Source organism: Aestuariirhabdus litorea (assembly GCF_003864255.1).
Taxonomy (GTDB): Bacteria; Pseudomonadota; Gammaproteobacteria; order Pseudomonadales; family Aestuariirhabdaceae; genus Aestuariirhabdus; species Aestuariirhabdus litorea.
Genome location: NZ_QWEZ01000001.1, coordinates 675,813 through 787,201 on the forward strand (window position 1 = coordinate 675,813; position 111,389 = coordinate 787,201).

The following is a 111,389-nucleotide window of genomic DNA, read 5'->3' on the forward strand; positions in this document are numbered from 1 at the left end:
CCGGTAGCCGCTGCCACGTTCGGTGTGCTCGATGCGTACCAGCAGGTAGTCCCATTCGGGGGCAAACCAGAGCAGGGTTTCACGATCCTTGTCCTTGCCACGAATGCGCTTGACGCGGACCGTATCGACCGCACCCCAGGGGGTTTGCAGTCGCTCAGCCCCCTGACGCTCAAAGCGCAGCAACTTCAGCCGCTCGGCTTCCTCAACGACAAGGTATTCGAGGGGCTGGTGCCTACGCCTGAGGTCCAGGCGCAACTGCTCCTGGTAACTCAGCTCATCCTGAACGGCAGCGTTGATCGCTATGCTCCAGCCGGGGTTGCCCTGTTCAACGGCACGCTGCTCTTCCCAGTCAAACCGCAGGTCGTTGACCTCCCTGGAGCGGGTGCCGCTATAGCGGTAGTGGAGGGGGACCACCTGCTCGCCCTGCAGTTGGAAGTCGGAGCTCTGGTGCTGGTAAAACTTGATAAAGAGAACGCTGATATCGGTATTGAAGCGGGTGGTAAAACTGCCGTCCGCATTCCGGGTCAGGCTGCTACTGGCTTCGCCGGTTTGGCCGTAGTAGGTGGCGCTGTAGGTCGCCTCATAGGGCTGCAGGGCCTGGGCCGTGAGTGGCAGCAGCAGGAGTGGCAGGAGTCGGAGGTGGTTGGCAATGCCCATGGCGGTATCCAAAGCTGGAGAGGGCCATAGTAGCGCGCAGCGACCAAGCCGCCAAGGCGGCTTGGTCATGGTGCCGGCCTAGTCGTGGTACTGATAGCCTTCGGTGGGCAGTGGTGCGCCATCGAGGTAGGCTCTTCCCTCCTGCAGGCGCAGCCTCCCTTCGGCAAACCACTGGGCTGCGAGAGGGTAGATGCGGTGTTCCACACCATGCACCCGCGCCGCGAGGGTCTCCTCGGAGTCGCTGCTGTTGATGGCCACCGGGGCCTGGATAATGTTGGCGCCGCCGTCGAGCTCTTCGGTGACGAAGTGAATCGTCGCCCCGTGCCACTGCTCACCGGCCTCAAGGGCACGCTTGTGGGTGTGAAGCCCACGATACTTGGGCAGCAGTGAGGGGTGGATATTGAGCATCCGTCCCTCGTAGCGGCGTGTGAACTCCGGGGTCAGTATGCGCATAAAGCCGGCCAGGATAACCAGTTCGGCCTGCATGCCGTCGATGGTTTCAGCCAGGGTGGCATCAAAGCTTTCGCGCGAGTCGAACTGGCGGTGGTCCACCAAAGCGGTAGCGATGCCTGCGCGCTGCGCGCGTTGCAGGCCGTAGGCGTCTTCGCGGTTGCTGATCACCCCGCAGATTTCGATACCGATCTCCTCTGCGCGATCGATCAGGGCTTGCAGGTTACTGCCGCTACCGGAGATGATCACTACCGTTCTGGTTGCCATGCTTGATGATTCCCTAGAGTCCGCGCAGCTCAACCTGCTCCTCGTCTACCGCCCGCTCGGCGATCTCACCGATCACCCAGGGCGACTCGCCCTCTTCGGCCAGCAGTGCAAGGGCGCTGTCGCGCTGTGCGCTGGGGACGACAATGACCATGCCCACGCCGCAATTGAGGGTCCGGTACATCTCCCGCTCCTCGACGTTGCCCTGCTCCTGCAGCCACTGGAACACCTCGGGGCGTTTCCAGCTGCCGGTGTCGATCACCGCCTTGCAGCTGTCCGGCAGTACGCGGGGAATGTTCTCCAGCAGGCCGCCACCGGTGATGTGTGACAGCGCGTTGACCTGGGACTCGCGAATCAGGCGCAGCAAGGGTTTAACGTAGATGCGGGTGGGCTCCATCAGGGCCTCCGCCAGTGTCTTGTCGCCCATCGGCTGGCTCAGGTCGCTGTTAGCTACCTCAAGAATCTTGCGGATCAGGGAGTAACCGTTGGAGTGAGGGCCGGAGGAGGGCAGGGCGATCAGCAGGTCACCGCTTTTCACCTGGCTGCCGTCGATCAGGCGTGATTTCTCGGCCACGCCGACGCAAAAACCGGCCAGGTCGTAATCCTCGCCTTCGTACATGCCGGGCATCTCGGCGGTCTCTCCCCCAACCAGGGCGCAGCCAGCCAGCTCACAGCCGGCGCCGATGCCGGTTACCACCTGGGCGGCGACCTCCACGTTGAGGTGGCCGGTGGCGTAGTAGTCGAGGAAAAAGAGGGGCTCGGCACCGGCCACGATCAGGTCGTTCACGCACATGGCCACCAGGTCGATGCCGATGGTGTCGTGCTTGTTCAGCTTCATGGCCAGCGCCAGCTTGGTACCAACGCCGTCGGTACCGGATACCAGTACCGGCTCCTTATAGCCCTTGGGCAGCTCGCACAGGGCACCGAAACCGCCCAGTCCCGCCATCACCTCGGGTCGACGCGTGCGCTTGGCAACCCCTTTGATTCGTTCAACCAGCTGGTTTCCGGCGTCAATGTCGACACCGGCGTCTTTGTAACTGATGGAGGGCTTATTGGCATCGCTGTGGCTGGTCATTCAGGGGCCTGCAAGGTTGGGAGCGGTTGAGGAAATGTGACCCGGGTCCGGGGCTGCGCTATTTTAACAACAGTTTCCCGTTCCGAACAGGGATGCCTGCCATCGAATCTGTGGCAAAATAGGGCTTTTACTCTCAGGGAACTACCTCCTTATGGATCAAACCGTGAAACCCTGGTGCGCGCTCCTGCTGTGGGGGATGCTGGCGCTGGGTTGGCAGTCATCGGCCCGGGCCGAGCTGGTGGATACTCTTTACAGTGCGGAGGTACTGGTCCCCGGCCAGGATGCTGAGTTCCGTACCCAGGGCATGCAGCAGGCACTGGTGCAGGTGCTGGGTAAGCTGTCGGGAGGCCAGCTGACAGCGGACGACGCTCTGCTGGGCCGGATCGGCGATGCGGGTCGCTTTGCCCGTACTTTCGCCTATAGGGACAGCGACAGGACCCTGCCCAACGAGCAGGGCGAGGCGATTCCGGCCAGCTGGATGCGGGTCAGCTTTGACCCCGCCGGGGTTACCCGCCTGGCACGGGAGCTGGATCTTCCCATCTGGGGGGCCAATCGCCCCTCGGTACTGGTGTGGTTGGTGGAGGAGTCCCGCGGCAAGCGCCGGATAGTCGCCAGTGGTGGCACTGAACCGGTGATCGAGGCCTTGAGCGCTGCCGGGGAGTCGCGCGGATTGCCGTTGATGCTGCCGCTGATGGATATCGATGATCGAACCGCAATCAGCGACACCGATCTGTGGGGCCTTTTTGCGGAGCCGATCAGTGAGGCATCGCAACGCTACAACCCTGGAGCCATCCTCGCGGGGCGCTATTACCGGGCGTCGGCGACCCAGTGGGTGGGCCGCTGGATGATGATCCTGCGTGGAGAGCGGGTCAGCCTGGATGTGAAAGCCTCCTCCGAGGCAGAGCTGGTCGAACGTGGGGTGGATCTTGCCGTGCGTGAGTTGGCCAGCCGCTATGCGGTGCGTCTGGGAGAGGCCTCCGAGATTCCTGCCCGGCTGGTGCTGGGGGGAGTCAAGAGTGTTGAGGCTTATGCCCAGGCGATTGACTACCTGCAGAAGCTGACGGCGGTACGCAGCGCCAAACCGATGGAGGTAAGGGGCGACCAGCTCACCCTTCACCTGACCATCGATGGTAGCCTGCAGCAACTGCAGGAGGTGATTGCGCTGGAACAGCAGATGCTGCCGGAGGTTGAACGCAATGCCGAGGAACCCCAGGGTAGCCGTTCGCTCTACTACCAGTGGCAGGTGCGCCCTTGAGTGGCAGCGAGGAGACAGCAAATCAGCAGCGGGGAATGACACTCTCCCAGCGCTGGTTTTTGCTGGGTATCCTGGTGACGACCGGCGGCCTGGTCTATCTGCTCAGCCCGATACTGGCTCCTTTCCTGGTGGCCATGATACTGGCCTACCTGGGTGATCCGGTCGCAGATCGGCTGGAGGCCTACGGCTGGTCCCGGACCGGTGCGGTGGTCGGTGTGTTCGCTGTGATGACACTCATTCTGCTGGCGGTGCTGCTGATTGTGATCCCCTTGCTGGGGGTTCAGCTGAAGTATCTGGTTACCAACCTGCCCGACTGGATTCGCGGACTGGAGCAGTACCTGATGCCTCGTTTGAAGGCGTATCTGGGGGCCGACGCCGAGCAGTGGCAGCTGTCATCGGTGGTCGCCAGCCTTAAGGAAAGCTGGCAGGGGATCGGTAATCTGTTACTGGGTGGGGTGCAGTCGGTCTCCCGCTCCGGGCTCGCCTTTGCGGGTTGGCTGGCGAACCTGGTGTTGATTCCAGTGGTGGCATTTTACCTGTTGCGGGACTGGGATATCCTGATGGCCAAACTGTCGGATCTGCTTCCGCTTAACCTGCAACCCGTGGTGGGCAAGCTGGCACTGGAATGCGACGAGGTGCTGGGAGCCTTCCTTAAGGGACAGATGGTGGTGATGATCTGCCTTGGGCTGATCTACTCCGTAGGCTTATGGTGGGTTGGACTCAAGCTCGCGCTGGTGATCGGCCTGCTGGCGGGGCTGGCCAGTATCGTTCCCTATATGGGCTTTATCCTGGGGATTGGCGCTGCCTTGATCGCGGGCCTGTTCCAGTTTGACGGCTACCTTCCCCTGCTGTTGATCGGCGCCGTTTTCATGGTGGGACAGTTGCTGGAGGGGATGGTGCTGACGCCCATGCTGGTGGGGGATCGCATCGGACTGCACCCGGTGGCGGTTATTTTTGCCATAATGGCGGGCGGGCAGCTGTTTGGTTTTACCGGCATACTACTGGCGCTGCCGGTGGGGGCGGTGATCGTGGTGTTGTTGCGCCATCTGCATGATCACTACCGGCAAAGCCACCTGTACCACGCGGACACCCACGAACGGACCAATGAGAATTAAGCTGCTTCTGCTATGAGCCATCCTGTGCAACTCCCCCTGGGCATTCGCCTGCGCGATGACGCCACTTTCGATAACTTTGTCGGGGGGGATAACGGTACCCTGCTGGCTATGCTCGATCCCCGCCGCCAAGAGGCGGGAGACCAGGAATTGCTGTTCTACCTCTACGGCAATCCTGGAGTCGGCGTTAGCCACCTGCTGGAGGCCGCCTGTCACCAGGCACAGTTGAGTGGGCAAAGCAGTGTCTACCTGCCGCTGGCGGAGCTGGATGATTATCCGGCGACGCTGCTGGATGGGCTGGAGAATCTGGATCTGGTCTGTATCGATGACCTTCAGCAGGTCGCCGGCTCCGCCGTGTGGGAGGAGGGACTGTTTCACCTGTTTAACCGCGTGCGGGAAAGTGGTACCCGGTTATTGATCGGGGCCCGGCAGACCCCCGCCAAGATGGGGATACAGCTACCGGACCTGGTCTCCCGCCTGGGCTGGGGGCTGGTGTTTCAGGTGCAGCCACTGGACGATGAGCGCAAGTGTGAAGCCCTTATCCTGCGAGCCCGTAACCGGGGGCTCGAGCTGAGCGAGGAGCTGGCGCGCTATATCCTGTCCCGCAGTGCCCGGGGGATGGGAGCCCTCTTTAACGTGCTGGAGCTGCTCGACAATGCCTCCCTGAGGGATAAGCGGCGATTGACGCTGCCCTTCATCAAGCAGGTGATGGGCTGGTAAGGGCCGCAGTCCCGGCGCGGGGCTTTAGGGTTTGTTGTCGGCTTACTGGGTGTACAGCTCGATGCGCTCGGCTGTCATGGAGTAACCCGCGCTACCCAGTTCCGAGTCGTAGCCCTGGATGCTGAGCACCCCCTCCACCCAGAAGGGGTCGTAGAGGGCGTCGGCGGAGAGTCCTTGCGGATAACGGACATGGATGATCTGGTTGGGGGGCGGGGGCGGCACATGGATGCAGGCGCCAAAGTAGGGTACCAGAAGCAGCTCGCGGATCACCTCGTCGTCACCGAATTCCAGCGGAACCACATAGCCCGGAATGCGAATTCGCTGCTGGTCCAGCTCGGTCACCAGTTGCGGGCTGCGCTGCAACCCCTCGATACGCGCCTTGGCCTCCTCGATCATCTGTTCGGTCATGGCCTCCAGGTCGTGGTAGTTGGCATTGCGCTCGGCCAGCACCGCTTCCACCTGGGTTTGCGGAACCAGATCGAGCCAGTCCAGGGTGCGGACATCGGCCAGTGCCAGGGAGGATAGCAGGGTCAGAAGCAGGGTCAGGGTCGGGATCGGTTTCATGGTTCTCCGCGGCGTGGGGCCGGTTCAGGTGCGAGGACTCAGCCCATCACTGAGGGATTGTCGATAGGCGCGCCAGGCGGGCAAGAGCCCTACGATAAGGGCTCCCAGAATAACAGCGGTGAGTATGCCCAGGTCATAGGCCGTAGGCGCGCTGATGGCAATCTCAATGCCATAGGCCTGGCTGATCAGCGGTTGCAGGGCCAGCAGCATGAGGTAGAGCACTCCAGCCCCCAGCAGGCTACCGGCGCCGGCCAGGAGTACCGACTCGCACAGCATCAGCGAGAAGATGTGCCGCGGACGCGCACCCAGTGCGCGCAGGATCGCCATCTCCCGGCGTCGCTCATTCAACGAGGTCAGAAGGCTGGTCAGCATACCGATCAAGCCGGCGATCACCACCAGGCTGGAGATCAGGAGTAGCGCCTGTTCGACGGCCCCGACCAGACTCCATAGCTGACGGAGGGTGACGCCGGGGATAATGGCCAGCAGGGGCTCCCCCCTGTATTCGTTGATCTCACGTTGCACCAACAGGGTCGTGGCACGGGATTTTAGCCCCACCAGTGCGGCGGTGATGGAGCCCGGCTCGAGTGCGTGGTGATGGGCGTGTTCCTTGTCCTGTCCTTTTTCGAGCTCCTGTTCGTGCTCGTGCTCCGTCTCGTGCTGGTGCTCGGCTTCTTGCACGCGCTGGCGCCGCTCTGTGGATGAGGGAGAGGGGGCGCGGGTTCCGCTATCCCAGTCCTCATGGATCAGTTCGATCGCCTCCAGGGAAACATGAATGGTCTGGTCTACCGGGGTGCCGGTGGGGGCCAGGACGCCGCTGACCCGAAAGGGTTGGTCGTCGTGGTGGACGAAACTGACGCGACCGGTGCCATGGGCCAGTACCACCGGGTCATCGATACCGTAGCCCAGCGCGCGTGCGACCTCGGCACCGATCACGGCATCCTGGATATCCTTAAACCAACTGCCCTCGGCCAGCTGCAGAGAGGTACGGTTACCATAACGGTAGTACGCCAGGTACTGGTCGTTGGTGCCCAATACCCGGTATCCGCGATGGGAATCCCCTAGGGAAAGGGGAATCGTCCAGGCGACCCGGGGGTTGGCGTTGATCTGCTCATAACTCTCCCAGGAGATGGAGTTAGTGGCGTCACCGATGCGGAAAATGGAGTAGAGCATCAGCTGGATCGGTCCGGTACGAGCCCCAACGACCAGGTCGGTACCCGACAGGGTTTGTGTGAAACTGCGCTTGGCTTCGGTGCGCAGCTTCTCCACCCCCAGCAGCAGGGCTACGCTGATGGCAATAGAGACCAGTGTCAGCAGCGCCGTCGTGCGGCGGTTAAGCAGGCTTTTCCAGGCCAGTGGAATGATGGACATCAGGCTATGGTACTCCGCGGGTGGGCCCTATTTAGCTGGGGGAGATCAATCACCCTTGAGAAGAGGGGCTCCAGGCTGCGGTCATGGCTGACAAACAGCAGGGTCGAGTGGGCCGCGGCGCACTCATCGAACAGCAGACGCAGGAAGCGCTCTCGGGAGTCGGCGTCCAGTGCCGAGGTGGGCTCATCGGCGATCAACAGCTCAGGGGCACCGATCAGGGCGCGGGCCGCAGCAACCCGCTGCTGCTGTCCGATGCTTAATGCGGATACCGGTTTGTCCAGCAGGTCGGGGGATCCTCCGAGGCCGAGATGCTCCAGCAGTCGCAACGCTTCCGCCTGCAGCGAAGGGGCGCTGCCCAGTGCCCGCTCCTTACGGCGGCCACTAAAGCGGGTAGGCAGTACGACGTTCTCGACCAGGGACAGGTAGGGCAGCAGGTTGAACATCTGGAAGATGTAACCGATGTGGTCGCTGCGCAGGTGATCCCGTTCGGCATTCCCCAGTGTTTCGAGGGGGTGTCCCAATACGCTGATCGATCCTTGGTTGGGAAGCAGGACTCCCCCAAGCAGCCCCAGCAGGCTGGTTTTTCCGCTGCCGCTGGGGCCGCGGATCAGGACCCGTTCACCAGCAGCGATCTCCAGCCGCTCGATATCGAGGAGGCTGGCCTGACCCGGCCACGCAAAGGTCACCCCGGTCATGGAGATCACTGGCGTTGCGTCGCCTTGGGCTGGAATCGCAGAGGGGGGCATCGGGTCAGGCCCCCTGGCGCCGGTTGATCAGTTGGTATTTCCAGCGTACGTACATCATGGAGCTGCAGAACAGCAGGGTACTGAGGATCGACTCCAGCCAGCCGAAAGCGCCGTAGGGGTTAGCGAAGGTGTGCAGTACTCCGGCGGTGAAGTAGAACAGCACCACGAAGCAGAGCCAGGCGTGGGCCTTGGGGGCTCCGCTCAGTACCGCCGGCAGAAACAGCAGCAGGGGAACCGCCTGCACCAGCCAGACGCTCAGTAAGTGGTCGACCTTGGGCGGGTCGATGATAAAGGTCCAGAGGCTGATACTGACCAGCAGCGCCAGATAGAGCAGTCGGCTGGTGACGTGGGCCCTGTGGGCCTTGCGGGCAAGGAGGTCAATACTCACTGGCGGCCCCCTCGCAGCTGAAGGGCGATACGGGCTACCCGTTGTCCCAGTGCCTGGCAGAGATGCTGCTCCTCCTGGCTCAAAGGCTGGCTGTTGTCGGCCCCTGCAAAGTGGCTGGCGCCGTAGGGGGTGCCTCCGCTGGTGGTGCGCATCAATTCGCTTTCGCTGTAGGGCAGTCCGCAATAGAGCATGCCGTGGTGGAGCAGGGGGAGCAGCATACTGAGCAGCGTACTCTCCTGACCGCCATGCAGACTGGAGGTGGAGGTGAAGGCGGCGGCCGGCTTGTCGATCAGGGCGCCGGTGAGCCAGAGGGCGCTGGTGCTGTCGATAAAGTATTTGAGAGGCGCGGCCATATTGCCGAAACGGGTCGGGCTGCCAAGTACCAGCCCGGCGCAGTGCCGCAGATCCTCTTCGCTGCAATAGACCGCTCCGGACTCGGGAATCGCCGGCTCGCTCGCCTCACACAGGGCAGAAACTGCGGGCACGGTCCGTAGCCTTGCCTCCATGCCGGACTCGCGCTCAATGCCACGGGCAATCCAGCTTGCCATCTCGGCGGTGGCGCCGTGACGGCTGTAGTAAAGCACCAGTACATAGGGCTCTGACATCAAATAATCTCCAGAACGGATTCCGGTGGGCGTCCCACCCGGGCCTGCTCGCCTTTCACCACGATGGGGCGCTCAATCAGCCGGGGGCACTGCACCATCGCCTCGATCAGCTCCTGCTCGGAACAGTCGGGGCGGCTCAGTCCCATCTCCCTGTATTCCGTCTCGCCGGTACGCATCAGCAGGCGAGCAGAGTCCATGCCCAGCTGTTTGAGCAGGCCTTTCAGGGTGGTGGCATCGGGCGGGGTCTCAAGGTAGAGCACCACAGAGGGGGTGAGTCCCCGCTCCTCGAGCAGCTGTAGGGTCTGGCGCGATTTGGAACAGCGCGGATTGTGGTAGATGACAAGGTCGGTCATTGCTGGGTTACCTCGGCCGTGACATGATGGGGTAACCAGTCCTACCCGCTACGGGCGGGATGGGGCATGGTCAGGTTAGGACGCTATTCTAGAACGATTGGCAGGGATGGAGAAAGGTCGACATGGTGAAGATTGAGAGCGCACTGCACTATCTGCGCTATCTGTTGCGGCGCTTTGCCGAGGATGGCTGTCTGCAGCGGGCCTCAGCACTCACCTACACTACCCTGTTTGCGGTGGTGCCCATGATGACGGTCACCTACAGCATGCTTTCTGCCATTCCCTCCTTTCAGGGGGTAGGGGAGCAGATCCAGAGTTATATCTTCCAGAACTTTGTGCCTTCGGCCGGGGCGACAGTGGAGCAGTACCTGGAAGGGTTCTCCCACCAGGCGCGCCAGCTGACGGCTGTCGGTGTAGTGTTTTTGATCGTGACCGCCTTTTTGATGCTGCGCAGCATCGAAAGTGCGCTCAATGCTATCTGGCGGGTAGAGCAGGGCCGCCGCGGACTCTCTGGTTTTCTACTGTACTGGGCGATCCTCAGTCTTGGACCGCTGCTGCTGGGGTTGGGGTTTGTGCTCACCTCCTATGTCACTTCCCTTAAGCTCTTTACCGACACCACAGAGATGCTGGGGTTGGGGAGCTGGCTATTCCAGGTGTTGCCCTTTTGCATGAGTGTGGCGGCTTTTTGCCTTATCTATATGGCGGTACCCAACCGCAAGGTGCTCTTTCGCCATGCCTTTGTCGGGGGGGTACTGGTGTCGCTGATGCTGGAGGTGGCAAAGGCGCTGTTTGGGCTGTTTATCTCCCTCTCGCCCTCCTATCAGCTGATCTACGGAGCCTTCGCAGCGGTTCCCCTGTTTCTTTTGTGGATCTATCTGGGGTGGCTGATCGTGTTGATTGGTGCGGAGCTGGTCAGGAGCCTGAGCGACCTGCCCGCGATCATGATTCGTAACCCTCTGCCCAACACCCTGCAGGCGCTGTTGGTGCTGGAAGCGTTTGACCGGGCGTTTTCCGAGGGAAAGCCCATGGGCCGAGAACTCTACCAGCAGCGACGGCCAATAAGCATGGAACAGTGGGAGTGTTGCTGTCGAGCGTTGGCCCATCAAGGATTATTACGCGAGGAGGAGGAGGGGGACTGGGTCCTGAGCCGAAACCTCGCAACGGTTGAACTCTGGCCGCTGATACGGAGGCTGCCCTGGGGGCTGCCCTCCGCTGATGCCCTTAAGGCTATCCGCGAGCCACTGCCCTCCTGGCTTACTGAACTATTGGAGCAGTTGCAGCGCTTTGATGCGGCGGGCAGGGAGCGCTTTTCCACCTCCCTGTCAGGTCTGTTCAAGGAATCTCCCGCCGTTGAAGTCGAGGCCAGGGACAGGAATACGCCGTCCTGAAGGCCGACCGGAAAAGAACACAACTCGGCACCTCGAGTTATAGCCTGACAGGATCGCAGCTCAGGCGGCCTGGAAACTGAAGCGATCGATGAGGGGCGTTCGGGTCAGCAGCTCAGAGGCACGCACATCGTACTGTTTGCCCTGTTGTGGAACATCGAGGTGGATTTCACGTCCGGTGTCGTACACACCGCTGGCCGTGAGTACGCTGTGCTGCTGCCGACCGTTACTGCGTTGGGTCACCAGTAACCCTGTTCGATAGTTTTCGCCGGGACCGGGGCGGTCCTGGGCGCAGAGTTTGATGGGGCGGACCGCGCCGCGGATGTACTCGACACCCAATAGCTTGTGAGCATCGGGGGTGCTCTGTTGCCAGCGGACAATGCCCAGAATCCAGTGGGGGTGGGATTGGCGATCGCTTCGCATGGCCACCACCTGTCCGTTATAGAGGTTCTGCTGGTCGGCGCGGGAGAGGCGCACACAAAATCCACCGTGGCTTTCGTTCATCATCTTGCCGGTGGTTTTCTGGGGGGTGCGAAGGTCGCTTTCCATGGAGGCGGGGGAAAGCAGGTGATGGATGCTGTGAATCCCCCAGACAATGCCGGCCATCGCGCTAACCGGAATGCGCAGATCCTGGCGATAGTTGAGTTGTTTCCAGCTGTTGCAGACCTGCTGTAACAGCTCGATGGCGTGTTCGCTGTTGATCGAGGCGGGCATGCCAATGGCAGTGCTGCTGCTACCCGCAGCCAGGGTGTTGATGTGTTGCTCGGTTAATGAGATCAATTTTTTGCTGTTGATCACCCGTAGCTCGGAGGAGGCTGGTGGCTGGTGGCTGTGCTTGCTGAAGGGCTTTTCGGCCTGGTTCAGGTCCACCATAAAATACTCGTCCTGCCCCTCATCGGGGCGGTTGCGGTCGAGCATCACGTACTTCGACCAGTGCCCCAGGTAGTTGTAGAGCACCCAATGCTCGCCGCTGTTGAGGTGGTAGGGGTTGGCGGCTTCCAGCATCAGCAGCTGCTTGTAAAGGTCGCCTGAGGTATTGGCGGTGACCGGTTCGAACGCCTGTCCCATGGTTACCTGGTGCAGATGTCGATGCTCGGCAAGATGGTAAAGGTGGTTGATCTCGCTCCACAGCTGGGGGGAGGGTTGCTGGAAATTGTCGTAGCTGTGCAGCAGGCAGTGTCCCAGATAGTAGATGCTCATGTAGATCTGAACGGCCAGCTCCCGTCCGCCACCGCTATTACTGAGCGACTCCTTGAGGATGATCTTGTAGCCGTTGGCCATCTCCTCTTTTAGCTGCAGCAGGCTGGAGACCTCCTCCTGCTTTTTAGGTCGCAGGTATTTGATGGAGACACTGGGGCGGAAGTAACTTTCGAAGATGCGGTAGCTGTAGTCAAAACTCTGCATAATACCGATGCGGTCGCTATGGGCCACGCGGGTTCGGTTCAGCAGGGCCAGCATACTGGTGCATCGTTTGAGCGATTCGGGGATATTGCCAAGGGGCAACTCCTGCAGCTCGCGTTTTACCGCTTTAGGGGTTGCTTCAAACAGAGTGCTGCGTGTGATCTCCTGCACAGGAGTGTACAGCTCCATTTTATTAAGGTTCATGCTGCAATCCTTGCCCGACAGAAGTTTCCTTCCCCCATCCGGCTATGTAACATGTGACACACCTGGTCGGCGGGTTAGCCTTCCAAGTGTCGCACGATTGGCCAAAAAACGCGCATATCATGAGAATAGTTCCACTCGTACTTTGTTGTCTAATCAGTATTGGTTGTAGTGATAGCTCTTTTTATGACCAGCACGGTCATAGTGTCGAGTTGGCTACCTCCGGTGAGGGGTGGACGGTGATCAATTACTGGGCGCAGTGGTGTGAGCCCTGCCGGCATGAGATCCCGGAACTTAACCGCCTTCATCACGCCGATAATGGCGTCCGGGTACTGGGTGTCTCCTTTGATGGTGCCGATACCCCTGCGGAGCTTGGCCGGCAGATTGGGGATATGGGCATCGAGTTTCCGGTACTGGATCGTGACCCCGCTGCCGAGTTGGGGCGTGAACGTCCCCTGGGGCTGCCCTCCAGCTGGCTACTCAACAGTGCAGGGGAAGTGGTGGAGCAGCGTCTTGGGCCTCAGACCGAAGCGGAGTTGCTGGCGCTAATAACCGGTTACCGTAATGAAGGGCTGGCGGAAGCCTCGGGCAACTGATCGGCAGGAGAAAGTCGATGGAGAATCGGATATATCGCAAGGCGGTGGTGAGCGGCAAGGTACAGGGCGTCTGGTACCGTGCCTCCACCCAGCGGCGGGCACAGCAGCTCAAGCTGGAGGGCTGGGCACGAAACCTGAGTAACGGCGATGTCGAGGTGTTGGTCTGTGGTGCCTCCGGTGAGGTGGACGAGCTGCTGCGCTGGCTTCATCAGGGCCCGCCTCTGGCGAGGGTCAAGTCGGTGGAGGTGGAGGCGGTAGAGCCGGTTGCCTGTGAGGGCTTTACCACCGGTTAGCAATTCCGGGCTCTCAGGATTCGTGAACGTACCAGTGGTCGTACCAGGCCGTCATTACCCGTTCGGGGTACCAGGTTTTTCCGAGGCTGCCGTTATAGCGCGCCAAGCCCCTGATCAGGTTGCCTTTCTCCTTCTCGAGATAATAAGCGAGGATGGTGCAGCCATAGCGTAAATTGGTGGCGATATCGGTCAGGTTATCTTCTGGTCGGCCGATCTCATTTTTCCAAAACGGCATTACCTGCATCAAACCCTGGGCGCCGGCGGAGGAGACCGCGTAGCGGTTGAAACCGCTCTCCACCTGGATCAGGGCGATCACCAGTTCCGGCTGCAGCTTGGCTCGGGTTGCTTCGCGGTGGACCTGACGCAACAGGTCGAGCCGCCGGTTGTGGTCTGGAATCAGGCGCTCCAGCCGGCTGGACATATCCAGTAGCCAGACCTGCGCATCAAAGCGATCCTCGAAACTATCGGCACTGTTGACGGTGTCGGCCAGCAGGGAGCGTAGCGCCTGGTCAACCGCCACCCCCTCTTCCGCCAGGGCTGGCGGCAGGGGAGATACCAGCATCAAGAGCAACAGTCCCACTTTCAGGGGGTGCTGCCTCCATGCGGTCAGTGGCGGTATCCGGTTCATCGCTCCCTTCTCTGGTGCGGGCTCAGAGGCTGATCCGCTCTTTGAGGAATGCCAGCAGGTTATCCAACGGAATATCCTGCTTGTCGCTGTCACGCCGGTGCTTGTACTCCACCAGCCCCTCCTTGAGGCCGCGCTCCCCGATCACCAGGCGGTGGGGGATGCCGATCAGTTCCATCTCGGCAAATTTCACGCCGGGGCTGGTCTTTTTGTCGCGATCGTCCAGCAATACGTCGAAGCCAGCGGCCTTGAGTTCACTATAGAGGGTTTCGGTGGTTTCGCGAACCAGCTCGGAGCGGTCCATCTGCATGGGGACGATGCCGATCTGATAGGGGGCGATGGCGTCGGGCCAGATGATGCCCTGCTCGTCGTGGTTCTGTTCGATGGAGGCCGCCACCACACGGGAAACCCCGATACCGTAGCAACCCATGGTCATCACCACCTCTTTGCCCTGCTCGTTGAGTACGGTGGCGTTGAGCGCCTTGCTGTACTTCTCTCCGAGCTGGAAGATGTGACCCACCTCAATACCCCGCTTGATTACCAGCTTGCCCTTGCCGCAGGGGCTGGGGTCGCCTTCCAGTACGTTACGCAGGTCGGCTTCCCGGGGCTCGCCGAGGTCGCGACCCCAGTTGATATTGAAGTAGTGCTTATTGTCTATATTGGCGCCGGCCCCGAAGTCGGCCATTTTCGCGACACTGCGGTCGACGATGCAGGGAATCGGCAGGTTGACGGGGCCAAGGGAGCCGGGGCCGGCACCGATCACTGCCCGAATCTCCGCTTCGGTGGCAAAGCGCAGGGGACTGGCGACCTCGGGCAGGTTTTCCGCCTTAATCTCATTCAACTCGTGGTCACCCCGTACCAGCAGGGCGATAAATTCGGCATCACACTCCTCGCTGGCCGCTACGATCAGGGTTTTGACGGTGCGCTCAATTGGCAGTTTGAACTGCTCAACCAGCTCGGCGATAGTGTGGGCGTTGGGGGTGTCGACCAGCTCCATGGTTGCGCCAGGGGCAGGGCGCTTACCGGCGGGGGCGAGCGCTTCGGCCTTCTCGATGTTGGCGGCGTAGTCGCTACCATCACTGAAGACAATGGCATCCTCGCCGGAGGAGGCGAGGACGTGGAACTCATGGGAGCCGGTGCCGCCGATGGAGCCGCTGTCAGCCTCTACGGGACGGTAGTCCAGCTGCAGGCGATCGAAGATGCGGCAGTAGGTCTCGTGCATGCGGTCATAGGTCTCCTGCAGGGAGGCCTGGTTAATATGGAAGGAGTAGGCATCCTTCATCAGGAACTCGCGGGCGCGCATCAGGCCGAAGCGGGGGCGGATTTCGTCGCGGAACTTGGTCTGCACCTGGTAGAAGTTGACCGGCAACTGCTTATAGCTGTTGAGCTCACTACGGGCGAGGTCGGTAATCACCTCCTCGTGGGTAGGGCCAACACAGAACTCTCGCTGGTGGCGGTCCGACAAGCGCAGCAGCTCGGGGCCGTACTGCTGCCAGCGACCGGATTCCTGCCACAGCTCGGCGGGTTGAACCGCTGGCATCAGCACCTCCTGGGCGCCGCTGCGATCCATCTCCTCACGGACGATGCGCTCCACTTTGCGCAGGGTACGTAGCCCAAGAGGAAGCCAGGTATAAAGGCCGGAGGCGAGCTTGCGTATCATGCCCGCCCGCAGCATCAACTGATGGCTTACCACTGCGGCATCGGCAGGGGTTTCCTTAAGGGTAGGGATGAGTGTTTCGGTGGTGCGCATAGGGTGGGGTCCACTGTCGGTCAAAAGCGGCTATTTTACGGTGGCGCAACGGTTAATGCATCACCTGTGACCTATTCTGTTCTAAGGCCCCTGGATCTGGCACAATCGCGGCCTGAGCATCAGGTCACTCCCGGGTTCAGCGAGCCCCCTGACCGAACCCCTTGTCGAGGTAACCCTATGGATGAGTATCAACTGGATCCGCAACTGAGTCGCGATACCCTCAGGGTGGGGGAGTTCCCGCTTTGCTCTCTGCTGCTGATGAACGATAACCACTACCCCTGGTTTATCCTGGTCCCCAGGCGCGCCGGGGTTCAGGAGATCTACCAGCTGGCCGAGGAGGATCGCCAGCAGCTGCTGTGGGAGTCCTGTTACGTCAGTGAGAAGCTCAAGGATCTTTACTCGGCGGATAAGATGAACCTGGCTGCCCTGGGGAATATGGTGCCTCAGCTGCACCTGCATCATGTGGTCCGATATAAGACAGACGCGGCCTGGCCAGCTCCGGTGTGGGGGGCGGTCAAGGCGACCCCCTATACCGAGCAACAGCTGGCAGAGACCATGCAACGTTTAAAACTGGTCTTTACGGATCAGTTTGAGTTCGCAGGGTAGGAGCCAATGACGAAATCCATCAGTCAGGAGCAAGATGTCGGGGGGCTTTCCGAACAGCTGAGTTCGCAGCTGGTAGAGCTGCAAACCCAGTTAGCGTTTCAGGAGGATACCATCGACGCCCTTAATGCGGTGGTGACACGCCAGCAGCAGCAGATTGACCGCATGGCCGTGCAGCTGGAAAGTTTAAAAAAGCGCTTCGAGTCCCTTCCCGATACGCTTGGGGAAGAGGTTCCCGACCAGCCCCCTCCCCACTATTGAGCCAGTGGGCGCGGTTTCCGGGTAACGGGAGAGAACCCTCTCCCGTTGGACAGGGAGCTGCTAAACAGGGGTTACATCTTCCGCTTGCAGCCCCTTTTCACGTTGGGTAACCACAAAGCTTACCCTCTGTCCGTCGGACAGGGTTCGGTGCCCCTCCCCGCGGATAGAGCGGAAGTGAACGAAAATATCGTCACCCGAGGGGCGGGTAATAAACCCAAACCCCTTGGAGACATTAAACCATTTCACCTCACCCTCCTCACGACCGCTGCTGACGCGCTTGCCTTTGATGGCCGGTGAGGCCAGGCGCTTCAACCAGGGTTGGCGTGACAGAAGATGCAGGCAGGCGCCGGCGGCCAGCAGCCAGGCCGAAAGTGCCAATAGCTGGATGTTAAGGGCTTCGTCGAGGCGGCCGAAGCGCTCGGTGGCGACCATGATGGAGCCGATAACAATCAGCACAGAGCCGGTCGAAGCGGCTACGCGTTGAAGGGGATGGCGGGCGCCGGTGAAATAGATACCCAGTAACAGGTTGGCCGTGGCTACGGTAATTAACAGAAGCGTGGTGGGCTGAGCCATCAGTTGCGCGGCAGAGTAACCGGGGTAGACGTGGGGGTAGAGTGTCGACAGCAAGCTGCCGCTTAAGAGGCCTAATAGCAACAGGAGCAGGCCAACAGTGAGATGACAATACTTTAACAGCATCAGGAAAACACCTTATCAAGGTCCGGCTCCGCATAGGGGCGGCGACTGGTCGACACCGGAGAGGCGTAATACCCGTGCCCGGACTTTTCAAACGCAGAGGTGCCCCCAACCTAAAGTGTCGATGGCGATCGAATGCCATCTGCAGGTCCATCTACCGAGCCGGCAACGTTTAGCTTTTATGGTTATGGGGTTCCGCAGGCGGGCGACGATTGTAAATACAGGTCCGCTGCGGAACGCTTATTTAACCGCAACGCTGGCGCAACCACAAATCAATAAATGGGCGCAACTGCACGAAAAAGAGGGTGCTTTGCGGTAGAGGGTGTATTATATTTTTTGACCGGACTGCGATGTACAAACGGCGGCAAGCCCAAAGAACTCGGGTATTTTCGCCATACGAAACAACTCTTGGGGAGTGAATGAAATGGCAGAGCAGAAGCGCAAAGCAACCGCAATTAAAGAGCGTTATACCAAGACCCAGATTGTGGGTGAACTGGCGGACAACACCGGCCTGAGCAAAAAGGAGGTGTCGGCTGTACTGGAGGAGTTGTCGGTACTGATGGAACGTCATGTTAAAAAGCGCGCTTGCGGTGAGTTTACCCTGCCAGGGCTGTTTAAGGTGACAACGGTAAAAAAACCAGCCGTCAAGGAGCGTAAAGGGATTAATCCCTTTACCGGCGAAGAGACCACCTTCAAAGCCAAGCCTGCCACTACACAGGTTAAGGTGCGCCCCCTGAAGAAGCTCAAGGATTTTGCATTGAGTTGATTGGGCTCTTTACGCAGAGATAAAAAACCCTCATAACGAGGGTTTTTTTGTGCCTGTGGGTCGGGTTTTAGGCCGACATGTCGAGCGTGCTAGCCGCCCTAGGGCTGCCTGAGCGCCTTCGGTGTGATGGTTTTTGCCTTGCGGCAAACATCTTGGCGGGTCTCGCCCCGCCGGGCGACTTCATTTCTTTGCCGCGCGGCAAAGAAACGAAGCAAAGAAAACGCGCCCCACCAGCCCGGCCTGCGGCTGCGCGCGTCGCCGCTCCGGCGATCGGGCGTTTCGAGCGGGCGTCCTGCCCGCACGAAACGGATCGGCGTCCATGCCGATCCCCTTCGGGCCCTTTTCGATCGCCGAAGCACCTCCTTGCCAGTCTGGAGGGTGACGTCTTGGTGCAACCTGCTGCGCCCGTTATTTAGTTGATGTCGTTAATGGATTTATGATCAGTTGATATTGAGCCTGGCACACGAGAGTTGAGCTTGGAGGCTTAGCGGACTTTACCCTCCAAACCGGCAAGGAGCTGCTTTTGCTATCGATTAAGGCCCGAAGGGGCGAGGCATGGACGCCGAGCCTTGGCGTGCGGGCAGGAAGCCCGCTAGGCAAGCCTGATAGCGGAAGTAGCGACGCGCGTAGCCGCAGGCCGGGTTGGTGGGGTCCAGCGGGGATTCTTAAGGGGGCGCTGGTCGCCCCCTTAAGGCACCCGTCGGGGTGCTTCCCGACAAGAGGGCTGCCGCCAGGCGAAGAGGAAAAGTGTAGGCTGGTCTTCAGGCCAAGATTGGGCGTTGCTCAGCATTGTCGGCCTAAAGGCCGACCCACAGACAGTCGCGGCTCCTGGCCATCCATGGCCCCAACCCACACCCCTTGGATCGCTATCGGCATCCCTGCCTATCGCGATCTACCTACCTCCTTGTAGGCAATAAAAAAGGGCCGCAGTGCGGCCCTTAAAAGCGTGATTTTAACCGCCGCCGTTAGAAAACGGAGATGGTGTAATCGATGAAGAAGCGATTGTCGGTCACTTCGCCAACATCAAAGGTATCACCGGTATGCGCAGCGGGAGCATTGTTGCTGTAGTTGGCATAGGTGTACTTGAAACTCAGGTCCTTGAGGGGGCCATCCTGAACGGTATAGCTGACGGAGTAGTCACTTTCCCACTCGTTATAGGTCTTACCGTTATCAGCATCACCGCGTGATACGTACTCGCCATCTTTACCATAGGTGTAGCTGTAGGAGGCGTTAAGGCCCGGTACGCCCAGTGCCTCAAAGTCATAATCGAAGGCAACCTGGTAAACATCCTCCTCCTTGGCCAGGAAGTCGGAGACAATCATGGAGGTGTAGAGGTAGGTCATACCGTGGTCACCACCACTCATGTAGTAATAGGCCTTGTCGTCCTTGTTCTTGGTATAGGTGAGGGCCAGGTTCCACCACTGGGTGGCGTAAGCGGCGCGCAGGCTGTAGGTCTTGGCGTCCAGCTTGTCAGCCTTGGAGGTGCTGGTCAGGGCAGTGTCATCGGTCCACTTGTTACCATCATCCTCGAAGGTGTAGTACTGGGCGTCGAGATCGATGCTGCGGTCTTCGCCCAGCTTGAAGCTGTAGTAAACGTCCAGCATGGTTTTCTGGATATAGTCCTTGGAGGTACCCTGGGCCAGCTCAAAGCCGAGACCGCTTTCATGCTCGTAGGCCACACCGTAGGCGGTGATATTGTCAATATCGACGCTGCTGTCACCCGTCACGAAATCGTTAAAACCGCTCTGGTTACGCTTGGACCATTCGTTGGCGCGCACGGCCCAGAAGCGGGCGCCGGCAACTTCAACGCTGCCCTGCACCGCCTCGAAACTGCTGGGGGTCACACGGGAGCCGCTGCTGGCGATGATGGGGTTATCCAGCAACATACGACCGGCGCTCAGGTTTACCATATCCAGCGCTTTGAGCTTCACCAGCCCCTGGCCCAACTTGCTGTAACCGTTCATGTCGGTGCCGCGGCTGTTGAAGTTGAGGAGGTCTCCCCCGGTGTTGGAGTTGTCCCCCGACAGCTTGGCAACACCGTAGTAGGAGGCATCGGCACCGATGCCGAAATCATCGGTGCCCAGATAACCGGATACCGCATTGATCTCGACACCCTGGGCCCACTGGCGGATTTTGGTTTTGCCGGCGTCCAGCTCCTCGACACCGTTGTACTTGTCGGTTTTGCTGAAGTAGGCGTTACGCAGTTTGATATCAAGAGTGCTGTCTTCCAACAGGTTCGCGCTGACCGAGCAGCTGGTGCTGGCAACCAGGGCCGTGATGGCGGAAGAGAGCAGGGTTTTGTTAAACAGGCTCATTGGGTCCACTCCTTTGTATGAGGGTAAAGCATGACAGAATGCTGATGACTTTATGTTCATAATCTGTGTCAGGTTAATGAGCGGAACCTGTGATTCCCCGGTCGGTTCCTTCCCAGTAACCGTTTGATATTTACGCCACTGCTGCAGGGGTGTCAAGGCACGGGGGGAGGTGGATCGAATTTCAGCCCTTTTTATCCAAAAAACGTATAAAAAGGGGAAAACGAGGGCTGCAGATCCTGTGGATCGGGCTTTATCTCGATATGGAGCAGGTTGTCGGCCTCAAGGGCGACCTGCATGGGGGCAGTGTAGGTCGGGCTTTAGCCTGACAGTCAGATGTTGCGGTGGGTTGTCGGCCTAAAGGCCGACCCACAGGCATAAGGCGCTATCGCCGTCCCTGGCTCTAGCGCTATACGACCTACAAGGATGTAGGAAGTGCCTGGTTCTCAATAAAATGCTGCAGGAGCACAACAGCCGACCCGCCCATCCCTGGGCATAAGGCGCTATCGCCGTCTCTGGGCATAAAAAAACCACCGCCGAGGCGGTGGTTTTTGTCCTTCAGACTCTAGTCTCTAGGAGATTAGAATACAGACAGGGTGTAAGAAGTGATGAAGCGGAAGTCGTCCAGCTCAAACTTCTTGGCGCCAGCCAGGTTCGGATCCACTTCGTACTGAGCGTAACGGAGGTGGAACTGCAGGCCTTTGGCAGCACCGTCCTGGATCTTGTACTTGGCTTCCAGATCCAGCTCGGTCTCGTCTACGTCGTCAGTAGAACCAACGGAGTCCTTGTCGATGGTGCCGTCGATGTAACGGGCCATCAGGGACAGGCCAGGAACGCCCAGGTCGGCAAAGCTCAGGTCACCACGTACCTGCCAGGAGGTCTCGCCGTTGGCGTTGAAGTCACCGATCTGTACGGAGTTACGACCGTAGAAGCCGGTGTCGTCATTGCCGCCGCCCCAGTAGAAGGAGGAGGTGTCGAAGTGGTCTTCATCATACTGTCCAGCATCTTGCTGCTCAACTGCCTGGTAGGAGGCAGACAGCTTAGCGGGACCGAAGGAGAGAGAGGCTCCTACGTCGTACCAGCTGATATCATCTTCCTTGAAGGTGTTGTTGTCGTCGGCATTACCGATCAGCTGCTTGTAGCCGTACTGGGATCCCAGAGCCAGGTTCATGCCATCGGCAATATCGAAATCAACATCAACGGCAGCGTAGTAGCCGGCTTCGTTATTGGTCTGCTTACCACCAGCAACAGAGATCAGCAGGCCATTACCTACACCACCGATGGTGTAGTCACCACCTACCACGTAAACGGCTTCTTTATCGCCATCTACTTCGTAGTCTTCGGTGTTGGAGCTGGTCTTGGCGGAACCGCCGGTGACCATCTGTGCGTACAGGTTCAGGCTCTCGGAGAAGGTGGAGCGGATCTGGGCGCCTTCACGTACGGAGGGCAGGTTACGGGAGTCGGAGTCGTTGACCATGGGGCCGGACATACGGAAGTCACCGGCTTTCAGGACAGCCACGTCGGCTACGTTCAGCTTAAGGGCAGCACCGGCCTTACCGTGGCTGGTCTGCTTGCCGCTGCTGTTGGCACGCAGAGTGCCCAGGCCGCCTTCGCCCTTGTCACCCATCAGCTTCTGGTTGTAGTAACCGAAAGCATCAACACCCACCAGGTTGCCGGCCATGCCGGAGCTGAAGTCGAAGCGGAAAGCTTGCGCCCAGGAGGTCTGGTCCTGATCGGCACCGTCAACGAAGTCGTTGTTGTCACGATCGCGATCGTGGTAGAAGTTGCGCAGGTGCAGGCTCAGCTTGCTGTCGTCGGCAAACTGGTCCCAAGCCGCAGACGCGTCAGCTTGTGCCATGGAAGATACAGAGGATGCAGCTACAACAGCTGCAGCCAGTGCAGAAATTTTAAATGCGTTCATGTTTAGACCTACTCCTAAGGTTTTGTGTGTTGTTGAACCGAAAAACTTACCCCAAGTACGGTTCAAAAATTCCGTCGGCTTGTGTCAGGTTGCCCCACATTCGCTGACGGGAATCAGTGTCGTTCAAATATATGAACGAATGATGACAACAGTTTGTAATAAAAATGACGGCGGATTGCAACGGTAAATACGGATACATTCGGTAGAAACCGAAAAATTAGGGGCGATACCGACAAAACTGTCTAAAAAGCGCTCATTAGAGCCGTTTGATGGACTAAGCAATGGGTTGGCTGCAATCTTTACCCGGTAGTTTCAATACCACCTTTGGCTAACGTTTGTATCGACTCCTGGTCGTGCCTTGTGCGTTGTGACGCGCAATTCAGGAAGAGGGGTGGTGTGGTTTCTGCCTGGTATCCGGTGCTCGGCTACTCGCGCTGAGGGGGCTGACAATTACAGGCAGAATCGGGGTATAATCGCGCGTTTTCCGGTTTTGGAGGGCTGGCCCTGGCGGGTGGGGCCCCCAAGCCTTTGAGCCGATGGGCTCCAGATGTTAGTGACCACAATAGACCCAGTAATACACAACGACGTTTATGCCTATTTACGAATACCGGTGTGGTGCCTGTGGCGAAAGTCATGAGGCCATTCAGAAAATTAGCGATGCGCCTCTGGTGCGCTGTCCCCATTGTGACCAGGATGCCCTGAGCAAGCAGATATCAGCGGCGGGGTTCAGGCTCGCCGGTGGCGGTTGGTACGAAACCGACTTCAAAACCGGCAGCAAAAAAAATCTGGCGGGGGATAACGGCAGTAGCTCAAGCGCCGTGACCAGCAAGGATAGCAGCACGGGGTCAACGCAGGGCTCAAACGCAGCTTCCTGACAGCTCTCCGGGCACCGGAGGTTGATGCCGCGCCATGCAGCAGGCTCACCCCCTTAACAATTAACGACTACCTATATAAAGCAACAGGATACCGATTATGCGCAGCCAGTATTGCGGCGAACTCAACAGCACACACATTGATCAGGAGGTCACTCTCTGTGGCTGGGTACATCGTCGCCGGGACCACGGTGGGGTTATTTTCCTCGATCTGCGCGATCGTGATGGTATTGCCCAGGTGGTGTTTGACCCCGATACGGGTGAGCACTTCCAGCGCGCCGACAAGGTGCGAGGTGAGTACGTTGTGCAGGTAAAAGGGCGTGTTCGTGCTCGCCCCGAGGGAACCGTTAATCCCGATATGCCAACAGGCGAGATCGAGGTGCTGGGTAAAGAGTTAGTGATTCTCAACAGTGCCGCGACCCCGCCCTTCCAGTTGGATGAGCACCAGAGCGTGGGCGAGGATGTGCGCCTGAAGTACCGCTACGTTGACCTGCGTCGCCCCGAAATGCAGCAGAAGCTCCGTTTTCGTTCACGCATTACCTCGGCGATCCGCAGCTACCTGGACCAGAATGGCTTCCTCGATATCGAAACCCCCATTCTGACCCGGGCCACCCCGGAGGGGGCGCGGGATTACCTGGTGCCCAGCCGTACCCACGCCAACAACTTCTTTGCCCTGCCGCAGTCGCCGCAGCTGTTCAAGCAGCTGCTGATGGTTTCCGGCTTTGATCGTTACTACCAGATTGCCAAGTGTTTCCGGGATGAGGACCTGCGTGCAGACCGTCAGCCCGAATTTACCCAGATCGACATCGAAACCTCCTTTATGAACGAGGAGGAGATTATGGGGATGACCGAGCGCATGATCAGTGGGCTCTTTTCATCCCTGCTGAATGTTGAGCTCGGCAGCTTCCCCCGCATGCCCTACCTTGAAGCGATGCAGCGTTATGGTAGTGATAAGCCGGACCTGCGTATTCCGCTGGAGCTGGTGGACGTAGACGACCTGATGCAGCAGGTCGATTTCAAGGTTTTCAATGGTCCCGCAAACGACCCCAAGGGGCGGGTGGCCGCCCTCAAGGTGACTGGCGGTGCCAAGCTGAGCCGTAAGCAGATCGATGATTACACCAAGTACATCAGCATCTATGGTGCCCGCGGCCTGGCCTGGATCAAGGTCAATGAGCTGGACAAGGGGATCGAGGGGTTGCAGTCACCGATCATCAAGTTTATGCCGGTTGAGATCGTGATGGCGCTGATGGAGCGTGTTGGCGCGGCCGATGGTGATATTGTCTTCTTCGGGGCGGACTCAGCCAAGGTGGTCAACGAGTCCCTCGGTCATTTGCGCCTCAAGCTGGGTGAGGACCTGGATCTCTACACCTGTGAGTGGGCTCCCCTGTGGGTGGTCGACTTCCCCATGTTTGAAGAGGATGGTAACGGCGGCCTGACCTCCCTGCATCACCCCTTCACCGCTCCCTCCTGCACACCGGAGGAGTTGGCGCAGAACCCTGAGAAGGCGCTCTCCCGTGCCTATGACATGGTGCTCAACGGTTGCGAGCTGGGCGGAGGCTCGATTCGTATCCACGACCAGGCGATGCAGAAAACGGTCTTCAAGGTGCTGGGTATCGAGGATGAAGAGGCCCGTGAGAAGTTCGGTTTCCTGTTGGATGCGCTGCAGTTTGGTTGCCCTCCCCATGGCGGCCTGGCCTTTGGTCTCGACCGTTTGGTGATGCTGATGACCGGTGCGCAATCGATTCGGGAGGTGATCGCCTTCCCTAAGACCCAGAGCGCGGCCTGTGTTATGACCGAAGCGCCGGGCACCGTCAGCTCCGCCCAGCTGCGTGAGCTGCACATCCGTTTACGCCAGGTTGAGGGGAAAGCCGAGTAAAGCGGCCGGTTGTACCTGTTTGTGCCGCCCTGATGGGCGGCTTTGTTTTGATAAGCCCCGCTGCGACGGGGACGTTGGGAGGAGCCGATGGCGGGTCATAGTAAATGGGCCAATATCAAGCACCGCAAGGCCGCGCAAGATGCCAAGCGCGGCAAGATTTTTACCAAGGTCATTCGCGAGCTGACCGTGGCGGCCAAGCAGGGCGGCCCGCTGCCGGAGGATAACCCGCGCCTGCGTGCGGTGATCGATAAGGCGCTGGCGGCCAACATGACCCGCGACACCATCGACCGTGCCATTGCCCGTGGTGCCGGAGCCCAGGACGCCGACAACGTCGAGGAGCTGGTGTACGAGGGCTATGGTAGCGCCGGGGTGGCGGTGTTGGTGGAGGTGATGACCGACAACCGCAACCGCACCGTGGCTGAGGTTCGTCATGCCTTTTCGCGTCGGGGCGGCAATCTGGGTACCGATGGGTCCGTGGCCTACCTCTTTTCCCGTAAGGGACAGATCTTTTTTGAGCCGGGTGCTGACGAAGAGTCAGTGATGGAGGTTGCGCTTGAGGCCGGGGCCGAGGATGTGATCGCCCACGATGACGGCTCCCTTGAGGTGATTACCGAGTGGACCCAGTTTGGCCAGGTCAAGGATGCGCTGGACGCTGCCGGCCTTACGCCCGCCGGGGGTGAGGTGGCCATGGTCGCTTCAACCACCGTGCCCCTTGACGCTGACGGGGCGCAGAAGGTGATGGGGCTGGTTGAGGCCCTGGAAGACCTGGATGATGTGCAGAACGTCTACACCAATGCCGAGATTCCCGATGAGGTGATGGCAGAGCTGGAGTAAAGGCTTCGGGTTGGAATAGTAAAGAGCGCTTCGGCGCTCTTTTTTTATGGTCAGGATGTACGGTATGGCGCGGGGCCATGGATGGCCAGGAGCGGCGCATGGTCGGGACGAACGTGCCTGTTGCCGGGCTCCTGCACGCTAGGCATGACGTCCCTGTCAGTCGTGTGCCGCGGGATCGAGGAGGTCGCAGGTCGGGCTTTAGCCCGACCCGGGTGTGCCGGTTTACAGGTAGAGATTTACACCCAGCACTAGCATAAAGAGTACTGATGTAATCAGCAGGATTTTGATCATGGTTGCCAGGCGTTCGCTCATGGAGGGGCCATTGATGGGGACTCTGGGCAGGATAGGGTCAAACAGGAGCCCATAACAGAGCTGTTTTGTAACGGCTGATAACGATCGGTTACCGGGTGGGTGAGAGGCTGGAGCGGGCAAGCGGCTTCCACAATCTAGTGTATATGTGTACAGTATGCGCTATCAATGGTGGGCGAGGTAAGGGAGCAAATGGCGCTGATACTGGGGATTGATCCGGGTTCCCGCATCACCGGTTATGGGGTGATCAATCAGGTGGGGGCGGTCAGCGAGTACGTGGCCAGCGGCTGCATTCGCATCAGCGGCGATGACCTGCCGAGTCGTCTGCATCAGGTCTTTGTAGGGATCAACCAGGTGATCGAGCTCTACTGCCCCCAAAGCGTTGGCATTGAGCAGGTGTTTATGGCACGCAACGCGGACTCGGCGCTCAAACTCGGGCAGGCTCGTGGGGCCGCGATTGTGGCTGCCGTGAACCAGGGGCTCGAGGTGTCGGAGTACTCAGCGCGGCAGGTCAAGCAGTCGGTGGTGGGCAAGGGGAGCGCGGATAAAACCCAGGTGCAGCATATGGTGCAGTCGATTCTCCGGCTGGATGCGCGGCCCCAGGCCGATGCGGCTGATGCCCTGGCGGTTGCTTTGTGCCATGCCCATACCCGACAGAGCCTGGTGCGATTGGCGGGAACATCTCGGGTGCGCCGGGGGCGCATACGTTAGGCGTTTAGTATGAAGCGGTGCGCAGTGCGCAGCGCCTTGAGGGGAGTGTTTGCATGATAGGTCGATTACGCGGGATTTTGCTGGAGAAACAGCCTCCCGGCCTGCTGATTGAAATTGCGGGGGTTGGCTATGAGGTGGATGCGCCGATGAGCGTCTTCTACCGGCTGCCGGAGGTGGGGCAGGAGGTGACCCTCTATACCCACTTCGTGGTGCGCGAGGATGCACAGTTGCTCTATGGCTTTGCCGACCGTAAGGAGCGTGAGTTGTTCCGCACCCTGATTCGGGTGAATGGGGTGGGGCCAAAGCTGGCGCTGACCATATTGTCGGGTATCGAGTCCTCAACCTTTATTCGCTGTGTACATAGTAATGACAGTGCTTCCTTGGTTAAATTGCCCGGTGTGGGAAAGAAGACCGCCGAGCGCCTGATCGTCGAGATGCGCGACAAGCTCGATGGTCTCGGCGAGTCCTTTGCCGAGCTGCCGGGTATTGCGCCACTCCCTGGCCCCACCGCTGAAGCGGGTGGTGTTGCCGATGCCGTCAGCGCCCTGGTTTCACTGGGCTACAAGCCCGCAGAAGCGAGCCGCGCGGTTGCGCGGGTGGAGGAGGAGGGGCTCTCCAGTGAGGAGTTGATTCGCCGTGCCCTGAAAGGGATGCTGTAACCCCCGGCCTCGGTACATACACTGCCCCATCTCACTGCAGCCCCGAACGGGTGCTAACAACAGGTAAGTCTTACAAATGATCGAATCGGATCGCATTGTGTCTACGGCGGGAGGGCCCTTCGAGGAGGTTCAGGATCGCGCCATTCGTCCCACCCGGTTAGCAGATTACGTGGGCCAGCCGGCGGTGCGGACGCAGATGGAGATCTTTATCAGCGCCGCAAGAAACCGTGCCGAGGCGCTGGACCATACCCTCATCTTCGGCCCGCCGGGACTGGGTAAAACCACCCTTGCCAATATCCTGGCCGCTGAGATGGGGGGGCAGTTAAAAACCACCTCTGGGCCGGTACTGGAAAAAGCGGGTGACCTGGCTGCCATGCTGACCAACCTGGAGCCGGGTGACCTGCTGTTTGTGGATGAGATTCACCGCCTGAGCCCGGTGGTGGAAGAGATCCTCTATCCGGCGATGGAGGATTACCAGCTTGATATCATGATCGGAGAGGGGCCGGCGGCTCGCTCGATCAAACTGGACCTGCCCCCCTTTACCCTGGTGGGGGCCACCACGCGGGCGGGGCTGCTGACCTCTCCACTGCGGGACCGTTTTGGCATTGTGCAGAGATTGGAGTTTTACTCGGTCGCCGACCTGACGCATATAGTCGCCCGCTCGGCGGGTATTCTCGGGGTGGAGATAGACGCCGGCGGGGCGGCTGAGATTGCCCGCCGTTCGCGGGGAACGCCGCGTATTGCCAATCGCCTGCTGCGGCGGGTGCGGGACTTCGCCGAGGTCAAAGGTGAGGGGCGGGTATGCCAGCAGATCGCTGACCAGGCGCTGAATATGCTCGATGTGGATCACCAGGGCTTCGACCATATGGACCGGCGCCTGCTGCTGGCCATGATCGACAAGTTCGACGGCGGTCCGGTGGGGATCGACAGCATCGCTGCCGCCATCAGTGAGGAGCGGGATACCATCGAGGATGTGCTCGAGCCCTACCTGATTCAGCAGGGCTTTATCATGCGCACGCCCCGGGGACGGGTGGTTACGCGCCATGCCTACCAGCACTTTGGTCTGCCAACGCCTGAGAGGGGAGGTTGAATGAGCGCCGGTTGTGAAAAGCCCTTTGTCACCCACTGTCGGGTCTATTTCGAGGACACCGATGCCGGCGGTATTGTCTATTACGTCAACTACCTCAAGTTTATGGAGCGGGCACGTACTGAATACCTGAGGTCACTGGGCTACGAGCAGCAGCGCCTGTTCGATGAGCAGCTGATGTTTGTAGTGCACAGCCTCAATGCGGGCTACCGGCGCCCCGCGCGACTGGATGACCTGCTCCGCCTCGAACTGGTGGTCAGCCGGGCGGCCAAAAGCTACCTGTTGTTCCAGCAGCGGGTGCTGAAGGATGAGAGCGGTGAGCTTCTGTGTGAAGCACAGGTCAAGGTCGCCTGTGTGCGCTGCGAGGATATGAAGCCCCGGGTGATTCCCGAACGGATGCGCGCCGCCATGGTAGCGGGTACAAGCGCGCCCTGAGTCACAGAATCGACCGCCTTGATCATCCCGCTCTCATTGCGAGGTGGTATGATCGGGCAGGGTATTTTTGAATTGCGGCCGGCAAGTGGCCGTCGACACAACCATATGGGGGTCTGTAGTGAACGAAACCATGCCAATGTGGAGTCTGGTGCTCGAAGCCAGCTGGGTGGTGCAGCTGGTGATGCTGATATTGGTGGTGGCATCGATCGTCTCCTGGGTGATGATCATCCAGCGTGCTATTTTGCTGCGCAATACGCAGCGAACTTTGCGGGCGTTCGAAGATCGTTTCTGGTCGGGGATCGACCTCGGTAAGCTGTATCGCGAGGTCTCTACCGAGCCCGACCCCGACAGCGGGGTGGAACATATCTTTCGCGCCGGCTTCAAGGAGTTTTCCCGCCTGCGCCAACAGACCGGTGCCGATCCCGATGCGGTGATGGAGGGGGCGCAACGTGCGATGAGGGTGGCCCTCTCCCGTGAGGAGGAGAAGCTGGAAACCAACCTCCCTTTCCTGGCTACTGTGGGATCCACCAGTCCCTATGTGGGACTCTTTGGTACCGTCATCGGTATCATGAACTCGTTCCGTGGCCTGGCCAATGTCCACCAGGCCACCCTGGCATCGGTGGCACCGGGTATTGCTGAAGCCCTGGTGGCCACGGCGATGGGGCTGCTGGCTGCGATACCGGCGGTAGTGGCCTACAACCGCTTCTCTGCCCGGGTTGAGAGCACCATTAACAGATACGACACCTTCTCGGACGAGTTCTCCAGTATTTTGCACCGTAAGGCCCACACCCGAGTCACTCAGGAATAGATCTATGGCCAAGCAGAGACAGCGCCGCAGGCCGATCTCCGAGATCAACGTGGTGCCCTACATTGACGTCATGATGGTGCTGCTGATCGTCTTTATGGTAGCGGCGCCCCTGTTGACCCAGGGGGTCAATGTGGAGTTGCCCAAGACCAATGCCAAACCGATGCAGATGGCGGAGGATGAGGAGGTGCTGATCCTGTCGGTGAAAGCCGATGGCAGCTACTACCTCAATATCGGTGACCAGCAGGAGCAACCGATCACGCTGGCACTGTTGGGGGAGCAGGTGAGCAAGATTGTACGCGCCCAGCCGCAGCGACCGGTTATGATCAAGGGTGACCAGAAGGTACCCTATGGAGCGGTGGTGACGGCGATGGCCACTTTGCAGGAGTCGGGCGTCGATAACGTTGGTCTGATCACCGATCCCAAGGAGCTCTGATGGGGCGGTTGTCGAACTCAGTAGCCGGAGGCTTGCGGTGATCAGGCTCCCCAACGGTTACGCTCTGCCGATCGTACTGGCCTTGCTGTTGCACCTGCTGGCAGGATCGGCGTTGCTGGTGGCCTGGCCGGCCAGTGAGACAGCCAGGCTTAAGCCGGTGCCGACCCATGTAAAAGCCACCCTGGTGGAGCTCAAGCCCAAGGCTAAGCCTGCGCCCCAGAAGAAAGCCGCACCGCCTCCGCCCAGGAAAACGCCTGCACCGTCCAAGCCCAAGGTCGACAAAGCGGCGGAACAGAAGAAAAAGGAGGTTGCGCTCAAGAAAAAGCGTGAGGCTGATGCCCGCAAGAAGGCGGAGGCGGAGCGCAAGGCGAAGCAGAAGCGGGAAGCCGAGCGTCTGGCTCGCGAAAAGCGCGAGGCGGAACTCCTGAAACAGCAGCAACTCCAACAGCAGGAACAGGAGCGCCAGCAACGTGAGCAGGAGCTGGCGGCACTGCTGGAAAGCGAAAAAGCCTTTGAGCAGGCGCAACAACAGGCGGCGACGGACCTGGAGCTGGCGATGGGCTACGCTGACCTGATTCGCCAGCAGGTGATTCCCCATTGGTCGCGCCCCCCCAGCGCCCGTAATGGTATGGTAGCGGTGTTGCAGATCAGTCTGGTACCGACCGGCGAGGTGGTGGATGTTAATGTGGTTAAGGGGAGCGGGGATAAGGCGTTCGATGAGTCCACCCTGAGGGCGGTTCGACGAGCTGGCCGTTTTCCCGAACTGCAGCAGCTTGAGCCGAGGGTGTTTGAAAAGTACTTCCGCAAGCTGCGGATCGAATTTAAACCGGAGGACCTGATCAGGTGATGACACGTGTAGCAGGATGGATGCTGGTACTTTGGATGCTGGCCGCAGTGCCCGCCCGAGCCGATCTGACGATCGAAATTACCCAGGGGGCCGATAATCCGGTTCCCATCGCCGTGGTGCCCTTTGGGTGGAGCGGAGCGGCGGCCCTGCCGGAGGATATGGCACAGATCGTTGCCGATGATCTCCAGCGCAGTGGCCTGTTTGCGCCGCTGGCGCGGAGAAATATGCTGAGCCTACCCACCCGCGAGGCGGAGGTAGTGTTCCGCGACTGGCGGGTGCTGGGCAGTGATTACCTGCTGGTTGGACAGGTGGAACAGGGGGCAGACCAGCGCTTTCAGTTAAAGTATGCACTGTTTAATGTGCTCAACCAGCGCATCCTGGCCCAGGGGACCGTTTCCGGCACCAGTGACTTACTGCGGGATATGGCTCACCGGGTGAGTGATCTGGTGTATGAGAAGGTCACGGGCCGCCGGGGGGCGTTTTCAACCCGCATTCTGTATGTTACGGCCGATCGCCATTCCACCTACAACACCGATTACCGGCTTAATTACGCCGATGCCGACGGGCACCGTGCGCGGGTGATTTACAGCTCCAAGGAGCCGATTCTCTCCCCCTCCTGGTCGCCGGATGCCAAGCGGGTTAGCTATGTCTCCTTTGAAGGGGGCCGCCCTGGCATCTATGTACAGGAGATTGCTACCGGGGCCCGTACCCAGGTAACCCGGTTTCCGGGCCTCAACAGCGCGCCGGCCTGGTCACCCGACGGGAAAAAGCTGGCGTTGGTGTTGTCGAAAAGCGGCAATGCGGACATCTATATCAAGGATCTGGCCAGTGGACAGCTGACCCAGGTGACCCGTCATTACGGGATCGATACCGAGCCCTCCTGGATGCCCGATGGCCGGTCACTGGTCTTTACCTCCAATCGCGGAGGGTCGCCCCAAATCTATCGTCTCGAGCTGGATACAGGCTGGGTCGAGCGGCTTACCTTTGAGGGTAAATACAATGCCCGGGCCCGCGTGTTCGATGGGGGCGGGTCGCTGGTGCTGGTGCATAAAGGTGAGGGTGCCGCAGAATTCAATATAGCCGTGCTGCATCTTGAAAGTGGACGGATACGAACCCTAACCTCGACCCTGCTCGACGATTCACCCAGTGTCGCCCCCAATGGCGATATGCTGATTTACGCCACTCACAAAGGAAACCGGGGCATACTGGCGGCGGTTTCGGCCGATGGGCGAGTAAAATTTGAGCTGCCCTCGACTAAAGGTGATGTCAGGGAGCCTGCATGGTCTCCTTTTTTGAACTAGGTTGTGGTATTTTCAGGTAGTTTTGTTAGTTTAAATGCCCAGATCAAACCAATTTCGGAGTGAAGAATGGAAATAATTAAAATCGGTAAACTCTTTATGCTGGCAGCCTCGCTGGCGGTGGTTGCGGGTTGTAGTTCTACCGGTGGCAGCAGTACCGGTGGTACTGACAGCGGTACGATGACAGGTGGGTCCGGCGTCGACTCCGGTACCGTCTCCTCTACTACCGATGGTGGGACCGGCATGGGCGGAGATGGCTCATTGAGCATGGATGAAAAGGCGATGGTCGATCAGAAAGTATTCCTGTTCCCCTTCGACAGCTCCACCATCTCGACAGAGGATTACGCCTCACTGGACGTTCATGCCAAGGTACTGACCGGCAACAGCAGCCAGCGCATCACCATCGAGGGGCATACCGATGAGCGTGGTACTCGCGAGTACAACCTGGCTCTTGGTGAGCGTCGTGCCAAAGCGGTCAAGCGCTATCTGGTGATGAAGGGCGTTGCTCCCGAGCAGATCGAAACCGTCAGCTACGGTAAAGAGCGCCCTGTGGTTGAGGGTCACGCCGAAACCTTCTGGAAGCAAAACCGCCGTGCGGTAATTGTTCCTGCGTCTGCCGGCTACGGCAGTTAATGACCAGCGCTGCCGTTATGAAGATGCAACGACAGCGGTGGATAGCGATCAGCCCGGCTATTGCCGGGCTGTTTGTTGTGGGGCTGAGCTGGGCGGAAGTGCCGGTAGTGGAGTCCTCTCCGGTTGTTGGAGCGGCGGTTCCGTCGGCGAGCCCCGCTGCCAGTGCGCCGGCTCAAGCCCGTATACAAGCGGAAAACACCCTCTACTACCAGCTGGAACTGTTGCAGCAGGAAGTGCAAACCTTGCGGGGAATGCTGGAAGAGCAGTCCCACGCCCTGCGCCTGATGAAGCAGGAACAGCGTGACCGTTACATCGACCTGGATCGGCGAATCAGCCAGTTGAGTTCGGCGGAGCCAACGATCAGTCTGCCAGCCAAGTCACCCACCACAGTAGTGCCACCCGTGATCCCCTCGAACGGAGGCGCTGCCAGCCCGGCTGCGACGACAACGACCGCTGATCCGGCGGTAGAAAAGCAGGCCTATGACGATGCCTTCGCTTTGATCAAGGAGCGTAAGTTCGATCAGGCGATCATTGCCCTGAATGCCTTTGTCGATTCCTATCCGCAGGGTGACTACGCAGCCAACGCGCAGTACTGGCTGGGAGAGGTCTACCTGGCCACCAATCAGGCGGGGCCAGCCCGTACCGCCTTCGAGAAGGTATTAAGCGACTTTCCCAATCACCGCAAGGCGCCGGATGCGAGCTACAAGCTCGGTCGTATGTACCATAGTCTGGGGGATGTAGAGGCAGCGCGGCGATATTTTCAGCAAACAGTGGAAAGATTCCCCGGCTCCTCCTCGGCTAAACTCTCCCGGGAGTACCTGCAGAAGTTATAAGGCTCGGCGGTGGTGTGCTCGTGGTGTGTTGGATTGCGCCCGGGTTGAACCTGCGGTTAACTTAACGAGGCAAAAAAACTGGATTTGGGGTTGTTATCCGCTCCTAAATCAGTACCATATGCATCGCTTTGGGTCGTTAGCTCAGTCGGTAGAGCAGTTGGCTTTTAACCAATTGGTCGGGCGTTCGAGCCGCCCACGACCCACCATCTTCAAATGCCACTCACTGAGTGGCATTTTTTTTGTTTTTTATCCGCTGGCTCTGTCCCTTTCTTCACCTGGCGCGTCAGTGGCCTTATCGGCTGGGGTGGTGACCATCAAGAGGGGTAAGGGTTATAAGTGGCGGTCAAACGAGCAGCGCTATTGGCCGACTGGGCGCTGTTACAGAATGGCATTTGTTGTGCGTCCGAACCTGCTGTATCCCCCGGCCTCTGTGGTAAACTAGCCGCCTGGAGTGTGTCCCGGCTAGGGTGTTAAGGGTTAAATTCAAACTATGACCATGGTTAGTGATCGAGTCTTTGTACAGCAGCATCTGGCAACGGAGCACCTGCAATCAATGGATCCTGCGCGTAAAGCGGCACTGAAGGAGGAGGTCAAATCCCTGCTTCGTGAGCAGGATGCCGTACTGGTTGCCCACTACTACACCCCTGATGTGATTCAGGAGCTGGCCGAAGAGACCGGCGGCTGTGTTGCCGACTCGCTGGAAATGGCCCGCTTTGGTAATCAGCATGATGCCTCAACGTTGATGGTCGCCGGCGTTCGCTTTATGGGCGAAACTGCTAAAATCCTCACCCCGGCCAAGCGGGTATTGATGCCGACCCTGGAAGCGACCTGCTCACTGGATATCGGTTGTCCTGTCGATACCTTCTCGGCCTTTTGCGACCAGCACCCCGATCGGGAGGTAGTGGTGTACGCCAACACCTCGGCTGCCGTCAAGGCGCGTGCCGACTGGGTGGTGACTTCCAGTATTGCGCTTCAAGTGGTGGAACACCTGATGGATCAGGGCAAGAAATTGATCTGGGCCCCCGATAAACACCTCGGTAGTTATATTCAAAACCAGACCGGTGCGGATATGTTGCTGTGGGACTCCGCCTGCATCGTGCATGAAGAGTTCAAGGCCAAGGGTGTGTTGGAACTTAAGCGGGTTTACCCCGATGCTGCCGTACTGGTCCATCCGGAGTCGCCCGCCTCGGTCGTTGAAATCGCCGACGCCGTCGGCTCGACCAGCCAGTTGATCCGGGCGGCCCAAACCCTGCCGAATCAGCTCTTTATTGTTGCCACTGATCGCGGCATCTTCCACAAGATGCGGCAAGCGGCGCCCGGTAAAGAGTTTATCGAGGCTCCGACCGCAGGCTCCGGCGCCACCTGTCGTAGCTGTGCCCACTGCCCCTGGATGGCGCTGAACGAGCTGGAGGTGATGGCCGAGACGTTACGAAGCGGCAGCAATGAGGTTCTGGTTGATCCGGAGCTGGCGCGTAGGGCGATGATTCCCCTGCAGCGTATGCTGCAGTTTACGGCAACCCAGGCCGCCTGACTTCCGCTCCCTTTTCTTTCTCTGCAAGCGATGGGCTAGAAGCCAACATCCTTTTGGTAGGCCCGCAGATCCTTGATCTGTTGTTCGACTTTGGTGGTCAGGGCAAAATTTCCCTGCACCTGGGTCTGGGCGTACTCCAGGTGCTGGATCGCCTGATCAAGGTCGCCAGTGAGGCGGAAGAACTCGGCACGCGCCAGGTGCACTCCCGTAATATCCTTGGCCAGACCACGCACTTCTGCCAGTATGTACCAGACATCGGGGTCATTGGGGCGGCTGCTCACCAGCTGGCTTAGTAGCTGCTCGGCAGGCTTGTACTTGCGTTCCGCCACCAGAATATTGGCGTAGTTCATGGTCAGTGGCAGGTTCTCGGGTGTCAGTTCCAGAGCACCTTTCAGGCGCTTGTCGGCGGCTGCATATTGGCCCCGTTCGCTGTCAATCAGCGCCTGGGCAATCAGGTAATGGCGGTTGTCGGGCGCTTCCTTCAGGAGGGGGGCCAATGCCTGCTCGGCTTCGTCAAGGCGCTGCGCTTTGGTCAGGGCCAGTGCCAGTCCATAACGCACGGCAAAGGGCGGCGTTGAGGAGCCGTTTTTTAGCTCGCTTTCGTAGCGCTCGATCAGCTTGTTGATATCCCGGTTATGGTGGATTTGCGCCTTCACCCGCATCAGGTGGTAGCTGGGGTTGTCCTGGTAGTGCTTGAGTGGATATTGCTCGGCACGGGCACGAGATTCGGAAATCCGGTTCTCCGTCACCGGGTGGGTGGAGAGAAACTCGGGGGGCTTTTGGCCAGAAAAGCGACTGGCCCGATTCATCGACTCAAACATGGAGGGCATCGCCCTGGGGTCCATGTTGGCGCGGGCCAGGTTCTGGATGCCGACGTTGTCTGCTTCACGCTCGTTCTGTCGGCTGAATTTCATCTGCTGGCTTTGAAAGGCGGCCTGGCTGGTCGCCAGCGTTGCAATGCCGGCGTCCCCGCCACCGGCAGCCATTAGCAAGACGCTGGCAAGTGTCGCCGCAAGGCTCGGGATGCGATTGCGCTCAGCCTCCTCGACGTTGCGGGCAAAGTGACGTTGACTCAGGTGTGCCAATTCGTGCGCCAGTACCGAAGCAAACTCCTGTTCGCTATCGGCGTAAAGAAACAGGCCACTGTTGATGCCAACGATCCCCCCCGGTACCGCGAATGCGTTGAGTTCGGGGCTGTCCAGAATGACTACTTCGAGTCGGCGGTCTCTGACCTCGCTGGTTTCGACGAGTCGATAGATGAGACTCTCCGTGTACTCCTTCATCTCCGGGTCGTCGATGGTGGGGGCCTGGCGCCTGAGCGCCTGCAGCCAAGCTCTCCCCAGATAGTGCTCCTGCTGGGCGGTAACGATGGCGGAGGAGCTATCTCCCAGGGCGGGTAATGCCTGCTCCTGTGCCTGGAGGGGAGAGAGGGTGCAGAGGCAGCTCAAACTGCCCAGTGCGACCACCTTGGCGATTCTGTGCATAGGGGACCGTTTCCTTTCGATAACGCCACTTTACCTATATTTGTGCAGCCTTCCCACCCCTTTACCTGTTGCTTACCGATATGCACCTTGGCCCTATGGGAATTAGGGGTGGGCATCGGTTACTATCATTATCCAATAAGAGGCAGGGCCCGTTAGGGCCTTGGTTTGGGGTCGGTGCCCCAGGCCGTTGAGTCGGGGGAGAGGATCGTGACCGTAGCGATTGATGTAGAGCTGGATGCAAAGGGATTGAGTTGCCCGCTGCCGCTGTTAAAGGCCAAGCAGGCGCTTAATGGTATGGCGGCAGGGCAGGTGTTGCGGGTTGAAGCAACCGACGCCGGCTCCGTTCGGGATTTTAAAGCCTTTTGTGAAGTGGCCGGCCATGAGCTGTTGGCCAGCGATGAACATGAAGGGGTGTATGTGCATATCGTACAGAAGGGTGCCCTGTGAAAGATATCAGTATGACCCGGTTTATCAAGGGCTGGTTGCACCGCTACTTTTCGGACGAAGAGGCGGTTATTCTGTTGCTGCTGCTGATTACGGCCCTGGTGATCGTATTGACCATGGGCAGCATGCTGGCTCCGGTGTTTGCCGCCATGGTGCTGGCCTTCCTGCTGCAGGGTGGGGTGAACCAGCTCAAGGCCAGAGGGGTCTCCCACAACCTGGCGGTCACCTTTATCTTCCTGATTTTTTTAACCTCCTTCCTGCTGATCCTGCTGGGATTGGTACCACTGATCGGGGATCAGGTTTCGCGCCTCTTTAACGAGCTGCCGAGGATGATCGGCGATGCCCAGCACACCTTGCAGTTGCTGCCCCAGAAGTACCCCGGGTTTATCTCTGATACCCAGGTGACGGTGTGGATCGACACCCTCAATGGGCAGATAACCAACATTGGGCAGTGGTTTGTTTCCCTGTCGCTGTCCAGTATTCCGGGCTTTGTTGGTGTTTTGATCTACCTGGTGCTGGTGCCGATCCTGGTGTTCTTTTTCCTCAAGGACAGTACCTTGCTGGCCAGCTGGACCGGATCGATGCTGCCGGTGCAGCGTCCGATGATGCGCCAGGTGTACGAGGAGATGAGCAACCAGATTGCCAACTATGTGCGTGGCAAGGCGATCGAAATCCTGATTGTCGGCGGGGTTACCTATCTGGCGTTTGTGATCCTCGGGGTGCGTTACGCCGCGCTGCTTGGACTGTTGGTGGGGCTGTCGGTGGTGGTACCGTACATCGGCGCAGCGGTGGTGACCATTCCGGTCGCCATGATTGCGTTTTTCCAGTGGGGTTGGGGCAACGAGTTTATCGTGTTGATGGTGGTCTACGGCATCATCCAGGCGCTGGATGGCAACGTTCTGGTGCCGCTGCTATTTTCCGAGGCGGTTAACCTGCACCCCATCGCCATTATTGTGGCGGTGCTGGTGTTTGGTGGTCTGTGGGGTTTCTGGGGGGTGTTCTTCGCCATCCCGCTGGCGACGCTGTTGAAGGCATTGATGAACGCGTGGCCAACCCAGATCGGCGATGGGGCCTCCGACGGAGGAGCGCCCCAGTCCTGAGGCGCTCCGCCCGCTACCCTGGTCCTAGGGTGCGCTGTTAAGCTCAATCGCCGCCTGTAGCACCTCCTCGACGTGCCCCTTGACCTTGACCTTACGCCACTCCCGCTGCAGCACCCCCTCCTGGTCGATCAGGAAGGTGCTGCGCTCGATCCCCCGCACCTGCTTACCGTACATGTTCTTCATCTTGATGACATCGAACAGGGTGCACAGTGCCTCATCGCTGTCGGCGATGAGCTCGAACGGGAAGGCCTGCTTGGCCTTGAAGTTTTCATGGGTGCGAAGGGAGTCCCGGGAGACACCCAGTATGTGCGTGTTGGCCCCGCGAAACTGTTCATACAGGTCCCTGAACGCCTGGCCTTCGGTGGTGCACCCCGGGGTGTTGTCCTTGGGGTAAAAGTAGAGGACAACCTGGGAGCCTTTGAAGGCCGAGAGGGATATCACCTGCTCGCCGGTTGCCGGGGCAGAGAAGTCGGGCACAGGGTTGGAAATAGCAACACTCATTGATGATCGTCTCCAGGTAGGGGCCAGAGAGGCCGAGGGAGTGGGAAAAACCAGTTACTATGGGATCAGTTTGGCGGCGCTGGCGCAACCCTGTAGGGACCTTAAATGGGTCATCCAGGGTGCTTGTGATTGTCTCGGTGGCTCAGTAACATAGACCTCTTTTTACACTCGATGGAGCGGTTTTTAATGATAACGGGCAGCATGGTGGCGTTGGTTACGCCGATGCACGAGGATGGAAGTGTCGACTGGGAGGCGCTGGCCCGAATCGTTGAATTTCACCTACAGGAAGGGACTGATTCCATCGTAGCCGTTGGCACAACGGGAGAGTCCGCCACCCTTGATGTCACCGAGCATTGTCAGGTCATCAGCCGGATTGTTCAGCAGGTGGCGGGGCGTATCCCCGTGATCGCAGGCACGGGTGCCAACTCAACCCACGAAGCCCTGGAGTTGACCGAGGAAGCCAAGGGGCTGGGAGTGGATGCCTGCCTGTTGGTCACCCCCTACTACAACAAGCCGACCCAGGAGGGAATGTACCGCCACTACCGCTTTATTGCCGAGCGCGTCGAGGTACCCCAGATACTCTACAACGTACCGGGTCGAACCTCGGTGGACCTGTTGCCGGAGACTGTCGAGCGACTGGCTGAGGTCGACAACATCGTCGGCATCAAGGAGGCGACCGGTGATATTGATCGAGCGCGTCGCCTGATTGCCAACTGCGGTAGCCAGTTTGCGGTTTACTCGGGAGATGATCCGACCGCGGTTGAACTGATTCTGGCCGGTGGTCAGGGCAATATTTCGGTGACGGCCAATGTCGCACCGGCCGCCATGGCGGAGCTTTGCCGCCTCGCCCTGGCAGGTGAAGCGGAGGCGGCTCGTCGCCTCAATGACTCACTCATGCCCCTGCATCGCAAGCTGTTTGTGGAGTCCAATCCGATACCGGTCAAGTGGGCCATGCAACAGATGGGCCTCATGGACGGGGGTATCCGGCTACCCTTGACCCCGTTGTCCGCTGAAGCACAGCCTGAACTTCTCAGTGCCATGAAGCTCTGCGGCCTGCTCTAACTGTTGATCCCTATTTGCTGTTAATACCCAGAGGTCCTGTTGAATGCGAATGTTAAGGATGTTGGCTGTACTCACCGCCACGGTTTTGGTCAGTGGTTGCGTGAACGATTACATCCGTGATCGGACCAATGATTACCTGAGCGCCGAACTCTATCCCCCAACCGTCCTGCCGGAGGGGTATGGTGGCAGGAACCTGGGTGATAGCCTGATGATTCCAGACCGCGCGCAGCGCCCGACGATCGAGGAGTTTGTGGTGCCCCGGCCTAACGCCGTGGTATTGGCTGCTGGCGATGAGAACTTCCGCATCGAGCAGGATGGGGACGCCCGCTGGATTTTGGCCCGCAAGACGCCCTCCCAGGTATGGCCGGTTTTGTTGCAGTTTTGGGAGGCCAGCGATGTGGCCCTGGAGGTTAACGACCCCTCTAACGGTGAGCTGGAAACCAGCTGGGTCGTGATTAATAAGGAGCGTCAGCGCGACCAGGTTCGCCGCCTGATCCGTAGTGTGTTGGGTAGCGATGACAGTGGGCAGATGCAGGAAAAGTTTCGTATCAACGTCCAGCAGGGGGTGCAGCCGGGCTCGACCGAGGTCCACCTTCTGCACGCACGTTCCGCTTCCGGTGAACCCGCTCCGCAAACTCACTGGGGCACCGACAAGGGGAGTGACCTGATGCAGTCCGCCATGCTCAATGAGATGCTGGTCTTTATCTCCAATAACAGCAGTGAAACCGAGTCCGTATCACTGGTGGCCCAGGAGCTGGATGTGGGCAGTCGCGCCACCCTGGTTGAGGATGGTAATGGCAACCCTGCCTTGCGCCTGGAGCTGGCGTTTGATCGCAGCTGGGCGGCAGTGGGCCGTGCGCTGGAAAATACCGCCATCAAAGTGGTGGACCGGGATCGCAGTAGCGGCATCTATTATCTTCAGATCGCCTCGGGTGAGCCCCTTACCGGTGAGGCCGGGACTTCTGACGAGGGCTTTTTCAGCGGCTGGTTTGGCGGTTCCGACAAGGCCGACGAGGAGGCCGGTATAGAGAGTTACCAACTGCGCCTGAGCCGTACCGGAGACCAGGTTAAGGTTTCCCTTGAGCGCAGTGTGAATGAGCTGGCACCGCGCCAGATCAGCAGTGACCTGCTGAGCCTGATCAAGGATAAGCTCAGCTAGAGCCCACCCCCTGTTCTCGCAGGGGTGTTGATTCAAGGTTATGCAGTTCTCCTCCATCGGCAGTGGCAGTAAAGGCAACGGCACCCTCATCCGCTCGGGCGAGACGCTGCTGTTGATCGATTGTGGGTTCAGCCTCAAGGAGACCCTCGCGCGGCTTGCCGCCAAGGGGGTGAGCCCGGAGCAGCTTGATGCCATCTTTGTCACCCACGAGCACGGCGACCATATCAACGGCGTAGCTGCCCTGGCGCGCCGATACCAGATACCGGTCTACCTCAGCGCGGGCACCCGCTATGTGGGCAAGCTGAGCAAGGTTGCGCAGCTGCAGACCATTGCTGATGCTTCCCCGGTAGTGGTAGGGGAGATCGAAGTGCTGCCAGTGGCAGTGCCCCATGACGCCCGGGAACCCCTGCAGTACCTTTTCCACTCTGGTGGGCTCTGTATTGGGGTGCTTACCGACCTGGGCTGTATTACCCGCCATGTGGTTGACCACTATCAGCAGTGCGATGGTCTGCTGCTGGAGTGTAATCACGACCCCTACCTGCTCTCAACCGGCCCCTACCCCCCCTCCCTCAAGGGGCGGGTTGGCGGTAATTATGGGCACCTGAGTAACCAGCAGGCGGCTGAGTTGTTGCGACTGGTGGATCGAGAGCGCCTGCAGCGGCTGGTGGTGGCCCACATCAGCGAGCAGAACAACGCCCGGGAGCGGGTGTTGGAGCAGCTGCTGCCGGAGGTTGATGCCGAACGGCTGGTGTTTGCGGACCAGGGGCAGGGCTTTGACTGGATCACACTTAAAGAGGCAGGGATGGCGCGGTGTGATAACACCCTGTTTGGCACCCTGTCCTTGGGCGGTAATTGAGCCTGCGGGTAGGGTTCGTTTGGGTGTCGCGATTTTATATCCACAGATTCGTCGGCTGCCTCCCCCGGGGTTGGTAAGAGGGGGTAAGGTTAGTTTCTTCTTCTCTGTTCAGGTTTAACAGATTTATCTATCTATCTGAAATATAAGAAAAATAACGATTTATCATTAGGTTTTTTTCTGAATTGATTAAAAAGTGATCAATCCGTAAGGAGGGGGGCGATATAGCGGGATTTGCCCCGTTCTCCCACTGTAGTTCACAGAGATATCCACAGATGTTGTGGGTAATTAAATGAGGTTTTCTCATTAATTTAGGCCTGCCTCTGCAGGCCCCATAAACCCTAGGCCTGCAGCTCCAGCCGAGCGCGGTCCTCTCCACCCAATACTTCAATCAGTGCCTCAACCAGGTCGCAGAGACAGCGGCTCATGAGGGCGAAGTCGGCATCAAAACGGCTCGCCGCATCATCTCCTCCCTGATCGCTGGCCTGCTCCTGGATCTCGTCACCGAAGCGCAGGCGCTTGAGGCTGAAATCGTCGCTCAGCAGGAAGTTCAGCTGGTCACTCCAGCTCAGCGACAGCTTGTTGACCTGCTTGCCGGCTTCCAGGTGGATTTTAATCTCCTCAGCGGTCAGGTCATGGCGTTTACAGCGAATCACGCCCCCCTCGTCGCCGGGTTCACTGAGCTCCGCTTCGTCACCCAACTCGAAGTTAACCGGGGTCTGCTCCAGCCATTGGGTCATGATACTGGCAGGAGCCTGCTTAAGTGCCGGTGGCACTACGGGAAGGCTGCCGAGGCTCCCCCGGAGGTAGCTGACCAGCTCTTCGGCACGTTTAAAAGAGGAGGCATCCACCAGCAACAACCCCTGCTGAGGCGCGATGAATGCGAAGGTGGTGGCGTTGCGGGTAAAGGCGCGGGGCAGCAGGTCGAAGGTGATCTCCTCCTTAAAGCTGTCGCGCTCCTTTTTGTAGACCTTACGGTGTTCGGCCGCCTCAATCTCCTGCACCTTCTCCGCCACCCGCTCACGCACTACGCTGGCGGGAAGCAGACGATCCTCTTTGCGTGCACAAAGCATCAGGAAACCGTTGGTGCTGTGGACGAGCTGATCACTTTGCTTGCCCAGGGGCTCTACCCAACCGTAGCTGGAGAGTTCCTGTTTGCCGCAGGGCCTGAAACGACCTTCGCTGAGCTGGGCCTCCAGTGACTCGGCGCTTTCGGTAAAGGGTTTGGTGAAACGGTAGATAATCAGGTTCTTGAACCACATAGGCGATGTCGGGTGCGTTGAAAAAAAGGGGCCATATGGTAGCAGAATCATTTTTTCAGGCGCGCTTTTTTTAGGGGGGTAGGGCTGTTGGAAAAAAGTCGGGGCCAACTGTTGCGTTCCTTTCGCGTTGCTGCGTATAATTCGCGCCGTCCAACGTCGTGGGTGGTTAGCTCAGCTGGGAGAGCGTCTGCCTTACAAGCAGAGGGTCGGCGGTTCGATCCCGTCACCACCCACCAAATTGGAGCGGTAGTTCAGTTGGTTAGAATACCGGCCTGTCACGCCGGGGGTCGCGGGTTCGAGTCCCGTCCGCTCCGCCACTATTTTTCGGTCTGGAAAGAGTGGTTGGATAGATTTCAGACCATAGAGGTTTCCTCGATCTGGGTGGTTAGCTCAGCTGGGAGAGCGTCTGCCTTACAAGCAGAGGGTCGGCGGTTCGATCCCGTCACCACCCACCAATTCCGGAGCGGTAGTTCAGTTGGTTAGAATACCGGCCTGTCACGCCGGGGGTCGCGGGTTCGAGTCCCGTCCGCTCCGCCATACACGATAAACGCCTTGCAGAGTTACCACCGGTAACGAAGCAGGGCGTTTTTTTTGTCCCATGAGTGCTGCAGGCTGGCGATCTGGCTGCCGGGGGCCACCCCGCTGTTTAAGCACGTCGGTATAATAGCCCTCCCTCTCTTCCGCCAGCAGGAAGCAGGCTTCCGCTCCCGATGACGAGCACTACCTGATCGTTAATTCTGTCGAGGGCTTCACTCTGCCTGGCAGGGACAAAAAAACAGGCGTCCTACTACTTTACAGCCCCTTTGGCTTCGTGTTATGCACATCAGCCGAACGTTTGGTACCACCGTCCATAGGGCAGGACTGGCAGATAGATTGCCGAGTCTTTATCGTAAGTCTATGAAAAATAAGACAAATTAATTGATCAAAAAATAGACAATTTGTAGATTTGTGCTTGGTTGTGCTGTTTTGGGCGCTTTTCCATACTTTGTCCCCAAAGCTATCCACAGATTTTGTGGACAACCCGGGATGGGCAAAAATAGGTCTTTATGAGCACAGCTGTAACCCCCGAAATAAAGCTTCTGCTGGTTGATGGCCTCAATTTGGTGCGTCGGATTTATGGTGCACAGCAGTCTGTGGATAAACTCGAGGCCACCGTGTTGGCCTCCCTGAAAAGAGCCATACGTGAGTTTTCCGCCACTCATCTGCTGGTGTTGATGGATGGGGGCGGGCTCAGTTGGCGTCATCAGCTCTACCCGGGCTACAAGCAGGGACGTAAACCCATGCCGGCCGAGTTGCAGGACTATCTGCCGCATCTGTTGCAGTGCCTGAGTGGGGAAGGGATGGCCGTGATGGAGCAGCCTGCGGTTGAGGCGGATGACCTGATTGCAGCGCTCGTTGCTCGCCTCGAGCGGCGGTCCCTGCGAATCTGCATACTCTCTACCGACAAGGGTTTTTTGCCGCTCCTCAGCCATCAGGTGACGGTGCGGGATCACTTCCGTGGATTCGACTGGACGGCGCAGGCGGTGAGGGAGCGGTTCGGGGTCGGGCCTTTGCAGTTACGGGATTACTGGGCACTGTGTGGGGACAGCAGTAACCATATTCCCGGGGTGAGCGGTATTGGGCCCAAGCGGGCAGGTGAGTTGTTGGAGCACTTCGGCAGTCTGCACAATGTGCTGGCGGCGTCCGAAACGATCGAGGGCCGGGTCGGGGAGCAGCTGCGCAACCAGCGCCAGCAGGCGTTATTGAGCCGACAGCTGCTGGAGCCCCTAACTGAGGTGAGACTTTTGGGAAACCTCAGAGAGTGTCGGCTGGAGGGCGCTTAGGCGCCCCCCCCTCGGTGGTCAGGAGGCGTTGGCGGCCACCCGTTGACGCATATTGATGTAGTCCAGCAGGATGCTGCCTGCCTCCTTCACGAAGGCGTCACTTTTTTCCTTGTTGCTGCCGCCGCCGTTGTGGGTTAACGGCGTATTGGTTTCATCCTCAACCGCCAGGGAGTCCAGCGTCGCCTCGCCGCGGGCGCTGCGATAGCGGTTTTCAATCTCAAGCCGCTGCTGCTGCAGGGCTTCATACTGCCCTTTACGGTCGCTGACCCGAAGAGGAAGCTGGGTGCGGGCATCCTGCTCGAGCCGTAGCTGCGTTTGCTCCTGCAGGTAGTTGAAGTCCGGGTCATTCGCGGCACGCTGTCGATGCAGCTGCTTGAGCCGGGTCAGGTAGGGCTCTGTGGGCTCAAACCCCATATAGGCCACAGGCCTTATCTGATCCCAGGGCAGGGCATCATCGAGGGCGCTTTCGCCGATCTTGCTGGTGTCATAGAGGGAGGGGAAGGGGATATCCGGTACCACTCCTTTATGTTGCGTACTTTGGCCCGAGATGCGGTAGAACTTGGCCAGGGTCAGCTTCAGTTGGCCGTGGTTCAGGGGCTGGATGGTTTGCACTGTTCCCTTGCCGAACGTCTGGCCGCCAATGATCAGGGCGCGCTGGTAGTCCTGCATGGCCCCTGCAAAGATCTCCGAGGCCGAGGCGCTCAGGCGGTCGACCAGTACCGCCATAGGGCCATCGTAGACCAGGTTGTTATCGGGGTCTTTTTGCACGTCAATGCGACCACGGCCATCCCGCACCAGTACAGTTGGGCCGCTGGGGATAAAGAGCCCGGTCAGCTCATTGGCCTCCTGCAAAGAGCCTCCACCGTTACCCCTGAGGTCGATCACCAGACCATCGACCCCCTCCTGCTCGAGTTCGGACAGCAGCCGCTTAACATCGCGGGTGGTGCTCTTGTAATTGGGGTCGCCGGACTGAGCGGCCTTGAAGTCGATATAAAAGGCAGGGATCTGGATTACCCCCAGCTTATAGCTGGTGCCATCGTGCTCCAGCTCAAACACCTCCTTCTGGGCGGACTGCTCCTCCAGCTTCACCTTCTCCCGGGTAATGCTGTAGATACGGGTAACCCCGCTATCACTGTCGGCGGGAATTACCTCCAGCCGTACCACCGAGGCTTTGGGGCCGCGAATCAGCTGTACCACTTCGTCGAGACGCCAGCCAATCACATCCACCATCAGCCCATCCTCACCCTGGGCAACCCCGACAATTTTGTCTGCTGGTTTAAGCTGGCCGGCTTTATCGGCGGGACCCTTGGCCACCAGGCTGACCACTTTGGTGTAGTCATCTTCCGCCTGAAGCACGGCGCCGATCCCCTCCAGGGAGAGGCTCATGTTGATATCAAAGTTTTCCGCATTGCGAGGGGAAAAGTATTGGGTATGGGGGTCGTAGATGCGGGCGAAGGCGTTGATGTAGACCTGGAACGCATCTTCATTGTTGTTCTGGTAGAGCCGGTTCAGCTGGGAGCGATAGCGTTTACCCAGCAGCTCACTGATCTCTTCCAGGTTTTTGCCACTCAGTTTGAGGCGCAGGGCGCTGTCTTTCAGCTGCCGGCGCCAGAGGTCTTCGAGTTCTGCCGAGTTGCTGGCCCAGGGGGATTGGCTACGGTCAATCTCAATGCTCTCCTCGCGGTCAAAGTCGAGGCGGTTGAGCTGGCTATCGGTGTGGCCCAGCAGAAAACGAAGACGCTCCTCAACCCGCTGCTGGTAGATATTATAAATGGTGAACCCCGGCTTCAGGTCGCCTGTTTTCAAAGCGTTATCGAGCTCGCTACGATAAGCTTCAAAATGCTCGATATCAGTGCTGGTAAAGTGGCTGCGGGCCGGGTCGAGGCTATCGAGGTAACGGTCAAGGATCTTGCTTGAGTGCTCGTCATCAAGCGGAATCTTCTCATAATGGGCCCGGCGCAATAGCTGCACCATGTTGACGCTGGCGATCGCCTGCTCCCGTGTCGGCTCGAGCGTGTGCAGTTGCTGTTGCTCCGGGGGCAGGATCTTGGCAACGGCAAGAGAACTCAGCAACAGGGCCAATGTAAGGGAAAGGGTTCTGCTGACTGCCTGCTTGACCATGGGGAATCTCTCAAAAATGCACAATAGAAAGTTGGAGCGTTAAAGCTTATGTTGGTTCCCATCCCGGGTAGGGGAACCGGCCCGCTTTTTTCTCGGGGCCCAGGGCCACAGCTTATGCGGAAATGGTTACTATGGGTAGTCTTGGGGCGGTTAGATGTGATGATGGAGGAGATATGAGCGAGATAAACGGATGGGTAGCAGTCGATGGCAAGGTTCAACGGGTTTCCCGTCCGGTGAACCCTCCGGGGGAGGGAGAGGTCTGTATCCGTATCCATGCCAGCGGCGTCAACCGGGCCGACCTGATGCAGCTCAAGGGGCATTATCCGCCCCCGCCGGGCTACTCCGACTTTATGGGGCTGGAGTGTGCCGGTGTGGTCGAGGCGGTTGGAGCTGGGGTCACGCAGTGGGAGGCGGGTGATGAGGTGATCGCTCTGCTGGCTGCCGGAGGCTATAACGATCGGGTGGTGTGCGATGCGCGTCAGTTACTGCCGCTGCCTGCAGGCTGGAGCATGGAGCAGGGGGCGGCCTTCGTCGAGGCGTTTGCCACCGCCTGGTTGAACCTCTACCAAATCGGGGCGCTTGAGAAGGGGGAGCGGGTGTTGCTTTATGCCGGCGCCAGTGGTGTGGGTTGCGCCGCCATCCAGCTGTGCAAACTCATGGGTAATCCGGTTACCGCGGTGGTGGGGAATCCGGCCAAGGCAGAATTCTGCCGTAAGCTGGGGGCCGATGAGGCGGTATTGAGGGATGCGGATTGCTGGCAAAATCTGGCGCGTCTGGCCCCGTTTGACCTGCTACTGGATTCGGTGGCCGGTGACTGGCTACCCAAAAGCCTGCCGTTGATGGCCGTGGACGGCCGCCTGGTGCTGATTGGTTTGATGGGAGGAAGCCTGTGTGAGTTAGATGCCGCCACGGTATTGATGAAGCGCTTGCGCATTCAGGGCTCTACCCTGCGGGGGCGAGCGGTTGAATTCAAGGCGCAGGTGCTGGCATCGATGAGGCATGCGCTATGGGATGCGCTCCAACAGCAACAGCTGGTACCGGTGATTGACCGTGTGTTCGAAAGGGAAGAGCTGTCCGCAGCCTTTGAGTATTTGGCCGGCAACCGGAATATGGGGAAAGTGGTTGTACGGGGGGAGCGGTAAAGCCCGAAGCGATCACACCCCGGCGAGGTGTTTCGTCAGGGCGACTGCACCGGCGGCGGATTCACCGGCGCAGTCAACAGAAGGCGCTAGTTATAGCTACGCACGAATCCGTCGTTGGACTCAACCGCAGGAATCTGGAACGTCATCAGCTTGGACTTGAACAGGGGTTCAACGTCCTCGTGTGCTTTTTTGGCTTTTTTAGCGAACTGCTGGCTGGAGATCGCTTCGATAAAATTAAAGGGTTTGCTTCTTTGCATGGGGCTTGGCTCCGCTATTTTCTATTGAATCAGTGTAGAGCCTTACTTGGCTAGACACTGTTGGTCAGCTGTATGATTGCTGAAGGTGTTAGTGATTCAGCGATGCTCTATGTTAGCAACTGTAGGATCGGGAAAATATTCGTATCAGTACGTATACGACCTCGACAAGGTCACCTTTTAAAAGCGGCCGTCGTCACAGATTGACGGCTTGGAGGGGGCTATAGGTGCTGCCGGGTTTGGGTCGGGTTGCGAAGGTGAGTGTGCGGATCCCTCAATCGGCTGCGGGCTGGATTTGGGGATCCGCAAAAGGGTCAGGCGAACGGCAGCTCCGCCTGCTGCATAAACAGACTCAGCGCCTTGTGCAGGTAGTTAAGGTCATCGGCCCCGGCGAGCTCGCGGATGGAGTGCATACCGAAGGTGGGAACGCCAACGTCTAGGGTACGGGTTCCGATCTCGGCGGCGGTAATGGGACCTATGGTGCTGCCACACGCCATATCACTGCGTACCACAAAGCTCTGGAAGGGAACTTCAGCCTGCTCACACAGGTGACGGAAGAGGGATGATGACTCGCTGTTGGTGGCGTAACGTTGGTTACTGTTAAGCTTGATCACGGGGCCTGCATTCAGGAGTGGCCCGTGCTTACCATCGTGGCGGTCGGCATAATTGGGGTGAATCCCGTGGGCGTTATCGACAGAGATCATCAGCGAATTCTCCATGCAGATGGTAAGGGATTCTCGCTCACCGAGTATACGCTCTAGCACGCTGGCCAGCAGAGGTCCCTGTGCGCCGCTACTGGACTGACTGCCCACCTCTTCGTGATCGTTGCACACCAGCAGGCAGGGTGCCTTCTGGTCCGCCTTTTCGCTGTTGGCCAGCAGGGCGCTGAGGCCGACAAAGCAGCTGAGCAGGTTGTCGAGGCGTGCGCTGGCAATAAACTCTTGCTTGAGCCCCACCACGGCCGGTGGCTGGGTGTCGTAAAAGGAGAGTTCGTAGTCCAGCACCTGGTCAATATCGCTGTGCTCGCCCTGGAGCCACTGCTTGAGCTGGGCGCGGAAGTCGGGCGCTTTCTCCTCGCCACAGAGACTGAGGATGGGGGGCAGCTGGGTCTGTGGGTTAATGCTTTGCTTGTCGTTCACTTCGCGGTTAAGGTGAATCGCCAGGCTGGGAATAAAGGCGATGGGGTCGCGCAGGTCGAGCAGGGCGCTGCGCAGTTTACCCTGCTTGCAGCGGTAACTGACCCGGCCCGCCAGCGACAGGTCACGGTCAAACCAGGGGTTCAGGAGAGCACCACCGTAAACCTCGACACCCAGCTGGAAATAACCTTTTTGCGACAGCTCCGGGTTAGGTTTGACCCGCAGGCAGGGGCTGTCGGTATGGGCACCCACCATACGAAAACCGCGCTCGGTAAAGGCGGCATCGGCGCAGGTAAAGGCCACCAGGGAGGAGTCGTTACGGGTCAGGAAATAGCGGCCATAGGGCTGCAACTTCCAACGCCGGGAGAGGTCGAGCTGCTCAAAACCGGCCTCCAGCAGGCGCTGGGACATTTCACGGGTAGCGTGAAAAGGGGTCGGTGAACGGTGCAGGAAGTCGATCAGTTGCGGGTGTAGGTTGCTGGCGTCGCCCATGGTCTCTCTGCGGGTGTGTTGAGAATGTTGGCGGCCATTATAGCGAGAGTCGCCAGCTAGCGACCAGCTTTGTGTTTTCCTTTATGATGGTTGGTACACCGCGAGCGTAGTGCTTGGGGCGTCCCCTAAACGTCGCAGAGTGGCGACTGCAATGCAGGTCGATTTTCTTATTCGGCCCCCACTGGTGCTGACGCCCTGGCAGCCTATACTCAGTCCTTGCTAATGGAGGGTTGACGCGGCCCATGGTCGGATTTTTTGTCAGGATTGATTAATGAATAACACTCTGTCGGTGTATTGTCTGGGCGCATGCGATTCAGTACCGACTCAACAAAGCTCAAAGGTACCGGTTGGGAATCTGGAAAGTTTGCCTGCGGAGCCGGGTGAGGTGTTGATCCTTGCACTCTCCCCTGAGCAGCAGGATCAAACCCTGCGGGCATTCCATCGATTACATCGTTTCTGGAGCTGGCGCATTTATGTCGTGGAGCCCAGCGACCTCTCTGCCGTCCTCTCCGATGGCCAGTGGGAGGAGGAGCGCTGCCTTGGCGAGCTTGAAAAACATCGGGCGAAACTTCCCTTGATTCATAACCCCGATGAGGTTGACCCCCTGCTGGGGTGGTTGTGGCTGGATTCGGGGCGCAGCCTGATTCCCGTTAAAGATGGCTCTGATGCATCGCTTTATGTCTACCCACTGCTGGAGTCCATTCACCCGGACCTGGAGTCTCCCTATCGCTACCTGATGTCCGAACTGAACCGTGAGTTGCTGGGCACTGAACAGCTTGTCGATCGGATCAGGGTGTGTGGCGGATGTCAGGGAGGGCACCTGAACTACCTCGATGTCTGCCCGTTTTGCCATGAGCTCGACATCGAATCGAGCCAGTCCTTGCACTGCTTTACCTGTGGTTATGTCGGCGAGCAGGGAGAGTTTTTGCGCAGCGGAAGACTGGAGTGCCCGAAATGCCTGACGCCGTTACGTCATATCGGGGTGGATTACGACCGGCCTATTGAGACCCATCGCTGCAACAGCTGTAACCAGAAATTTGCCCAGGCGGATACCCGGGTCAGCTGCTTTAGCTGCGGCCAGAAAAATGAGATCCACGATCTCATTGTCAGAAAAATACATCAGTACAAAATTGGTTATCAGGGGGGGCACAGTATTCGTTACGGCCACCGGCTGACGACGCCGGAACTGATGCTGAAAGGCAAGGTGGACGCGGCTTTCTTTAATAGTCTGCTGGTGTGGTCAAACAAGCTGGCCAGGCGCACCAAGCAGCAACACCTGCTCATGGGGCTTTATCTGCCCGGTCTTGCCGATTACGGGAAGCTCTACGGCGAGGCCCGGATGTTTGCCCTAACCGAGCAGATTGCCTACCGCCTTAACGGGTTATTCCGGGAAACAGACGTCTGTTGCCAGGTTCGGAATGAGTTGCTGTTGGTGCTGATGCCCTATGCTGCCCGGGAATCGCTGCCCGTATTGCAGAGCAAGATAGAAACGCTGGCGGCAATGATCGAGGAGGATGACTTCCGCTTGCAGGTGTTTGCCTGGGGTCTGCCCGACGATACGCTGGCCGATGATGCGGCGAACTGGATCCAGAGCCGGCTCACCCAAGTCTATGCAAGCTGATAGCCTCCACATTATTGAATACATCCTGGGGATGGTGTTTGCCAACACCGAGTTGTTGCTGTTGCTGTTGCCAATGCTGGTACTGTTTGAACTGCCGCTGGGGTTGACGATTCTGGTCGGTATCTTCCGCTGGTCTGCACAGAATGTGCACTCTGTTCCTCAGGCTTTCCCCGATATCAGTGTGGTGGTGACCTGCTATAGTGAGGGGCGCGATATCGCAATTACCCTCGACACCCTGGTAGAGCAACTCTATCCCGGTAACATCGAAATACTGGCGGTGGTGGACGGTGCCTCCCAGAATCTGCTGACCTACCAAACCGCGCTAATCTCAATGCGGCTGCACAGTGGCCAGCCGAGGCGAACCATTCGAGTCATTCCCAAGTGGCAGCGAGGGGGGCGCGTCTCGACACTCAATGCCGGTTTGGCAGAAGCCGGCGGGGAGCTGGTGATCAACGTCGACGGGGATACCTCGTTTGACAATGATATGGTGCTAAGAATGCTGGAGCAGTTTGGTGACCCGAACCTGGTCGCTTGCGGCGGGGCGCTTCGGGTACGTAATTGGCGCACAAACCTGCTGACCCGGATGCAGGCCATGGAGTATATGCTCTCCATGCAGGCAGGAAAAACCGGTCTGGCCAATATCGGGGTGATCAACAATATATCCGGCGCCTTTGGCGCGTTCAGGGCGCCGTTACTAAAACAGCTGGGGGGCTGGGATACCCATACGGCTGAAGATCTCGACCTGACGATACGCCTTAAGCAGTACAAACAGCGTTACCCCGCCTTGCGGCTGGGATTTACCCCCCATGCGGTCGGCCACACCGATGTTCCTGACACGCTGAAGGGGTTGGTCGCCCAGCGTTTGAGGTGGGATGGGGACCTGCTGTTTATTTTCCTGCGCAAGCACAAGAAGGGGCTTACCCCGACCCTGCTGGGCTGGAAAAATTTTTTATTCACCCTCGCCTATGGGGTTTTGCAAAATGTGCTGCTGCCGCTGTTGGCGGTGGTCTTCATACTCTACCTGTTGCTGGCATACCCCATCAATTTTGTAGGGGCGCTTATGAGCGTTCTTTATATTCTCTATTTGCTGGTTTGCACGCTGTTCTTTGCAGTTTATCTGCTGCTGATTTCAGAACGGTCCCGGGATGATTTTATGATGATTAAATGGCTACCCCTGTATCCGCTTTACCAGTTTTTTATGCGCCTGATCACCGCCTTTGCGATGATTAACGAGACGGTTAGGCGGGGACATGAGGAGTCCAGTATGGCGCCTTGGTGGGTATTGAAACGTGGTAACCGGTTTTAAATATGAAAGTTGATTTCCATCTCGATAAGCAGCTAAACCCGACCTCCGAACAGGGTATGCGGGTAATGTATGGCCAAGCCAAGCGGGGGGGCTATCGATTGCGTTGGTACCTGACACTGGCGCTGGTTATCAGCCCGTTGCTGGCGATGGCCTATTACCTGTTTCGAAGCTATGTGATGGTTATCGCGTTGGGAGTGGTGACCACCGAGCCGGTCACTATCACGGCAACCAACGATGGTGTTGTCGATACAGTGCGGGTGCGGGTTGGGGAGACGGTAGCGGAGGGGGATACGCTGTTAAGTATGAATAACCCGGTACTCTCCGCTGAAATTAATTTTCTAGAAAATGAGCTTTCATCACTCAATAAGCGACTGGCCAACTCGACACTGGAGAATCTCGCTATCTATCAAGAGGCCATTGATGATGCGAAAAATAACCTTGCGGTGATGTCCACCATTCGGGAGCGCTACGATACCTATCGCTCCTCTGGCAAGGTATCCGATGTGGATTACGCCTCGGTGATCAGTGTCCACAGCCAGGCGGAGCAGTTGCTGAACAGCAGTACGGTTGACTATCACCGGGCCCGGATTGAAAACGAGGTGCGCAGAACCGCTGGTTCCATCGCCCAGGCCCAACGCCAATTGATGGGCAACCTGGTGGTTAAAAAAGCACAATACAATAGCCTCAACATCGTTACCCCTTACGGCGGCTATGTGGTGGATGTGGAAGCCTCGGTGGGTCGCCGGGTCTTTGTGGGTGACCCCCTGATAACCGTGTCTCGCCATATACAGCCCAAGGTCATGGCCTATCTGAACCCCCGCCACCTCGATAAAGCCAAGCGTGGCAGCCAGGTGCGGGTGACATTCCCGGATGGGCGCCGCTACGGGGCAACGGTAACGGAGGATATCGAGATGACCAGCCGCCTGCCGAGCTCCCTGAGCAAGCCCTTTGAAGGGCAACCGGCGTTGCTTAAAGTCACCCTCACCCTGGATGAGCCGCTCCAAAAGGGAATGTGGGTAGAGGGTATCCCGGTCGAGGTTATTTTTTGATCCCCGTGCCGGCCAGAGCTATAAGGTCCTGAGGGAAGCGCGTTATGCAGCCCCGGCCATAGAGCCTTGGGCCCCAGGCGCTCAGCAGGCAGCCCCGCATTGTGCGGATGTTAGAGTCGAGTGGAAAACAAGGGGGTGGCCATGACAGCCATCAGTCTACTGTCACGGGTATGGATCTGCTCGGTGCTGATAGCGGGCGGGGTGTGCGCGGCAGAGCCCCCCGCGGTCAGTGACTTTCGCTTCCCTCTGCCGGGGGAGTCCACCGTCAAGCCCACCCCCATCGATGAGCTGAACCGCTCCGGCCTCCAGCCACCCCCGTCCCCGGTTGTGGGTGAACCCCATGCGCCGGTCATCGAAGGCAGTGGCGCAAGCAGAGGCCAGACCGACAGCCTGGGGCAGGCGATCAGCCCCGCCGGCAAGGTGCTGGGCACGGTGGATTCGCTGGGTCGTGTGATTGAACCCGGTAGCGGGGCGATTCGTGGGCAGACCCCAGCTGCTGGCCAGCCCCTGCGCCCTCTCGTAAAATAACCTCTTTTTCAGGGGGTTCCGATGAAGGTGCTGTTGTTGTCGGCCTATGACGCCGTCAGTCATCGCTATTGGCGGCAAGGGCTGGTGGCTCAGTTCCCCCAGTGGAACTGGACAGAGCTGGTGCTTCCGGCACGCCATTTCAGTTGGCGAGTTCGCGGCAACAGCCTGAGCTGGGGGCTGGGACAGCAGGATCTGCTCAATCGCCACTACGACCTGGTGGTCGCCACCTCCATGACCGACCTCTCGACCCTGCGTGGGCTGGTACCCCGGCTGGCCTCGATCCCCACCCTGGTCTATTTCCATGAAAACCAGTTTGCCTACCCCCTGAGTGATCAGCGCACCCATTCGGCGGTGGAGTTGCAGATGCTCAATCTCTACACCGCACTGGCGGCGGACCGGGTACTGTTCAACAGCCACTACAACCGCACCAGCTTTCTCGACGGGGTCAGTGCCCTGTTGACGCGTCTGCCTGACCACGTGCCTGCCGGCGTGCGCGAGCGCCTGGAGGTTCACTCCTCGGTGCTGGCTGTGCCGCTTGTCGAGGAACCTGGTCCCGCCTGCGTACCGGACTGGGGCGGTGAGGCCGGTGCCCTGCGGCTGGTGTGGGCGGCGCGTTGGGAGTATGACAAGGGACCCGATCGGTTGCTGGCGGTCCTGCGGCGGCTCGAACAGCGAGGGCGGCCCTACCGCCTTTGCATCATGGGGGAGCGGTTTCGGCGGGTGCCGGAGGCGTTTGATACCATCGCTCGAGACTTCGGCCATCGACTGGCGCAGTTCGGTTTCGCTGAGTGTCGCGAGCAGTACCTGGGCTGGCTCGCCTCGGCCCAGTTTTTCCTCTCTACCTCCCTGCACGAGTTTCAGGGGGTGGCGGCGCTGGAGGCGGTGCAGCAGGGCTGTGTCCCGCTATTGCCGAACCGGCTGGCCTATCCGGAACTGGTGCCTTCCCGTTATCTCTACACCGGCAACCCGGGGGATATCGATGCGGAGGCCGAGGCAGTGGTGGAGCGGCTGTTGCAGCTGGCGCAGGAAAAAGCAGGCGCCCCCGATGTGAGTGCTTTGGGGTGGGGTGCGATGGCCGACGCTTATCGTGACCAGCTTGAGGGGATAGCGGGGCGCGGCTAGCGGTAGCGCTGGGCCCAGGCGAGCATGAGCGGCAGCAGAGCACTCATCAACAGCATGCGGGTAATCTGGTGCCCTGCCACGAAGGTTGCGTCAACATCCAGGCTCAGGGCGATAGCGATCATTACCTCGATACCGCCCGGCGCATAGGCCAGCAGGGCCTGCAGCAGCGGTACCCCCAACAGGGTGCTGAGCAGGAGGGCGAAGAGGGTGGTGATGCACAGAGTGACCACCAGCCCCACCAACGCGTTGCCCAGAACGGGGATCATCGCCTTGAGGTCGATGCCGGCCAACCGGGCTCCGAGACTGGTGCCCAACAGCAGCAGGATAAAGGTAAACAGCAGCGGAGGGATGCTGACCTCCCAGCCGAGGCCGAAACGGGCCAGCAGGGTGGCCAGCAGGCCGCCGACCAGCATGGGCGCGGGTGCCCGCAGTTTGGCGGCGAGACGACCGCACAGGAAGGCGGCTACCAGGGTCACCAGTAGCGTCAGGCTAGGGATATTGGCCTCCAGACCGGTGGTCGCCACCGGCTGCAGCGGAAAGATCAGCGGCAGGCAGCTGACCAGGAAGATCAGGCGAACGCTGTGGACGAAGGCGATACGCTCCGCCCTGAGGCCCGACTCCAGGGCAAACATCATGATGATCGCCAGATTGCCGGGAATGGCACTGAGCAGAGCGTCCTCCCGTCGCCACAGGCAGCGGCGCCGGTAGTAGAGGTAGAGGATCGACATCAGGCAGGCCAGCATCAGCAGCATCAGGGCCAGGCTGATCCCCCAGTGGGGCAGCTGCTCCAGCAACCGGTGGTTGATACTGGACGCAATGGAGATACCCAGCAGCAGCCCGATCAGGGGTGCGGTGGCGCTGGGCATCTGCAGGGGAAGCCCGCCAATAACACCTGCCAATACCAGGAACAAGGGGCCCAGCAACCAGCCGGAGGGTAACCCCAGAAGCTGGGCAAGCGCCCCCCCCGCCACCCCGGTGGCCAGGGTGACCAGAATCCAGCGGTAGCGGGTGGGTGCCGTTGGAGGCTGGGTGCCATCTGCGGTCTGGGGGGTGACAGGGGGGCGCTCCATCAAGACTTACTCATCCACCTCGGGTAGCAGGCGCTTCAGTCCCTGCTTGCGCCGCCGGGCAACGTAAGGGATCACCAGGGCGGCAACCGAGGCCAGGGCCAGCGAGTAGGTGATGGGGCCGTTGAGCAAAATGCTCCAGTCGCCGCCACTGATGGAGAGTGCGCGTCGCAGGTTCTCCTCCAGTACCTCACCCAGCACCAGGCCGAGGATGACGGGAGCCAGGGAGAAGTGCAGCTTGCGCAAAATAAAGCCGAACAGTCCCAGCAGCACCATGAAGTAGAGATCGAAACTGTCACCGTGGATCGAGTAGATACCCACGAAGGTCAGCATCACAATCACCGGCACCAGGTAAGCCTGGCGGATAGAGAGCAGGCGTACAAAGAGGCCGATCAATGGCAGGTTCATCACCAACAGGGCGAGGTTACCCACAAACATGGAGGCGATCAGGCCCCAGGCGATCTCCGGCCGCTGCTCGAACAGCATAGGGCCCGGGGTGATGTTGAACATCAGCAGGGCCCCCAGCAGGATCGCGGTGGTGCCGCTACCGGGAATGCCGAGGGTCAGCATGGGAACCATGGCACCGGCGGCAGAGGCGTTGTTGGCCGCTTCCGGCGCCGCCAGGCCGCGGATATCCCCCTTGCCGAACTGATCGTCGTGGCCTTCGGCAAAGCGCTTCTCGGTACCATAGGCCACCGCGCTGGCGATGGAGGCACCGGTTCCGGGCAGTACGCCGATCAGGAACCCGATGATGGAAGAGCGCAGGATCACCCAGCGCACCTTGATCAGGTCGGCGAGGGAGACAAAGCTTTTACCAACCGGCGTCAGGGCCAGGTCGTTTTTAGCCCACTGCTCCAGCAGGACCAGCACTTCGCTGATGGCGAACACCCCGATCACCACCACCAGGAAATCGACGCCGTCAAAGAAGTTGGGGATCCCCAGGGTGAAACGCAGCACCCCGGTGCCGGAGTCAACGCCAACGGTGGCCAGCAGCAGTCCGATCAGCGTACCGATCAGGGTCTTGGCCGGACGGCTACCGACCATGGTGGCCAGGCAGGTGAAGGCAAACACCATCAGCAACACGTACTCGGAGGGGCCGAAGCGGATAGCCAGCTGGCTGAGCAGGGGCGCCAGTGCCACCATCAGCAGCAGGGCCGCGATACTGCCGGCAAAGGAGGCGACCGCCGACAGCGCCAGGGCGCGACCGCCTTCGCCCCGTTTGGCCATGGGGTAGCCATCGAGGGTGGTCATGATGGCGCCGGCATCACCGGGTACGTTCAGCAGGATGCTGGAGATACGGCCGCCGTACTCGGCGCCGTAGTAAACCCCGGCCAGAAGAATCAGTGCTGACTCCGGCGGCAGGCCAATGGCGTAGGCCAGTGGCAGCAGGATAGCCACGCCGTTGATGGGGCCAATGCCGGGGAGCGAGCCGATCAGGGTGCCCGAAAAGCAGCCCAGAATCACCAGCATCAGGTTGAGGGGGGTCAGGGCAACCGCAAAACCGGTCGCCAAATGGGATAGCACATCCATGGATCAGCCTCCAAACAGGGTTCCAAGAGGCACATTGAGCTGTAGCGCCGAGGTGAGCAGAAAGTAGCTGAGAACGCTCATTACCAGGGCGTAGGCGCCGGCTTTGAGGGGCTTTTGCCCGAACGCCCAGCAAAAATAGCCGCCGACCAGAGTGGTGGCGATGATAAACCCTGCCGGTTCATAGAGGCGTGCGTACAGGTACATGGCCACCAGGGCACTGCCCAGCTTCAGTAACAGAGAACCGGAGGGCTTCCAGCTATCCGCATCGGGCTTGATCAGCAGCCACAGGCAGCTAATGGCCAGCAGTGTAGCAAGGATGATGGGAAAGGCTTTGGGGCCCAGGGGCTCGTATTGGAAGGGTACCTCGATGGCCAGTGCTGCCCAGACAACCAGTCCGGACAGCAGCAGGCCTGTACCCGCGAAGATGCGGTCGTACACGGCTATTCTCACTTAATCAGTCCAGCTTCCCTGGCGAGCTCACGCATGTATCCCACACGCTGCTTGACCAGGGCGTCGAACTCTTCACCCTGCATTTTGAACGGCAGCAGCCCCTTGTCAGCCACGACCTGGAGGAACTGGTCGCTCTGGTAGGCTTTGGCGAACTGGCCGGCCCAGTACTGGTAGGCTTCGTCGCTCACCTCCGGTCCCATGTAAAAACCGCGCAGAATCGCCCACTCGGCGTCAAAACCCTGCTCCTTGGCGGTGGGGATTGCGCTGAACTCGCCATCCAGGCGCTCAGGTGCCATCACACCCAACATTTTCAGCTTACCCGCCTCGAGCTGGCCCACCATCTCACCCACGTCACCGGGGTAGATCTGGATGTGACCGCCCAGCAGTGCGGCGATCGCTTCACCGCCCCCTTCGTAAGCGACATAGCGCATCTTCTTGGGGTCCACACCGGAGGATTTCATCAGGATAGCGGCCTTCATCCAATCCTGGCTTCCCACGCCACCGCCGGCACCCAGAACGAACTTGGTGGGATCGGCTTGTACCGCCTTGACCAGGTCCGCCAGGTTGTTCCAGGGTGCGTCGGCCTTGACAATAATGGCACCGTAATCGACCCCGGCGGCCCCGACCCAGCGTACGCTGTTTTCATCCAACGCCTGGCCGAACTTGCCCTGGGCGATGTTCAGCAGGGAGCCTGAGCTGAAGGCCACCAGGGTATCGTTGTCGCCCCGGCGGTTGGCGTTGATGTGATTGTAGGCGACGGCTCCCACGCCTCCGGGCATGAAGGTCACGGCCATCGGGGTGGGCAGCAGGCCGGCATCGGCAAATCCGTTGGATACGATTCGGCAGGTCAGGTCAAAACCACCGCCGGGTTTGGCGGGGGCGATACAGCCGGGTTTGCTGGGTTCATAGGCCAGTGCGCTGAGTGAGCTGCACAGACCCAGGGCCAGAGCCAGTGCTCGTGATTTGAAGGTCATCGTATTTTCTCCAGTGATATTTATTGTTGTGCTCTCCCCCTGCGCGTACAGGGGTTGAATCTGGAGGCTAACCCAGTTACCTGACAGCATCCTGACAGCGAATCGATTTCTTTTTGGTGAGCGTGGCCAGCAATTGTGGTCGAATAGGGGCTGAGCGCAAACGGAGTGTGATCGGGGCGGTAGATGCGTATATTGCTGGTTGAGGATAACGAACCCCTGGCCGAGGCTACCCAGGAGTATTTCCGGGATCAGGGGCACCCGCTGGACTGGTGTGGCTCCGCCGAGTCGGCGGAGGGGCTGCTGGCGCACCAGGGGTTTGACCTGTTGATTCTCGATATCAACCTGCCGGGCAAGAGCGGATTCCAGCTGTTGCAGCAGCTTCGCAGCCGAGGCGACTCGGTTCCGGTATTGGTGTTGACGGCGCGGGCCGAGGTGGATGACCGGGTCAGCGCCCTGGATCTGGGAGCCGACGATTACCTGGTCAAGCCCTTCGATTTTCGCGAACTGATCGCCCGCTGCCGGGCGCTGCTGCGGCGCCAGCAGGGGGTAAGCAGCAGTGAGTTGGTGTGCGGCAACCTGGTCTATAACAGTGCTACCAGCAGTCTGCGCATCGGAAGCGAAGCGGTTGAGCTTCGGCTACGGGAGAGCCAGCTGCTGGAGCTTTTCCTGGGCAGCCTGGACCGGATCCTGACCAAGGAGCACATCGCCAACCAGCTCTATCGTTTTGACGAGGCCTATACCCCCAATGCGGTTGAGCAGACCCTGACCCGGTTGCGAAAAAAACTGCAGGGCTCGGTCCTGCACATTAAAACGGTTCGAGGGTTGGGCTACCTGGCGCATGTTGATGACTGAGCTTAACCGCTACTCCCTGCGCTGGCGCTTGTTGGCCGGCACCGCGGGACTTCTGGGGGGCATGCTGGTGGTGCTCTGTATCGCGGTATGGCAGTACGCCAACCGTGCCGCCGACCTCTCCTATGACCGCCTCCTGACCGGAGCGGCGCTGGCGATCCTCGAGCGGGTGCGCAACCACGAAGGGCGGGTGGAGCTCGACCTTCCCTACGCCGCGCTGGAAATTCTGGAGCTGGCCCCGCAAGATAAGGTCTATTACCGCCTGTCTGGCCCCGACGGCTCGGTGCTCACCGGCTACGAGCAGCTACCCGGTCCGGATCACTACACCCCCTCCGCGACCCCCCATTTTTACAACACCCGGTTTCTGGGTGAACCCCTGCGTGTTTTGGTGGTGAGTAAGCCCATGGCGGGCTTTGGCCTCGATGGCTGGGTGCAGCTTTACCTGGCCCACGGACGCCAGGCGCGCACTGAGCTGAGTAAGGAGATTCTCATCGGGGAGGTGGTCGTCCTGGCGCTGGTGGTGCTGATCGCGTTGTGCTGTCTGGGTTATGGCATTAGCCGTACCCTGCGCCCCCTGCGCCATCTCTCCCGCGAGCTTGCACGCCGCTCCCCCTCGGAACTGTCCCCGATCTCGGGAACCGGGATTCGAGAGGTGGAGCCGCTGGTGGAGGCGATTGAGCTCTACCGCTCGCGCCTGCAGCTGAGCCTGGCCAATATGCAGGGGTTTATCGCTGACGCCTCCCACCAGATACGAACCGCCCTCAGCGCCATGCAGGCCGAACTCGATATCGCCGAGTACAAGCAGGAGGAGGCGGACCAGCTCCGGGCCCGCATGAAGACCCTGCGTCACCAGCACCGCCGTCTCAGTCGCCTGACCAACCAGCTGCTGGCCCACGCCCTGGTGACCCACCGCCGTGACGCCCTGGAGCACGCCACGTTCAACCTCAATGAGCTGTTACAGGAGGTGTTGACCGAAGTGGTGCGGGACTACGCCCACACCGCGGTGGAGTTCAGCTACAGTGCCAGCGCCGATAACAGCTTTCTGCAGGGCGACAGTATCAGCCTCAAGGAGGCGGTCAGGAATCTGCTGGATAACGCGCTGAAATATGGCCCCCCCGACAACAGCATCAGTCTCTCCCTGGATCATGAGGGGGGGGACCTCCGGGTTCTGGTGGAGGATCGTGGGCCCGGTATAGCCCCAGAGGACCGCGCGCGGGCGCTGGAGCGTTTTGGCCGCCTGGGGACGGCTAACGCCATGGGCTCGGGGCTGGGGTTGTCGATCGTGAAAACGGTGGTCGAGGCCCATGGCGGTCGCATTGCCCTGCTTGCTGCTGAGCCGGTGGGGCTGCGGGTGGAGTTGAGGTTTCCCCAGAGGAGAAGCGGATGATTCGGTGGTGGGCATGGGTGGCGCTATTGGGCGCCCCCTGGGTAGCAGCAGCGGTCAGCGATCGCACTACGGTTCCCACCGACCCGGTGGAGGCCTTTTCCGATCCGGTGATGAGCCAGCGCCTGGTGATCTTCAGTGCCACCGATATTGAGGCCATCGCACCGGTGATTGCAGCCTTCGAGGCGCGTCACCCCGGCATCAAGGTGGAATACCACGATTACCAGACCAACCAGCTCGACCGCGACCTGCGCAGTGGAAAATTGAAGGGGGATGTGGTGATCAGCTCGGCCATGGACCTGCAAACCCGGCTGGTCAATGATGGGTATGCCCAGGCTCTGGATATCCCCGAGGCCCAGGTGATGCCCTCCTGGTCTCACTGGCGGCAGGAGATCTTCGGCTTCTCCTTCGAACCGGTGGTGGTGGCCTACAACAGGCGAGCGTTTGCCGGGCGCAGGCTCCCCACCACCCACGAAGCCCTCGCCAATGACCTGCGGGTTAACCAGGCGCAGTACCAGGGGCGGGTAGGGACCTACGATATCCGCCTGTCGGGAGCGGGCTACCTGTTTGCCACCCAGGATGCCGTTGTCTCGAGTATCTCGGCTCGCTTGCAGGAGGGGCTGGGTCGGGCGAGCGCCAAGCTCTATTGTTGCACGAACGACATGCTGGATGAGGTCGCCGATGGCGAGATTGACCTGGCCTATAACCTCTTGGGCTCCTACGCGCTGGCGCGGTCACGAGCAGATCATCGGCTCGGAGTACTCCTGCCGGAGGACTACACCCTGGTGATTACCCGCACCGCCTGGGTACCCCTGTCTGCTCCCAACCCCGAGCTTGCCACCGAATTTATCCGCTTTCTGCTTTCACTCGCGGGGCAGCAACAGATTGCTGATAACAGTGAACTGATCCCGTTGCACCCTGACATACAGGGGCGACTGGCCGTCCGCAACCTCAAGGGACAGCAGGAGCTGCGTTTTCAGCCGATCGGTGTCGGGGCCGCGTTGCTGGTCTACCAGGATCGCATGAAGCGAGAGCGCTTTCTCCGGGAGTGGCAGGATGCCTACCAGCCCGGCGCTGCTCGATAACGTTTCGAAACACTAAATTTGCCCAGCTGGTTGATCGATCACTGTACAATTGTGCGCTTTTAGCGACCCACCCCCCGTCGATAGGGCACCTCTGCTTATGGCGTTTGAAACTCCCCGTTTTCACTGGCATTTTTTATCCCCCCGCTTCTGGCCTCTTTGGCTGGGCCTCGGGATAAGCTGGCTGGTGGTACAGCTTCCCTATCGGGTGCTGCTCGTCATCGGCCGCAAGTTGGGGCGACTGATGCTGCGCTATGGGCACAGGCGAGCCCGGATCGCCCGCAAAAATATTGAACTCTGTTTTCCCGGGCTTTCCGCGGCCGAACGTGAGGATCTGTTAATTCGAAATTTCGAGTCGATGGGAATTGGAGCCCTAGAGGTCGGCATGAGCTGGTGGTGGCCAAAGCGTCGACTTTATCGGCTCTTTGAGGTGGAGGGTGGGGAACACCTGAAAGCGATTAAGGAGCAGGGAGCCTTAATGCTTTGCCTGCATTTCTCGACGCTGGAGGTGGGAGCCGCCTTTCTTTGCTATTTTGCCGGCATTGATGGCATGTACCGCAAGCACCGTAACCCGCTGTTTGACTGGGTGCAGCAACGAGGGCGCATTCGCCACAGTCCCCAGGGTGAGACCATCGAGCGGGAAGATGTGCGCACCATGATCCGCCGGTTGCGGCAGAAACGTCGTATCTGGTATGCCCCGGATCAGGACTATGGCCCCAAACAGAGCCTGTTCGTGCCATTTTTTGGCGTTACCGCCGCCACAGTGACCGCCACTTCACGCTTTGCCCGGCTCGGTAATGCACGGGTATTACCCTGTTTCCAGACCCGGCTGCCCGATGGCAAGGGGTATCGCCTGCGCATTCTCCCGCCGCTGGAAAATTTCCCCGGAGAGGATGAAGCGGCTGATGCTCGGCGCATCAATGAGCTGATCGAGGCGGAGGTGCGTAAGCAGCCGGAGCAGTACATGTGGTTGCACCGTCGTTTCAAGACACGCCCACCCGGGGAGCCCTCGTTCTATTAGAGGCGGCCGGCTCAAGGGGGTGGCTGCTCTCCCTTGAGCGAACCCTGCGGCTAGGCGGCGACAATGACCCGGATGGCGTCCAGCTGCAGCTGGGCCTGGCGCAGTTTGGCTTCACCATCGCGTGCCAGTGACGTCAGGTGGGCCAGCTCCGAGTCACGGATGTTGGGGTTGACCGCCTTCAGTGCCAACAGGCGCTGGAGCTCGCTGCTGATCTCTTTACGAAACTGCTGGCAGGCACCCTCGATTACCTGGTCTACCTGACGGTGAGCGGCCTTGTCCGCGGCCCCCAGTGCATCAATCAACGGCTGGCGCTGGGCACTGATCAGTTGGCGGGCGGTCGCCCGCTTGAGGGGTTGCAGCTGGCTGTCGAGGGTATCGAAGGCGACCTTGTCGGCCAGATCATTGCCCTTGGGGTCGATCAGGGTCCGAATCGCAGTGGGGGGCAGATAACGCTTGAGCTGATTGCGTTCGCCACCGGGGCTGGTGATGACGTAAACCGCCTCAACCAGCATGGTGCCGGGGGTGATTCCACGATTTTTGATCAACCCTACGGCGCTGTTACCCAGCTCGCTGCCGAGGATCATCTCCATCCCCTCCAGAACCATCGGATGCTCCCAGCTGACGAACTGCATGTCCTCGCGCGCCAGCGCCTGCTCCCTGTTCCAGGTCATGGTAGCGCCATCACGCGGCAAGCCGGGGAAGTCGTGCAGCAGGGACTGGTCGGAGGGGCGGACAATGATGGCGTTGCGTGAGTGTTCTTCGCTTTCCAGCCCGTAGCAATCGAGCATCAGGTTGAGGTAGCGTTTGAGCGCGTCCACCTCGGCCGATTGCTGGATGCTGTCGATCAGAGGCTCGGTGGGTTCCATGCCGCGGGAGTTGAGTTCAAGCAATCGGTCGCGTCCCTGCTGCATCTCCTGCTGCAGGGTTTCCCGTGAGGTTTTGCTCTCTTCGACCAGTGCCGCCAGGCGTTCGTCATCCGAGGCAACGCCCTCGCTCAACAGTGCTATCAGCGACTGGCCGTAACGGCTGAACAGGGCGCTGCCGGTGGGGCAGGTATCGATAAAGGCATTAAGTCCCTCGTGATACCAGCGATAGAGGCTTTGCTGGGCGGAACCGCTAAACAGCGGGACGTGCAGGCGAATGGTCTCGCTCTGGCCAATACGATCGAGGCGGCCAATGCGCTGTTCCAGCAGGTCCGGATTGTCGGGCAGGTCGAACAGCACCAGGTGGTGGGCAAACTGGAAGTTACGCCCCTCGCTACCAATTTCCGAGCAGATCAGTACCTGGGCACCGAACTCCTCTTCTGCAAAGTAGGCGGCCGCCCGGTCACGTTCCATGATGCTCATCCCTTCGTGGAAAACGGCGGAGGGAAGACCCGAACGCACGCGCAGGGCCTCGTCCAGCTCCAGTGCCGTCTCTGCCCGGGAGCAGATCACCAGGACCTTCTGTTTGAGGTGCCTGAGCAGAACCATAAGCCACTCGACGCGGGGGTCGAAGCGCCACCAGGGGTCGCCCTCAAGGCCGGAGACCTGCTGCTGGTAGGCCCGCTCGGGATAGAGCTGGCTGGCGAGCGAAGGGTGCTCCTGGGTGGCAAGGGTGTACAGCTCCGGCAGGGGGAGCGGGTAGTCCTGCACCACCCGGCCGGGAAAGCCCTTGATCGCCGCCCGGGTATTGCGAAACAGCACCCGGCTGGTGCCATGGCGGTCAAGCAACTGGCGAATCAGCTGCTCCCTGGCCTGCGCCCGCTCAGTGCTCGATTGTGTGTTGTTGGCGGCCTGCAAACAGGCGGCGTTGTCCGCATCGTTGAGCAGGGCCCCCAGGGTATTCAGGGTTTCATCGGGTAGTGGCTGCTCACTCAGTAGCTGCTGCACGGCCTCCGCAACCGGTTGGTATTGCGCCTCCTCCTCGAGGAACTGCTCGAGGCTGGGATAGCGGTCGGGATCGAGTAGCCGCAGGCGGGCAAAATGGCTCTCCTTGCCGAGCTGTTCCGGGGTGGCGGTCAGCAGTAGCACCGCAGGGGTCTCCTGCGCCAGCCGCTCGACCAGTAGGTACTCGTCGCTGGGGCTCTCCGCCTGCCACTGAAGGTGGTGGGCCTCATCGACCACCAGCAGATCCCAGCCCGCTTCCACTAATTGTTGTTGCAGCGGGCCCGGCTCGGCCGCCAGCTGGATAGAGCAGATCACCAGCTGCTCACTTTCGAAGGGGTTCTCCTCGCTGAGCTCTTCACAGCGGGCGCGATCAAACAGGCTGAAGTGGAGATTGAAGCGGCGCAGCATCTCGACCAGCCACTGGTGCTGGAGGGTTTCCGGCAGCAGGATAAGGACGCGTTTTGCCTCACCGGTCAGTAGCTGGTGATAGAGGATCATGCCCGCTTCAATGGTTTTTCCGAGCCCTACCTCATCGGCCAACAGAACGCGGGGGGCATGACGGGTAGCCACCTCGCGGGCGATGTGAAGCTGGTGCGGAATGAGGCTGGTGCGAGCGCCGCACAGCCCCAGGAGCGGGGAACGCAGCGTGCGGTTGTAGTGGGAAAGGGTGCGGTAGCGCAGTGCAAACTGGTTGAGCTGGTCTACCTGCCCGGCAAGTAGGCGCTCGCGGGGCTTATTGAATTGAATGAAGTTATCGAGGCAGGACTCGGGCAGCGTCTGCGGCTGCCCATTCTCGTCGACCCCCTGGTAGGTAATCAGGCCTTCTTTCTGGGTCACCTCGGTGACCTGAAGACTCCAACCCTCATGGCTTTTGACCCGGTCGCCAATGGTGAATTCGATGCGGTGCAGGGGGTGGTTATGTCGTGCGTAGGCGCGGGTTTCGCCACTGGCCGGATAGAGCACGGTGATCAGTCGATGATCCAGGGTGAGGATAGTGCCCAGTCCAAGGTCATTCTCTGCCTCGCTGATCCACCGCTGCCCGGGAACGAAATCGATCATATGGCCACCACCCTCCGTAAAAAAAGGCGCTATGGTAATGAAAAGATGCGGAATAACAAGGGGAATTGTAGCAAGGGCGCCGTTGAGTGGCGGTAAAAGGCCTGGCGAAGAGTAAAACCTGGAGGGTGCAGCGCCACCCCGTGGGGGTGGGGGGAGTGGGGTGACGCTGCAAAACCGGAGGTGGTTATGGAGGCGACTAGGGTTCCGGGTTATCGCTGATCTCCAGGATCAGCTCAGGTTTTCCTTTTAAGGCCTGCGCCAGGATCTCTTTGTGACGGGCCAGCAGCAGACCGATCTCTTCGGCCAGGGTGTCGTCAATCTGGGTAAACTGGCGCTCCAGAAGCGAGGTAATGTTCGCTGCCAGCTCCAGCATTTTGTCGTGCTCTTCAGCGGATTTTTTATCGGCGAACATGCTCCCGTCCCTATCACATTGCCACATGGGGATTACTGCCATCGTCTACCTCGTTTAGCCATCAATGGTTGGGTAATTGGTTTGATGACTGTATATATAAACAGTATTGTTGTCCAGTCTGTTTTTGTCACCGGGTCGCAAGATGAGACATCGGCTGGGCTGGAAAGGCGAAGGAGATAGACCCAGTGGGAGGCGAAGTGTGAAAGTGACCAAGAAAGAGGCAGGCAAAAGAGTTGTCTGTAACTCGCAGGGATACCCTCTTTCCGTGATGGATGGGGAGCTGTACTGGTACCCTGATTTTATAGATCCCGTCTCTGCCTCGGCCCTCTATCGCCAGCTTGAAAAGGAGGTGATCTGGCGCCAGGACTATTTGCGGATGGGCGCGCGCCAGGTGGCGATTCCCAGGTTGCAGGCCTGGTATGGCGAGCAGGGTTATCGGTACTCCGGGCTCTATCTGGAGCCCCAGCCCTGGCTGGCGGCTCACAGGCAGCTGCTCGCCCTGTTGGAGGAGCAGCTGGGGCTGAGTTTCAATTCGGTACTGATGAACCTCTACAGGGATGGCAATGACAGCGTGGGCTGGCACGCCGATGATGAACCGGAGCTGGGGATAAACCCCTGTATCGCCTCCTTGAGCCTGGGGGCTACTCGACGGTTTCACCTGCGCCATCGGGAGCACACTGAGCAGCGTTTATCCCTCGAGCTGGGCCATGGTGCATTACTGGTGATGTCGGGGCCGATGCAGCACCACTGGCGTCACCAGATTCCCAAGACCCGGCGTCCGGTGGGGCCGAGAATCAACCTGACCTTTCGCTCGATTAACCCGCCAGAGGGGTGAGGCAGGTCAACTTATCAGTATTGTCACCTGTTTCTGTGAGGGATGTTGATCAGTGTCAATCCTGTTGTCGCCTGTGGATGGTAGCCTCTTTACTACTTCAGGGTTATTACAGGGAGTGGCAACCATGTTTTTAGACGAAGTTGTATTTGCCGGGTTGCTGACCGTCGGTCTGATGATCACTTTTTTTGCGGGCCTCTATTACTTCCTTCGTAAAGACATGGATAAACATCCATAGGGTTGCCACTAACCCAAGCCGAATAAGGCGGAATCAGAGGTCCCGTGGGTTGTCAGGTTCTCACGGGGCTTCTGGTTCCGCCTTACCTTTTTAAGACACCTCTTTTTTCTACCTTTCCATGTTGGGCCCCTCTGGGTTTGCATTGCCCCTCTGTGCTTGCGGGGGCTTTCACTCGCACCGTTGTTGCTCTCCCATTCAGCAGATCAATAGTCATTGTGGCCCGGCCGCTGGCTGGGAAATCATAGTGAAAAACCGAACAGGATGGGGATGACATGAGTAAACGAGTATTGATTACCGGAGCCGGTAGCGGTCTTGGGCGAGAGCTGGCGCACTGCTATGCACGCCAGGGGTGGCGGGTCGCGCTCACCGATGTCAATGACGAGGGGTGCAAGCAAACCGCGTCCCAGGTTGAGGAGTTGGGGGGTGAGGCTGAGCGCTTTCACTGTGATGTCCGTGACCTCGGACAGATGCAGCAGGTGGCCGATACCCTCGAGGAAAAATGGGGAGGGCTTGATCTCCTGATTAACAACGCCGGTGTCGCCGGGGGCGGCTCCTTTGCCGATCTGGATGATGATGAGTGGGATTGGATGCTGGCCATCAACCTGAAAGGGGTGATCAACGGTTGCCGCATCTTTCTGCCCTCCCTGCTGCGCTCAAAGGGGCAAATCTGTAATATTGCGTCCATGGCGGGACTGCTCAGTGCGCCAGGCATGAGCCATTACAATGTCGCCAAAGCCGGGGTTGTGGCACTGTCAGAGAGCTTGCAAGCGGAGCTGGCCTCTCAGGGAATGGCGGTTAGCGTAGTGTGTCCCTCCTTTTTTCAGACCAATCTGCTCGACTCCTATCGGGGCAGCTCGGCGACCTTGAAAGAAAACGTAGCCAAGTTGCTGGCGGGCTCCCCCATCAGTGCCCAGGAGGTTGCCCAGCGGGTTGTGGAGGGGGTTGAAGCGGGTCAGTTTATGATCCTGCCCCATGACGAGGGGGCGCTGGCCTGGGAGTTTAAGCGTAACGACCCGGAGAGCCACCGCCAGATGATGGAGCAGCTCGCGGTAAAAATGGCGGAAAAGGGGCTGTAGAGGTCCCTTTGTGGGGGTGATGCCCGCTGTAGTTTTCGTTACTATCTAACCACCTGACTGACACTACAGCGGTTAACCCCCTATGGACATGCTTGAGCAAATTCGTCACCAACTGCAAAACTCCTTTGCCCCCAGCCACCTTGAGGTTTTTAACGAAAGCCATATGCACCGGGTGGAGCCGGGCTCCCAGAGCCACTTCAAAGCGGTGGTGGTGAGCGAGGCCTTTGAGGGGCTGCGTACCCTTAAACGCCATCAACAGGTCTACGCAGCTCTCTCCGGTGAGATGCCACTGATTCACGCCCTGGCGCTCCACACCTATACACCGGGCGAGTGGGCAGAGCGAGGCGAGGCTCCCAAAACGCCCAACTGCCGAGGCGGCGGTTAGGCGGCTAGAGAATGCAGCTCTATTACTTTTTTGATCCTATGTGCTCCTGGTGTTGGGGGTTTGCTCCCCAGCTGGAACGCCTGCGCCACCAGTACGCTGAGCGCCTTCCCTTAACCCTGGTGGTGGGGGGGCTGCGTAGCGAGACCCATCCTCTGGACGAAGCGCAGCGCGACTATATCAAGGGGCACTGGCACCGGGTTCAGGAAGCCAGCGGCCAGCCCTTTGATTTTGAACATGGGCTGCCGACCGGCTTTGTTTACGATACCGAACCGGCCTGTCGCGCGGTGGTGACGGCGCGTGAGATGGGATCGGCCCGCCTGTTTGACTTTATCGAGTCGATGCAGCGCGCCTTCTATGCCGAAGCCAGGGATATTACCGATCCCGCTGTCGTCGCACAGCTAGCGGTTGACGCGGGTATGGATCGCGCTCGCTTTGCCGAAGCGTTGGTCAGCGATTCCATGCGCTCCAGGACGAAGGCGGATTTTGAGCTCTGTGCCCGTTTGGGGGTGCAGGGCTTCCCTACCCTGGCTCTCAAACATGATCAGCAGTGGAGCGCCGTTAGTCAGGGGTTTCTGCCGTGGGCGTCTTTGCAGGCGAGGCTGGAGGCGGTGCTGGCTGGCTAAGGGAAGCTGGGCGGGTCTTCATCCGCAGCAGGTAGAGGCTGACCGCACTGGCAATGGCGACCAGCATCAGCCCCAGGGGCCAGCTTTTTACCAGCGCGGCGCTGATCAGGATGGTGGCCCACAGCAAGCACAGTGTATAGGTGCGCGCCCTGGCGGGGATACCCTCACCATCGAGGTAGTAGTTAACGTAGTTGCCAAGCCGTGGATGGCCCAGCAGCCAATGGTAGAAGCGCTCGGAGCTGCGTAAGAAGCAGGCGGCGGCCAGGAGCAGGAAGGGGGTAGTGGGGAGTAGCGGCAGGAAGATACCGGCTACACCTAATACGACCGCCAGCCAGCCACAGATAAAGAGGGCCCAGCGCAGAACGGGGTTGGCAACGGCTTTATAGGGACGAGCACTCATGGTTTTACACTATAACCAAGCAGGGCTTTCGAATACATCGGTCTTTACCGGATAGGGTTGCAGGGGAGGTAGGAGTGGATAGTCGGTCAGAGTCGTATCCCGTAGAATTTGAGCAGGCCGTCGTTTGGGGGGATATGGATGCTTTTCAACATGTGAACAATACGGTTTACTTTCGCTACTTCGAGGATGCCCGCATAGCCTATTTTGAGCGAGCCGGCGTAATGGACTCCATGGCCAGCAGCGGTCAGGGGCCTATTTTGGCCTCCACACAGTGCCGTTTTCGCGCCCCGCTTACCTACCCTGACAGCGTCAGGATCAGCGCGCGTATCGAGTCGATTGCTGACGACCGATTTACCATGCGCTATCGCATCTGGAGTCATAAGCTCGATTGCGTCGCCGCTGAGGGGGAGGGGGTCATCGTCTACTTCGACTACAGGGCAGGAGCCAAGTGCTCCATACCCGACCCCATTCGCCAGGCGGTGCTGGCGATGGAGTCAGCGGCAGGACATAGACTGGAGGAGCATGCTTAATGGATGTGCGTACCCGTTACCTGGTGGCCTCCCCCACCGAGATCGACGATATTGTTGAAAATCCCCATCAGCCTGAGCGGTGGCCAGGTTTTGCCTGCCTGGACCTGGATCTGGAAAAACTGGTGGACCTGTTGGCCCTGTGTCGGGAGGAGGCTCTGAGCGAGGCGCTCATCCGTGCGTTCGAGGTGCACCATCAGGCCAGTGTCCAGGGGCCCTGGTTGATTGAGCTGCCCGCGGATCTCTGCGGGGCCTTGCAGGCGCTGGATGAAGCGGAGCGGCAAGCACTGGCTGACCGGTGGTCTCGCTCGGAATCTTTTGCGGGCGCCCCCTGGCGAGAGGCCGATCTGGCTATGGCTATAACCCACCTGGGGGCACTTGCTAAAATCGCCAGTGAGCGTGGGGCGGTGCTTATGCTTCACCAGGGCGTTGAGGGGGATCCGGTGGTGATCGGATGATGACGATACTGTATCGATTGATAAAGGGCGAACGGATGGGAAAGAGAGGGAGGATTGGGGGTGGCTAAATGGTTGGTGTTTCCCCGTTATGGGTTTGGTTCGATGGCGGCGGGTATCGTTTGTATTCTGGCCATGGCCACCCTCTCCGGCAGCAGTTTCCTGGATCATTTTTTGATCCGCCTGAGCATCAGCGTGCTGCTGATCGCCTCGGTCTACCTGTTGAGCCGAAGCCCTAAGCAGCTGCTGGTCTCCGTGCTGCTTGGCCTGCCGACCATGGTCACCAACTGGGCGGTGCTGGTAATGTCCAACGAGTGGCTGGTGCTGGCAGACCACCTCACCAATGTGCTCTTCTTCACCTACGTCACCTGGTGCCTGCTACAGCAGGTGTTTAGCAGCGGTCAGGTAAGTGGTGACACCATCTGGGGATCAATCTGCATCTACCTGCTGATTGGGTTTATCTGGAGCTTTATCTTTGGCGCCCTGTCGGTGCTGCAACCGCATGCACTGACCCACATCAGTGCCGACCAGGTCTCCTCGCTGGTCTATTTCAGTTTTGTCACCCTCTCGACCCTGGGATATGGCGACATCACGCCGGTTACCCGTCAGGCACAGATGCTGGCGTTTAGTGAAGCCCTGATGGGACAGCTGTACCTGACGGTGCTGGTGGCGAGGCTGGTTGGCCTCTATCACACCTCTGGAAAGGGTTAACGTTTACGAACCAGATTGAGTCCGTCGCGCAGGGTCAGGAAGCAGTTCTCCAGCTCATCACTGGCATGGATGAAGCGGTTCATGTCGTCGATCGCCTGATCCTTTTCATCCTGCGGGTTCAGTACCTGGCCCTGCCACAGGGCATTGTCGATGATGATGAGCCCTCCGCGGTTGACCAGCGGCAGGGTGGCCTTGAGGTAGTTGAAGTAGTTGCGCTTGTCGGCATCGATAAAGACGATATCGAAGCTCTCCTCCAGCTCGGCGATGGTGTCCAGCGCCTTGCCAAAACGCACCTCAATCTTGTGGCCGTGGGGGCTGCGATCGAAAAACCCCTGTGCGAAGCTGATCGCTCGGGGGTTGCTTTCGCAGCAGAGAACGCGGCCATCATCGGGCAGCGCCTCTGCCATGGAGAGGGCGGAGTAGCCGGTAAACATGCCGATCTCGAGGATCGAGCGGGCGCCGCTGATCCGGGTGAGCATGTTCAGGGTACGCCCTATCAGTTTGCCGGAGAGCTTGATCGGGTAGGCCATCTCCCGGTTGGTCGTCTCGACCAGCTCCTGCAGCAGTGGGGGCTCGTCGCTGGTCATGGCGCTGCAGTAGCGTTCAATCTCCGGGTCAACCAGGTAGTCGTGCATGGCGTGGTTCCGCAGCATTTTGGAATGCTGCTCTATAGGTGATGGATATGGGGCGCGGTGTCAGGCCCAGCTGGAGCTCTGTCGACGGCGGCTACGCATCAGCGGAGCGACCAAACCGATCAGTATGCCGCCAACGATGGTGCCTGCACCATAGAGATACCACTGTTTGGCGGACTCGTCGCCTAACTTGGCGTTTTCCAGCTCGAGGGTCTCAATCCGGTTCTTGAGGATCACGTTGTTGGAAACCAGCTCCTTGTTGCGTTCTACCAGATGGATCGCTTCGGAGGAGATGCGTTTGATCTCTGCCAGCTCGGCTTCCAGCTTCTCGCCGCGCCGGCTACTCTGTTGATTGCTGCTGTTTAGCTCTGAGTTGGCACTCTCGAGCTCCGCCAGGCGGCGCTTGAGCTCGCTGTTTTCCTGGCTCAGGTTGTCGGCTTTCAGTTGGGCGCGCTCAAGCAGTTCCCGGGCTCCGGGCTCGGTCAGCAGGTACTGGCTGCGAATAAAGCCCTCGACCCCATCCTTGGTGCGAACGAAGCTGAACTCCTCTCCCTCATCTCGAATCCACTCCAGGCGGGTGCCGCTTTTCAGACCCTTATGGATGATCTTGTTGGCGTTGCTGGGGCCACTGCGAAGCGGCACATAGAGGATGTCGGAGATGTAACGCGCCTCGGCGCTGGCGGCGGGCGTATGCAGGGTGGCCAGCAGGCTGGCGCCCAGTAGCAGGGTACAGGTTGATAAACGGCTCATAGTCTCTAACAGCGTGTTGTGGGGCGTTGATCCTATCGCAGGGCGCCGGCAACCACTACTGCATGGTTCACAAAACGCCCCGCCGGCAGAGCTAGGGCAGGACCTTCTTGAAGGGTTTGACCACCACCTGCTGATAGACGCCCGCTTCAATGTAGGGATCGGCATCGGCCCACTGCTGGGCTTCGACCAATGAGTCGAACTCGGCCACCACCAGGCTGCCAGTGAACCCCGCCTCTCCCGGATCCTCGCTATCGATGGCGGGGTGGGGGCCGGCGATCAACAGGCGCCCCTCGGCCTTGAGGGTTTCGAGACGGGCAACATGGGCCGGGCGAGCAGCCATGCGCTTGCTGAGGCTATTGTCGATATCCTGACTGATAATGGCGTAAAACATGGGGTTATCCTTGTTGGGTTCCGTGTTCTGAAGAGGTGGGCTCTTGGATGTGCCGGGACAGATAGATGCCCTGGGCAATGATAAAGACCAGCGTCAGCCCGAGCATACCAAACAGCTTGAAGTTGACCCAGCTTTCCTCGGACATGGTAAAGGCCACGTAAAGGTTGATCGCGCCGGCAAAGACAAAAAACGCGACCCAGCCGTAGTTCAATCGCTTCCAGATCTCTGCGGGCATGGTGAATTTGGTGTCCATCATGCGCTGGATGAGGTTTTTACTGCCGATGAACTGGCTGCCCAGGAATACTCCGGCAAACAGCCAGTTGACGATGGTGGGCTTCCACTGGATAAAACTCTTGTCGCCAAACAGGACAGTGGCTCCCCCCAATACCACCACCAGTGCCAGGGTCACCAGGTGCATCTTCTCGATTTTTCCGGTTGCCCAGCGGGTGTAGAGAATTTGCAGGAAGGTGGCGGGTATCAGCACAGCAGTAGCGATGATGATGGGCTGGGCCTGGCTCAGTAGCTCGAAGGTATCGGGTGCGAGTACTCCGCTTAAAGGGGCAATCAGCTCGGCACTGAACTTGTAGACGATAAAGAAGATGACGATGGGGAGAAAGTCGACCAGCAACTTCATAATAGGGAAACCTTACGCGCTAGAGGAGGTGGGGGGGCAATTATCACCCCTGCCAAGGGGTGGCCATGATATCATGCTATCCCGTTAACGAGTAATTCCTGGACCCGATTTGAACCGATACAGCGTGGTGGATCTTCACTGCCACACCAACCATTCCGATGGCGCCCTTTCCCCACTGGAGCTGCTGGCCCGAGCCGAAGAGCAGGGGGTTGAGCTCCTGGCTGTGACCGATCACGACGAGGTGTCCGGGGTGCGGGAGGTGATCGCCGCCAGTACCAACAGCCCGGTACGGGTGATCAGCGGTATCGAGTTGTCGAGCGTCTGGGGAGGGGTGGGCATCCATGTGGTGGGGCTGAACTTTGATCTTGATGCTCCGCTGCTGGGGGAAGTGCTTGAGTTGCAGCGCCAGGCGCGGGATGCCCGCGCCCAAACCATTGCAACGCGGTTAGAACGCATCGGGGGCGAAGGGGTGCTCGCGGGGGCCCTTGCGATTGCCCGCCAGAGTCGAGGTCTCTCGCAGGACGCTGGGGTGCGCGTGCAGTTGGGACGTCCCCATTTCGCCGACTACCTGATTGCCAGTGGCGTGGTCGACAGTCGTGAAATGGCTTTTCGCAAGTACCTGGGGGCTGGAAAACCCGGTGATGTGAAGTGCCATTGGCCCACGATGGAGACCGTGATCGGCTGGATCCGCGCGCTCGGTGGAACCGCTGTGCTGGCGCATCCGCACCACTACAAAATGACCAATACCCGTTTGCGCAAGCTGCTATCGGCTTTTGCCGCCGCCGGTGGCGAGGCGATGGAGGTGGCCAGTGGCAGCCTGCCGCGCCACAAAATGCCCTGGTACGCCAGCCTGTGCGCAGAGTTTGGCCTTAAGGCGTCGATGGGTAGTGATTTTCATGCCCCGCTGGGGCCCTGGTGCGAACTGGGCAAACTGGCGCCATTACCCGATGGGTGTGAGCCGGTCTGGGGCGATTGGGCAGGCTAACAGAACTAGCGCCATCCCCCCTAAGAGTAGGTATAATGCTGCGTTTGATCGAACCATAAGTCGCTGTCAGTCGCAGGGAGTGCCGTGAGCCAGTTTTTCCAGATCCATCCCGATAATCCCCAGGCCCGCCTGATTATGCAGGCCGCTGAAATTATCCGTAAAGGCGGGGTCGTCGCTTACCCCACCGACTCAGCCTATGCGGTCGGCTGCCACCTTGGCGACAAGAAGGCCGTCGATCGAATTCGCCGCCTGCGGCAGCTGGATGACAAGCATAACTTTACCCTTATGTGCCGCGACCTGTCGGAGCTCGCCACCTATGCCAAGGTGGCCAATACCGAGTATCGGTTGCTGAAGGCCAATACGCCGGGGGCCTATACCTTCATCCTCAATGCGACCAATGAGGTGCCCCGGCGGCTGTTGCACCCGAAGCGCCGTACCATCGGTTTGAGGGTTCCCAACCATGCCACCACGCTGGCGCTGCTGGAGGAGCTGGGGGAGCCGATGATCAGCTGCACCCTGATCCTGCCGGGGGAGGAGCTCCCTATGACGGACCCCTATGAGATTCGTGACCTGCTGGAGCACCAGCTGGACCTGGTGATCGACGGCGGGTACTGTGGCATGGAGGCGACCACCGTCGTCAACCTGACGGGCGATCTGCCACAGGTGACGCGCACAGGGTTGGGCGATCCACAGCCTTTTTTGAGCGAGGATTGAACACAGATGGTGATGGGGTATGAGTGACGAACAGGCACTGGCCGAGGGCAGCGGACCGGTTCCTCCGGAAGCGGTGGTGAACCCTCGCTTCCGCCGGCCGGTCCAGCAGGGGGAGATGCCCTTTGCGGTTGTGCAGGGTAAGGAGCTGACCTCCTTACCCCAGGATCTCTATATCCCGCCCGATGCGCTGGAGGTGTTTCTCGAAGCCTTTGAGGGGCCACTGGACCTGCTGCTCTACCTGATCAAGCGACAGAATGTGGATATCCTCGAGATCTGCGTGGCCGAAATTACCCGCCAGTACATGGCGTATGTGGAGATGATGGAGGCCGCCCAGTTTGAGTTGGCCGCCGAGTATCTGGTAATGGCGGCCATGCTGGCGGAGATCAAGTCCCGTATGCTGCTGCCCCGCTCCGAGGAGGTGGGGGAGGAGGAGGAAGATCCGCGGGCAGAGCTGATCCGGCGCCTGCAGGAGTATGAGCGTTTCAAATTGGCCGCAGAGGATCTGGATGCGTTGCCACGACAGGGGCGCGACTACGCACTGGCTACCGTGCAGCCGCCCGCCAGCGAGAACGCCAAACCCCAGGCACCGGTAGAGCTGCAGGAGATCCTGCTGGCGCTGTCCGATGTACTGCGAAGGGCCGATATGTTTGAAAGTCACCAGATCGAACGCGAGGTGCTCTCGACCCGCGAGCGAATGTCGCTGGTTCTGGACCGGCTGTCGGTGGGTGGCTTTTTACCCTTTGTTTCCCTGTTTAAGGTGGAGGAGGGGCGCCTTGGGGTTGTGGTGACCTTTATGGCGGTGATGGAATTGATTAAGGAGTCGCTGGTGGAGCTGGTGCAAAATGAGCCCTTTGGACCCATCCATGTGAAAGCGCGAGCAGAGTGAGTGACGGTGATATGAGTCATAGCGAGCAGGAGATCAACACCCCCTATAACCTTAAACTGGTGCTGGAGGGGGCGCTTTTTGCGGCCGGTAAACCGCTTACCGTCGAGAAGATGGGGCAGTTGTTTGAGGAGCATGAGCGTCCATCCAACGAGGAGATTCGTGCAGCCTTGCAAACCATCGAGGCCGAGTGCGAAGGGCGTTCGATCGAGCTGAAGCTGGTAGCGAGCGGGTTTCGACTGCAGGTACGACAGAACCTCTCCACCTGGGTCAACCGTTTGTGGGAGGAGAAACCCCAGCGCTACTCCCGTGCCATGCTGGAAACCCTGGCATTGATCGCTTACCGCCAGCCGATCACCCGTGGAGAGATCGAGGATATTCGGGGGGTCAGCGTCAGCAGCAACATCGTCAAGACCCTGCTGGAGCGCGATTGGGTTCGTGTGGTGGGTCATCGGGATGTCCCGGGTCGCCCTTCGATGTACGCCACCACGCGCCAGTTCCTCGACTACTTCAACCTCAAAAATCTTGACGAGTTGCCGGTGTTGTCTGAAATACGTGACCTGGAGCGGCTCAGCGAAGAGCTGGACCAGCAGGCGTTGGCCGTGGCGGGAGCCCCTCTTGCCCCGGGTGAAGCGGTGGGCGATACGGCGGCTGCGGAAGGGGAGGCGGTAGCCGAGGTGCCTGCTAAAACGGACATAAGCTCCCTGTTTGAGGGTGGCCCCCAATCCGAGCTGGAAGAGGACGAAGCCCTGTTCCGTGAGCTCGATGAGATGGAGAAGTCCCTGCCCTCCAGCTTCAAGGACCTGCTGAAGGGGGGGATAAAGAGTGGCCAGGAGGAGCCTTGCTCCCCGGGTACCGAGAGTCTGGAGGCCGGTGAGGTCGCCAGTGAGTCCACTTTGCCCGCTGCTGAAGAGGCTGCAGGCAATGGGGTGGAAGAACAGTCAGTCGAAAAATCCGATCGAGGATAAATACCATGAGTGTAAGCAGAGTTGATACCAATACTGCTGGAGAGAAGTTGCAGAAGGTGCTCGCCAGGGCGGGTGTAGGCTCCCGTCGTGAGATGGAGCGCTGGATTGAAGAGGGACGGGTCCAGGTCAATGGGGAGAGGGCGGCCCTGGGGTGCCGGGTGGGCAGCCAGGATCAAATTCGGGTCGACGGGAAGCTGTTGAAAAATGAAGAGGTGGTGGGTAGCCGGCGGGTCCTGCTTTACAACAAACCGGAAGGGGAAGTGTGCACCCGCTCGGATCCTGAGGGTCGCCGCACCGTGTTTCAACGCCTGCCTCGCCTTCACGGGGAGCGCTGGATCTGCATCGGTCGCCTCGATATCAATACCGCCGGGCTGCTGCTGTTTACTACCGATGGTGAGCTGGCCAATCGGTTGATGCACCCCTCCTACTCCGTTGAACGGGAGTACGCGGTGCGGATCATGGGGGAGGTGACTCCGGAGATGACCAAACAACTGTTTGATGGCGTTCAGTTGGAGGATGGTCCGGCACGCTTTACCGATATCGTTGATTCCGGTGGTGAAGGCATCAACCACTGGTTTCATGTGGTGCTGATGGAGGGGCGAAACCGCGAGGTCCGTCGCTTGTGGGAGTCCCAGGGGGTAACCGTCAGCCGTTTGAAGCGTGTGCGCTACGGCAACGTGTTCATCCCCAGCGAGGTCAAAGCGGGGCAGTGGTGCGAGCTGGGGCAGAAGGAAGTGGACAATCTGGCCAAATCGGTTGATCTGCCTTCGCGGCCGGTGAAGCCGCTGACCGCTGACCGTCACCAGGAGAAGCGAACCAAGCGTAAAAATAGCGCTGTCACGCGGCCCTATAAGCGAAGCTGAATAAAAAAACGCCGCGTCAGCGGCGTTTTTTTTGGGGGGCACTGGATACGCCTGGCTATGGACGCCTGATGGTGCACCGCCTAGTCCAGGCTGATCACACGGTTACGTCCCTGGTCCTTGGCCTTGTAGAGGGCCTGGTCAGCGCGCTGCAGGGTGTCACGAATCGTTTCCTTGTCGTTGTAGGTAGCAACCCCGATGCTGGCGGTGACGGGAATCTCCTGCCCCTGGAATTGGCACTGCATTGACTCCAACCGTGCCCGGATACGCTCGGCGACCATGGTGGAGCACTCCTGGTTGGAGTTTCTCAACACAATTACAAATTCCTCACCTCCGAAGCGGAAAACCTGGTCGATGTCGCGGATGGCGTGGCGGATGCTGTCGGCGGCGTGCTTCAAAGCCTGGTCGCCGGCGCTGTGGCCGAAGGTGTCATTGATCTTCTTGAAGTGGTCCAGATCCAGCAATAGCAATGAGAGTGGCTGCTCGTTGCGCTGGGTAACCTGCAGCTCATGGTGCAGTGCGTTATCCATGGCGATGCGGTTGCCTACACCGGTGAGGGGGTCCCGCAAGGCTAGCTGCACCGCCTGGCGGTAGCTAAGGGCGTTGCGCAAGGGGTAGGCCAGCTGGCCCAGGGTGGACTCGATCAGCTGTAACTCCTCCTCATCGAAGCGTGAACGGCGGCTGAAGCAGATCTCTCCGTTAAAATCACGCTCGGTCACCAGTCGGTAGCTGCAGCTGTGGGTGGCCCGTCGGCCAAGGCTCAGGTTGATGTTTTCGTTGTTGTGGCTGTATTCGAGGCCATCCACCTTAAGGGCGCGGTGCAGCTCCTGAAAGCAGAGCTTGAGTTGCTGCTCCAGCTCCAGGGTGGTTTGCAGGAGGCGCGGCAGGCGCTCTCTCAGCTGTTCGCGCAGTGTCTCCCTGTTATCCAGGGCGCGGTTAGCCGGACTCACCTGCTGGGCGGCGGTAAACAGCTTGATGTTGCTGTGGCTGAGTTCGCGACTGGATTGCGCTATAGGTCCCATTGTTTTATCCCTGACAAGTTTTATATCGATCACTTGTTTTTGTTTAGCCAAAACCATGCCAGTTTGTATGGTCTTTATTTAAATTTTTTTAAAAACAATAGGATAGGGGTTTTGTTGGGGGTTATTTTAAGGCCCTCTTTTGCCTGTCTGGCGGTTTTTTGGCGAGGTTTTGACGGCCAGAAGGGGTGCTTTGGAGGGGGGTGACAGAAGATTGTCGTTGCGGGCGGCAAGGAGTTGCCGCCCGCCGGTGACGCTATTGAGCGTCCAGCGCCTGACCGTTGACGCCAACGCTGTCGTCGCTCATCAGGTAGAGGTAGAGCGGCATGATCTCATCGGGAGCGGGCAGGTTGTTGGGGTTTTCGGCGGGGTACGCCCTGGCGCGCATAGCGGTACGGGTAGCGCCGGGATTGACGCTGTTGATACGGATATGGGTGATCCCCTCGACCTCATCGGCCCAGACCTGCATCATCCCCTCGGTAGCAAACTTGCTGATCGCGTAGCCTCCCCAGTAGGCGCGGCCTTTGCGCCCGACGCTCGAAGAGGTAAACACCAGGGAGCCGTTAGGCGCCTCGGCCAGCAGGGGCATCAGTGCTTTACTCATGAGGAACTGGGAGGTCAGGTTGACTTGCAGCAGGCGGTTCCACATCGCGCTGTCGTACTGGTCGAGGGGGCCGAGCTGGCCCAGCTCGCTGGCGTTGTGCAGCAGGCCGTCGAGGTGGCCAAACTCCTGCCCAACCTGTTCGGCCAGGTCGGCGTAATCTTTCTCAGTGGCGGTTTCCAGGTTGAGCGGGCACTCCACCGGGGTAGGGTAGCCGGCGGCTTCGATCTCGTCGTAAACCGACTCCAGCTTCTTGGCGGTTTTGCCCACCAGGATCACGGTGGCGCCATGCCTGGCGAAGGCGATGGCGGCGGCTTTACCGATCCCCGCACCGGCCCCGGTCACCAGGATCACTTTGTCTTTTAGCTGGTCTTCTTTCGCGTGGTAGTCGAACATCAGGGGGCCCTTGGCGGCAATAGTTGTGGTGAATAGGGTACAGATTATATCGGCTTGTGATTCAGGGTTCGAGACAGTGGGTCACTCAATTGTGACCTGGGCAGTACCAGTCGAGGGCTTCGAACCACTGCAGGATCTCCGACGCGTGGTTCACCTGGTGGGTGGCGCGCCAGCGTCGCCAGTCGAGGCCGGCCTCGAGATAACCGTACAGTGCCGCAATGGTTGGCATACCGGCGTTGTGTCCCGCCTTAATGTCCCTCTCGTGGTCACCAATATAGACGGTACGGGCGGGTATGCAGGCGGCCTGCTGGCAGGCCAGCAACATGGGCTCGGGGTGGGGTTTGCTGTGGCTCACCTGGTCAGGGCAGACAACAGTCGCGCAGCGTGAGCGGTAGCCCAGTTTTTCCAGCAGGGGCAGGGTATAGCGGCTGGGCTTATTGGTGACCACTCCCCAGGGGATTCCCCGCGCCTCCAGAGTGGACAGCAATGGGTCGATGCCGTCGAAGGGGCGGGTGAACTCCCCCAGGCGCTCTTCGTACAGTGTGAGCAGGCGCTCACGCAGGGGCTCAAAGCCCGGTTCGCCTTCAGTAAGCCCGAACCCGAGGCTGACCAGGGCCCGGGCCCCGTTGGAGACGGTAGCCCGAATGGGGGCGTCGTCGAGGGGAGGGCGCTGCTGCTCTTCGAGTAGGCGGTTGAGGACTTTGATGAAGTCGGGTGCGGTATCGAGCAGGGTGCCGTCCAGGTCGAACAGCACGCAACCCAGCGGCAGTGGATTACTCATCCTCGGCCGGGCGCTGGCAGTGCACCAGGTAGTTGACGTCGACGTTATTGCCCAGCTTGTACTGTCGGGTAATGGGGTTGTAGGTCATTCCCACCAGCTCGCGGGTACGCAGCCCCGCCTCACGGCTCCAGGTGCCCAGCTCGGCGGGGCGGATAAATTTGTCGAAGTCGTGGGTGCCCTTGGGCAACAGCTTGAGCAGGTATTCGGCGCCGATGATGGCCAGTAGGTAGGCCTTAGGGTTGCGGTTGATGGTGGAGAAAAACACCTCACCCCCCGGTTTGACCAGGGTGTAGCAGGCGCGAATGACCGAGGCAGGATCCGGTACGTGTTCAAGCATCTCCAGACAGGTCACCACATCGAAGCTGGCTGGTTGCTGCTCGGCCATCTCCTCCACGGTGCAGCGCTGGTAGTTGACCTTCACCCCGCTCTCCAGGCTGTGCAGGCGGGCAACCGCCAGCGGGGCTTCGCCCATATCGATACCGCTTACATCGGCACCGCGTAGCGCCATCGACTCCGAGAGGATGCCGCCGCCGCAGCCGACATCCAGTACGCGCTTGCCGGCCAGCTGGCTGCGCTCATCGATAAAGTTGAGGCGCAGGGGGTTGATCTGGTGCAGGGGTTTAAACTCGCTGTCCGGATCCCACCAGCGGCTGGCAAGGGCTTCGAATTTGGCGATCTCTGCGAGGTCAACGTTGCTGTTGTCGGTCGAGGAGCTTTGGGCTGTCATGAAGTGCAGTGCCTTATGGTCTGGCTGAAATTTTGTCGGCCCAGCTCTGGGCGCGGCTGAGGATGCGGGTGGCGTCCAGGGTGAGTGCTTTTCGCTCGCTGAGCAACAGTTCACCATTGACCCAGACGTGGCTCACCTGGCTGGGATCCGTGGCATACACCAGCTGTGAGAGGGGATTATACAGCGGTTGGCTCTCGATTGCTGAGAGGTCAATGGCGGCGATGTCGGCCGCCTTGCCCTGTTCGAGGCTGCCAGTAACCTCCTCGATACCCAAGGCGCGAGCGCCGTTGATGGTGGCCATCTCGAGGGCGCTGTGGGCGTCGATGGCGCTGGCGTCGTGGCTGACCGCCTTGGCCAGCAGCGCGGCGGTGCGCATTTCGCCGAGCAGGTCGAGGCGGTTGTTACTGGCCGCGCCGTCGGTGCCCAACGCAACATTGATGCCGGCGCCATGGAGCTTGGCGGTGGGGCAGAAGCCGCTGGCGAGTTTGAGGTTGGAGTTGGGGCAATGCACAACGTGGCAGTTGTTCTGCCGCAGCAGCTGGATGTCGCGGTCATCCAGCTGGGTCATATGGACGCACTGCAGTCTCGGGCTGAGCAGGCCCAACTCGTTGAGTCGCTGCAGGGGACGGCGGCGGTCTGCGAGAAAGGCGTCCCTCAACTCCTGGGCGGTCTCGTGCAGGTGGATCTGGACCGCGCAGTCGAGCTCCTCGGCCAGGGTGATGACCCGCTGCAGGGGAGCGTCGGAGACGGTGTAGGGGGCGTGGGGGCCAAAGGCGATATTGATCAGCTGCTGGCTGCCAAAGTCATCGAACAGCTCCAGTCCCTTGTGAATATAGTCATCGGCATCCCGCGCCCAGGCGGTAGGAAAGTCGAGTATCGGGAAACTGATCTGGCAACGCATGCGGGCGTCGTGGACGGCGCGGGCCGCTACGTCGGGGAAAAAATACATATCGCTGAAGGTGGTGGTGCCCGAGCGCAACATCTCCAGCATTGCAAGCTGGGTACCGTCGTGGACAAACTCCTCATTGACCCACTGGGCTTCGGCGGGCCAGATATGATCCTGCAGCCAGCTCATCAGGGGGAGATCGTCGGCCAGGCCGCGAAAGAGGGTCATGGCGGCGTGGCCGTGGGCGTTGACCAGGCCCGGTATCAACAGGTGCTTGGGCAGGTCGTGGCGCTGGTCGCTGTGGTAGTGCTGGTCGACCTCAGTGGTCGGCAGCAGGTCAACGATCTGACCGTGCTGTATGACCAGGCTGTGGTTAGTCAGGGTCTCCCGGCGCGCATTGACCGGAATGATCCAGCCCGCATTGATGATGCTGTCGGCGCGGGTCGTCGTTGTTGTCATCGGCTATCCATCCTGCTCGGCGAGCAGCGAGTATACCCGACATTTTGTCTGTTGAGAGCATTTCTTGTATCGTAGCCGCGCCCCCGGAATGCAGGGGTTTCATGCCGGGGAATGGTTCCTGGTAACAGGCTGGGTAACCCCTACAGGAGTGAAGAGTGAGTGCAGAGCAGCAGCGGTGTGATGCCGTATTGTGGAGTGAAGCCGGGTTGCAGCTGTTGGATCAGCGGCTGCTGCCCGGTGAAGAAACCTACCTGACGTTTACCGATGCCCCCTCGGTGGCGCGTGCCATCACCGATATGGTGGTGCGGGGCGCGCCGGCGATCGGCATAACGGCGGCCTATGGCGTCGCCCTCTCCCTGGCCCGGCACAGTGGAAACAGTGACTGGCGGGCGCGGGTCGATACCGACATTGCGTGCCTGCGCCAGAGTCGCCCGACGGCGGTTAATCTGATGTGGGCGCTGGATCGCATGCAGGCACTGATCGAGTCGACGGCCGAGAGCGCCCGGCTGGCGAAGCTGGCCGAGCAGGAGGCGATTGCTATCCATGAGCGGGATCGCCGTGACAATGAGCGGATGGGCGCGCTGGGGGTGGAGGCGATACGCCGCCTCTCTGGTGACGGCCCCCACGTCATGATGACCCATTGTAATGCTGGTGCCCTGGCCACCGGCGGCTACGGCACCGCCCTGGGGGTGATCCGCAGTGCCTGGCGCGAAGGAGTGCTCCAGCGGGTGCATATGGATGAGACCCGACCCTGGCTGCAGGGCTCGCGGCTGACCGCCTGGGAGCTGCTGCGGGAGGGGATTCCGGCGGTACTCAATGCCGATGGGGCAGCAGCCCATATCATCCGCGAGCAGGGGGTGAGCTGGGTGGTGGTGGGTGCCGACCGGGTGGCGGCTAACGGTGATGTAGCCAACAAGATCGGTACCTATGGGCTGGCCATCCTGGCCCGCCATCACGGTGCCCGGGTGATGGTGGTGGCACCTACCTCCACCATTGATATGAGTTTGGACAAGGGGGAGCTGATCCCGATCGAGGAGCGCTCCGGGGATGAATTGCTCCTGCTCGGGGAGCGCTCGATCGGAGTGGCGGGCTGCCCGGTGGCCAACCCGGTGTTCGATGTGACCCCCGCAGCGCTGGTCGATCTTCTGGTCACGGAGAGAGGGGTGGTGGAGGCGCCGGACCGCTCCCGGCTGGAACAGTTGATGGCGGGTGCCTGAAGGCGAGGCCGCTGCACCGGGCTGGAGAATAATTGCTGGTTATAAATCATACGCTTAAGAGTGCTTAAGATATACAGGGAACGGTGCTTCGGGTATACTCTCGCGTCTTTGATTATTGCTATTTGGGGGCTGTGTAGCGGGTGGTGCGAAGGAGTCGCATCCCATCGCAAGTCAGGGTGCAGCCCCTGCACAGATAAAGGAATCTGATCCGTAATGGGTGACATTGCCAAAGAAATTCAGCCGGTCAATATCGAGGAGGAGCTGAAACAGTCCTACCTCGATTACGCAATGAGCGTTATCGTAGGTCGAGCCTTGCCCGATGTGCGTGATGGCCTGAAGCCGGTTCACCGTCGTGTCCTGTTTGCGATGAGCGAGCTGGGCAACGACTGGAATAAGCCCTACAAGAAATCCGCCCGTGTGGTCGGGGACGTCATCGGTAAATACCACCCCCATGGTGACTCTGCGGTCTACGACACCATCGTGCGTCTGGCCCAGCCCTTCTCCATGCGTTACACGCTGGTCGACGGCCAGGGTAACTTCGGTTCGGTGGACGGCGACTCGGCGGCGGCGATGCGATACACCGAAATCCGCATGCAGAGGATCGCCCACGATATTCTCGCGGATCTCGATAAGGAGACCGTCGACTTTGTGCCCAACTACGATGGCACGGAGCAGATCCCGGCGGTCATGCCGACCCGTATTCCCAACCTGCTGGTCAACGGTTCCTCCGGTATCGCTGTGGGGATGGCCACCAATATCCCGCCCCACAACCTGACCGAGGTGGTGAAGGGGTGCCTGGCGCTGATCGACGATCCCGATATCGATGTCGATGGGCTGATGGAGTATATCCCGGGTCCCGACTTCCCCACCGGGGCGATCATCAACGGTAAGGCGGGCATACTGCAGGCCTACCGCACTGGCCGTGGCCGTATCTACATCCGTGCCCGTGCCGAGGTCGAGATCGACGAGAAGCGCAACAAGCACACCATCATAATCCATGAGCTGCCCTACCAGTTGAACAAGGCGCGCCTGATCGAAAAGATCGCCGAGCTGGTCAAAGAGAAGAAGATCGAGGGGATCTCGGAGCTGCGCGACGAATCCGATAAGGATGGTATGCGAGTGGTGATCGAACTGCGCCGTGGTGAGGTGGGTGAGGTGGTCCTCAACAACCTTTATGCCCAGACCCAGCTCGAAACGGTGTTTGGTATCAACGTCGTGGCCCTGGTGGATGGCCAGCCCAAGATCCTCAATCTCAAGCAGATGCTGGAGGCCTTTGTCCGTCACCGCCGTGAAGTGGTGACCCGCCGTACCGTGTACGAGCTGCGCAAGGCCCGCGAACGGGGGCACCTGCTTGAAGGCTTGGCGGTGGCGCTCTCCAACATCGACCCCGTGATCAAGATGATCAAGGAGTCTCCCACTCCCCAGGAGGCCAAGGAGCGCCTGATCGCTACCGCCTGGGATGGTGGTTACGTACTGGCGATGCTCGAAAAGGCGGGCGCCGATGCCTGCAAGCCCGACGACCTCCCCGAGCAGTTCGGGCTCAAGGAGGGGGGCAAGTACTTCCTTTCTCCCGCCCAGGCCCAGGCCATTCTGGAGATGCGCCTGCACCGCCTGACCGGCCTCGAGCACGAAAAACTGATCGCCGAATACAAGGAGTTGCTGGAGCGGATCGCCGAGTTGATGCTGATTCTGGCCGACCCCCAGCGCCTGCTGCAGGTGATCCGCGAGGAGCTGGAAGCGGTGCTTGAGCAGTATGGTGACGAGCGCAAGACCGAAATTATCAGCTCTCGCCGAGACCTCACCGTCGAGGACCTGATCACCGAGGAGGATATGGTGGTCACCATCTCCCACGGTGGTTACGCCAAGACCACGCCGCTGGATACTTACCAGGCGCAGAAGCGCGGAGGCCGCGGCAAGTCCGCCAGTGCGGTCAAGGATGAGGATTTCATCGAGCATATGCTGGTGGCCAACACCCACACCCAGATCCTCTGCTTCTCCAGCCGTGGTAAGGTCTACTGGCTCAAGGTTTACGAGATTCCCCAGGCCGGGCGTACCTCCCGCGGACGTCCGCTGGTGAACCTGCTGCCCCTGGAGGCGGATGAGCGGATCACCGCCATCCTGCCTGTGCAGGAGTACACCGAGGGTCACTTCGTATTTATGGCCACCGCCGAGGGAACCGTGAAGAAGACCCCACTCGAGCAGTTTGCCCGTCGCCGCAGCAGTGGCCTGATCGCGCTGGCACTGGATGAGGGGGATACCCTGATCGGTGCGGCCATCACCGATGGCAATCGGGACGTGATGTTGTTCAGTGACTCCGGCAAGGCGATCCGCTTTAACGAGCAGGAGGTGCGCACCATGGGTCGTACCGCCCGCGGTGTGCGCGGTATCCGCCTGTCCGCCGGGTTCCGGACCATCTCCCTGATTATTCCGGAGGAGGATAGCCAGATCCTGACCGCCAGCCTTAACGGCTACGGCAAGCGCAGCCTGGCCAGCGAGTTCCCGCTGCGCGGGCGCGGTGGCCAGGGTGTAATTGCGATGCAGACCACCGAGCGCAACGGCGCCATGGTGGGGGCGGTCAAGGTGGTCGACGGTGAAGAGATGATGCTGATTACCGACCAGGGCACCCTGGTGCGGAGTCGGGTGGATGAGGTGTCATTGCAGAGCCGCAACACCCAGGGGGTTCGCCTGATCAAACTGTCGGGTGACGAGCACCTGGTGGGGGTGGAGCGGGTCGACGAGCCGGAAGAGACCGAATTCGAAGAGGGTGACGCTGACCTGTAGTGCCCTGCGGGGTGTCCCCGGGACACCCCGCGGACAGGTAAGGCCAAGAGAACATGAGCAGACGCTATAACTTCTGTGCCGGGCCGGCGGCGTTGCCAACCGAGGTGCTGGAACAGGCGCAGCAGGATCTGCTCGACTGGCAGGGGCGCGGACTCTCGGTGATGGAGATGAGTCATCGCAGCGACGAGTTCCAGGGAATCGCCCGGCAGGCGCAGGAGGATCTGTGCGAACTGCTCTCGATTCCCGATCAGTACCACTGCCTGTTTGTTCAGGGCGGGGCGACCGCCCAGTTTTCAGCGGTGCCACTCAACCTGATGGGGCTCACCGGCAAAGCCGATTACCTGAATACGGGGCTCTGGTCCAGCAAGGCGATTGAGGAGGCGCGTCGCTTTGGTGAGGTGAACCTGGTGGCCGATGGCCAGCCAGCCTCCTATTGCAGCCTGGCGCCGATCGAACAGTGGCGCTTCAGCGAGGCGGCGGACTACTTCCACTACACTCCCAACGAAACCATTGGTGGCTTCGAACTGAATGAGATACCAGAGGTTCCTTCGGCGCCCCTGGTGGCGGATATGTCCTCTACACTGCTCTCCAGACCGCTGGATGTGAGTCGTTTCGGCCTGATCTACGCCGGCGCGCAAAAGAATATTGGGCCGGCGGGACTGACCCTGGTGCTGGTGCGTGAGGATCTGCTGGATCGCGCCCTGGCGGTGGTTCCGAGGACCTTGCACTACCGGTTGATTGCTGATCACCACTCCATGCTCAATACTCCCCCCACCTATGGCTGGTACCTGGCGGGACTGGTGTTTCAGTGGCTCAAGCGCGAAGGTGGGCTTGGGGTGATGGCTGAACGCAACCGGCGCAAAGCGGATAAGCTCTATGCTGCGATTGATGGCAGCGGCTTCTACGCCAACCCGGTGGAGCCGCAGTACCGGTCTCGGATGAACGTCCCTTTTACTCTGGCTGACGGAACGCTCAATGACGCGTTCCTCGAAGGGGCCGAGGAATCCGGGCTGCTCAACCTGCGGGGCCATCGCTCCGTAGGGGGGATGCGCGCAAGCCTCTATAATGCAGTACCCGAGGCGGCTGTGGATGCGCTGGTGGGTTACATGAACGAATTTGAACGACGCTATGGGTAGGCCAATGTCAGAAGAAAAACAGCTATTGAACCTGCGCGAAAAGATCGACTCGATCGATGCCGATATACAGCGGCTGATTAACGAACGTGCTACCTGCGCCCAGGAGGTGGCGGCCGTGAAACAGGCGGGCGGTGATACTGACGCCCTGTTTTACCGCCCCGAGCGTGAGGCTCAGGTGTTGCGCCGGGTAATGGAGCGCAACAGCGGTCCCCTCAACAGTGAGGAGATGGCGCGCCTGTTTCGTGAAATCATGTCGGCTTGCCTGGCGCTGGAACAGCCGGTCAAGGTGGCGTTTTTGGGCCCCGAGGGCACCTTTACCCAGGCCGCGGCACTCAAGCACTTTGGCCATTCGGCGGTATCCGTGCCCATGTCCTCGATCGACGAGGTGTTCCGCGAGGTTGAGGCCGGGGCGGTTAACTACGGGGTGGTGCCAGTGGAGAACTCCACCGAGGGGGTGATCAACCACACCCTTGACAACTTTATGGACTCCGGGCTCAAGATCTGTGGTGAGGTGGAGTTGCGTATCCACCACCACCTGATGGTTTCCGAGACCACCCGCAAGGACAAGATCTCGCGCATCTACTCCCACGCCCAGTCCCTGGCCCAGTGCCGCAAGTGGCTCGATTCCCATTACCCCAATGTGGAGCGGGTGGCTGTTAACAGTAATGCCGAGGCGGCGCGGCGTATCAAGAGTGAGTGGCATTCGGCGGCGATTGCCGGCGATATGGCCGCCGAACTGTACGAGTTGGAGAAGATTGCCGAGAAGATCGAGGACCAGCCCGATAACTCGACCCGATTCCTGATCATCGGTACCCAGGAGGTGCCCGAGAGTGGTGCCGACAAGACCTCCATCATGGTCGCCATGCGCAACCAGCCCGGTGCCCTGCATGACCTGCTGGAGCCTTTCCGCACGGCCGGTATCGACCTCACTCGCGTAGAGACCCGTCCCTCCAACACGGGTGCCTGGAACTACGTGTTCTTCATCGACTTTATGGGCCATGTGGACCAACCCCATATCGCCGAGGTGATGAAACAGGTGGGGGCGTCCGCGTCGGACCTGAAGATCCTGGGTTCTTACCCCCAGGCGGTGCTGTAGCGGCGATGACGCAGCCCGTGGCACAGCCCCGCTTTGGTACCCTGCTGGTGATTGGCCTCGGCCTCATCGGCGGCTCCTTTGCGGCCGCCATTCGCCAGGCCGGTGTCTGTCAACAGGTGCTGGCCTGCGACCGTAACGCCCAGTCCCTTAGGATCGCCAAGGCCCGGGGGATTATCGACGACTTCCGCGACCAGTTGTCCGAGGCGGTCGCGGAGGCGGATATCATTATGCTGGCGGTGCCGATCCTGAGCATGGAGTCGGTACTGCTGGAGCTGTCGCATTTCGACCTGGAAGGCAAAATCATCACCGATGCCGGTAGCTCCAAGCGTTCCCTGCTGGAGGCGGCCGAGGTGGCCTTTGGGGAGATTCCCCCCAACCTGGTGCCGGGCCACCCGATCGCCGGCTCCGAAAAGAGCGGGGTCGAAGCCGCCCAGGCCGACCTCTTTGTCGGCCACAAGGTGCTGGTGACCCCCCATGCCATGATCGACCACGAGGCCCTGGCGGTGGTTAAAGCCTTGTGGCTGGCGACCGGCTCCGAGGTGCTGGAGATGGATGTGCAGCGCCACGACGAGGTGCTGGCGGTGACCAGTCACCTGCCTCACCTGCTGGCGTTTTCGCTGGTCGATACCCTGGCCACCGAGCGCGACAATCAGGAGATCTTCCGCTACGCTGCCGGTGGTTTTCGCGACTTTACCCGCATTGCTGCCAGCGATCCGACCATGTGGCACGATATTTTTATTGCCAATAAGGACGCGGTACTGCGTGCGCTGCGCGACTTTACCCTCGATCTGGACAAGCTTCGGGCTGCGATTGAGGCGGAGAATGGCCAGTACATGCTGGGCGTATTTACCCGCGCCAAGGTGGCGCGTGATCACTTTACCAAGATGCAATCTCGAAAGGCTTATATGGAACCCATGACCCAACAGGATATCTGTTTCGTTGCTCGTCCCGGCGGCTCAGTACGTGGAGAGATCCGCGTTCCCGGTGACAAATCGATCTCCCATCGCTCCATTATGCTGGGCTCCCTGGCCGAGGGGGTGACGGAAGTGGAGGGGTTCCTCGAGGGGGAAGACAGTCTGGCCACGTTGCAGGCGTTTCGGGATATGGGTGTGGTGATCGAGGGGCCCCACCAGGGCAAGGTCACCATCTATGGCGTCGGAATGCAGGGTCTGAAAGCGGCCCCGGGGCCCCTCTACCTGGGTAACTCCGGAACCGCCATGCGCCTGTTTTGCGGCCTGCTGGCCGGGCAGGAGTTCGACAGCACCCTGACCGGTGATGAGTCCCTCTCTTCACGCCCCATGGGTCGGGTGGCCAACCCGCTGGCGCAGATGGGGGCGGTGATCCAGACCCAGAGCGAGGGGCGCCCCCCTTTGAAGATTCAGGGTGGCTCAGCGCTAAAGGGGATCGACTACCCGATGCCGATGGCCAGTGCCCAGGTGAAATCCTGCCTCCTGCTGGCAGGTATGTACGCCGAAGGGGAGACTTCGGTGACCGAGCCGGCACCGACCCGGGACCATACCGAACGCATGCTGGGGGGCTTCGGCTATCCGGTGCGGGTCGAGGGTAACCGGGTCAGCATTCAGGGGGGAGGCAAGCTACAGGGGTGCCATATTGAGGTGCCCAGTGACATCTCCTCGGCGGCCTTCTTTATGGTGGCGGCCAGTATTGCACCGGATTCCGATCTGCTGATTACCCACGTAGGCATCAACCCCACCCGCATCGGGGTGATCAATATCCTGCGCCAGATGGGCGCCGACCTGAGCCTGGAGAATGAGCGGGTGGTGGGTGGCGAGCCCGTGGCGGACGTCCGCGTGCGTTCGGCCCAGCTCAAGGGGATCGAGATTCCCGAAGACCAGGTGCCGCTGGCGATTGACGAGTTTCCGGTGCTTTTTGTAGCGGCTGCCTGTGCTGAAGGGCGCACCCTTCTCAAGGGGGCAGAGGAGTTGCGGGTCAAGGAGAGTGATCGTATCCAGGTGATGGCCGACGGCCTCGAGGCGCTGGGGGTAAGCCTTAAAACCCGCCCGGATGGTATCGAGATCGAGGGTGGCCCCATGAGCGGGGGAGAGGTCGACAGTCATGGCGACCACCGCATCGGCATGGCCTTCTCCGTGGCAGCCCTGCGGGCCAGTGGGGAGATCCGCATCCGTGACTGCGCCAATGTGGCCACCTCGTTCCCCAACTTTGTCGAACTGGCCCAGTCCGTCGGCTTTCATTTGCAAACAGAAGAGTAATTTATGACCGATCAATCAAGCAGCCGGGTACCGGTGATTACCATTGACGGCCCGGGCGGGTCCGGAAAGGGAACCATCAGCGCGCTGCTGGCGCAGAAGTTGGGCTGGAATCTGCTCGACAGTGGCGCGCTTTATCGACTGGTTGCGTTGTCGGCGCAGAATCACGATGTCGGGCTGGAGGATGAGGATTCCCTGCGGGTGATGGCGGAGCACCTGGATGTGCAGTTTGCCACCGCCGAAAACGGCTCCCTGCAGGTAGTGCTGGAGGGTGAGGTGGTCAGCAAGAGTATGCGCACCGAGGAGTGTGGCGTGGCCGCCTCCCAGGTCGCGGCCCAGCCCGCTGTGCGCACGGCACTGCTCAAGCGCCAGCGTGCCTTTGCGGAAGCCCCCGGGCTGGTGGCCGATGGGCGCGATATGGGTACGGTGGTGTTCCCCCATGCGCCGCTCAAGGTTTACCTGACCGCCAGCGCCGATGTTCGGGCTGAGCGTCGTCGTCGCCAGTTGCAAGAGAAGGGTATTGATGTTAGCATTCAGCGCCTTTTGGCTGATATCCAGGAGCGTGACGAGCGGGATATGAACCGCGCCGTAGCCCCCCTGAAGCCTGCAGAGGATGCAGTGCTGCTCGATAGCACCAAATTGACCATTGAAGAAGTACTCGAACGGATACTGAAAGAGACCGCCAGGCGCGGTTTGATTTAGTCATCGTACCAGGGGGTGCAAAGCCGTAGCGCCAGAGACGCGGCATTGCGCCCTTTTGCTATTTGACCCCACAGGCTGGCACTGTGGTGGAGGCGGATCGGGGCTGTTGCCCTGGGAAGCCGTAGACTTTAAACAACAGGAATCACAATGAGCGAAAGCTTTGCAGAACTTTTTGAAGAGAGCCTGAAAGGGCTCGACATGAAACCAGGCTCCATCATCAGCGGCCTGGTTGTTGACATCGACAGCGACTGGGTAACCGTTCACGCGGGCCTCAAGTCTGAAGGTGTTATTCCGCGCGAGCAGTTTTTGAACGATGCCGGCGAGCTCACCATCGCCGTGGGTGACGAAGTTCAGGTTGCGCTGGATGCGGTTGAAGATGGTTTCGGCGAAACCAAGCTGTCCCGCGAGAAAGCCAAGCGCGCTGAAGCGTGGAAGGTTCTCGAAGCAGCCTGTGAAGCCGAAGAGATTGTTAAGGGTGTTATCAATGGTAAGGTCAAGGGTGGCTTTACGGTTGATGTTAACTCTATCCGTGCCTTCCTGCCGGGCTCCCTGGTTGACGTGCGTCCTGTGCGTGACACCACTCACCTGGAAGGTAAAGAGCTGGAATTCAAGGTTATCAAGCTGGACCAGAAGCGTAACAACGTGGTGGTTTCACGTCGTAGCGTGCTTGAGTCCGAGAACAGCGCTGAGCGTGACGCCCTGCTCGAGTCCCTGCAAGAAGGTCAAGAGATCAAGGGTATCGTCAAGAACCTCACCGACTACGGTGCGTTCGTTGACCTCGGCGGCGTTGACGGCCTGCTGCACATCACCGATATGGCCTGGAAGCGCATCAAGCATCCGAGCGAAATCGTCAATGTTGGCGACGAGATCGACGTTAAGGTCCTCAAGTTCGACCGCGAGCGTAACCGTGTTTCCCTCGGCCTCAAGCAGCTGGGCGAAGATCCATGGGTTGCCGTTAAGAACCGTTTCCCTGAAGGCGCCCGTACCACTGGTCGCGTAACCAACCTGACCGACTACGGCTGCTTCGTTGAGCTGGAAGAGGGTGTTGAAGGTCTGGTTCACGTATCCGAAATGGATTGGACCAACAAGAACGTGCATCCTTCCAAGATCGTTCAAGTGGGCGACGAAGTGGGCGTTCAGGTTCTGGATATCGACGAAGAGCGTCGTCGTATCTCCCTGGGTATCAAGCAGTGCAAGGCCAACCCATGGGAAGAGTTCTCCAGCAAGTACAACAAGGGTGACAAGATCAGCGGCAGCATCAAGTCCATCACCGACTTCGGGATCTTCATTGGTCTGGAAGGCGCGATCGACGGCCTGGTGCACCTGTCTGACATCTCCTGGAACGAAGTGGGCGAAGAAGCCGTACGCAACTACAAGAAGGGCGAAGAGCTGGAGACCGTTATCCTCTCTATCGATCCTGAGCGTGAGCGTATCTCCCTCGGCATCAAGCAGCTGGAAGACGATCCGTTCTCCAACTTTGCTGCTGTTAACGAGAAGGGCACCATCGTCAATGGTGTGGTGAAGGAAGTGAACGCCAAGGCGGCGATCATCACCCTGGCCGACGAAGTGGAAGGTACCCTGCGTGCTTCCGAAATCAGCCGTGACCGCGTTGAAGACGCGACTAACGTGCTGAAAGTCGGTGACGCCGTTGAAGCCAAGATCGTCAGCGTTGACCGCAAGAATCGCGTGATCAGCCTGTCCATCAAGGCCAAGGACGAAGCCGATGAGAAAGCTGCTATGAAAGAGCTGCGTTCTCAGGAAGTGGCCGCTGCCGGCCCGACCACCATCGGTGACCTGATCAAGGCGCAGATGGGCAACAAGGAGTAATTCACTCCCTGTGGTTGAAAAAAGGCACCTTCGGGTGCCTTTTTTTATGCCGGGTCCTGCGGTATTTAGGGACCTGTGTGCTGGTCGGGTAGGGATGATCAGGGGAAAGCCTGCGGGCGGAGCCCCGCTTTAGCCAGGGAAAAAGGGTGAACTGTGTAAAGCCTGTCCAAATACCCTTAATATGTCCTTAATAATCAAACAGTTACTTGATTTATTTATAGCGATTGGCTATTTTTAGTGCATCCGTGATTAGGGGCTGGGATAAAGATGACCAAATCGGAACTGATCGAACGTATTGCAGAGAAGCAGGGGCAGCTGTCCGTCAAGGATGTTGAGCTGGCGATCAAGACGGTGCTTGAACAGATGTCCCAGACACTGGCGGTCGGAGAGCGTATAGAGATCCGTGGGTTTGGTAGTTTCTCTTTGCATTATCGGGCTCCTCGGGTTGGCCGTAACCCCAAGACAGGGAACTCCGTGCGCCTTGAGGGCAAATATGTGCCCCACTTTAAGCCCGGCAAGGAGCTGCGTGAGCGCGTTAACCTGAGCCTTCAGGCAGAGTAATTAAAGAGGCTGGTTGCACTGGCCTGTTTTTTTTGCGAGCGGCACCACCTATAATTTTTCTGTTCGGTAACCCTGCGGGTTGCCCATCGGATATCTCAATAACATTGACCGTTAAGGCGGGGGGGCTATGCAAGCGCTGATCACATGGCTTAGGTGGCTATTGCTGGCAGCCCTGTTGCTGCTGATGCTGGTGATGGCGGTCGAGTTCGTGGCCTCCAATACCGATCTGGTGACCATTAGCTATCTGGGCTATGAAACGCCTGAAGGAAGCCTTGCCTGGTATCTCCTGCTGGCGTTTGTGGCAGGGGGCTTGCTGGGGGTAGTATCGGCTGCCTTCGTCGTGTCTCGCTTATGGATGCGTAACAAGAGCCTGGGCCGAAAGCTGGCAAGGCGTAACGCAGAGCTGAAAAGTCTGCATGAGAGCGTCATCAAAGGAAGCGACTGATGCCGGAATGGGGCTTGCTGCTACTCCTCTTTGCAGCGATCGCGATAGGCTATGCGTTGGGTCGTATCGACCGAGAAAGGAAGCGACGCAAGAAAGCGGAAAATCTTTCCCAGGAGTATTTCGTCGGCCTCAACTACCTGCTTAATGACCAGCCGGATGAGGCGATCGAAACCTTTATTCGTGCACTGGATATCACCAGCGAAAGTGCCGAAACCTTTGAAACCCGCATCACTCTGGGACGGCTTTACGGCCGCCGTGGTGAGATCGAGCGGGCGATCCAGGTTCACCAGGGGCTTTTGGCCAAACCCAGCCTCAGTTACCAGCAATCCCTCAGGGTCCAGCTGGAGCTGGCTCGGGATTACCTGTCGGCGGGACTACTGGATCGAGCCGAAGCGCTATTAAGGGATATTGCCAAGGCGGAGAACAGTATCCGCTACGATGCCCTTAAGCTCCTGCTGGATGTTTATCAGCAGGAAAAGGAGTGGCAGCGCGCCATCGACGTCGCGCGGCAGCTGCTGAGCCGGGATGAGGGTTATTACCGCAACCGGATGACCCACTTTTTTTGCGAACTGGCGGAGCTGTCGTTGCAGCGCCGCGAATACCATGATGCGCGAGAGCGCTTGCAGCAGGCTTTACAGGCGGATCGAAACTCGGTGCGTGCCAGCCTCCTGATGGGGGCCATGGAGTACGAGCAGGCCAACTACCGGGCGGCCAACAAAGCGCTGCAGCGGATCGCCCAGCAGGACCCGGAGTTTGTATCGGAGTCGGTTCCCCTGCTGGTGAAAGTGGATCGAAAGCTGGGTCGCTTCCAGTCGATCTCCGGCTATCTCAACCGTTGTCTCAAGGAGCACCCGTCGACGGCTGTAATGCTGGCGATTGCCGAGGGAATTCACCGCTCCAGCGGGAGCAACCGGGCCAGCCGCTTCATTGTCAACCAACTGGTCAGGCGCCCCTCTCTCAAAGGACTCTACGGGTTGATTGATCTGCATCTGGAGCAGCTGGAGGGCAGCAGTCGTGAAAACCTCGGGCTGTTGGCCAACCTGGTCTCCCGCGTGATCGACAGCAAGCCGGTCTACCGTTGCGGTCAATGTGGCTTCAGTGGCAAGGAGCTGCACTGGCAGTGCCCCAGCTGCAAGGAGTGGGGTGCGGTAAAACCGATACGGGGTATTGAGGGGCAGTAGGGCTGGCTTTACAATAGCGTCCTTAGGTTTCCCCGGACACTCCCTTTGGGTCGCCCCGCGCATCAACAACCGGCCCGGTTCGCCAATAGGTTTACCCCTTTTTCACTTTCTCCTGGATCTCCCTATGTCTCCGATTCTTGTCGCCCTCGACTACCCCGACAGCGCTGCTGCCCTGGCCCTGGCTGACCGCCTGGACCCTTCACAGTGCCGATTGAAAGTGGGCAAGGAGCTTTTTACCTGTGCGGGCCCGGCGGTGTTGGAGGCGTTGCATAAGCGTGGTTTTGAGGTCTTCCTTGATCTCAAGTTTCACGACATTCCCAACACCGCTTCCAAGGCGGTAAAGGCGGCCGCAGAACTGGGGGTGTGGATGGTCAATGTCCATGCCAGCGGAGGGCGTCGAATGATGGAAGCCTGCCGTGGGGTGTTGGAGCAGCGCACTGGCCCTAACCCGTTGCTGATCGCGGTCACCGTGCTCACCAGCATGGAGCGTAGCGATCTCGCCGAGATTGGCCTCGATCTGGATCCTCTCGACCAGGTTCGGCGCCTTGCTCAACTCACCCACGACAGCGGTCTCGATGGAGTGGTCTGCTCCGCCCAGGAGGTGAGCCTGTTGCGCGAGCAGCTGGGCAGCGCCTTTAGCCTGGTGACCCCGGGTATCCGTCCCCTCGACAGTGACAAGGGGGACCAGCGCCGGATCGTTACCCCTCCCCAGGCGATGGCCATGGGCAGTAGCTATCTGGTGATCGGTCGACCCATCACCCAGGCCCCCGACCCTGCCCGGGCGCTGCAGGCAATTATCGACAGTCTCGCCTAGGCGGTTACGACCTCCTCACACGCCGGGATCGGATCGGCAACCCATTGCGCTGGCGCAAGAGTGCCCCGGGCTGTCTATACTGATTTCGTTTCATATGCTTGAGTGCGGTCCTTGGTTTTTAGCCCGGGCCGCGCGGTGAGGAGGCTTGAGATGAGAGTCTGCTTGTTGCTTCTGCTGGTGCTATCCTGGCCGCTTAGTGCTGCTGAGCGCTATACCCCCTATCCCTTTCGCGACCTACTGGTCAACGGGCAGTCCTGCTCCTCCTGCCCGCAGATGGTACGTTTACCTGCCGGCCGCTTTTACATGGGAGCCTTCCCCGGCGATGGCCACAGCGATGAGCGCGGACCGGGCGGCGTTCCCTTTGAGGTCAGGATCACCCAGGTGGTGGCGATGTCGGTCAGCGAGGTGAGTCGGGAGGAGTACAGTGCCTTTATCGAGGCGAATCCCCAGCGGGCCAGCAGTGGCTGTGGCGGCTTTGTGGCCGGAACCTTTGCCGCACAGATCGAGCAGGGATGGCGCTTCCCCGGATTTGAACAGACCGCTGACCACCCGGTGGTCTGTGTCAGCTGGGAGGATGCCCAGGCTTACGCCCGTTGGCTCTCCGCGATCACCGGCAAACGCTATCGCTTGCCGACGGAGGCCGAGTGGGAATATGGCGCGCGGGCAGGCTCCATCACCCGTTACTGGTGGGGCAACCACATGGCCTCAGAGCGGGTGAACTGCGGCAGGCCGCAGTGCGACATCGAATTCCCGGCCACGGCACCGGCCCATGCCCTGGACCGTAACGGATTTGGCCTCTACCACACCCTTGGCAATGTCTGGGAGTGGGTCGAGGATTGCTATCAGGCGGACGCCTACGCGCTCTTCAGCAGCCAATACCCGCGGGCGGTGGCGGGCGATGCCCAGTGCAAGCGGGTCATCCGTGGTGGCTCCTGGAATGAAGGTTACTGGAGCCTGCGGGCCTCCAACCGCGAGGGCTGGTTGCCGTCACGCCCCCTTAACGACATCGGCTTTCGGGTGGTGCGTGAGGGGGATGAGATGCCGATCTGAGGCGCGATGGGCGGGGGCTACTATTCGTTGACCGGCTCTCCCGGCTCGATTAGGTAGACCAGAAAACCACCGTCCTCGATGCGCCAGCGCACGTTCAGCTCCCACAGGTGCATTCCGTAGCTGCGTTCGCTGCTCTGGTGCAGGTAAGCGGGGCGGGGGTCCTGGGCGAGAATCTGCTCCACCAGTGAACGCAGGTCACGCCGGGTCTGGCGTTGATAGTGGTCGCAAAACTGTTCGACCTCGACGGTGAACCGGACCGCAGCGCCCCCATCCGGCTCCGGAGCAAAGCCGCCGCTGGCATCGTCGATGATATCCGCGTAGGGCAGATAGGGTTTGATATCCACCACCGGTGTCTGGTCCAGCAGGTCAATGCCGGACAGCTCCAGCAGCAGTTTGCCCTCCCGCTCCACGATAGACTCCAGCCGGACCACTGACATCCCCAGGGGGTTGGGCCGGTGGGTGGAGCGGGTAGCGAACACCCCAACCCGTTTTTTGCCGCCGAGACGGGGGGGGCGGATGGTTGGCCTCCACCCCTCCGCCATGGTGCGGTGGAAGATAAAGTGGATCCAGAGGTGGCTGAACCCCTCCAGCCCAGCCAGTGCCTCGCGGCGGTTATAGGGAGGCAAAAGCTCAAGCTCTCCACGTGCCGCGCGCACCAGGCCGGGTTGTCGGGGAATGCCGAACTTCTGTCGGAAACAGGAGTGTATGATGCCTATCGGCGTAAAGGTGACGGATGGTATGCTCACAGGTCTGAAAGGGACTCCCGTTGGTGAAGGGGTGACATCGATGGGGCCTGAGCGGGCATTCTAACAATTTCTCAGGGGACGGATAGCGGCGTGAAAATAAAAGCCAAGATTGTCATTATCGTGTGTGCGGTTATCCTGGCAGCTTTTATTACCACCGCCCTGCTGGTGGGCCTCAAATCCAGCAACACCGCCCGCACCCAGGCTTACGAGATCGCCGAGCAGACCGCCCTGGGTAACAGTCGTGTGGTGCAGGCTGTGTTGCAAAACGGACTCTACAAAGCCCATATGCTGCGCGCCGCCATGGTACAGATTATCGAGAGCGGCCACCTCGACCGCCAGCTGGCCAACCATATGCTGATCAGCGCCTTTGAGGATGACCTCAATATCACCTCGGTCTGGTCCATTTGGGAGCCCGATGCCTTTGACGGGCGCGATCTCGAATACATCAATACCCCTGCCCATGACGCGACCGGGCGTTTCATCCCTGCCTGGCAACTGCGTACCAACCTGATTGTTCGCATGCCCACCGATCACCTGGTCAACAGCGACCTTTACCAGCGGATGAAGCGGAATCATCGTGCGGTGATCTTTGAGCCCGATCGTCATACGGACTATGCCGATGGACGCCTGCTGGTGAGCCTGGTGGTACCGATTATGGAGTATGACCGCTTTCTGGGGGTGGTGGGGATCGACCTAGATTCGAGCGTGTTGCAGGCGCAGGTGGTTCGCGCCCGTGTCAATGACCTGGGTTATGCGGGGCTGGTTTCCGACAAGGGCACCCTCTTTGCCCACAGCGAGTCCTCGCTGGTGGGTGAGTCCCTGGCGGAGGACCCCCAGTACCGGCAGGCCCGGAGCAGCCTGCTGGAGAACCGGTCCTACAGCGAGGTGGTCTATTCAACCGAGCTGCAGCAGGAGATCCTCAAGATCTATACCCCCATACGGGTGGGTGCCGCCAGCGAACAGTGGACCTTTGTTGTGGGCGTTCCCCTGGATGCGGTACTGGAGAGCTCCCGCTCCCTGAGTCACTTTACCGGCGTGATCGGGGTAGCCACCCTGATCCTGATGATCCTGATTCTGTCGCTGCTGTTGCAGCCGGTGATCGACCCCATTACCGAGATGGCCAGTCTGTTGCGTGATCTGGCCAAGGGCAAGATTCGCCGCCCTCGGCCTAGGGAGGAAGGCGGTGACGAGGTGGATGACATGTTCCAGAGTTACCACCAGTTGATCGCCGCCAACGAGGAGATGAGCCGGGTATGCGAGGCGATCGCCGTGGGGGACTTCAGCCAGCGCATGAGCGAGCGTAGCGATGGCGACCTGGTGGCGCAGATCATCAATGATATGGCCAGCCGCCGCCAGCTGATCGATATGGAGATGCGGTCGGCACGCCAGGCGGCGGAACAGGCCAACCGGGCCAAGAGCCAGTTTCTCTCCAATATGAGCCATGAACTGCGGACTCCACTCAACGGGGTCCTCGGCTATGTGCAGGTATTGCTGCGTGACCAGAGCGCCAATCCCGGGCAGCGCCAGGCGTTACGAGGGATCGAAAACTGCGGGCAGCACCTGTTGAGCCTGATTAATGATGTGCTCGACATCTCAAAAATCGAGAGTGGCCGCCTGGAGTTGGAGATGGGGTCGACCCGGCTGGCCGACCTGCTCAACAGTGTCAGCGATATCATCCGCCAGCGTTGTCAGGGAAAGGGGTTGGAGTTCATGATGGAAGTGGCGCCAGACCTGCCCCTGACCATCGCCACCGACGAAGTCAAATTGCGCCAGATCCTGATCAACCTACTGGGCAATGCGATCAAGTTTACCGAGCGCGGTCATGTGCTGCTGAGGGTTCGTGAATGCCCCGAACAACAGATGCTGGAATTCAGCGTCGAGGACAGCGGGGTGGGTATTCCTGCGGATAAGCTCAAAGCAATTTTTGAGCCCTTTAAGCAGGCCGACACCGGTCACCAAAGCTCGGGCACCGGCCTTGGGCTTGCCATCAGTCGACGGCTTTGTGAACTGATGGGGGGGCGCCTCAGGGTTAGAAGCCAGGAGGGCAGGGGGAGCTGTTTCAGTTTTACGGTGCCGCTGCGAGAGCTTGACGACCAGTCTGGTTTGCAGTTGGTGGATGAGCGTCTGCAGGCCCCCCACCTTAAGGCTGGGCAACGGGTGCGCGTTCTGATTGCGGATGACCAGGAAACCAATCGTGATATTTTGTCACGTCTTCTGGGGGAGGCCGGTTTTGAAACCCTGCAGGTTCACAACGGCCAGCAGGTGCTGGATCATCTGGAGTCCGATCCTCTGCCGCTGGTGCTGATGGATATCCGCATGCCGGTGATGAGTGGCACTGAGGCCGCTCGACGCATACGAGACTCCAAACGTTACCCCAATACCCGGGTGATCGCTGTCTCCGCCTCGGTCTTTCCCGAGTTTGTCGATCACCTGGCGGATTATGGCTTTGATGACTTTATCGCCAAACCGTTTCGGGCATCCGAACTCTTTAGCAAGATCCAGAAGCATCTTGGGGTAGAGTACGAGCCTTTATCGCTTCCCGACGTCGAAGAGGAGGTGCAGGTACCGCTACCTGTATTGCCGCCAGCCTGTTTCAATCGTTTGCAGCAGGCCGTGGAGCTAGGGGACATTGAAGCCTTGCGCCAGCTGGAGCTGGAGCTGGCGGGGATGGGGGACGCGGAACGTCATTTTGCTGAAAAATTGGGCGCCCTGCTGGTGGATTTTGATCTGGGGGCGATTCAGGAGTTGCTGACAACTCTTGAGCCCTCAAACCCTTAAAGATACGAGAGATACTAAGGAGAAGGGGCGGTGATTGAGGTAACAGCGGCCATCATCGAGCGGGGCGGCAAGGTGCTGGCAGCGCGTCGTCCGCCCGGCGATCCTCTGGCTGGGTTTTGGGAGTTTCCCGGCGGCAAACTGGAAGCGGGTGAAACCCACCGCCAGTGCCTCAGGCGCGAGCTAGAGGAGGAGTTGGGGGTGGAGTGCGAGGTGGGCGACTTCGTGCTATCGAATCCCCATACCTATGGCGACAAGCAGGTGCGGCTGCACGCCTACTGCGTGCGTCTGGTGGCGGGAGAACCACAGCCCAGGGACCATGACCGGCTCTGCTGGCTGGAACCTGCAGCGCTGATGGCACTGCAGTGGGCCGCAGCGGATATTCCGATTGTCGAGCGTTACCAGCAACTGTGCGCGCAGCGACAGACCCTGGACTACTACGAACAGAACGCATCCGCCTACGCGGAAGAGACCCGTGCCCTGCCCATGGAACCGCTCTATAGCCGGTTTCTCGCGCTCGTGCCCCCGGCGGGGCGCATTCTCGATCTGGGCTGCGGGTCCGGCCGTGACAGCCTCTTTTTTGCACGCTCAGGTTATCGGGTCACTGCGGTGGATGCCTCGCCGGCGATGGTGGCCGAAGCCGCGCGCCTGACTGGCCTTGAGGCGGGAGTGATGCGGGCCCAGCAGCTTGAAGCCCAGGCTTGCTACGAAGGGATCTGGTGCAGTGCCAGTCTGCTGCACTCGCCCCAGGCCGAGCTTCCCGAACTGTTCGATCGCATTGCCCGCGCGCTGGTACCGGAAGGGGTGTGCTACGCATCCTTCAAACGGGGTGCCGGAGAGCGTGTGGACGGTCGGGGGCGCCTGTTTTGTGACCAGACGCCGGAGAGCCTGGCGCCGCTGCTGCAGCACCACCCCCTGTTGAAAATTGAGTCGCTGTGGGAGAGCCGTAGCCCGCTGCGCGGCGTCGAACAGGGTTGGTGTAACCTCCTGCTGCGGCGCCGATAGGGGCTGCCTGCGACATTTTGCCCCATTGCGTGCCCACCGCGCTCGCGTACACTCGAGGGGTACCTATCGACACCCGCACGTGTTGAATTGATGGCAGACCCCCTGGTCTGCCATTTTTTTTATGTACAGGATGTACGGTATGCCGCGAGAGCCATGGATGGCGGTAGCGGCGAAGGGGATGTAGGTAGATCGCGTTAGGCAGGGATGCCGGTAGCGATCAAAGGGTAAAGAGAGGGCGGTAGCGGAGAAGGGTATGTTCGGGCACGGCAGCTGTACTTCTGCGCAGCCGGCACGCCCTACGTCGCTGTAGGTCGTAGATCACGTTAGCAGGGATGCTGAGCGGCCAGAGAACGATGGCAGGTCGTCGGTCGCCTGGGGCAGCGCCGGTGCGCTGAGGACTGCGTGCTCTGGTGCAGCGGAATCCGGGTCAGTTATGAAAGCGGAAGGTGGGGAGCGAGAGGTTCCTGCGGATCGCCAGCACGCGGATGCTCAGGGTCACCAGCGCCGATAGCAGCATCGACAGTTCGACGGGGATTGGTAGCGCCAGCAAACCCAGGTAAACGGCCGCGCCCATCAGGGAGGCGGCAGCGTAGATCTCGCGACGCAGCACCATGGGCACCTGGGCGCAAAGCAGGTCACGGATCATGCCCCCCATGACCCCGGTCATGATGCCCATCATGATGGCAATGGTCGGCCCGCTGCCGTAGGAGAGCGCTTTTTGGGTACCTATAATGGTGAAAACCGCCAGCCCCAGGGCATCGGCGTATTTGAGCCCATAGAGGTCCACATTGATACGGCGTGCGCTCCAGAACACCAGCAGGGAGGTGAGCAGGCTAAGCTGGATGTAGATCGGGTCGCGTACCCAAAAGACCGGGGTTGCGCCCAGGATCAGGTCGCGGAAGGTACCGCCGCCGATGGCGGTGGCCAGGGAAACCACCATCACCCCAAACAGGTCCATCCGTCGTCGCCCTGCAATCAGGCAGCCGGAGATGGCAAACACGATGGTTCCAAAGAGGTCTAGCCAGTAAAGCATAAGGGGGTCCGTCGGAAATCTGGGCGTATTCTAGGAGCTATCCATCGCTTCGTCACCTGCCATTAGGTGCCCTGGGTCTCATTGGTCGTGGGCGGGGTTGCCAAGTGACGCTTCCTGACCCTAGGATAGGGTTCAGTTTAGCCCCCAGTGGAGCCCATCATGAGTCCAGCTGACGAGAGAGACACCCTGGAAACCGACGACTTCGATTTTCTGGAGGAGGTGGATGACGAGTTCAGCACCGACTCCTTTATCGATGCCCAGCCCGAGCCTGAGGCGGACAATGATTGTGGCGATGCCTGCAAAATATAAGGGGCCTGAGACGGCCGTCGGTGGGGCTTACCATGGGTGAGGTGGTGGCGTTTCGCAAGCCCTCCCTGAAGGAGAAAGCCAAGGGCAAAACCCTGTGCAAAAACGGCTTTCACAAGTGGGAGATCGAACACCAGAAACAGTTCGATGTAAAACAGGGCTGCCTGGTTACCGCCTGGCGTTGCAAACGCTGCGGAGAACGAAAGGTGAAGGCGATTTAGACATTACCTGTCACTTCAGGCGACATGTTGATTTGTACAGTTTTGCCCCCGCCCCTGTCAGCCGCTAAGCTCGGTTCAAGACTAAAGCAACCCGCTGCTGAGGTTGCGATGGGGTGAACATGGTCAAGGAGCGCAAACCCAGTTTCAATGAGGTCGCCTATCACGAGGCAGGTCATGCGGTAGTGGCTCACTACTATCGACGTGCAGTGTTTGAGATCTCGATGCAGGCCGACAAATATGTCAGTGGCTGGATGGTGAATGCCCGGCGCCCCCCGGTTGGAAAGCGGATGGATGGTATCTCCAAGCTTAGCCAGCTCTGGCCCCATGCGGTTGAGGAGCTGCTGGTCGAGTGTACCATTCTGATGGCTGGTGGTGTGGCCGAGGGAGGCTATCTGCGGATACCCCTCGGGCAGGTGGAGGGAGCGCAGGCTGATTTTGAATCCCTGGTTCAGGAGATGCGGGCGATGGAGGTTCTGCAACGCGAGATACCCGAGTTCCAGCAGATGTTGCCCCTCAACCGCGAGCGTCTGTTGCACAGCGCCATCGCCCGGGCAAATCGCATCATGACCCACCACAGTGGCTGGCTTTTCGTGGAGCGTATCGTTGGTGCGTTGATCGCACGGCCCCACCTGGGGCAGGAGAGCCTCAAGCGGATACTGGCCGATATGCGCCAGGATAGCGGTCAGCTGCCCAGCGACCGGGCCCCTCTGAACTATCAGATGGCGATGGACCTCTGATGGGTGACAATAAGCCTGCATCAAACAAGCCCCGTACGCGAAGGGCACCGATCCGTCTGCGCTCAATCGTCTCCGGGCCGGAATGGCTTGAAACCCTGCTCAGTGGGCTGCCTGAACAGGGGTTGGGCGAGCGCGAGCTTTTGATTCGTAACAGTTACCGTGTCGCGGAAAGTGATTATGGTCGTAAGCCTGCCGGCTTCGACGACACTGGCCTGCGTAGCCTGGCCTGTTTTGAACGGGATCAATTGCTGTTTTGGCCCTGGGTGGCGGTGATCGAACTCAGTGTTGACAACTCTGCCCGCGAGGGATGGGGCAAGGCGGAGCTGAACCGTTTGCTGACCCGGGTGTTCGGCGCAGCCGAGAGCCTCCGGGTCCGTTTTTATCGCCGCAGCGAGGAGCGATTTCTGGTGCGCGCCATCGACCAGACCGAGCTGATCGACCGGCTGGAGTGGATGCGTGCCTGCCTGGCCGAGGAAGGGGGGGATCGGGGGGGGCATTCGGCCGCTCTGCCAGGGGATGCACTATGGGTTGGGTCCTGATCTTGAGAGCGCCGATGCCCGCTGCAGCGCGACCCCGCCTCGGATGAACAGCGAGGGCGATGCTTCAAGCCTTAACCACTACCGCCGGCTCGCCGGGCAATGGGAGGAGGAGCAGCACCCCCACGAACGGCTGCTGTCGGGGCTGGAACTGGTTGCGCTGCGCTGCTGGGTTGGTTCACAGCCGGAGGGAACGCCGGTGCTTGACCCACTGATCCTGGACTGGTTGGAGGCCGGAGAGGCCAACCAGCCCGAGGACTGGTTCCATAGCCAGTTGCGCGAGCGGGGCTGCTGCAACCATTGCGGCAACCGTTACAAGCTGGAGAATCTGGCGATCTGCACCTGCTGCAGTATCACCCTCTGCCCCTTCTGTGTGGGTAAAACCGATAGGCAGTCATCTCGCTACCGGCGCTGTGAGTGTGGAGGAGATTGGGTTGGCTAGGAGCGGGAGAGTCCTGGTTTGCGTGCTGGCCTCCTTCAAGCCCTGCAAGAGCGCAGGCTGGCTGAGGACCCCTCGACGGGGAGTGATCAAGGGTTATGGAACAGGAGGAATAAGCCATGAGTGAACGCCCCTCCGTCTATCGGTGCGGCAATGTCTACCATGTGGTGTTCAGGTCAGGGAACCTTATGATTGATGGGCAGCAGGGTGAGCATGTACCCCGCTATGAAGCGGGTAACCCCTGCCATCCGTCACCATGCGGGGCGGTGATTCTGCCGATAAGGAAAAGGGACAAGAAAGATCCTGGATAGGTTAGGAGCGGCGACAGGGTATAGCGGGTTGAGAACGAAACCGGCCAGGTTGGGGGTAGGGGCTACTAATTGCCCAAAGAAACTCTTAGAATGCGCCTCGCTTTTGCTGGTGGTGGTAATCAGGGGTGCCCTTTACTGTCTCACCGGCTGCAAGATGGCCGCTGTTTTTTGGTGTAGTCTGTATTAAGCAATCAGTTTGCGCGTCTGTGCGAGTTCCCTCACCTCATACAAAAAGGAATCCTCTAATGCATTACTCCTCTGTGCCCGCCCGGGCGCTACTCCTGTTGGTGTTGTTTCATATCCTGGTGATCGCTTCCAGTAACTACCTGGTGCAGATCCCCTTTACCCTGGCCGGGTTCCATACTACCTGGGGAGCCTTTAGCTTTCCCTTTATCTTCCTGGCGACTGACCTTACGGTGAGAATCTTTGGTGCTGAGTCGGCCCGGCGCATCATCTTCCGGGTGATGTTCCCCGCCCTGGCGATCTCCTATCTGGTGTCGGTGCTCTTTTACCAGGGAGCCTACCAGGGAGCGGCGGCTCTGCTGGAGTTCAACAGCTTTGTGGCGCGCATCGCCTTTGCCAGCTTTGCGGCCTACCTGCTGGGCCAGCTGGTGGATATTCGTGTGTTTAGCCGGCTGCGTGCGCTTCGTGTTTGGTGGGTGGCTCCGGCCGTATCGACGGTGATTGGTAACCTGCTGGATTCCCTGGCCTTCTTCGCGCTGGCCTTCTACCAGTCGACTGACCCCTTCATGGCGGCGAACTGGCTTGAGATCGCCCTGGTGGACTACGGCTACAAGCTGGCGGTGAGCCTGCTCTTTTTCCTGCCCCTGTATGGCGTGCTGCTTAAGCGGATTCAGGCCTGGCTTACCCGCCAGCAGGGAGCGCCGCTGAGCGAAGCCCTTTAGGGGCGAGCGGGTGGGACCGGGGGCTGCAGCAGTTGGCGGCAACCCGGTCCCGCTGGGGCCTTCCAAAAAGGGACGGCCCAACGCTTGGGGTCGTCGGGCCGTCCGGGTAACATTGGAACCTTAGGAGTAGGTCAATGTCCCCGTAAGTATAGACAGCAGATTGTTCCCGGCTATCCGTAATGGTACTTCTTTCTATTGTGATAACTACCTAGGTTAAAGCCGTCACTGGTTAGAACGTAGCGAAGCAAAAAGGGCGAAACCCGACCGCCTCCGGGCGCCGGTTGATCATCTGCTGCCTTGATAGCCCCCCTGCGAGGGCCTCTTTACCCAATACCGGAGTGTTCCTTATGCTCGATAAAACTACCCTCTGTTCCGCATCCGACGCTTTAGCCGGACGTCCGCAGTTGATGCCCGTGCCGGAGCGTCACTTCGTCAAGGAGACCCCCCTTAAGCCCCCTTTTCCAAAAGGTATGGAGATGGCGATCTTCGGGATGGGCTGCTTCTGGGGGGCTGAGCGTCGCCTTTGGTTGCAGGAGGGGGTCTACAGTACGGCGGTGGGTTACGCCGGAGGGCACACCCCCAACCCCACTTATGAGGAAGTCTGTAGCGGTCGTACAGCCCATGCCGAGGTGGTGCTGGTGGTGTTCGACCCGCAGAAGATCGCCTATGAGTCGTTGCTTAAGCTGTTCTGGGAGAGCCATGATCCTACCCAGGGGATGCGTCAGGGTAATGATCTGGGCACCCAGTACCGCTCGGTAATCTACTGCACCAGTGATGAGCAGCTCAAGTTTGCCTGCGCAAGTCGCAGTGACTACCAGGCTTCTCTCCGGGGGGCCGGGTTTGGTCCCATCACCACTGAGATTGAACTCGCCCCTCAGTTCTATTACGCAGAGGAGTACCACCAGCAGTATTTGGCGAAGAATCCCGATGGGTATTGCGGGCTGCGTGGAACCGGCGTTAGCTGCTAAGGCGTTTTCCCCTCCTGACGAAAACAAACCCCGGACCGATTAGGGTGCCGGGGTTTCAGTCGTTGAACCTTGCCCAGGATAGTTCACACAGACTGCTTCCAGCATAGACCATAATGGAGCCGGAGGTTGTGTTCAGGGTTAGGTATAGCGACTGGCTCGCTCCCGGCATCCCTGCCTTTCGCGATCTACGACCTACAGGGATGTAGGGAGTGCCAGTTGCGCAGCCACTGGCCCGCACATCCATGTAGGCATCACCGCTGCCACCATCCCTGACTCTCGCGGCATACCGCCCATCCCTGGGCATAAAAAAACGGCTATGACCTAAGGGGGAGTCATAGCCGTCTATCTCAATAACCCTTCACGCTTGGGGGATCGTGTCCGGGTTGAACAACAACACTAGGAGTGGTACTTCACTGTCAACATTCTGTACTAACTATGACACGCGCTCTGTGAGCAAAGTTCCACTGTTTGGAAGAAAAAACCGCAAAAAATATAAACCTATGAAAATAGAGGTTTTTTAGGGGGGTAGCGGGGGCAAAAAAAACGGTCATGACCAAAGGGGGAGAGTCATGACCGCTACAAGATCTCTGCAGCGCTTGGGGGGTTGCTGAGAGATTACTGTCAACACTAAACACAGGAGTAGTCACGAGGGAGTTGTGAGCTACACATTGGTTAAGAGTCTAAGCCGGTCAAAAAGTTCCGGCTCTTTCGATCCGGTGGCTCTGCCCTTGGGAGGACGAGGCCCTTTTTCGTTGGCTGTCTCATTAACCAATGAGTACAGGATAGAGAGTTGAAGGGGCGCGCACTATTGGTAGATACCCGGGATGGGTGAGGGAAACTACCTAGCAGGGTGGGCGTTGGCGAAAAATCGGAGGCGGTGCGGTAAGCAGAAATCCTGACTGGGCTAGAAAAGGCCCATCTGTCGACCGGTGATTTCAGCAAAGGAGTCGCCCAGGAAATGCAAAATCCCGTCCGCGATCGGCTCCAGTTGGCGTTCTATGTAGCGTTCGTAGTCGAGGGCGGACTCTGCGTAGCGGGCGGGCTCGGCGCCTTTAACAGTCATCAGGTACTCCACCCAGCCCCCGCGCTGGTATGCGGGTGGCAGGTTGCGAACCCGTCGAATCTCCTCTTCGCGCAGTGCCGCCTGGGCGTGGGGGGGGATGTTGCGGCTGTACTCCGACAGCGGGCGGCGCAACCGTTTGCGATACACCAACTCTCCATCGTGTTTGCCCTCCAGGGTGTCGGCCACGGTCTGCTGGATAAACTCGCGGTAGTCCTCGCCGTGGAAAATCTTCCAGTAGAGGCTGCGTTGAAAGCGGCGGGCGAGGGCGGTCCAGTCGCTGCGAACCGTTTCCAGCCCCTTGAAGATCAGGCGCTCCTTACCCTCCTGCTCGATAATGCCCGCGTAGCGCTTTTTTGAGCCCTGTTCCGAGCCGCGGATGGTGGGCATGAGGAAATGGGTGAAGTGGGTCTCGAACTCGATCTCCAGATGGCTTTTGATCCCATATTCCTGTTGTAACCGTTCGAGCCACCACTGGTTGAGCCCCCGCGCCAGCTCCTCACCGATGGCCCGGGCATCGGCCGCCGCCAGCGCCTGTTCCACCAGCACGAATACCGAATCGGTATCGCCGTAGATCACCCGGTGCCCCTGCTGCTCGATAAAGTGTTTGCTACGGGTGAGGATCTGGTGGCCGCGCAGGGTGATGGAGCTGGGCAGCCGGTAATCGAAGAAGCGACACCCCGGGGTTCCCAGC

At 59.6% G+C, this 111,389-nt stretch carries 113 protein-coding genes and 5 tRNA genes (2 of these 118 cut by a window edge); 78 read left to right on the top strand and 40 right to left on the bottom strand.

Annotation, left to right across the window (positions count from 1 at the left end; all coding sequences use genetic code 11):
* The 3 genes from D0544_RS03225 to purM all read right to left on the bottom strand — a co-directional run.
* Window positions 1-657: the 5' portion of a DUF3108 domain-containing protein gene (locus tag D0544_RS03225; protein WP_164880810.1), read on the bottom strand. Its footprint begins 66 nt before the window's first position; 657 of the gene's 723 nt are visible here — the first part of the coding sequence; its start codon is at window positions 655-657; its stop codon lies off the left edge, out of view.
* 78 nt (window positions 658-735) lie between these two features.
* Window positions 736-1,374 carry a phosphoribosylglycinamide formyltransferase gene (gene purN, locus D0544_RS03230; protein WP_125014573.1) on the bottom strand — a complete coding sequence of 213 codons (639 nt, stop codon included), beginning with the start codon at window positions 1,372-1,374 and terminating at the stop codon, window positions 736-738.
* 13 nt (window positions 1,375-1,387) lie between these two features.
* The gene (gene purM / locus D0544_RS03235; RefSeq protein ID WP_125014574.1) at window positions 1,388-2,446 is read right to left on the bottom strand and encodes a phosphoribosylformylglycinamidine cyclo-ligase; all 1,059 of its coding nucleotides are present in this window, start codon (window positions 2,444-2,446) and stop codon (window positions 1,388-1,390) included.
* Between the two features lie 151 nt (window positions 2,447-2,597).
* Between purM and D0544_RS03240 the strand changes: the two genes are divergently transcribed.
* From D0544_RS03240 to hda, 3 genes are read left to right on the top strand one after another with little or no spacing between them, the layout of a single operon-like run.
* Window positions 2,598-3,701 (top strand): DUF2066 domain-containing protein, encoded by a 1,104-nt coding sequence (locus D0544_RS03240; protein ID WP_125014575.1) that lies wholly within the window; start codon window positions 2,598-2,600, stop codon window positions 3,699-3,701.
* 35 nt (window positions 3,702-3,736) lie between these two features.
* Complete coding sequence (locus D0544_RS03245; protein WP_125014576.1) at window positions 3,737-4,816, top strand: AI-2E family transporter; 1,080 nt, start codon at window positions 3,737-3,739, stop codon at window positions 4,814-4,816.
* 12 nt (window positions 4,817-4,828) lie between these two features.
* The gene (gene hda, locus D0544_RS03250; RefSeq protein WP_125014577.1) at window positions 4,829-5,533 is read left to right on the top strand and encodes a DnaA regulatory inactivator Hda; all 705 of its coding nucleotides are present in this window, start codon (window positions 4,829-4,831) and stop codon (window positions 5,531-5,533) included.
* A gap of 42 nt (window positions 5,534-5,575) precedes the next feature.
* Here hda and D0544_RS03255 read toward each other — a convergent pair whose 3' ends face one another.
* From D0544_RS03255 to arsC, 6 genes are read right to left on the bottom strand one after another with little or no spacing between them, the layout of a single operon-like run.
* The gene (locus tag D0544_RS03255) at window positions 5,576-6,097 is read right to left on the bottom strand and encodes a DUF3299 domain-containing protein (RefSeq protein ID WP_125014578.1); all 522 of its coding nucleotides are present in this window, start codon (window positions 6,095-6,097) and stop codon (window positions 5,576-5,578) included.
* Window positions 6,098-6,121: 24 nt separating this feature from the next.
* Complete coding sequence (locus D0544_RS03260; protein WP_125014579.1) at window positions 6,122-7,465, bottom strand: ABC transporter permease; 1,344 nt, start codon at window positions 7,463-7,465, stop codon at window positions 6,122-6,124.
* Entirely contained in the window at window positions 7,465-8,211 is a 747-nt protein-coding gene (locus D0544_RS03265) for an ATP-binding cassette domain-containing protein (RefSeq protein WP_125014580.1), read from the bottom strand. The genes D0544_RS03260 and D0544_RS03265 overlap by 1 nt, the downstream gene beginning before the upstream one ends.
* Window positions 8,212-8,215: 4 nt before the next feature.
* A complete protein-coding gene (locus D0544_RS03270) occupies window positions 8,216-8,599 on the bottom strand; it encodes a DUF2069 domain-containing protein (protein WP_164880811.1) in 384 nt (127 codons plus the stop codon).
* Window positions 8,596-9,204, bottom strand: coding sequence for an NAD(P)H:quinone oxidoreductase (wrbA, locus tag D0544_RS03275; RefSeq protein ID WP_125014582.1), 609 nt, complete (start codon window positions 9,202-9,204; stop codon window positions 8,596-8,598). The genes D0544_RS03270 and wrbA overlap by 4 nt, the downstream gene beginning before the upstream one ends.
* Window positions 9,204-9,557, bottom strand: a complete 354-nt coding sequence (gene arsC / locus D0544_RS03280; protein WP_125014583.1) for an arsenate reductase (glutaredoxin) — start codon at window positions 9,555-9,557, stop codon at window positions 9,204-9,206. The genes wrbA and arsC overlap by 1 nt, the downstream gene beginning before the upstream one ends.
* Before the next feature lie 122 nt (window positions 9,558-9,679).
* Here arsC and D0544_RS03285 point away from each other — a divergent pair, with 122 nt between their 5' ends.
* The gene (locus tag D0544_RS03285; RefSeq protein WP_125014584.1) at window positions 9,680-10,942 is read left to right on the top strand and encodes a YihY family inner membrane protein; all 1,263 of its coding nucleotides are present in this window, start codon (window positions 9,680-9,682) and stop codon (window positions 10,940-10,942) included.
* Window positions 10,943-11,002: 60 nt separating this feature from the next.
* On the opposite strand, the gene D0544_RS03290 is transcribed toward D0544_RS03285, so the two are convergent.
* Window positions 11,003-12,544, bottom strand: coding sequence for a hypothetical protein (locus D0544_RS03290; protein WP_125014585.1), 1,542 nt, complete (start codon window positions 12,542-12,544; stop codon window positions 11,003-11,005).
* Between the two features lie 119 nt (window positions 12,545-12,663).
* Here D0544_RS03290 and D0544_RS03295 point away from each other — a divergent pair, with 119 nt between their 5' ends.
* Both D0544_RS03295 and D0544_RS03300 read left to right on the top strand, forming a co-directional pair.
* Window positions 12,664-13,137 carry a TlpA family protein disulfide reductase gene (locus tag D0544_RS03295; protein WP_125014586.1) on the top strand — a complete coding sequence of 158 codons (474 nt, stop codon included), beginning with the start codon at window positions 12,664-12,666 and terminating at the stop codon, window positions 13,135-13,137.
* Between the two features lie 17 nt (window positions 13,138-13,154).
* Complete coding sequence (locus D0544_RS03300) at window positions 13,155-13,430, top strand: acylphosphatase (protein ID WP_125014587.1); 276 nt, start codon at window positions 13,155-13,157, stop codon at window positions 13,428-13,430.
* A 13-nt stretch (window positions 13,431-13,443) separates the two neighbouring features.
* Here the strand turns inward: D0544_RS03300 and D0544_RS03305 are convergent, their stop codons facing one another.
* Together D0544_RS03305 and D0544_RS03310 are read right to left on the bottom strand one after the other, a co-directional pair.
* Window positions 13,444-14,058, bottom strand: coding sequence for a lytic transglycosylase domain-containing protein (locus tag D0544_RS03305; RefSeq protein WP_125014588.1), 615 nt, complete (start codon window positions 14,056-14,058; stop codon window positions 13,444-13,446).
* A 22-nt stretch (window positions 14,059-14,080) separates the two neighbouring features.
* Complete coding sequence (locus D0544_RS03310; protein ID WP_125014589.1) at window positions 14,081-15,805, bottom strand: proline--tRNA ligase; 1,725 nt, start codon at window positions 15,803-15,805, stop codon at window positions 14,081-14,083.
* A gap of 177 nt (window positions 15,806-15,982) precedes the next feature.
* Between D0544_RS03310 and D0544_RS03315 the strand changes: the two genes are divergently transcribed.
* Both D0544_RS03315 and D0544_RS03320 read left to right on the top strand, forming a co-directional pair.
* Window positions 15,983-16,411 (top strand): HIT domain-containing protein, encoded by a 429-nt coding sequence (locus D0544_RS03315; RefSeq protein ID WP_125014590.1) that lies wholly within the window; start codon window positions 15,983-15,985, stop codon window positions 16,409-16,411.
* Between the two features lie 6 nt (window positions 16,412-16,417).
* Window positions 16,418-16,669 carry a SlyX family protein gene (locus D0544_RS03320; RefSeq protein WP_125014591.1) on the top strand — a complete coding sequence of 84 codons (252 nt, stop codon included), beginning with the start codon at window positions 16,418-16,420 and terminating at the stop codon, window positions 16,667-16,669.
* A 60-nt stretch (window positions 16,670-16,729) separates the two neighbouring features.
* Here the strand turns inward: D0544_RS03320 and D0544_RS17475 are convergent, their stop codons facing one another.
* Complete coding sequence (locus tag D0544_RS17475; RefSeq protein WP_424220778.1) at window positions 16,730-17,365, bottom strand: cold-shock protein; 636 nt, start codon at window positions 17,363-17,365, stop codon at window positions 16,730-16,732.
* A gap of 421 nt (window positions 17,366-17,786) precedes the next feature.
* On the opposite strand from D0544_RS17475, the gene D0544_RS03330 reads away from it, so the two are divergent.
* A complete protein-coding gene (locus D0544_RS03330; RefSeq protein ID WP_125014592.1) occupies window positions 17,787-18,128 on the top strand; it encodes an HU family DNA-binding protein in 342 nt (113 codons plus the stop codon).
* Window positions 18,129-19,093: 965 nt separating this feature from the next.
* Here the strand turns inward: D0544_RS03330 and D0544_RS03335 are convergent.
* The gene (locus D0544_RS03335) at window positions 19,094-20,443 is read right to left on the bottom strand and encodes an OprD family outer membrane porin (protein WP_164880813.1); all 1,350 of its coding nucleotides are present in this window, start codon (window positions 20,441-20,443) and stop codon (window positions 19,094-19,096) included.
* Between the two features lie 577 nt (window positions 20,444-21,020).
* The gene (locus D0544_RS03340; protein ID WP_164880814.1) at window positions 21,021-22,298 is read right to left on the bottom strand and encodes an OprD family outer membrane porin; all 1,278 of its coding nucleotides are present in this window, start codon (window positions 22,296-22,298) and stop codon (window positions 21,021-21,023) included.
* Between the two features lie 653 nt (window positions 22,299-22,951).
* Between D0544_RS03340 and D0544_RS03345 the strand changes: the two genes are divergently transcribed.
* The 15 genes from D0544_RS03345 to nadA all read left to right on the top strand — a co-directional run bounded on the left by D0544_RS03345 (window position 22,952) and on the right by nadA (window position 35,527).
* Complete coding sequence (locus D0544_RS03345) at window positions 22,952-23,236, top strand: FmdB family zinc ribbon protein (protein ID WP_125014595.1); 285 nt, start codon at window positions 22,952-22,954, stop codon at window positions 23,234-23,236.
* Window positions 23,237-23,333: 97 nt separating this feature from the next.
* Window positions 23,334-25,109 carry an aspartate--tRNA ligase gene (gene aspS / locus D0544_RS03350; protein WP_125014596.1) on the top strand — a complete coding sequence of 592 codons (1,776 nt, stop codon included), beginning with the start codon at window positions 23,334-23,336 and terminating at the stop codon, window positions 25,107-25,109.
* 87 nt (window positions 25,110-25,196) lie between these two features.
* Complete coding sequence (locus D0544_RS03355; RefSeq protein WP_125014597.1) at window positions 25,197-25,943, top strand: YebC/PmpR family DNA-binding transcriptional regulator; 747 nt, start codon at window positions 25,197-25,199, stop codon at window positions 25,941-25,943.
* 501 nt (window positions 25,944-26,444) lie between these two features.
* The gene (ruvC, locus tag D0544_RS03360) at window positions 26,445-26,963 is read left to right on the top strand and encodes a crossover junction endodeoxyribonuclease RuvC (protein ID WP_125014598.1); all 519 of its coding nucleotides are present in this window, start codon (window positions 26,445-26,447) and stop codon (window positions 26,961-26,963) included.
* 53 nt (window positions 26,964-27,016) lie between these two features.
* On the top strand, window positions 27,017-27,622 hold the full coding sequence (gene ruvA, locus D0544_RS03365) for a Holliday junction branch migration protein RuvA (protein WP_125014599.1): 606 nt from the start codon (window positions 27,017-27,019) through the stop codon (window positions 27,620-27,622).
* 76 nt (window positions 27,623-27,698) lie between these two features.
* On the top strand, window positions 27,699-28,712 hold the full coding sequence (ruvB, locus tag D0544_RS03370) for a Holliday junction branch migration DNA helicase RuvB (protein WP_125014600.1): 1,014 nt from the start codon (window positions 27,699-27,701) through the stop codon (window positions 28,710-28,712).
* The gene (gene ybgC / locus D0544_RS03375) at window positions 28,713-29,144 is read left to right on the top strand and encodes a tol-pal system-associated acyl-CoA thioesterase (RefSeq protein WP_125014601.1); all 432 of its coding nucleotides are present in this window, start codon (window positions 28,713-28,715) and stop codon (window positions 29,142-29,144) included.
* A 130-nt stretch (window positions 29,145-29,274) separates the two neighbouring features.
* Window positions 29,275-29,952: a protein TolQ gene (tolQ, locus tag D0544_RS03380; protein WP_125014602.1), complete on the top strand. Its 678-nt coding sequence runs from the start codon at window positions 29,275-29,277 to the stop codon at window positions 29,950-29,952.
* Between the two features lie 4 nt (window positions 29,953-29,956).
* On the top strand, window positions 29,957-30,385 hold the full coding sequence (tolR, locus tag D0544_RS03385; RefSeq protein ID WP_125014603.1) for a protein TolR: 429 nt from the start codon (window positions 29,957-29,959) through the stop codon (window positions 30,383-30,385).
* Between the two features lie 37 nt (window positions 30,386-30,422).
* Window positions 30,423-31,232: a cell envelope integrity protein TolA gene (gene tolA / locus D0544_RS03390; protein ID WP_164880815.1), complete on the top strand. Its 810-nt coding sequence runs from the start codon at window positions 30,423-30,425 to the stop codon at window positions 31,230-31,232.
* Window positions 31,232-32,533, top strand: coding sequence for a Tol-Pal system beta propeller repeat protein TolB (tolB, locus tag D0544_RS03395; RefSeq protein ID WP_125015856.1), 1,302 nt, complete (start codon window positions 31,232-31,234; stop codon window positions 32,531-32,533). The genes tolA and tolB overlap by 1 nt, the downstream gene beginning before the upstream one ends.
* A 66-nt stretch (window positions 32,534-32,599) precedes the next feature.
* A complete protein-coding gene (gene pal, locus D0544_RS03400) occupies window positions 32,600-33,163 on the top strand; it encodes a peptidoglycan-associated lipoprotein Pal (protein WP_125014605.1) in 564 nt (187 codons plus the stop codon).
* Window positions 33,164-33,180: 17 nt separating this feature from the next.
* Entirely contained in the window at window positions 33,181-33,996 is an 816-nt protein-coding gene (gene ybgF / locus D0544_RS03405; protein WP_164880816.1) for a tol-pal system protein YbgF, read from the top strand.
* 130 nt (window positions 33,997-34,126) lie between these two features.
* Window positions 34,127-34,202 (top strand) — tRNA-Lys (locus D0544_RS03410).
* A gap of 284 nt (window positions 34,203-34,486) precedes the next feature.
* Window positions 34,487-35,527 (top strand): quinolinate synthase NadA, encoded by a 1,041-nt coding sequence (gene nadA / locus D0544_RS03415; RefSeq protein WP_125014607.1) that lies wholly within the window; start codon window positions 34,487-34,489, stop codon window positions 35,525-35,527.
* A gap of 35 nt (window positions 35,528-35,562) precedes the next feature.
* Here the strand turns inward: nadA and D0544_RS03420 are convergent, their stop codons facing one another.
* Window positions 35,563-37,011, bottom strand: a complete 1,449-nt coding sequence (locus tag D0544_RS03420) for a M48 family metalloprotease (protein WP_125014608.1) — start codon at window positions 37,009-37,011, stop codon at window positions 35,563-35,565.
* Between the two features lie 207 nt (window positions 37,012-37,218).
* Between D0544_RS03420 and D0544_RS03425 the strand changes: the two genes are divergently transcribed.
* On the top strand, window positions 37,219-37,458 hold the full coding sequence (locus D0544_RS03425) for a sulfurtransferase TusA family protein (protein ID WP_243647233.1): 240 nt from the start codon (window positions 37,219-37,221) through the stop codon (window positions 37,456-37,458).
* An 11-nt stretch (window positions 37,459-37,469) separates the two neighbouring features.
* A complete protein-coding gene (locus D0544_RS03430; protein WP_125014609.1) occupies window positions 37,470-38,555 on the top strand; it encodes an AI-2E family transporter in 1,086 nt (361 codons plus the stop codon).
* A gap of 24 nt (window positions 38,556-38,579) precedes the next feature.
* Here D0544_RS03430 and D0544_RS03435 read toward each other — a convergent pair whose 3' ends face one another.
* Entirely contained in the window at window positions 38,580-39,056 is a 477-nt protein-coding gene (locus tag D0544_RS03435; RefSeq protein ID WP_125014610.1) for a peroxiredoxin, read from the bottom strand.
* Window positions 39,057-39,242: 186 nt separating this feature from the next.
* Between D0544_RS03435 and dapA the strand changes: the two genes are divergently transcribed.
* The 3 genes from dapA to D0544_RS03450 are packed head-to-tail and all read left to right on the top strand — an operon-like array spanning window position 39,243 to window position 42,133.
* Window positions 39,243-40,118: a 4-hydroxy-tetrahydrodipicolinate synthase gene (dapA, locus tag D0544_RS03440; RefSeq protein ID WP_125014611.1), complete on the top strand. Its 876-nt coding sequence runs from the start codon at window positions 39,243-39,245 to the stop codon at window positions 40,116-40,118.
* A gap of 43 nt (window positions 40,119-40,161) precedes the next feature.
* The gene (gene bamC, locus D0544_RS03445) at window positions 40,162-41,277 is read left to right on the top strand and encodes an outer membrane protein assembly factor BamC (RefSeq protein WP_125014612.1); all 1,116 of its coding nucleotides are present in this window, start codon (window positions 40,162-40,164) and stop codon (window positions 41,275-41,277) included.
* Window positions 41,278-41,317: 40 nt separating this feature from the next.
* A complete protein-coding gene (locus D0544_RS03450; RefSeq protein ID WP_125014613.1) occupies window positions 41,318-42,133 on the top strand; it encodes an MBL fold metallo-hydrolase in 816 nt (271 codons plus the stop codon).
* Between the two features lie 338 nt (window positions 42,134-42,471).
* Here the strand turns inward: D0544_RS03450 and rdgC are convergent, their stop codons facing one another.
* Complete coding sequence (rdgC, locus tag D0544_RS03455; protein WP_125014614.1) at window positions 42,472-43,392, bottom strand: recombination-associated protein RdgC; 921 nt, start codon at window positions 43,390-43,392, stop codon at window positions 42,472-42,474.
* Between the two features lie 160 nt (window positions 43,393-43,552).
* Between rdgC and D0544_RS03460 the strand changes: the two genes are divergently transcribed.
* From D0544_RS03460 to D0544_RS03480, 5 genes are all read left to right on the top strand, one after another.
* Window positions 43,553-43,628: transfer RNA gene (locus tag D0544_RS03460), tRNA-Val, on the top strand.
* A 4-nt stretch (window positions 43,629-43,632) separates the two neighbouring features.
* Window positions 43,633-43,709 (top strand) — tRNA-Asp (locus D0544_RS03465).
* Window positions 43,710-43,771: 62 nt separating this feature from the next.
* Window positions 43,772-43,847 (top strand) — tRNA-Val (locus tag D0544_RS03470).
* Between the two features lie 5 nt (window positions 43,848-43,852).
* Window positions 43,853-43,929 (top strand) — tRNA-Asp (locus D0544_RS03475).
* A gap of 509 nt (window positions 43,930-44,438) precedes the next feature.
* A complete protein-coding gene (locus D0544_RS03480; RefSeq protein ID WP_125014615.1) occupies window positions 44,439-45,215 on the top strand; it encodes a 5'-3' exonuclease H3TH domain-containing protein in 777 nt (258 codons plus the stop codon).
* A gap of 18 nt (window positions 45,216-45,233) precedes the next feature.
* Here the strand turns inward: D0544_RS03480 and D0544_RS03485 are convergent, their stop codons facing one another.
* The gene (locus D0544_RS03485; RefSeq protein ID WP_125014616.1) at window positions 45,234-47,336 is read right to left on the bottom strand and encodes a carboxy terminal-processing peptidase; all 2,103 of its coding nucleotides are present in this window, start codon (window positions 47,334-47,336) and stop codon (window positions 45,234-45,236) included.
* 173 nt (window positions 47,337-47,509) lie between these two features.
* On the opposite strand from D0544_RS03485, the gene D0544_RS03490 reads away from it, so the two are divergent.
* Window positions 47,510-48,478 carry an NAD(P)H-quinone oxidoreductase gene (locus D0544_RS03490; RefSeq protein ID WP_164880817.1) on the top strand — a complete coding sequence of 323 codons (969 nt, stop codon included), beginning with the start codon at window positions 47,510-47,512 and terminating at the stop codon, window positions 48,476-48,478.
* 86 nt (window positions 48,479-48,564) lie between these two features.
* Here D0544_RS03490 and D0544_RS17080 read toward each other — a convergent pair whose 3' ends face one another.
* Window positions 48,565-48,735 carry a hypothetical protein gene (locus D0544_RS17080; protein WP_164880818.1) on the bottom strand — a complete coding sequence of 57 codons (171 nt, stop codon included), beginning with the start codon at window positions 48,733-48,735 and terminating at the stop codon, window positions 48,565-48,567.
* A 311-nt stretch (window positions 48,736-49,046) separates the two neighbouring features.
* Window positions 49,047-50,360: a M18 family aminopeptidase gene (locus D0544_RS03495; protein ID WP_125014618.1), complete on the bottom strand. Its 1,314-nt coding sequence runs from the start codon at window positions 50,358-50,360 to the stop codon at window positions 49,047-49,049.
* Window positions 50,361-50,745: 385 nt separating this feature from the next.
* Between D0544_RS03495 and D0544_RS03500 the strand changes: the two genes are divergently transcribed.
* The 5 genes from D0544_RS03500 (at window position 50,746) to D0544_RS03520 (ending at window position 55,986) form a co-directional block, all read left to right on the top strand.
* On the top strand, window positions 50,746-51,981 hold the full coding sequence (locus tag D0544_RS03500; protein ID WP_207905750.1) for a TackOD1 domain-containing metal-binding protein: 1,236 nt from the start codon (window positions 50,746-50,748) through the stop codon (window positions 51,979-51,981).
* Window positions 51,971-53,287, top strand: a complete 1,317-nt coding sequence (locus D0544_RS03505; RefSeq protein WP_125014620.1) for a glycosyltransferase family 2 protein — start codon at window positions 51,971-51,973, stop codon at window positions 53,285-53,287. The genes D0544_RS03500 and D0544_RS03505 overlap by 11 nt, the downstream gene beginning before the upstream one ends.
* Window positions 53,288-53,289: 2 nt before the next feature.
* A complete protein-coding gene (locus D0544_RS03510; protein WP_125014621.1) occupies window positions 53,290-54,336 on the top strand; it encodes an HlyD family secretion protein in 1,047 nt (348 codons plus the stop codon).
* Window positions 54,337-54,477: 141 nt separating this feature from the next.
* Entirely contained in the window at window positions 54,478-54,864 is a 387-nt protein-coding gene (locus tag D0544_RS03515; RefSeq protein WP_125014622.1) for a hypothetical protein, read from the top strand.
* A 21-nt stretch (window positions 54,865-54,885) separates the two neighbouring features.
* Window positions 54,886-55,986 (top strand): tRNA-queuosine alpha-mannosyltransferase domain-containing protein, encoded by a 1,101-nt coding sequence (locus D0544_RS03520; RefSeq protein ID WP_125014623.1) that lies wholly within the window; start codon window positions 54,886-54,888, stop codon window positions 55,984-55,986.
* Here the strand turns inward: D0544_RS03520 and D0544_RS03525 are convergent.
* Genes D0544_RS03525 through D0544_RS03540 form a run of 4 tightly spaced genes read right to left on the bottom strand, consistent with a single transcriptional unit; the run spans window position 55,983 to window position 60,007 of the window.
* Complete coding sequence (locus D0544_RS03525) at window positions 55,983-57,056, bottom strand: AbrB family transcriptional regulator (RefSeq protein ID WP_125014624.1); 1,074 nt, start codon at window positions 57,054-57,056, stop codon at window positions 55,983-55,985. The two genes, D0544_RS03520 and D0544_RS03525, sit on opposite strands and share 4 nt — an antisense overlap.
* Window positions 57,057-57,062: 6 nt before the next feature.
* Window positions 57,063-58,583: a tripartite tricarboxylate transporter permease gene (locus tag D0544_RS03530; RefSeq protein WP_125014625.1), complete on the bottom strand. Its 1,521-nt coding sequence runs from the start codon at window positions 58,581-58,583 to the stop codon at window positions 57,063-57,065.
* A gap of 3 nt (window positions 58,584-58,586) precedes the next feature.
* Window positions 58,587-59,033: a tripartite tricarboxylate transporter TctB family protein gene (locus D0544_RS03535; protein ID WP_243647234.1), complete on the bottom strand. Its 447-nt coding sequence runs from the start codon at window positions 59,031-59,033 to the stop codon at window positions 58,587-58,589.
* On the bottom strand, window positions 59,030-60,007 hold the full coding sequence (locus tag D0544_RS03540; protein WP_125014626.1) for a Bug family tripartite tricarboxylate transporter substrate binding protein: 978 nt from the start codon (window positions 60,005-60,007) through the stop codon (window positions 59,030-59,032). Before D0544_RS03540 ends, D0544_RS03535 begins: the two co-directional genes overlap by 4 nt.
* A gap of 183 nt (window positions 60,008-60,190) precedes the next feature.
* Between D0544_RS03540 and D0544_RS03545 the strand changes: the two genes are divergently transcribed.
* From D0544_RS03545 to lpxL, 4 genes are all read left to right on the top strand, one after another.
* Window positions 60,191-60,859, top strand: a complete 669-nt coding sequence (locus D0544_RS03545) for a response regulator transcription factor (RefSeq protein WP_125014627.1) — start codon at window positions 60,191-60,193, stop codon at window positions 60,857-60,859.
* The gene (locus D0544_RS03550; RefSeq protein WP_164880819.1) at window positions 60,852-62,243 is read left to right on the top strand and encodes a sensor histidine kinase; all 1,392 of its coding nucleotides are present in this window, start codon (window positions 60,852-60,854) and stop codon (window positions 62,241-62,243) included. Before D0544_RS03545 ends, D0544_RS03550 begins: the two co-directional genes overlap by 8 nt.
* Window positions 62,240-63,325 (top strand): ABC transporter substrate-binding protein, encoded by a 1,086-nt coding sequence (locus D0544_RS03555; protein ID WP_125014629.1) that lies wholly within the window; start codon window positions 62,240-62,242, stop codon window positions 63,323-63,325. The genes D0544_RS03550 and D0544_RS03555 overlap by 4 nt, the downstream gene beginning before the upstream one ends.
* Before the next feature lie 97 nt (window positions 63,326-63,422).
* On the top strand, window positions 63,423-64,343 hold the full coding sequence (gene lpxL, locus D0544_RS03560) for an LpxL/LpxP family Kdo(2)-lipid IV(A) lauroyl/palmitoleoyl acyltransferase (protein ID WP_125014630.1): 921 nt from the start codon (window positions 63,423-63,425) through the stop codon (window positions 64,341-64,343).
* Between the two features lie 50 nt (window positions 64,344-64,393).
* Here lpxL and rapA read toward each other — a convergent pair whose 3' ends face one another.
* Both rapA and D0544_RS03570 read right to left on the bottom strand, forming a co-directional pair.
* Complete coding sequence (gene rapA / locus D0544_RS03565; RefSeq protein WP_125014631.1) at window positions 64,394-67,270, bottom strand: RNA polymerase-associated protein RapA; 2,877 nt, start codon at window positions 67,268-67,270, stop codon at window positions 64,394-64,396.
* Between the two features lie 196 nt (window positions 67,271-67,466).
* Entirely contained in the window at window positions 67,467-67,724 is a 258-nt protein-coding gene (locus tag D0544_RS03570) for a YebG family protein (protein WP_125014632.1), read from the bottom strand.
* A gap of 157 nt (window positions 67,725-67,881) precedes the next feature.
* Between D0544_RS03570 and D0544_RS03575 the strand changes: the two genes are divergently transcribed.
* The 5 genes from D0544_RS03575 (at window position 67,882) to D0544_RS03595 (ending at window position 70,836) form a co-directional block, all read left to right on the top strand.
* Window positions 67,882-68,517, top strand: a complete 636-nt coding sequence (locus D0544_RS03575; protein WP_243647236.1) for an alpha-ketoglutarate-dependent dioxygenase AlkB family protein — start codon at window positions 67,882-67,884, stop codon at window positions 68,515-68,517.
* Between the two features lie 52 nt (window positions 68,518-68,569).
* Entirely contained in the window at window positions 68,570-68,752 is a 183-nt protein-coding gene (gene ccoM, locus D0544_RS03580; RefSeq protein ID WP_125014634.1) for a cytochrome c oxidase subunit CcoM, read from the top strand.
* Between the two features lie 272 nt (window positions 68,753-69,024).
* Window positions 69,025-69,828 carry an SDR family oxidoreductase gene (locus tag D0544_RS03585; protein WP_125014635.1) on the top strand — a complete coding sequence of 268 codons (804 nt, stop codon included), beginning with the start codon at window positions 69,025-69,027 and terminating at the stop codon, window positions 69,826-69,828.
* A gap of 82 nt (window positions 69,829-69,910) precedes the next feature.
* Window positions 69,911-70,213, top strand: coding sequence for a BolA family protein (locus D0544_RS03590; RefSeq protein ID WP_164880820.1), 303 nt, complete (start codon window positions 69,911-69,913; stop codon window positions 70,211-70,213).
* 11 nt (window positions 70,214-70,224) lie between these two features.
* Window positions 70,225-70,836 (top strand): DsbA family protein, encoded by a 612-nt coding sequence (locus D0544_RS03595; protein WP_125014636.1) that lies wholly within the window; start codon window positions 70,225-70,227, stop codon window positions 70,834-70,836.
* Here the strand turns inward: D0544_RS03595 and D0544_RS03600 are convergent.
* Window positions 70,772-71,236 (bottom strand): YbaN family protein, encoded by a 465-nt coding sequence (locus tag D0544_RS03600; protein WP_125014637.1) that lies wholly within the window; start codon window positions 71,234-71,236, stop codon window positions 70,772-70,774. The genes D0544_RS03595 and D0544_RS03600 overlap by 65 nt on opposite strands.
* A gap of 74 nt (window positions 71,237-71,310) precedes the next feature.
* On the opposite strand from D0544_RS03600, the gene D0544_RS03605 reads away from it, so the two are divergent.
* Genes D0544_RS03605 through D0544_RS03615 form a run of 3 tightly spaced genes read left to right on the top strand, consistent with a single transcriptional unit; the run spans window position 71,311 to window position 72,929 of the window.
* A complete protein-coding gene (locus tag D0544_RS03605; RefSeq protein WP_207905751.1) occupies window positions 71,311-71,766 on the top strand; it encodes an acyl-CoA thioesterase in 456 nt (151 codons plus the stop codon).
* On the top strand, window positions 71,766-72,221 hold the full coding sequence (locus D0544_RS03610; protein ID WP_125014638.1) for a hypothetical protein: 456 nt from the start codon (window positions 71,766-71,768) through the stop codon (window positions 72,219-72,221). The genes D0544_RS03605 and D0544_RS03610 overlap by 1 nt, the downstream gene beginning before the upstream one ends.
* A 60-nt stretch (window positions 72,222-72,281) precedes the next feature.
* Window positions 72,282-72,929 carry a potassium channel family protein gene (locus D0544_RS03615; protein ID WP_125014639.1) on the top strand — a complete coding sequence of 216 codons (648 nt, stop codon included), beginning with the start codon at window positions 72,282-72,284 and terminating at the stop codon, window positions 72,927-72,929.
* Here D0544_RS03615 and D0544_RS03620 read toward each other — a convergent pair.
* The 4 genes from D0544_RS03620 to D0544_RS03635 all read right to left on the bottom strand — a co-directional run bounded on the left by D0544_RS03620 (window position 72,926) and on the right by D0544_RS03635 (window position 75,336).
* Complete coding sequence (locus D0544_RS03620; protein ID WP_243647237.1) at window positions 72,926-73,582, bottom strand: O-methyltransferase; 657 nt, start codon at window positions 73,580-73,582, stop codon at window positions 72,926-72,928. The genes D0544_RS03615 and D0544_RS03620 overlap by 4 nt on opposite strands.
* 42 nt (window positions 73,583-73,624) lie before the next feature.
* Entirely contained in the window at window positions 73,625-74,311 is a 687-nt protein-coding gene (locus D0544_RS03625) for a TIGR04211 family SH3 domain-containing protein (protein WP_164880821.1), read from the bottom strand.
* Window positions 74,312-74,402: 91 nt separating this feature from the next.
* Window positions 74,403-74,702: a YciI family protein gene (locus D0544_RS03630; RefSeq protein WP_125014641.1), complete on the bottom strand. Its 300-nt coding sequence runs from the start codon at window positions 74,700-74,702 to the stop codon at window positions 74,403-74,405.
* Window positions 74,703-74,706: 4 nt separating this feature from the next.
* Window positions 74,707-75,336, bottom strand: coding sequence for a septation protein A (locus D0544_RS03635; RefSeq protein WP_125014642.1), 630 nt, complete (start codon window positions 75,334-75,336; stop codon window positions 74,707-74,709).
* A gap of 109 nt (window positions 75,337-75,445) precedes the next feature.
* On the opposite strand from D0544_RS03635, the gene D0544_RS03640 reads away from it, so the two are divergent.
* From D0544_RS03640 to rluB, 5 genes are all read left to right on the top strand, one after another.
* Window positions 75,446-76,321 (top strand): PHP domain-containing protein, encoded by an 876-nt coding sequence (locus D0544_RS03640; RefSeq protein WP_243647238.1) that lies wholly within the window; start codon window positions 75,446-75,448, stop codon window positions 76,319-76,321.
* Window positions 76,322-76,405: 84 nt separating this feature from the next.
* Window positions 76,406-77,035 carry an L-threonylcarbamoyladenylate synthase gene (locus D0544_RS03645; protein WP_125014643.1) on the top strand — a complete coding sequence of 210 codons (630 nt, stop codon included), beginning with the start codon at window positions 76,406-76,408 and terminating at the stop codon, window positions 77,033-77,035.
* Between the two features lie 19 nt (window positions 77,036-77,054).
* Window positions 77,055-77,921, top strand: coding sequence for a segregation and condensation protein A (locus tag D0544_RS03650; protein WP_125014644.1), 867 nt, complete (start codon window positions 77,055-77,057; stop codon window positions 77,919-77,921).
* Window positions 77,918-78,886: an SMC-Scp complex subunit ScpB gene (scpB, locus tag D0544_RS03655; protein WP_243647239.1), complete on the top strand. Its 969-nt coding sequence runs from the start codon at window positions 77,918-77,920 to the stop codon at window positions 78,884-78,886. Before D0544_RS03650 ends, scpB begins: the two co-directional genes overlap by 4 nt.
* Before the next feature lie 5 nt (window positions 78,887-78,891).
* The gene (rluB, locus tag D0544_RS03660) at window positions 78,892-79,749 is read left to right on the top strand and encodes a 23S rRNA pseudouridine(2605) synthase RluB (protein ID WP_125014645.1); all 858 of its coding nucleotides are present in this window, start codon (window positions 78,892-78,894) and stop codon (window positions 79,747-79,749) included.
* An 80-nt stretch (window positions 79,750-79,829) separates the two neighbouring features.
* Here rluB and D0544_RS03665 read toward each other — a convergent pair whose 3' ends face one another.
* The 5 genes from D0544_RS03665 to D0544_RS03685 form a co-directional block, all read right to left on the bottom strand.
* Window positions 79,830-80,768 carry a GGDEF domain-containing protein gene (locus tag D0544_RS03665; RefSeq protein ID WP_164880822.1) on the bottom strand — a complete coding sequence of 313 codons (939 nt, stop codon included), beginning with the start codon at window positions 80,766-80,768 and terminating at the stop codon, window positions 79,830-79,832.
* Between the two features lie 253 nt (window positions 80,769-81,021).
* Window positions 81,022-81,762 (bottom strand): YciK family oxidoreductase, encoded by a 741-nt coding sequence (locus D0544_RS03670; protein WP_125014647.1) that lies wholly within the window; start codon window positions 81,760-81,762, stop codon window positions 81,022-81,024.
* 85 nt (window positions 81,763-81,847) lie between these two features.
* On the bottom strand, window positions 81,848-82,543 hold the full coding sequence (locus D0544_RS03675) for an HAD family hydrolase (protein ID WP_164880823.1): 696 nt from the start codon (window positions 82,541-82,543) through the stop codon (window positions 81,848-81,850).
* Window positions 82,536-83,270, bottom strand: coding sequence for a bifunctional 2-polyprenyl-6-hydroxyphenol methylase/3-demethylubiquinol 3-O-methyltransferase UbiG (gene ubiG, locus D0544_RS03680; RefSeq protein ID WP_125014648.1), 735 nt, complete (start codon window positions 83,268-83,270; stop codon window positions 82,536-82,538). The genes D0544_RS03675 and ubiG overlap by 8 nt, the downstream gene beginning before the upstream one ends.
* Window positions 83,271-83,283: 13 nt before the next feature.
* A complete protein-coding gene (locus D0544_RS03685; protein ID WP_125014649.1) occupies window positions 83,284-84,615 on the bottom strand; it encodes a TRZ/ATZ family hydrolase in 1,332 nt (443 codons plus the stop codon).
* A gap of 155 nt (window positions 84,616-84,770) precedes the next feature.
* On the opposite strand from D0544_RS03685, the gene mtnA reads away from it, so the two are divergent.
* The 12 genes from mtnA (at window position 84,771) to D0544_RS03745 (ending at window position 99,653) form a co-directional block, all read left to right on the top strand.
* Window positions 84,771-85,832 carry an S-methyl-5-thioribose-1-phosphate isomerase gene (mtnA, locus tag D0544_RS03690; RefSeq protein WP_125014650.1) on the top strand — a complete coding sequence of 354 codons (1,062 nt, stop codon included), beginning with the start codon at window positions 84,771-84,773 and terminating at the stop codon, window positions 85,830-85,832.
* Window positions 85,833-86,045: 213 nt separating this feature from the next.
* Complete coding sequence (gene gyrA, locus D0544_RS03695) at window positions 86,046-88,613, top strand: DNA gyrase subunit A (protein WP_125014651.1); 2,568 nt, start codon at window positions 86,046-86,048, stop codon at window positions 88,611-88,613.
* Between the two features lie 53 nt (window positions 88,614-88,666).
* Complete coding sequence (gene serC / locus D0544_RS03700; protein WP_125014652.1) at window positions 88,667-89,749, top strand: 3-phosphoserine/phosphohydroxythreonine transaminase; 1,083 nt, start codon at window positions 88,667-88,669, stop codon at window positions 89,747-89,749.
* A gap of 4 nt (window positions 89,750-89,753) precedes the next feature.
* A complete protein-coding gene (pheA, locus tag D0544_RS03705; protein WP_125014653.1) occupies window positions 89,754-90,845 on the top strand; it encodes a prephenate dehydratase in 1,092 nt (363 codons plus the stop codon).
* A gap of 5 nt (window positions 90,846-90,850) precedes the next feature.
* Window positions 90,851-93,076 carry a bifunctional prephenate dehydrogenase/3-phosphoshikimate 1-carboxyvinyltransferase gene (locus D0544_RS03710; RefSeq protein ID WP_125014654.1) on the top strand — a complete coding sequence of 742 codons (2,226 nt, stop codon included), beginning with the start codon at window positions 90,851-90,853 and terminating at the stop codon, window positions 93,074-93,076.
* 3 nt (window positions 93,077-93,079) lie between these two features.
* On the top strand, window positions 93,080-93,775 hold the full coding sequence (gene cmk, locus D0544_RS03715) for a (d)CMP kinase (protein WP_125014655.1): 696 nt from the start codon (window positions 93,080-93,082) through the stop codon (window positions 93,773-93,775).
* 147 nt (window positions 93,776-93,922) lie between these two features.
* Complete coding sequence (gene rpsA, locus D0544_RS03720) at window positions 93,923-95,602, top strand: 30S ribosomal protein S1 (protein ID WP_125014656.1); 1,680 nt, start codon at window positions 93,923-93,925, stop codon at window positions 95,600-95,602.
* 267 nt (window positions 95,603-95,869) lie between these two features.
* Complete coding sequence (gene ihfB, locus D0544_RS03725) at window positions 95,870-96,163, top strand: integration host factor subunit beta (protein ID WP_125014657.1); 294 nt, start codon at window positions 95,870-95,872, stop codon at window positions 96,161-96,163.
* A gap of 127 nt (window positions 96,164-96,290) precedes the next feature.
* A complete protein-coding gene (locus tag D0544_RS03730) occupies window positions 96,291-96,608 on the top strand; it encodes a lipopolysaccharide assembly protein LapA domain-containing protein (protein ID WP_125014658.1) in 318 nt (105 codons plus the stop codon).
* Entirely contained in the window at window positions 96,608-97,789 is a 1,182-nt protein-coding gene (lapB, locus tag D0544_RS03735) for a lipopolysaccharide assembly protein LapB (protein ID WP_125014659.1), read from the top strand. Before D0544_RS03730 ends, lapB begins: the two co-directional genes overlap by 1 nt.
* Window positions 97,790-97,913: 124 nt before the next feature.
* Entirely contained in the window at window positions 97,914-98,603 is a 690-nt protein-coding gene (gene pyrF, locus D0544_RS03740; RefSeq protein ID WP_125014660.1) for an orotidine-5'-phosphate decarboxylase, read from the top strand.
* Between the two features lie 150 nt (window positions 98,604-98,753).
* On the top strand, window positions 98,754-99,653 hold the full coding sequence (locus tag D0544_RS03745; RefSeq protein ID WP_125014661.1) for a formylglycine-generating enzyme family protein: 900 nt from the start codon (window positions 98,754-98,756) through the stop codon (window positions 99,651-99,653).
* Window positions 99,654-99,673: 20 nt separating this feature from the next.
* Here D0544_RS03745 and tsaA read toward each other — a convergent pair whose 3' ends face one another.
* The gene (gene tsaA / locus D0544_RS03750; protein WP_243647240.1) at window positions 99,674-100,399 is read right to left on the bottom strand and encodes a tRNA (N6-threonylcarbamoyladenosine(37)-N6)-methyltransferase TrmO; all 726 of its coding nucleotides are present in this window, start codon (window positions 100,397-100,399) and stop codon (window positions 99,674-99,676) included.
* Window positions 100,400-100,489: 90 nt separating this feature from the next.
* Between tsaA and D0544_RS03755 the strand changes: the two genes are divergently transcribed.
* Window positions 100,490-103,177: an ATP-binding protein gene (locus D0544_RS03755; protein ID WP_125014662.1), complete on the top strand. Its 2,688-nt coding sequence runs from the start codon at window positions 100,490-100,492 to the stop codon at window positions 103,175-103,177.
* A gap of 30 nt (window positions 103,178-103,207) precedes the next feature.
* Complete coding sequence (locus tag D0544_RS03760; protein ID WP_125014663.1) at window positions 103,208-104,179, top strand: NUDIX domain-containing protein; 972 nt, start codon at window positions 103,208-103,210, stop codon at window positions 104,177-104,179.
* Between the two features lie 427 nt (window positions 104,180-104,606).
* Here the strand turns inward: D0544_RS03760 and D0544_RS03765 are convergent, their stop codons facing one another.
* Window positions 104,607-105,212: a trimeric intracellular cation channel family protein gene (locus D0544_RS03765; RefSeq protein WP_125014664.1), complete on the bottom strand. Its 606-nt coding sequence runs from the start codon at window positions 105,210-105,212 to the stop codon at window positions 104,607-104,609.
* 159 nt (window positions 105,213-105,371) lie between these two features.
* Between D0544_RS03765 and D0544_RS17085 the strand changes: the two genes are divergently transcribed.
* From D0544_RS17085 to msrA, 7 genes are all read left to right on the top strand, one after another.
* On the top strand, window positions 105,372-105,521 hold the full coding sequence (locus tag D0544_RS17085) for a hypothetical protein (RefSeq protein WP_164880824.1): 150 nt from the start codon (window positions 105,372-105,374) through the stop codon (window positions 105,519-105,521).
* Window positions 105,522-105,553: 32 nt separating this feature from the next.
* Window positions 105,554-105,739, top strand: coding sequence for a hypothetical protein (locus D0544_RS03770; RefSeq protein WP_125014665.1), 186 nt, complete (start codon window positions 105,554-105,556; stop codon window positions 105,737-105,739).
* A 113-nt stretch (window positions 105,740-105,852) separates the two neighbouring features.
* A complete protein-coding gene (locus tag D0544_RS03775; protein ID WP_125014666.1) occupies window positions 105,853-106,476 on the top strand; it encodes a M41 family metallopeptidase in 624 nt (207 codons plus the stop codon).
* Window positions 106,476-107,015, top strand: a complete 540-nt coding sequence (locus tag D0544_RS03780) for a hypothetical protein (RefSeq protein WP_125014667.1) — start codon at window positions 106,476-106,478, stop codon at window positions 107,013-107,015. Before D0544_RS03775 ends, D0544_RS03780 begins: the two co-directional genes overlap by 1 nt.
* Window positions 107,005-107,454, top strand: coding sequence for a hypothetical protein (locus D0544_RS03785; RefSeq protein ID WP_125014668.1), 450 nt, complete (start codon window positions 107,005-107,007; stop codon window positions 107,452-107,454). Before D0544_RS03780 ends, D0544_RS03785 begins: the two co-directional genes overlap by 11 nt.
* A 553-nt stretch (window positions 107,455-108,007) precedes the next feature.
* Window positions 108,008-108,667, top strand: a complete 660-nt coding sequence (locus tag D0544_RS03790) for a 7-cyano-7-deazaguanine/7-aminomethyl-7-deazaguanine transporter (protein WP_125014669.1) — start codon at window positions 108,008-108,010, stop codon at window positions 108,665-108,667.
* A 347-nt stretch (window positions 108,668-109,014) separates the two neighbouring features.
* Window positions 109,015-109,635 carry a peptide-methionine (S)-S-oxide reductase MsrA gene (gene msrA, locus D0544_RS03795; RefSeq protein ID WP_125014670.1) on the top strand — a complete coding sequence of 207 codons (621 nt, stop codon included), beginning with the start codon at window positions 109,015-109,017 and terminating at the stop codon, window positions 109,633-109,635.
* Window positions 109,636-110,539: 904 nt separating this feature from the next.
* Here the strand turns inward: msrA and D0544_RS03800 are convergent.
* Window positions 110,540-111,389 carry the 3' end of a DNA polymerase II gene (locus D0544_RS03800; RefSeq protein WP_125014671.1) on the bottom strand. 1,580 nt of this gene lie beyond the right edge of the window, so the window shows 850 of its 2,430 coding nt (coding positions 1,581-2,430); its start codon lies off the right edge, out of view; its stop codon occupies window positions 110,540-110,542.

Bases quoted from the DNA above. Each gene is read 5' to 3' on its own strand.
- D0544_RS17475 (WP_424220778.1), bottom strand. From the start codon at position 17,365: ATGCTGTTAAAGTATTGTCATCTCACTGTTGGCCTGCTCCTGTTGCTA.
- D0544_RS03305 (WP_125014588.1), bottom strand. From the start codon at position 14,058: ATGAACCGGATACCGCCACTGACCGCATGGAGGCAGCACCCCCTGAAA.
- ybgF (WP_164880816.1), top strand. From the start codon at position 33,181: ATGAAGATGCAACGACAGCGGTGGATAGCGATCAGCCCGGCTATTGCC.
- D0544_RS03310 (WP_125014589.1), bottom strand. From the start codon at position 15,805: ATGCGCACCACCGAAACACTCATCCCTACCCTTAAGGAAACCCCTGCC.
- dapA (WP_125014611.1), top strand. From the start codon at position 39,243: ATGATAACGGGCAGCATGGTGGCGTTGGTTACGCCGATGCACGAGGAT.
- D0544_RS03620 (WP_243647237.1), bottom strand. From the start codon at position 73,582: ATGCTGCGGAACCACGCCATGCACGACTACCTGGTTGACCCGGAGATT.
- D0544_RS03345 (WP_125014595.1), top strand. From the start codon at position 22,952: ATGCCTATTTACGAATACCGGTGTGGTGCCTGTGGCGAAAGTCATGAG.
- nadA (WP_125014607.1), top strand. From the start codon at position 34,487: ATGACCATGGTTAGTGATCGAGTCTTTGTACAGCAGCATCTGGCAACG.
- D0544_RS03675 (WP_164880823.1), bottom strand. From the start codon at position 82,543: ATGAGTAATCCACTGCCGCTGGGTTGCGTGCTGTTCGACCTGGACGGC.
- D0544_RS03635 (WP_125014642.1), bottom strand. From the start codon at position 75,336: ATGAAGTTGCTGGTCGACTTTCTCCCCATCGTCATCTTCTTTATCGTC.
- cmk (WP_125014655.1), top strand. From the start codon at position 93,080: ATGACCGATCAATCAAGCAGCCGGGTACCGGTGATTACCATTGACGGC.
- D0544_RS03315 (WP_125014590.1), top strand. From the start codon at position 15,983: ATGGATGAGTATCAACTGGATCCGCAACTGAGTCGCGATACCCTCAGG.
- D0544_RS03285 (WP_125014584.1), top strand. From the start codon at position 9,680: ATGGTGAAGATTGAGAGCGCACTGCACTATCTGCGCTATCTGTTGCGG.
- D0544_RS03480 (WP_125014615.1), top strand. From the start codon at position 44,439: ATGAGCACAGCTGTAACCCCCGAAATAAAGCTTCTGCTGGTTGATGGC.
- D0544_RS03595 (WP_125014636.1), top strand. From the start codon at position 70,225: ATGCAGCTCTATTACTTTTTTGATCCTATGTGCTCCTGGTGTTGGGGG.
- D0544_RS03525 (WP_125014624.1), bottom strand. From the start codon at position 57,056: ATGGAGCGCCCCCCTGTCACCCCCCAGACCGCAGATGGCACCCAGCCT.
- D0544_RS03265 (WP_125014580.1), bottom strand. From the start codon at position 8,211: ATGCCCCCCTCTGCGATTCCAGCCCAAGGCGACGCAACGCCAGTGATC.
- D0544_RS03430 (WP_125014609.1), top strand. From the start codon at position 37,470: ATGACCCGGTTTATCAAGGGCTGGTTGCACCGCTACTTTTCGGACGAA.
- D0544_RS03420 (WP_125014608.1), bottom strand. From the start codon at position 37,011: ATGCACAGAATCGCCAAGGTGGTCGCACTGGGCAGTTTGAGCTGCCTC.
- ruvA (WP_125014599.1), top strand. From the start codon at position 27,017: ATGATAGGTCGATTACGCGGGATTTTGCTGGAGAAACAGCCTCCCGGC.
- tolR (WP_125014603.1), top strand. From the start codon at position 29,957: ATGGCCAAGCAGAGACAGCGCCGCAGGCCGATCTCCGAGATCAACGTG.
- serC (WP_125014652.1), top strand. From the start codon at position 88,667: ATGAGCAGACGCTATAACTTCTGTGCCGGGCCGGCGGCGTTGCCAACC.
- D0544_RS03450 (WP_125014613.1), top strand. From the start codon at position 41,318: ATGCAGTTCTCCTCCATCGGCAGTGGCAGTAAAGGCAACGGCACCCTC.
- msrA (WP_125014670.1), top strand. From the start codon at position 109,015: ATGCTCGATAAAACTACCCTCTGTTCCGCATCCGACGCTTTAGCCGGA.
- D0544_RS03340 (WP_164880814.1), bottom strand. From the start codon at position 22,298: ATGGCACAAGCTGACGCGTCTGCGGCTTGGGACCAGTTTGCCGACGAC.
- D0544_RS03515 (WP_125014622.1), top strand. From the start codon at position 54,478: ATGACAGCCATCAGTCTACTGTCACGGGTATGGATCTGCTCGGTGCTG.
- D0544_RS03585 (WP_125014635.1), top strand. From the start codon at position 69,025: ATGAGTAAACGAGTATTGATTACCGGAGCCGGTAGCGGTCTTGGGCGA.
- D0544_RS03245 (WP_125014576.1), top strand. From the start codon at position 3,737: ATGACACTCTCCCAGCGCTGGTTTTTGCTGGGTATCCTGGTGACGACC.
- wrbA (WP_125014582.1), bottom strand. From the start codon at position 9,204: ATGTCAGAGCCCTATGTACTGGTGCTTTACTACAGCCGTCACGGCGCC.
- D0544_RS03540 (WP_125014626.1), bottom strand. From the start codon at position 60,007: ATGACCTTCAAATCACGAGCACTGGCTCTGGCCCTGGGTCTGTGCAGC.
- D0544_RS03490 (WP_164880817.1), top strand. From the start codon at position 47,510: ATGAGCGAGATAAACGGATGGGTAGCAGTCGATGGCAAGGTTCAACGG.
- aspS (WP_125014596.1), top strand. From the start codon at position 23,334: ATGCGCAGCCAGTATTGCGGCGAACTCAACAGCACACACATTGATCAG.
- lapB (WP_125014659.1), top strand. From the start codon at position 96,608: ATGCCGGAATGGGGCTTGCTGCTACTCCTCTTTGCAGCGATCGCGATA.
- D0544_RS03710 (WP_125014654.1), top strand. From the start codon at position 90,851: ATGACGCAGCCCGTGGCACAGCCCCGCTTTGGTACCCTGCTGGTGATT.
- pal (WP_125014605.1), top strand. From the start codon at position 32,600: ATGGAAATAATTAAAATCGGTAAACTCTTTATGCTGGCAGCCTCGCTG.
- ruvB (WP_125014600.1), top strand. From the start codon at position 27,699: ATGATCGAATCGGATCGCATTGTGTCTACGGCGGGAGGGCCCTTCGAG.
- rdgC (WP_125014614.1), bottom strand. From the start codon at position 43,392: ATGTGGTTCAAGAACCTGATTATCTACCGTTTCACCAAACCCTTTACC.
- ybgC (WP_125014601.1), top strand. From the start codon at position 28,713: ATGAGCGCCGGTTGTGAAAAGCCCTTTGTCACCCACTGTCGGGTCTAT.
- D0544_RS03610 (WP_125014638.1), top strand. From the start codon at position 71,766: ATGGATGTGCGTACCCGTTACCTGGTGGCCTCCCCCACCGAGATCGAC.
- D0544_RS03495 (WP_125014618.1), bottom strand. From the start codon at position 50,360: ATGGGCGACGCCAGCAACCTACACCCGCAACTGATCGACTTCCTGCAC.
- D0544_RS03670 (WP_125014647.1), bottom strand. From the start codon at position 81,762: ATGTTCGACTACCACGCGAAAGAAGACCAGCTAAAAGACAAAGTGATC.
- D0544_RS03505 (WP_125014620.1), top strand. From the start codon at position 51,971: ATGCAAGCTGATAGCCTCCACATTATTGAATACATCCTGGGGATGGTG.
- ruvC (WP_125014598.1), top strand. From the start codon at position 26,445: ATGGCGCTGATACTGGGGATTGATCCGGGTTCCCGCATCACCGGTTAT.
- D0544_RS03770 (WP_125014665.1), top strand. From the start codon at position 105,554: ATGGGTGAGGTGGTGGCGTTTCGCAAGCCCTCCCTGAAGGAGAAAGCC.
- D0544_RS03260 (WP_125014579.1), bottom strand. From the start codon at position 7,465: ATGTCCATCATTCCACTGGCCTGGAAAAGCCTGCTTAACCGCCGCACG.
- purN (WP_125014573.1), bottom strand. From the start codon at position 1,374: ATGGCAACCAGAACGGTAGTGATCATCTCCGGTAGCGGCAGTAACCTG.
- D0544_RS03320 (WP_125014591.1), top strand. From the start codon at position 16,418: ATGACGAAATCCATCAGTCAGGAGCAAGATGTCGGGGGGCTTTCCGAA.
- D0544_RS03650 (WP_125014644.1), top strand. From the start codon at position 77,055: ATGAGTGACGAACAGGCACTGGCCGAGGGCAGCGGACCGGTTCCTCCG.
- D0544_RS17085 (WP_164880824.1), top strand. From the start codon at position 105,372: ATGAGTCCAGCTGACGAGAGAGACACCCTGGAAACCGACGACTTCGAT.
- rluB (WP_125014645.1), top strand. From the start codon at position 78,892: ATGAGTGTAAGCAGAGTTGATACCAATACTGCTGGAGAGAAGTTGCAG.
- bamC (WP_125014612.1), top strand. From the start codon at position 40,162: ATGCGAATGTTAAGGATGTTGGCTGTACTCACCGCCACGGTTTTGGTC.
- pheA (WP_125014653.1), top strand. From the start codon at position 89,754: ATGTCAGAAGAAAAACAGCTATTGAACCTGCGCGAAAAGATCGACTCG.
- D0544_RS03485 (WP_125014616.1), bottom strand. From the start codon at position 47,336: ATGGTCAAGCAGGCAGTCAGCAGAACCCTTTCCCTTACATTGGCCCTG.
- D0544_RS03685 (WP_125014649.1), bottom strand. From the start codon at position 84,615: ATGACAACAACGACGACCCGCGCCGACAGCATCATCAATGCGGGCTGG.
- D0544_RS17080 (WP_164880818.1), bottom strand. From the start codon at position 48,735: ATGCAAAGAAGCAAACCCTTTAATTTTATCGAAGCGATCTCCAGCCAG.
- D0544_RS03435 (WP_125014610.1), bottom strand. From the start codon at position 39,056: ATGAGTGTTGCTATTTCCAACCCTGTGCCCGACTTCTCTGCCCCGGCA.
- D0544_RS03765 (WP_125014664.1), bottom strand. From the start codon at position 105,212: ATGCTTTACTGGCTAGACCTCTTTGGAACCATCGTGTTTGCCATCTCC.
- ubiG (WP_125014648.1), bottom strand. From the start codon at position 83,270: ATGACAGCCCAAAGCTCCTCGACCGACAACAGCAACGTTGACCTCGCA.
- D0544_RS03570 (WP_125014632.1), bottom strand. From the start codon at position 67,724: ATGGCAGTAATCCCCATGTGGCAATGTGATAGGGACGGGAGCATGTTC.
- D0544_RS03295 (WP_125014586.1), top strand. From the start codon at position 12,664: ATGAGAATAGTTCCACTCGTACTTTGTTGTCTAATCAGTATTGGTTGT.
- D0544_RS03530 (WP_125014625.1), bottom strand. From the start codon at position 58,583: ATGGATGTGCTATCCCATTTGGCGACCGGTTTTGCGGTTGCCCTGACC.
- tolB (WP_125015856.1), top strand. From the start codon at position 31,232: ATGACACGTGTAGCAGGATGGATGCTGGTACTTTGGATGCTGGCCGCA.
- D0544_RS03780 (WP_125014667.1), top strand. From the start codon at position 106,476: ATGGGTGACAATAAGCCTGCATCAAACAAGCCCCGTACGCGAAGGGCA.
- D0544_RS03335 (WP_164880813.1), bottom strand. From the start codon at position 20,443: ATGAGCCTGTTTAACAAAACCCTGCTCTCTTCCGCCATCACGGCCCTG.
- D0544_RS03550 (WP_164880819.1), top strand. From the start codon at position 60,852: ATGACTGAGCTTAACCGCTACTCCCTGCGCTGGCGCTTGTTGGCCGGC.
- D0544_RS03555 (WP_125014629.1), top strand. From the start codon at position 62,240: ATGATTCGGTGGTGGGCATGGGTGGCGCTATTGGGCGCCCCCTGGGTA.
- D0544_RS03625 (WP_164880821.1), bottom strand. From the start codon at position 74,311: ATGAGCCGTTTATCAACCTGTACCCTGCTACTGGGCGCCAGCCTGCTG.
- D0544_RS03665 (WP_164880822.1), bottom strand. From the start codon at position 80,768: ATGGGACCTATAGCGCAATCCAGTCGCGAACTCAGCCACAGCAACATC.
- rpsA (WP_125014656.1), top strand. From the start codon at position 93,923: ATGAGCGAAAGCTTTGCAGAACTTTTTGAAGAGAGCCTGAAAGGGCTC.
- D0544_RS03545 (WP_125014627.1), top strand. From the start codon at position 60,191: ATGCGTATATTGCTGGTTGAGGATAACGAACCCCTGGCCGAGGCTACC.
- D0544_RS03240 (WP_125014575.1), top strand. From the start codon at position 2,598: ATGGATCAAACCGTGAAACCCTGGTGCGCGCTCCTGCTGTGGGGGATG.
- D0544_RS03790 (WP_125014669.1), top strand. From the start codon at position 108,008: ATGCATTACTCCTCTGTGCCCGCCCGGGCGCTACTCCTGTTGGTGTTG.
- D0544_RS03290 (WP_125014585.1), bottom strand. From the start codon at position 12,544: ATGAACCTTAATAAAATGGAGCTGTACACTCCTGTGCAGGAGATCACA.
- rapA (WP_125014631.1), bottom strand. From the start codon at position 67,270: ATGATCGATTTCGTTCCCGGGCAGCGGTGGATCAGCGAGGCAGAGAAT.
- ihfB (WP_125014657.1), top strand. From the start codon at position 95,870: ATGACCAAATCGGAACTGATCGAACGTATTGCAGAGAAGCAGGGGCAG.
- D0544_RS03300 (WP_125014587.1), top strand. From the start codon at position 13,155: ATGGAGAATCGGATATATCGCAAGGCGGTGGTGAGCGGCAAGGTACAG.
- D0544_RS03630 (WP_125014641.1), bottom strand. From the start codon at position 74,702: ATGTTTTACGCCATTATCAGTCAGGATATCGACAATAGCCTCAGCAAG.
- lpxL (WP_125014630.1), top strand. From the start codon at position 63,423: ATGGCGTTTGAAACTCCCCGTTTTCACTGGCATTTTTTATCCCCCCGC.
- arsC (WP_125014583.1), bottom strand. From the start codon at position 9,557: ATGACCGACCTTGTCATCTACCACAATCCGCGCTGTTCCAAATCGCGC.
- D0544_RS03520 (WP_125014623.1), top strand. From the start codon at position 54,886: ATGAAGGTGCTGTTGTTGTCGGCCTATGACGCCGTCAGTCATCGCTAT.
- gyrA (WP_125014651.1), top strand. From the start codon at position 86,046: ATGGGTGACATTGCCAAAGAAATTCAGCCGGTCAATATCGAGGAGGAG.
- tolQ (WP_125014602.1), top strand. From the start codon at position 29,275: ATGCCAATGTGGAGTCTGGTGCTCGAAGCCAGCTGGGTGGTGCAGCTG.
- D0544_RS03730 (WP_125014658.1), top strand. From the start codon at position 96,291: ATGCAAGCGCTGATCACATGGCTTAGGTGGCTATTGCTGGCAGCCCTG.
- pyrF (WP_125014660.1), top strand. From the start codon at position 97,914: ATGTCTCCGATTCTTGTCGCCCTCGACTACCCCGACAGCGCTGCTGCC.
- D0544_RS03330 (WP_125014592.1), top strand. From the start codon at position 17,787: ATGGCAGAGCAGAAGCGCAAAGCAACCGCAATTAAAGAGCGTTATACC.
- D0544_RS03255 (WP_125014578.1), bottom strand. From the start codon at position 6,097: ATGAAACCGATCCCGACCCTGACCCTGCTTCTGACCCTGCTATCCTCC.
- purM (WP_125014574.1), bottom strand. From the start codon at position 2,446: ATGACCAGCCACAGCGATGCCAATAAGCCCTCCATCAGTTACAAAGAC.
- D0544_RS03590 (WP_164880820.1), top strand. From the start codon at position 69,911: ATGGACATGCTTGAGCAAATTCGTCACCAACTGCAAAACTCCTTTGCC.
- hda (WP_125014577.1), top strand. From the start codon at position 4,829: ATGAGCCATCCTGTGCAACTCCCCCTGGGCATTCGCCTGCGCGATGAC.
- D0544_RS03600 (WP_125014637.1), bottom strand. From the start codon at position 71,236: ATGAGTGCTCGTCCCTATAAAGCCGTTGCCAACCCCGTTCTGCGCTGG.
- D0544_RS03745 (WP_125014661.1), top strand. From the start codon at position 98,754: ATGAGAGTCTGCTTGTTGCTTCTGCTGGTGCTATCCTGGCCGCTTAGT.
- D0544_RS03355 (WP_125014597.1), top strand. From the start codon at position 25,197: ATGGCGGGTCATAGTAAATGGGCCAATATCAAGCACCGCAAGGCCGCG.
- D0544_RS03510 (WP_125014621.1), top strand. From the start codon at position 53,290: ATGAAAGTTGATTTCCATCTCGATAAGCAGCTAAACCCGACCTCCGAA.